Consider the following 112,819-nt stretch of genomic DNA (forward strand, 5'->3'; position numbering starts at 1 on the left):
GCGGATCACGTCGTCGTCCAGTTCGATCCGGCGAATCTCGTGGTCCTGCAGGACCGCGGCGACCGCGGCCTCGGACCACGCACCGTCGGCCCGCAGGTTCACCAGGTCGACGGTGAGCCGCACACCGGTCATGTTGTCGTGGTCGAACTGCACGAGACGATCATCCCGCCTGGACGGTGGTCTCCGGGTACGACACGGGCACCTCGGTGCTCTCGCCCACCGTCGCGATCCGTCGCGCGCCGCATGCGCACCGCTGGTAGAGCACGATCCCCTCGCTGGTCGGGTGGTGCGATTCGGTCTGCCAGGCATGCAGCTGCGTCTCGATCTCGTTCATGACGATCAGCGTGCGACCGGTTCATCAGACGTTTCAACCATTACACGTCGAGACCGGCCAAAACCCATGACCACCAGCGGTATCGCAGTGAACGCGAGCGCCGGGACGATTCCGCCGACGACGCCGAACACCCACTCCGGCGCCCCACCGATGCGCGCGGCCGCCACGCCGACGCCGCACGCCGTGAGCACGAAACCCAGGGCTCCGAAGGCAGCGCTCCAGCGACCGAAGAGTGCCCACATGAGCGGCAGGAAATGCACCCCGACGGCGATGAGGACGATGCTCAGCGACAGATCCCGGCGACCGGACGCGACCGCAACCCGGTTCCCCACGACGACCAGAATCACCTCGACGGCCACCGCGGCCCAATAGCGCGGGTTGCGCACGAATCCCCGGCCGGACGGCGCCGCCGACGCCCGCGGCGCGGACCGTCGGGCCAGGACCAGCGAGGCGGCGCCCAGCAACGCGACCACGGCGACGCACACGCCCCAGACCGGCGCGCTCACTCCCTCCCGCCCCGGACCGAGCACCCACCACATCCCCGCGATCACCCCGATCGCCGTGCCCACCATCACCCCCCCATGGGACCACACAGTCGTACGCGACGCTTACTTTCTACCCCTAGGGGGTATAGAATCGCCGACGATGCGCTTCCTCATGATCAGACTCGCGCGAGCCCGCGTTTCACGCATGGCCGGCTCCCCGAACAGCTGGTCAGACATCATCTTGCATACCCTAGGGGGGTATAGTATGTTGGTGGAGTGTCGAAGACGGGAGAAGCCATGAATCCCATGGTCAAGATCGGAACCTACGCAGCCGGCCTGGCGGTGGTCTTCGCCGCCGCATTCGCCGTGGGCTCCGCCGTCGGCCCCACGGCCGAACAGCCCGGCCCGCACGCCACCGCACCGTCGATCAGCGAAGGGGGCCACGATGGCCACTGAGACCCACGCGCCCACCACCTCGGTGGACCTCGAGATCGAGGGCATGACGTGCGCCTCCTGCGCCAACCGCATCGAGCGCAAGCTGAACAAGCTCGACGGCGTCACCGCCACCGTCAACTTCGCGACCGAGAAGGCGCACGTGAACGCCCCCGCTGGCACCGATACCGCGGCACTGATCGACGCCGTGCAGCAGGCCGGATACGCCGCCCACGTCCCCGCCCCCGCGGGCGAGGGCGCCGACGGCGAACCGTCGGGCCGCACCCACGAACCCGCCGACGCGCTGCGCCAGCGCCTCCTCATCAGCGCCGCGCTCACCGTCCCGGTGATCGCGATGGCGATGATCCCCGCGCTGCAATTCGACTACTGGCAGTGGCTCTCGCTGACGCTCGCCGCGCCCGTCGTGGTGTGGGGCGCCCTCCCCTTCCACCGCGCCGCGTGGACCAACCTCAAGCACGGCACCGCCACGATGGACACGCTGGTGTCGATCGGCACGCTCGCCGCCTTCGGCTGGTCGATCTACGCGCTGTTCTGGGGCGCCGCCGGCGTGACCGGCATGACCCACCCGTTCAGCTTCACCATCGAGCGGATGGACGGTACCGCCAACATCTACCTCGAGGCCGCGGCGGGCGTCACGACATTCATCCTGGCCGGCCGCTACTTCGAGGCGAAGAGCAAGCGCCAGGCGGGCGCGGCCCTGCGTGCCCTGCTGGAGCTGGGCGCCAAAGACGCCGCCGTGCTCCGAGACGGTGTCGAGACGCAGATCCCGATCGGCGAACTCGCCGTCGGTGACGAGTTCGTGGTCCGCCCCGGCGAGAAGATCGCGACCGACGGCACCGTGGTCGCGGGACAGTCCGCGATCGACGCCTCGCTGCTCACCGGCGAATCCGTGCCCGTCGAGGTGCGCCCCGGCGATACGGTCACGGGTGCGACGGTGAACGCCGGTGGGCGCCTGGTGATCCGCGCGACACGCGTCGGTGCCGACACCCAGCTCGCACAGATGAGCCGTCTCGTCGAAGACGCACAGGCCGGCAAGGCCAAGGCGCAGCGGCTGGCCGACCGGATCTCCGGCGTCTTCGTGCCGATCGTGATCGCGATCGCCGTCGGCGCGCTCGGATTCTGGCTCGGCACCGGACAATCCGCGTCGATGGCCCTCACCGCGGCGGTCTCCGTGCTGATCATCGCGTGCCCCTGCGCCCTCGGCCTGGCCACTCCGACCGCCCTGCTCGTGGGCACCGGACGCGGCGCTCAGCTCGGCATCCTGATCAAGGGCCCTGAGGCCTTGGAGTCCACCCGCACGGTGGACACCGTGGTGCTCGACAAGACCGGCACCGTGACCACGGGCGTGATGAAGTTGCAGGCCGTGCACGCCGCCGCGGACGAGACCGAGACCGATGTGCTCGCCATGGCAGGAGCACTGGAGGCCGCCTCCGAGCACCCGATCGCCCGCGCCATCGCGCAGGCCGCACAGCACCGCGGCACGCTCGCCGCCGTCGAGCAGTTCGTGAACGTGCCCGGCCTCGGCGTCCAGGGCATGGTGGACGATCGCGCCGTCGTTGCCGGACGCCCCGTCCTCCTCGAGGACTGGGCCATGCCCCTGCCCGACGCCCTGCGCGCCGAGTTCGACGAGGCCCAGCGGCGCGGTCAGACCGCGATCGCGGTGGGTTGGGACGGTGCCGCCCGTGGCGTGCTGGTGGTGTCCGATGAGATCAAGCCGACCTCCGCCGACGCGGTCGCGCGGCTCAAGCGGCTGGGTCTGCGGCCGATCATGCTCACGGGCGACAACGAGCCCGCGGCGCGCTTCATCGCCGATCAGGTGGGCATCGACGAGGTGATCGCCGAGGTCCTGCCCGAGCAGAAGGTGGACGCGGTCCGGCGTCTGCAGGGCGAGGGACGCTCGGTGGCCATGGTGGGCGACGGCGTCAACGATGCCGCGGCGCTCGCGCAGTCCGATCTCGGCATCGCCATGGGCACCGGCACCGATGCCGCCATCGAGGCCGCGGACCTCACCCTGGTGAGCGGCGACCTGCGCACCGTGGTGGACGCTATCCGGCTCTCCCGTCGCACGCTGTCCACGATCAAGACCAACCTGTTCTGGGCCTTCGCCTACAACCTGGCGGCCCTGCCACTCGCGGCGGCGGCCCTGCTCACCCCGATGCTCGCCGGCGCGGCGATGGCCCTGTCGTCGGTGTTCGTGGTGAGCAACAGCCTCCGGCTACGCGGCTTCCGGCCGCAGAAGTGAATACTGGAACCATGACGACCACGGAAACCGGTCACGACCACGCGCACGGCTACATGTCCGACAAGGACGAGTACCTCAAGCGGCTTCGACGTATCGAGGGGCAGGCCCGCGGCCTGCAGCGGATGGTCGAAGAGGAGAAGTACTGCATCGACATCCTCACGCAGGTCTCCGCCATGACCAAGGCCCTGCAGGCCGTGGGCCTGGGACTGCTGGAAGATCACCTGAGCCACTGCGTGGTGGACGCCGCCCGCTCGGGCGACGAGGCGGAGACCGCCGCGAAGATCAAGGAGGCGTCGGCCGCGATCGCGCGGTTCTCGCGCTCCTGATCGGCATCGTCGACAATCCGCTTCCCGGAATCCGCGACATACCGTACAGTAACTTCTCGTCAGCGATGTGAGCTGCGTCTCACTTCACCGACACCCTCACCCTTGGACACCCGCCCGGCCCACAAGACCCCGGGCGGGTTTCCGCTTTCTGCGCGCTAGCTCGCGTCGGCCGAGGCGAAACGCGACAGCGCCAGCAGGCGCGACGTGGCGCGCAGATACTTCTTGCGGTAGCCGCCGGCCACCATCTCCGGAGTGAAGATCTCGTCGAGCTTCGCGCCCGAGACGAGCACCGGGATGCCCGCGTCGTACAGGCGGTCGGCGAGCACCACGATGCGCAGCGCCACCGTCTGGTTGTCGGCCGGGTGCACGCCGCTGATGCACACCTTGGAAATGCCCTCCACCAGCTGCTTGTACTTCGACGGGTGCAGCTTCGACAGGTGCTCGGACAGCGCATCGAAGGTGTCCAGGGTGGCGGTCGGATCGGCCTCGGCGATCGCGACGAGCTCCTCGTCCGACAGCGGATCGGGCGCGGGCGGCAGGTCGCGGTGCCGGTAATCGGGCCCATCGACCCGCACCGACTGGAAGACCGCGCTCAGCTTGCTGATCTCACGCATGAAGTCCTGCGCCGCGAAGCGCCCCTCGCCGAGCTGTCCCGGCAGCGTGTTGGACGTGGCGACGATCGACACACCCCGCGAAGCGAGCTCGGTGAGCAGCCGCGACATGACCATCGTGTCGCCGGGATCGTCGAGTTCGAACTCGTCGATGCAGAGCACGCTGTGGTTCGACAGGTACTCGACGCACTGGTTGAAGCCGAGCGCGCCCACGAGGTGGGTGTACTCGACGAAGGTGCCGAAGGCCTTGGGCGCGGGCACGCTGTGGAAGATCGAGGCCAGCAGGTGGGTCTTGCCCACGCCGAATCCGCCGTCGAGGTAGAGGCCCACACCGTGCGGCGGGGTGCTCTTGCGGCCGAACAGGCCCTTCTTGTTCCGCTGCTTGGTCAGCTTGTTCACGTCGGCGACGAAGTCGCGGGCGCTCTGCACCGCCGCGGCCTGGCTCGGCTCGTTGGGATCCGGGATGTAGCTGTCGAAGCTGACCTCGCTGAACATCTCCGGCGGCACCAGCTGCTCGACCATCTGCTCCGGCGTCACCGTCGGTGTGCGATCCACGAGATGCAACGTCATGCGGTGAACTTTATCCGCAGGTCACTCGCCCGGTCACCTCGGCTACCGTCGATGTGGTGACCGCGCTGCTGCCGCCCCCGCTTCCCGAGGATCCCGAGGCGCTCGCCGCGCTGTACCGCCACCCCGACGACGGCGACCGGCCGTACGTGCGCGCCAACATGATCACCTCGCTCGACGGTGCCGCCACGGCCGGCGGACGGTCGGGATCGCTCGGCGGTCCCGGGGATCGCCGCGTCTTCCAAGCGCTCCGCGCCGCCGCCGATGTGGTCCTGGTGGGCGCGGCGACGGTGCGCGACGAGGACTACGGAACCCCACCCCATCCCGCGCTCGCCGTGATCACCCGCGGCGAACTGGAACGGACTCCACGCCTCTACCCGGACGGCGGCCCGGAACCGATCGTCTACTCCGGGCACGGCGATTCGGTCGATCTCCGCGAGGTCCTCGCGGACCTGCAGCGCCGCGGCCTGCGCCGCGTGCTGGCCGAGGGCGGGCCCGGGGTTCTGGGTGCGCTGCTCGCCCAGGACCTCGTCGACGAGCTGTGCCTCACCGTCGCACCCCGCGTGGTCGGCGGTCACGGCGGCCGGATCGTCTCCGGCCCCGATCTCGCCACCGACCGCTGGAAGCCCGCGCACGCGCTCGCCGACGACGAGGGCTTCCTCTACACACGCTGGCTGCGCTGACCCGGGCACGCGGCGAACGTCGCTAGGGTGAAGACCATGCCTCAGCCGCGTACCGTGCGACCGCTCACCGTCGGCGCCGCCCTCGTCGCGGTCGCCGTGGCGGTCGCGGGATGCGCACCGTCGCCCGCACCATCGCCCGGATACGTCACGGACTTCGGGTCCGGCGGCGGGGGCGGCGCACCGTCGAGCTCGGCCAACCCGGTGGATGCGGCCCCGCAGTGGCGCGCGCCCCAGAACGATCCGATCTCCTGGCAGGACTGCACCGACCAGCTCGCCGCCCGCTACAACGCACCCGCCGCCGGCAACGCGACCTTGCAGTGCGGCTCGCTCACCGTGGCGCTGGGCCAATCGCAGGCGCCCCTGCGCGTCGCGCTGACCCGCGCCGTGGTGCCCGGTACCCCCGCGACCGCACCCCCATTGGTGATGGTCGGCGGCACCGAGTTCACCAGCCAACGGGCGCTCACCACGCTCGCCGCGGGCGAAGCGCCGCTGCTCGCCACCCGCCCGGTGGTCGCGATCGACCGCCGCGGTCTCGGCGGATCTGCCCCACTGACCTGCCGGACCGCGGAACAGCGATCCGTCTTCCGCTCCGGAGGTGGTCCCGCCGACCCTCTCGACGAGCGCGTGGCCGCGATCAGCCGGGCGTCGACGGAGGCCGCGACCCTCTGCGGCGACGCCTACCCCGCGACGCTCACCGAGTACACGGCCGCGGGCGCCGCCGACGATCTGGAGGCCTTGCGCAGCGCGTGGCGCGTCCCCGCGCTGGCGCTGCTCGCCGTCGGAGACGGGTCCACCACGGCACTGGCGTACGCCGCGAAGCATCCGAAGCAGGTGGCGCGCTTGGCCCTCGACTCCCCCGTCCGGTACTCCGCGCCCGAGGCCGCGCGGGCCGAGGACGCCGCGAAGGGCACCAGCGCCACGCTGCAGGCGCTGGCGAGCCAGTGCGGGCCGGCATGCGCCCTGGGACCGGACCCCACCGGGGCGATCCGCGATGTCGTCGACCGCGCCGCCGCGGGCCGGTTGGCGCCGTTCACCGACACCGATGTCCGGCGCGCGGTGATCACCACCCTCGGCATCGGCGCCGGCGACCGTGACGCCCGCATCGCCGCCCTCGCGCCGGCTCTCCAGGCCGCCCGCACCGGCGACCCCGCACCGCTGCGCGCCATCCTGCGCACCGCGGACGAGGCCCTCGGCAGCGACGGCCAGTTCGTGGGCCGCTGCTCCGACGCCGCGCAGAAGGCCTCACCCGACCAGGCCAAGGCCAACGCCGAGAAATGGGGCCCGCAGTACCGGCTGGGCGCCGCGTCCGCGCTGACCCTCGCGGACTGCACGTCCTGGCCCTCGATGCCGGAGCCGCCGGCCCTGACGCCGCTGTCGGTGCGGTCGCTGGTGGCCACCGCGGCCGCCGACCCCCTCACCTCCCGTGACGCGCTGGAGACACTCAACGGACAGCTCACGGTGGCGGGCGCCCAACCCGCCGCCGTCACCTGGGGCGGTATCGGCGACGGTGCCGTGGTCCGGTCGGCCTGCGTCCAGAACGCGCTCGTCGCCTACCTGGACCGCCTCGAGGCGCCGAGCACCCGGGCCTGCCCCGCCTGAGCCCGCCGGTTCGGTACGGTCTATCCGTGCCAGTAGCTCTCGCCCGGATGAAGTCCGACCCCGTCCTCGTCATCAAGTGGATCCTGTGGCCGCTCGCCATCCTGACGCTGCTGCAACGACTCATCGTGCTGGTGCCGAACCGCGCCAAGACCGACGACTTCACCACGGTGTACACGGCCGCGGTGCGATTCCTGCGGCACGAGCCGGTGTACGTGGAGAACTACGACACCGTCGATCCGCACTACCTCTACGCCCCGTCGGGCACGCTGCTGATGGCACCCTTCGGCTACTTCGACCCGGAGACCGCGCGGAACATCTTCGTGGCGCTGAGCACGATCGCGCTGCTGGTGGCGCTCTACGTGATGCTGCGGATGTTCGGCTACGGCCTGAACTCGGCCGTCACGCCCGCCGTGCTGTTCTTCGCCGTGACCACCGAGGCCGTCACGAACACCCTCGTGTACACGAACTTCAACCTGTTCCTGCTGCTCGCCGAGGTCGTCGCCATGGCGCTGCTGCTCAAGCGCAAGGACCTGTGGGCGGGCATCCCGCTGGGCCTGTCCTTCGCGGTGAAACCCCTGCTGGCGGTGTTCCTGCTCCTGATCATCCTGAACCGGCAGTGGAAGGCCCTGATCACCGCGATCGGCGTCCCCATCGTGTTGATGGGTATCGGGTGGGCCCTCGCAGCGGATCCGAAGAGCTACATCGATCGCACCATGCCCTACCTCGGCGTGGCGCGGGACTACTACAACAGCTCGATCAGCGGGAACGCCATGTACTTCGGGCTCCCCGACTGGCTGACCTTCCTGCTCAAGGCCGCCGTGCTGATCATGGCCGCCGTCTCCGTGTACCTGCTGTACCGGTACTACCGCAGCAGCAACGAGCTCCTGTGGTGGTCCACCTCCGCCGGCGTGCTCATGACCGCGATGTGGCTGGTCGGCTCGCTCGGCCAGGGCTACTACTCGATGCTGCTGTTCCCGATGCTGATGACGATCGTCTACCGCAGTTCGGTGGTGGCGAACTGGCCGGCGTGGCTCGCCGTCTACGGCTTCCTCAGTTACGACTTCTGGCTGTCCGGAAAATGGCTGGCGCTGGGCCGCAGCCTGGCCTATCTCAAGTGCACGCTCGGCTGGACCCTGCTCATCGTGGTCACGTTCTGCGTGCTGGTCTACCGCTACCTCGACGCCCGCGCCGAGGGCCGGCTGGAGTACGGCATCGACCGTCCGCTCCCGCCGGACGAGGAGCCCGGTCGGCACGAACGCATCGAGCCGGTAGCCGTTGCGCCGCAGGCGGAGCCCGACGGTGACGGACCGGTGGCACCCGACGGCGCACGCGGTTAGCGTGGAGGGATGAGCACCTCCTCGGAGACTTCCGATTCGACTCCCCGCCCCAAGCTGGAACTCACCGATTCCGAATGGCGCAAGCGCCTGACCGCACCCGAGTACCGGGTGCTGCGCCAGGCCGGCACCGAGGCACCGTTCACGGGCGAGTACACCGACACCAAGACCACGGGCGTGTACCGCTGCCGTGCCTGTAATGCGGAACTCTTCCGCTCGGACGCGAAGTTCGACTCGCACTGCGGGTGGCCGTCGTTCTTCAGCCCGCTCGCCGGAGACGCGATCATCGAGCGGGAGGACACCTCGCTCGGGATGCGCCGGGTCGAGGTGCTGTGCGCCAACTGCGGCAGCCACCTGGGCCACGTCTTCGAGGGCGAGGGTTACGGCACCCCCACGGACCTGCGCTACTGCATCAACTCGATCAGCATGCGACTCGAACCCGACTCGGGGACCGCCGACAGCGACGCCTGAGCCGGGCGCCGCCCTCAGGGCAGGGCGTTGATGAGATCGCGCACCTGCACGCGCGGTCCGGAGAAGAAGGGCGTCTCCTCGCGGGTATGGCGGCGGGCGTCGGTGGCCCGCAGGTCGCGCATGAGGTCGACGATGCGGTACATCTCCGGCGCCTCGAAGGCCAACAACCATTCGTAGTCGCCCAGCGCGAACGCGGGGACCGTGTTCGCGCGGACATCGGGGTAGCCCCGCGCCGCTCGGCCGTGATCGGCCAGCATCTTGCGCCGCTCCTCGTCGGGCAGCAGGTACCACTCGAGGCTGCGCACGAACGGGTACACGCAGATGTTCGCGCCCGGCTCCTCACCCGCGAGGAACGCCGGGATGTGGCTCTTGTTGAACTCCGCGGGGCGATGCAGCGCGGTCGAGGACCACACGGGGTCGCTGGCGCGGCCGAGCGCGGTGGTGCGCCGGAAGTCGTTGTAGGCGGCCTGCAGATCCTCGAGCTTCTCCGCGTGCCACCAGATCATGAAGTCGGCATCGGCCCGCATGCCGGCCACGTTGTACACGCCGCGCACCACGAGATCGCCCTGCTGGATGCGCTCGAAGAAGGCCTCCGCCTCGGTGGCCGCCGCATCGCGCGCGGCCTCGTCGCCCAGCTCGCCCGGACTGATCGAGAAGACCGAGAACATCAGGTAGCGGACGGTCGAATTCAGCTCTGCGTAATCCAGTTTGGCCACGTCACCCATCCTGCCACGCGGCTCGCTCCAAGCGCCGCGTGGGCTAGGACAGATGCTCGAGGACGCGCTTGACGGCCGCTTCGGCGCGGGCGATGCAGGCGGGCACGCCGACACCGTCGAAGTAGGCGCCGGCGAGCACCATTCCGGCGGGCGTAGCCGCCTCGATCGCGGCCAGGATGTCGCGGTGCCCGGGCAGGTACACCGGGATGCCCTCGTACCACCGCTGCACGTGGACCGCCGTCGGTTCCGCGGTGACGCCCAGCACGGTCGCCAGATCGTCCCGCGCCGCGGCGATGAGCCCACCGTCGAGGTCGTCGACGATCCGGCTGACGCCGAGCCTGCCGTAGGACAGCCGCACGGCACCGTCGGGGATGTGGTCCCACTTGCGACCCGACAGCGTGATCGCCTTCGCACTCACCTGCTCGCGGCTGGCCACCAGCACGCCCGACAGATCGGGTAGCGGCGTGTCGTCGGGTAGGCGCAGCGTGACCAGTGCCGAACTCGCGGCGGGGATCTGGGCAACCGCGGCACCGAGCTCCGGGTAGTACCCGGACACCAGGCGACCCACCTGCGGCGCGGGAACGGCGAGCACCACCGCATCGAACATCGACCCGCGCAGGTTCCACTGCGGGCGCACCTCGGGCACCGGTGCGCCCAGCATGATCCGGTCGCCGAGGCGCTCGGACAGCGCGTCCAGCAGTTGCTGGTAGCCGCCGCGGAAAGTGCCGAAGATCGGTGCATCATTCGGTTCGCCGAGCGCATCGCGGACCGCGGTGCCCAGGGAGTCCGCGCCCGCGTCGAGCCGTTCCGCCAGCGCGGGCAGCGCGGCCCGCACCGAGACGTCGTCGGCGTGCGCGGCGAAGACGCCCGCGACCATCGGATCGACGCTGCGCTCGACCACCTCGTCACCGAGGCGCGAGCGCACCAGATCGCCGATCGAGACGTCGACACCTCGCCGCCAGCTCATCGGCAGCCGCACCTCGTCGGCATCGCTCGGAAGGCCCATCAGGGTGCGACCGAAGTGGCCGCGGAGCGCTCCGTCGGAGTACAGGGCCGGACGGCGTCCGGCGGGCGTGACCACCTCGTCGGCGAGGCCGAGTTCCGCGGCCAGATCGAGCACCTCGGGGCGGCGCTGGACGAAGGCCTCCGCGCCCACGTCGAGACGGACATCGCCGACCGTCTCCGAGCGCAGCTTCCCGCCCACCCGGTTCCCGGATTCGAACACCGTGACGCGCGCCCCGGCCTGCTCCAGGCGGAGGGCTGCGACCAGTCCTGAGATTCCCGCCCCGACGACGGCCACATTGCTCATAGGGAGTGCACCAATTCGACGACGCGCGTGAGAACCTCGGGATCGGTCGACGGCAGCACGCCGTGACCGAGGTTGAAGACGTGGCCGGTGGCGCCCGCGGTGAGGGCCGCATCGGCCTCCGCGCAGACCCGGCGCACCTGGGCGTCGACGGTCTCCCAGGACGCGGCGAGCGTGGCCGGATCCAGGTTGCCCTGCAGTGCCTTACCGGGGCCGACGCGGCGCGCGGCCTCGTCGAGCGGGACGCGCCAGTCGACGCCGACGACGTCGGCGCCGGCTTCGCCCATCGCCCCCAGCAGCTCGCCCGTTCCCACCCCGAAGTGGAAGCCGGGGAGCGCGGCGTTCGTCTCGCGCAGGGCGGCGAAGACCCGGGCGGAATGCGGCAGCACGTACTCGCGGTAGTCCGCCAGCGACAGCGCGCCGGCCCACGAGTCGAACAGCTGGAAGGCCTGCACCCCGGCGTCGGCCTGCACCCGCAGGAAGGTGATCGCGATATCGGCGAGCGCGCCCAGGAGCGCGTGCCAGGTGGTGGGATCGGTGTACATCAACGCCTTGGTGCGCTCGTGGTTGCGGCTCGGGCCGCCCTCCACGAGGTACGAGGCCAACGTGAACGGGGCCCCGGCGAAGCCGATCAGCGCCACTCCGGCCGGCAGCTCGGCACGCAGGCTGCGCACCGCCTCCGCGACGGGCTCGACCTGTTCCGCGCCGAGCGAGGGCATCGCGGCCACCGCTGCGGCGTCCCGGACGGGCTGCTCGATCACTGGACCGATACCGCTCACGATGTCCAGGTCGATTCCAGCCGCCTTAAGCGGAACCACGATGTCCGAGAAAAGGATCGCGGCATCGGTGTGATGGCGGCGCACCGGTTGCAGCGTGATCTCGGTGACCAGATCCGGCATGAAGCACGACTGCAACATGCCGACACCCTCACGCACCTTCCGGTACTCGGGCAGAGACCGGCCTGCCTGCCGCATGAACCACACCGGACGCCGCGACGGGCGCTCTCCGGCCGCGGCGGCGAGCAGCGGATACGAGGGGCCGGCGTCCACCGCCGGCGCGAGATTCTCACTCATCGCCATCGATCATGTCACGCCCGCGCGCCGCCGGTGCCCTGCGCCTGCGGCGCGCCTCCCGCCCGGGTCGCGGGTGAGCGGCTACCGTCACGATTTGTGAGTCAACCAGGAGCGGGAGAGAACGGCGCCGAGATCGGCGCCGGACAACGCAGTGCCGATCCGGCCCCCTTCCGGGAGGCCGTCGATTCGATGCACACCGCCGCGGTTCGGCCCGAGATCGAGATCGGCAGTATCCGTCCGCCACAGCGGCTGGCGCCGTACAGCTACGCGCTCGGCGCCGAGGTGCGCTCCCCCGAGTCCGACGTGGTCCCCGAGCATTCCGACGGCGAGACCTTCGGCCGCCTGATCCTGCTCTACGATCCCCACGGTCACGAGGCCTGGAACGGCCTGATGCGCCTCGTCGCGTACGTGCAGTCCGATGTCGACGAGACGCTCGCCTCCGATCCGCTGCTGCCCGAGGTGGCGTGGAGCTGGCTGACCGACGCACTCGCCGAACGCGGGCAGGAGGTGACCGCCCTCGGCGGCACCGTGACCGCCACCTCGTCGGTGCGGTACGGCGACATCGCGGGTCCGCCCCGCGCGCACCAACTGGAACTCCGTGCGTCCTGGACGCCGCTCGCACCCGATCTCGCGGGCCACGTCGAGGCCTTCTGCTCGGTCCTGGAGATGGCCGCCGGCCTCCCGCCGGCCGGCATCACCAGGCTCGGCTCGGTCTAGGGTCCGCCCGTGGCGAAGGCCGCTCAGGAACCGGTCCCCGGAATCCCGCTCACCGAGCCCGCCGAGGGCGTTCCCGATCCGCTCACCACGGTCGAGGAGTTCGCGGAATGCGCCGCCGCGCTGCGCCGTGGCACCGGCCCCGTGGCACTCGACACCGAGCGGGCGTCCGGGTTCACGTACTCCTCCCGCGCCTACCTGATCCAGATCAAGCGCACCGGCTCCGGGCTCTTCCTCCTCGATCCGATCCACGAGCCCGAGGGGCTGGCACCGGTGATCGACGCGCTGCGGAACGTCGAGTGGGTGCTGCACGCCGCCGATCAGGACCTCCCATGCCTGCGCGACGACGGCTTCCTCTGCGATGCCCTGTTCGATACCGAGCTGGCCGGGCGGCTCCTGGGCGAACCGCGGGTGAACCTGGCGGCGATGACCTCCGAGTTCACGGGCTACGCCCTGGCCAAGGGGCACGGCGCCGCCGACTGGAGCACCCGCCCGCTCCCCCACGATTGGCTCAACTACGCGGCCCTCGACGTGGAGCTGCTCGTGGACCTGCGCGATGAGGCGTACGAGCGCCTGGACGCCGCGGGGAAGCTCGAATGGGCGCTCGAGGAGTTCGAGTACGCCCGCACCCGCCCCGATCCCGCACCGAAGCCGGACCCGTGGCGGCGACTGTCCGGTCTGAGCACGCTGCGCACCCGACGCCAACTCGGACGGGCACGCGAGCTCTGGCTGGCGCGCGACGAGATGGCCGAACAGCGCAACGTGGCGCCGGGACGCACCCTGCCGGATGCGGCGATCATCAACGCAGCCTCCAAGAACCCCACCACGGAATCCGAGCTCACCGCGCTGCCGGTGTTCGGCGGCCCGCGGATGCGGCGCACCGCCAAGCGCTGGGTCGGGGCGATCAACCGCGCCAACGCGCTGTCCGATGCGCAGCTCCCCCCGCTGCACGGTCCCCGGACCGGGGTGCCCGCGAACAACCGCTGGGCGAAGTCGAACCCGGAGGCCGCCGAGCGGCTGGCCCGCGTGCGGGCCGCGCTCGCCGAGATCTCCGAGCAGGTCGAGGTGCCCGTGGAGAATCTGCTCCCGACCGACGCTGTGCGTCAGCTGTGTTGGGACGACAAGGCGCACGGCACCGCCGAGATCGATACGGCGCTGGCCGCCTCGGGCGCACGCACGTGGCAGCGCCAGCTGACCGTGGCCGCAGTCGCCGCTGCGCTCGACTGACCGCGAACCGCGGTCGCGCTCGACTGACCGCTAGCCGCGGGCCCGCCCGGCCACCGGCACCTCGGCATTCGACGACGCCGCATTCTCCGGCGCCGCGCTGTCCGCCGCAGTCGCGGAAGCCGAGTTCTTCGACGCGGTGTTCTTCGACGCGGTGTTCTTCGATGCGCTGGCCTGCGGGACCGCCGTGGGCGTGCACGCGGTGACCCACCCGGTGATGCGGAACGCGATCTCCGACGGGGTCAGCCCCAGCTCCTTGAGGAGCTCACCGCGCGAGCCGTGGTCGAGGAAGCGCTGTTCGATGCCCAGCACCCGGGTGGGCACATCGACCTCGGCACGCTGCAGCGCGGCGGTGACCGCGGCACCGATACCGCCGGCCACGCCGCTGTCCTCCAGGGTCACCACCAGCTGGTGCGCGCGGGCCAGGTCCACGATCGAACCCGGGACGGGCAGCACCCAGCGGGGATCGACGACGGTGGCCGCGATGCCCTGATCGCGCAGGCGGGCGGCCACGTCGACCGCGGTGTGCGCGAAGGCGCCCACGGCCACGATCAGCACGTCGGCGGCGCCGTCGCCGACCAGCACGTCGACCCCGTCGTCCAGGCGGCGCACGGCGTCGAGATCGGCGGGCACCGCGCCCTTGCCGTACCGGATCAGCGTGGGAGCGTCGTCGACGTCGAGCGCCTCGGCGAACTCCTCCCGGAGCCGGGTGGCATCGCGCGGGACCGCGGCGCGCAGGCCGGGAACGATGGCCGCGAGCGACAGGTCCCACATGCCGTGGTGGCTGGCGCCATCGGGGCCGGTGACCCCGGAGCGGTCGAGGACCACCGTGACGCCCTGCTTGAGCAGCGCGACGTCCATCAGCAACTGGTCGAAGGCGCGATTGAGGAAGGTCGAGTACAGCGCGACCACGGGGTGGATGCCGCCGAGCGCGAGACCGGCGGCCGAGGTGAGCGCGTGCTGCTCGGCGATGCCCACGTCGTACATCCGCTCGGGGAACTTGCGGCCGAAATCGGCCACGCCCGTCGGCTCGGCCATCGCACCGGTGATCGCGACCACGTCGGGACGGCGCTCCCCCTGGCTGATGAGTTCCTCGGAGAAGACCGAGGTCCAGTCAGCGCCGCCGCCACCGCCCACGGGCAGACCGGTGACGGGGTCGATCACGCCGATGCCGTGCATCTGATCGGCCTCGTCGTTCTCGGCGTGCTCATAACCGTTGCCCTTGCGGGTGATCACGTGCACCACCACGGGACCGCCGAAGTCGCGGGCGCGGCGCAGCGCCTCCTCGACGGCCGCCTCGTCGTGCCCGTCGATCGGGCCGAGGTACTTCAGGCCGAGGTCCGCGAACAGTGCCTGCGGGCTGAGCATGTCCTTGATGCCGGCCTTCATGCCGTGCAGCACGGAGTACAGCGGCTCGCCGACCACCGGCGTGCTGCGCAGCCGCTGGCGCGCCTCGCCCAGTAGCTTCTCGTACTCGGGCTGGGTGCGCAGGCCCGACAGGTGGGTCGCGAGACCACCGATGGTGGGCGCGTACGAGCGGCCGTTGTCGTTGACCACCACCACCACGGGCCGGTCGGATGCGGCGATGTTGTTGAGCGCCTCCCAGCACATGCCGCCGGTGAGGGCGCCGTCGCCGACCACCGCGACCACGGTGCGCTGCTCGCCCTTGAGCTCGAAGGCCTTCGCCAGACCGTCGGCGTAGCTCAGCGACGCCGAGGCGTGCGAGGACTCGACCCAGTCGTGCTCGGACTCGCTGCGGCACGGGTAGCCGGACAGTCCGCCGGCCTGGCGCAGCGTGTCGAATTCGTCGCGGCGGCCGGTCACGATCTTGTGTACGTAGGCCTGGTGGCCCGTGTCGAAGATCACCGGGTCCACCGGCGAGGAGAAGACGCGATGGATCGCGAGCGTGAGCTCGACCACGCCGAGGTTGGGGCCGAGGTGGCCGCCCGTGGCGGCGACCTTCTCGACGAGGAAGGCACGGATCTCCGACGCCAACTGGGACAGCTGCGCCTGGTCCAACCGACGCAGGTCCTGCGGGGACTCGATGGTGCTGAGCAGATTCATACCGCCGTGCCGCTCCTTCCGATATCCCTCGTGTTTACACCGCAAACGAACGCTCCGGCCAGTTTACGGCGCACTGCCGGTGGTGAGCACCGCGAGGCACTCGAGATGGTGGGTGCCGGGAAAGGCGTCGACGGCGACGGCCTCGCGCACCGCGTACCCGGCGTCCCGGAAGAGCGCCAGGTCACGGGCGAAGGCGGCCGGGTCGCAGCCCACGTGGATCACGGCCCGCGGGGCGGCGGTGGCGATGGCCGCGATCACGGCCTTGCCCGCACCCGAGCGCGGCGGATCGAGCACCACGAGCCCGGGTGCCCGCAGCCGGCCGACGGTCCGCGCGACGTCGCCGCGATGGAAGCGGACCCGGGAACCGTCGAGCGCGTCGCGGCCGGCGGCGATCGCCTCGCGGGCGGTCTCGACCACGTCCACCGTGAGTCCACGCTCGGCGAGCACGGCCGCGAAGACACCCGCGCCGCCGTACAGGTCCCATGCACGCGCGCCCGCGTCGACGGTGCCGTCGGCGAGCAGGTCGGCGGTCCAGCGGTCGACCAGCGCGCTGTAGTGGGCGGCGGCGTCGCGGTGCGCCTGCCAGAAGGAGCCGGCGGGAAGGCGCCACGCCGTCCCGCCGATCCGGTAGTCGGCCATGCCGGTGCCGTCGAGCACGGTGCCGCCCGCCACGGCGTGCCGCGCACCGTCGTCGTCGAGCACGACGGCCACCTCGTCGCCGGGCGTGGCGCGCAGCCCCTCGGTGAGGCCGGTGGGGAGCTGGGCGCAGCCGGAGGCGTCGACGAGGTCGTGGCTGCGTGCGCCGCGCCAGCCGAGGGTGCCGTCGGCGGCGGCGTGCAGCCGGGCGCGGTGGCGCCAGCCGGTGGTGAGGCCGGGAGTGATCTCGCCGACGGTGGGCGCGAGCTCACCGGGGGCGAACCGGCCGAACCGGACCAGGAGGTCGGCGAGGACCTCGGTCTTCCAGGTGCGCTGGTACTCCGGTGTGGCGATGGTGAGGTCGCAGCAGCCGGCACCCGCGGCGGCCGCCGGACAGCTCTCGGGCACGCGGTGCGCCGACGCCGTGCGGACCTCGACGGTGCTCGCTCGGGCGTAGGACTTCTTCACCTCGGTGATCCGGGCGCGAACGGTCTCCCCGGGGAGCGCGCCGCGCACGAAGACCGCCTGCCCGTCGTGCCGGGCGACCGCGATGCCGCCGTGGCCGGGCGACTGCGGGCTCAGCTCGACGACGTCATTCGGAGTCAGCATGGGTGAGTTTCCGCGCCACGACGAAGGTCACGAGCAGCCCGAGGGCGAACATCGGCCACCCCATGGCGATGCGGGCGACGCCGAGCCAGTTCACGTCGTCGTTGAGATACAGGACGAGCTGCACCACGAAGCGCACGGTGAACATCGCGATCCACAGCACCGTGAGCCACACGAAGCCGCGGTACTGGCGACGATCGGCGCGCCAGTCGTGGCCGCCGTCGACCGCCTGCTTGGAACGCTCGTCGAACAGGTGCCACAGCACGCCCACGAGGGGCCACCGGACCACGATCGAGACGGCGAAGACCACCGCGAAGACGGCCTGCATCACGATCCCGTACAGGTAGTAGCCCCTGCCGCTGCCGCCCACCAGCAGGGCGATCGCCACGCACACCGCCACCCCGAAGAAACCGGAGATCGCGGGCTGGATCGAGGTGCGGGTGGCGAGCCGGATCACCATCACGACCGCGGCCACGGCGAGCGCGGCGATCACGCCGCCCTTGAGGCCCCACACGGCGTTCGCGGGGACGAAGGCGGCCACGGGCAGCGCCGAGTACACCAGGCCCTGCCAGCCGCCCATCTGATCGAGCACCTGGTCCCGAATCGAGGGCTCGGCGGCCTCGGGCGCAGCGGCCGCTCCATCGGGGGTCGCGTTCGCCTCGATCGCGGGTTCTCCGCCGTCCCGTCCAGCACCATCCGTCACCCGGCCAGCGTACTGGCATGCTCATCGCATGCCCTCTTTCGCGCGTGCCACCGCCGTGTTGTTGCCGGGCTCGGGGTCCGACGCCGATTTCGTGCTGCGGGCGTTCGCGCCGGTCGCCGCGCTGTGCGCGCGCACGGTCGCCGTCGATGCGGAGCCACCGTCGGTGGTGGACGGGTACCGGGCCGCGCTCGACGCCGCTGCCGCCGACGGTCCGGTCGTGGTGTGCGGGGTGTCGCTCGGCTCGGCGGCGGCCGCGCGCTGGGCCCTGGACCGTCCCGACGCGGATGTGACGCTGGTGTTGACGCTGCCACCGTGGTCCGGCCCGGCCGGGGCCGACACCCCCGCCGCGGTGTCGGCGCGGGTCACCGCGGAGACGGTCGACGAGCGCGGAGCCGCGGAGGCGATCGCGCGGATGCAGTCCGGCAGCCCGGCCTGGCTGGCGCGCGAGCTCACCCGGTCGTGGGCGGCGCACGGAGATTTCCTGGCGCCCGCGCTCCGGGAAGCGGCCGGCTACCGGGCGCCGACGGAGGCGGAACTGCGCGGTCTGCGCGCGCCGACCGTGGTGGTGGGCGCCGAGGGCGACCTGATCCATCCGGTCGCGGTGGCGCGGGCGTGGGGCGCCGCCATCGACGGTGCCGCGGTCGAGGTGGTGGAGCTGGCCGAACTCGGACCCGACCCGGCCGTGCTGGGCCGGGCCGGTGTCCGCCGGCTGACCGGTATCAGTCCTGGTGCTTGAGGCGTGAGAGCGCCGACCCGCGGGTGAGGCGGTCCTGGTTGCCCTGACGCAGCGCGGCGGGGCCGTTGGCGGCGGCCCGCTGGGCCACCTGCTCGGCGATCGACGCCGCGGCGTCCTGCTGCTGCTGGGCCTGCTGCGCCATCGCCTGCTGCAGCTGAGCGACGAGCTCGGAGGGCAGCTCGATCTCGAGGTGATCGCGCGCCGGACGGGGCTCGGTACCGCGCCGCACCACGGTCTCGGCCAGCATCGCGCGGGCGAGCTGCGCCGCCTGTTCGGCGGCCTCCGCGGGCGCGGCCACGACGAATCGGATCATCCACCGCGGACCGTCGATGCCGATGAAGCGGAGCACGCCGTCGGGCTGGACTCCGACCACCTCACGGCCCCAGTGGCCGTCCTCGATGGTGACCTGGGCGCCGTTCTCGCGCAGCGAGTCCCCCAGCTCGGTGACCACCTCGCGCCACTGTCCGCCCTTCTTCGGGGCGGCGAAGACGCCGGGGGTGATGCGGCCGACCGGGGTGTCGAGGTGCACGCCCACGGGCTGTCCCTCGGGGCTCATCTCCACCTGCAGCTGCGCCTCGGGCGGCATGGCCAGCACCAGCGAACCCAGGTCGAGGCGGCCGTCCTCGAGACCCTCGATGCTCTCGAGCTGCGCGAGATCGTAGGGACCCTCACCGGAGCCGAGGACCTGGGTCTCGTCGGTCACCGGCTCGGGGATCGCGTGGTGCTCCGGCTGCCCGATGGAGGCGTACGGATCGACGTTGGCGTCGCTGCGCTGCTTGCCGGACTTGCGGCGGCCGAGGGCCATGGGGCGGTGCTCCTTGGTTTCGAGGGACGACGATGCCTTCAGCGTAGAAGGCGGGAAGCTAGCGGTCGAGGCTGGAGTGCCCGCCCGAGGAGCCGTAGCCGCCGGTACCGCGGACGGTCTCGTCGAGGAAGGAGACCTCGACGAAGTCCGGGAGCTCGACCTGCTGGACCAGGAGCTGGGCGATGCGGTCGCCGCGGGCGATCTCGACCGCGGTTTCGCGGTCGGTGTTGAGCAGGCACACCTTGATCTCGCCGCGGTATCCGGCGTCCACGGTGCCCGGGGTGTTGACCACGGTGAGGCCGTGTTTCGCGGCGAGTCCGGACCGGGGGTGGATCAGTCCGACGGTGCCGTACGGCAGGGCGAGCGCGATGCCCGTGGGGATCATCGCCCGGGTGCCGGGTTCGATCCGCACGGACACCGTGGAGTACAGGTCGACACCCGCGTCACCGGGGTGCGCGCGCTTGGGAAGGGGTAGGCCCTCGTCCAGCCGAAGTAGGGGTATCTGGCTCACCATGGCTTGCAGACTACGCTGGCGGGTGTGGCGCAGGATCCAACGGTGAACACCCCAGACACGAGCACCCGGTACTTCGAACGGCTGAGTGTGCCGTGGTACTGGTGGCTGATCGGAGCCGGAATCTCGGCGTTGATCTGTTACGAGATCGACCTGGCGGCGCGGGGGGCCACGTGGGCCTACGCACTGTTCCCGGTGGTCTTCCTCATCGCGGGCGCGCTGCTGTGGTCGATGGGCCGCGCCTCGGTCGGGGTGCGCGACGGTGAGCTGTGGGCGGGCAATGCGCATCTACCGCTGGAGCTGGTCTCCCGTGCGGCGGCGGTGCCTCCGGAGGCGAAGAGCAAGGCGTTGGGCCGGCAGCTCGACCCTGCGGCGTTCGTCTATCACCGGGGCTGGATCAAGACGCTGGTGGCCGTGGTGCTGGACGATCCGGACGATCCGACACCGTACTGGCTGGTGTCCACGCGGCATCCGGACCAGCTGCTCGCGTGCATTCCCGCCGCGACCACGCTCGACTGAGGGGCTCGTCCCCGAGTCCTCTGGAGCGGGTCGCCGCGGGTGACTGCGCGATCAGGCGCAGTCGATGCAGATCAGCTCGCTGCCGTTCGGATCGGCCAGGCGGCTGCGGTGGTACACGAGGAAACAGCTCGTACACGTGAACTCGTCGGCCTGCTTCGGCACGACGCGAACACTGAGCTCCTCGCCCGAGAGGTCTGCGCCGGGGAGTTCGAACGATTCGGCGGTCTCGCCCTCGTCCACATCCACGGTGCCCGACTGTGCCTCGTTGCGGCGCGCCTTCAGTTCTTCGAGCGAATCCTCCGAGATCTCATCAGCCTCGGAGCGACGTGGCGCATCGTAATCAGTTGCCATACCTTGTAATCCCCATCCTTGCTCGGCCCGCCACCTCGGGGTTGCCGGGTGGACGGGCCCGTTGTCCCGCACCGAGCGGCCCAGACTATAGCGCAACGAAATTCACGTGTCACGTATTTTGCGTCCGCAACGCCATATTCACCACTCGCGCCCTGTAACGCGCCGCCCCGTGGATTGATTCCCGGCCTCGCCTCCCGGCTCCTGCGGGCCCGCTCACGTACAGTCGGGGCCGTGGTTTCCCAGCTCACCGGCGCCGGCCGCCGATTCGACCGCAAGGGCGAGCCGTTCCGGCGTCGGAGCGCGCTGCCGCTCCTCATCGTGATCGCGGTCCTGGCCGTGGTGGCCATCGCGACCTGGGCGCGCGCCATGTCGTCCGGAGAGACCGCGGCCGCGCCGGTGTCGTGCCCCGCGCCGGCGCCGCCGTCGGCCGCCGCGTCCGGGAAGCCCCGTCCCTCGTCCCCCGCGCCCGCCGCACCGGCCCGCTTCGACGTGGTCTCGCCGGACGACATGATCACGGTGCGGCCGGCACCGCTGGCCGCGAGCGTGGTGCGGGTGCTCAACGCTTCGGGGCAGTCGGGCCGGGCCGAGACCACGCTCAACAAGCTGGCCGATTACGGCTTCGGCGCGCCGCCCACCGGCGCCTACGGCAACGACACGATGTACTCGCAGATGGAGTGCCAGGCGCAGCTGCGCTTCGGCGATTCCGGACGGGCCGCCGCCGCGGCGGCGTGGGTGATCGCGCCGTGCGCCGAGCTGATCAACGACGGCCGGCGCGATGCCACCGTCGACCTGTCACTCGGCACGTTCTTCACCGACCTGGAGCCCAGCACCGACGCGCAGGAGGTGCTGCGCATCCTGCGCGCGGCACCGGCGGGAGCCACCGACGGCGGCGCGAATCCGGCGCTGGTGGCGGCGGTGCACCGCAACGCCTGCAACTGAAACGCCTGCAACTGAGCGGGCCCGTCAGAGGGCGTCGAGACCGCCCGCGGCGCGCAGGATCTCGATGAACTCGTCGGCGATCCCGGGAGCCACCGCCACGGTGAGAGCGCCCTCCTCGCTGCGCGAGTCGGGTGCGGGGACGATCACGGTGGCACCGGCCTCGGCGGCGATCAGGGAGCCCGCGGCCCAGTCCCAGGGGCTCAGTCCGTGTTCGTAGTGGGCGTCGGCGCGGCCCGCGGCCACCATGCACAGATCCAGTGCCGCCGATCCGATCCGTCGCACGTCGCGGACCTGCGGGAGCAGCCGGGCGAGCACCTGTCCCTGCCGCTCGCGCCGCTCACGGGCGTAGCCGAAGCCGGTGGCGACGAGCGCGAGTGCGGGATCGGTGATCGGGTTCGCGCGCAGGACGCGCTGCGTCCCGTCGGCGAGGATCTCCCGGGCTCCCCCGCCGAGCGACGCCGCGTAGACGGTGCCGTGCACCACGTCGGCGACGGCGCCTGCCACGGACACTCCGTCGACCTGCGCACCGAGCGAGACGGCGTAGGCCGGTATCCCGTACAGGAAGTTGACGGTGCCGTCGATCGGGTCCACGATCCACCGCACGGCGCCGGGCTCCCCCGCCGCGCCGCCGAACTCCTCGCCGAGCACCGCATCGTCGGGGCGCAGCTGCGTCAGCCGCTCCCGCACGAACCGCTCGGTCTCGGTGTCCACCACGGTGACCGGGTCGGTGGGCGTCGATTTGGTGCTGACCGCGTCCTCGGGACTGGCATCGAAAGCGTTGGCTCCGAATACTTCCGCGCGGCGCGCGGCGACCCGCTGGGCGGCCTCGCGGGCAACGGTGACGGCGATCTCGGACAACTGCTGCCGGTCGTGTTCCACGTCCTCCACCGAACCACAATCCACGGTAGTTTGACAGCGCGGGGGCGACCCCGGACTGGTATTCGACCCGGCGCGGGCCGGCACAGCGGGAGCAGAGCATGACTGTCAATCACGGGTTCGGCGTCGACATCGGCGGCAGCGGGATCAAGGGCGGCGTCGTCGACCTCGACACCGGCGAACTGGTCGGTGAGCGCTTCAAGGTGCTCACCCCGCAACCCTCGACTCCGGAGGCGTGCGCGGAGGCCGTGCAGCAGGTGATCGACAACTTCGAGTGGAAGGGCCCCGTCGGCGTCACGGTGCCCGCGGTGGTCACGGGCGGCGTGGTGCGGTCCGCCGCGAACATCGATGCGGGCTGGATCGGGACCGATGCCGATGCGCTGTTCACGGCGAAGCTGGGCCTCGATGTGACGGTGCTCAACGACGCCGACGCGGCCGGTCTGGCCGAGGATCGCTACGGCGCAGGGCGCGATGTGGAGGGCGTGGTGCTGCTCCTCACCCTGGGCACCGGGATCGGTTCGGCTCTGCTGCACAAGGGGACGCTGGTGCCGAACACGGAGTTCGGGCACCTGGAGGTGGACGGCAAGGAGGCCGAGCACCGCGCTGCGAGCTCCGTGAAGGACGCCAAGGGCTGGTCGTACGAGAAGTGGGCCGAGCAGGTCTCGCGGGTCTTCCGGGAGTACGAGAAATTGCTGTGGCCCGATCTGATCGTGGTCGGTGGCGGGATCAGCCGGAAGGCCGAGAAGTGGATCCCGATGCTCGATGTGGCATCGCCGGTGGTGCCCGCCGCGCTGCTGAACACCGCGGGCATCGTCGGTGCGGCGATGGCGGCGCAACCGTCGTAGCGCGCGCCCGGTTTGCGGCGATTTCGGGCCGTGAGGCGCAGGTGATCGCGGGCGTCTCCACTGAATCGTTACAATGGAGCTCCCGGCATCGACACGCCGGACCACAAGCCGGACCTCGTCGCTCCCCGGACGCCTCAGCCGCCACCTCGCCCGCACCGTCGGGAACGGCGGTTTCGCTGCGCCCGATGAGCGTTCACCGGTGGACGAACGGACAGCAGGAAAGGGCGTAAGTGGCAGCGACGCAGACCAGCTCCAGCGCGCAGTCGGAAGACGGCGCGGACGGTTCGGCCACCTCGGCGGCGACCCCCGCCAAGAAGACCACCGCCAAGAAGGCACCCGCGAAGAAGGCGGCAGCGAAGAAGGCACCGGCCAAGAAGGCCGCCGCCAAGAAGGCTCCCGCCAAGGCCGCGGCCAAGAAGGCACCGGCCAAGAAGGCACCGGCGAAGCGCACGGCGAAGAAGGCCGCGGGCAAGAAGGACGCTTCGGCGGCCAATCCCGAGGACGGCGCGATCGACGAGGAAGAGGTCGAGCTCGACGGCGATCCCGATCCCACCGAGCTCTCCGACGAGGACGTCGCGATCGACCCGGACGACACCCCGGACGAGTCGGCCGATTCCAAGGCGAAGAGCGCCGTCACCAAGCCCGCCCCGGCGGACGCGGAGGACGAGGAGCCGTCCGAGCAGGACAAGGCCTCCGGCGACTTCGTGTGGGACGAGGAGGAGTCCGAGGCCCTGCGGCAGGCCCGCAAGGACGCCGAGCTCACCGCCTCGGCCGACTCGGTGCGCGCCTACCTCAAGCAGATCGGCAAGGTCGCGCTGCTCAACGCGGAGGAGGAGGTCGAGCTCGCCAAGCGGATCGAGGCCGGCCTGTTCGCCGAGCAGATGATCAACCGCTGGGTGGAGCGCGGCGAGAAGCCCGCCATCGGCATCCGGCGCGATATGAACTGGATCGCCCGCGACGGCAACCGCGCCAAGAACCACCTGCTGGAGGCCAACCTCCGCCTCGTGGTCTCGCTGGCCAAGCGCTACACCGGCCGCGGCATGGCCTTCCTGGACCTGATCCAGGAGGGCAACCTCGGCCTGATCCGCGCGGTCGAGAAGTTCGACTACACCAAGGGCTACAAGTTCTCCACGTACGCCACCTGGTGGATCCGTCAGGCGATCACCCGCGCAATGGCCGATCAGGCCCGCACCATCCGCATCCCGGTGCACATGGTGGAGGTCATCAACAAGCTCGGCCGCATCCAGCGCGAGCTGCTCCAGGACCTGGGCCGCGAGCCCACGCCGGAGGAGCTGGCCAAGGAGATGGACATCACGCCGGAGAAGGTGCTGGAGATCCAGCAGTACGCGCGTGAGCCGATCTCGCTGGACCAGACCATCGGCGACGAGGGCGACAGCCAGCTCGGCGACTTCATCGAGGACTCCGAGGCCGTGGTGGCCGTGGACGCGGTGTCGTTCACCCTGCTGCAGGATCAGCTGCAGTCGGTGCTGGACACCCTGTCCGAGCGTGAGGCGGGCGTGGTCCGCCTGCGGTTCGGCCTCACCGACGGTCAGCCGCGCACGCTCGACGAGATCGGCCAGGTCTACGGCGTCACGCGCGAGCGCATCCGCCAGATCGAGTCGAAAACGATGAGCAAGCTGCGGCATCCGTCGCGCTCGCAGGTGCTCCGGGACTACCTGGACTAGCTCTTCGGAAGAACGAACGCTCCCCTCCGCCGCGCGGAGGGGAGCGTTTTTCGTTGGCGGGTGCGGCGTACCGCGCGTACGGTCGCCCCGGTGTACATCCGCCCGCAGATCACCGCGCCGTCGTTCGTCGACGATGCCGGTGTGCCGATCCCCTACGGCGACCGGTGGAACTTCGACGACGGGCCGCCGCCAGAGAGCTACTCGCGCGAGAGCAACCTCGGCCGCTTCGCCCCGTTGCACACGATCGCGAACGCGCTGATCGACCACCTGGTGCGGACCTACGATGTGACCGTCACCGATCTCGGCCCCGGGAGTGACTACCGCAACGCGACGGTCCGGCACGTGGCGATCGGCCCGGTGGTGGGCGACCGGGTCGTGGTCCTGCTCACTGATTACCCCTCGGCCGGTGCCCGGTTCGGCCCCGACCACGAGGTGCACTACCCGCGCTGTTCGTGCGATGCCTGCGATGAGACCTGGGAGTACGGCGCGGAGATGCTCGAGTTCGAGATTCTTCGCGTCGCCGCGCACTGGCCGCGACGGTAGCGCTCAGCGGTTGGCGGGTTCGCTGCGGCCGGACACCCAGAGCGGCCCGGTGAGCAGCCAGATCACGGTGACCACGCCGAGCCCGCCGAAGACGCTGAAGAGTTGCTCGCGCTGGGTGTCGTCGGCCACGGTCACGCTGAGCAGTCCGGTGACGGCGGCGGCGATGGCCACGGCTCCGAGCCAGCGGTAGAAGTCGGACCACTCCTTGCGGGTGCGCTCGGGTCCGTACTTGGGCACCTTGTACGGTTCGGGGCCGCCGGCGAAGCGGTGCGCGAACTTCGCATCGGCCCAGGCGATCATCCGGTGCCCGAACATGATGGTGCAGCCCAGGTAGATTCCGGCGAGCCGGTGCCCCAGGCCCACCTCGCCCCCGCGGTAGAGGTCGATGGCGACGGCGATGATGAGGACCACGTCGAGCACCGGGACCAGCGCGAGCACGATGCCGCCGGCCTTCTTCGCCCGGGCGATGTAGCGCAGCGCGAGGCCGCCGAGTACGAGCACCCAGAAGCCGATCTCGCACGCGGCGATCGTCCAGAGGACGGGATTGTTCAACTCGCTCATGATTCCAGGGTGACGCATCGGGGCGCCGATGTCGTCCACCTATGGAGGATTCGTGCATCCGTCGTTCGGGGGACCCCGCGGAGCGGCACATGTGCTGCAATGAAGGCATGGCCGCCGACAGGATCCCGCGGACGTCGGAGTTCGCCGGCGTCTCGGCCCTCGGTGTGCTGGTGGTCGGGGTCCTGCTGTGGATCGCGGGCGGCTGGTCGCTGAACTCGGCCAACGAGGACATGTACCCGTGGCAGGTGAAGTTCGGGCTGCTCTGCGCCGCGTTCGCCATCCAGGTGCTGGCCCGCGATCGCCCCGCACTCGGCTTCGGTCTGATGCTCGCGCTGATCGCGTGGGACCTGCCCTTCGGACCGTCGGTCGCGCTGTGGATCGCCTTCTCCGATGTCATCTACCTGGCCACCGCGCTGGGCAGCCGGCGGCTGGCCGATGTGGTGGCCTGGGTGTCGCTGCTGCTCACGGTGGTGGCGGCCGTCGTCGCCACGGTGCATGGGGGCGTCAAGGGCGGGGTGTACGCCACCCTGGTGATGCTGGCCGTCACGTGGTCGCCGATCGGCTACGCCCGGGCCGTCCGCGCTTATCGCAGGCTCGCCCATCTCGAACGCGCCGAGAGCGAATCCCGGCGCGCCGCGGCGCTCGCCGAGGAACGCCGGAGGCTGGCCCGCGAGCTGCACGACACGGTGGCCGGTCACCTGTCGGCGGTCGCGATCCTGGCCGATGCGGCGCAGCGCTCCCCCGGTGATGCCGCTGTGCTGCAGACGATCCGGGCGGGGAGCCTGGCCGCGCTCGAGGAGATGCGGTCCACGATCAACCTGCTCACCTCGCCCGACGATGCGGCAGTGCGCACCACCCTCGCCTCGCTCGATCCGCTGATCGACATCGCCGAGGCCGCCGGCGGCACGGTGACGCTGCGCGGGCCGGGCGATGCGGAATTGCCGATCGCGGTGGAGGCCACCACCACCCGTATTCTGGGCGAGGTCATCGCCAACGCCACCAAGCACGCGCCGGGCGCCCCGCTCGACATTACCCTGACCATCGACGGAGCCGAACTCATCGTGACCGCCAGTAATCCCCTGCCCGCCGGTGTGGCCACCGGTGCCGGGAACGGCCTGCAGAACATGGCCTTCCGCGCCGAGTCGATCGGCGGTGTGGCCTCGGCCGGTCCGCAGGGACGGGATTGGGTGGTGCGGGCGCGGATTCCGATGCGGGTGTCGGCGCCGTGACGGTCACCGTGGTCCTGGCCGACGATCACGCCGCCATCCGGGCCGGCCTGCGGCTGCTGCTCGAATCCTCCGGAGAGGTCCAGGTGATCGGTGAGGCTGCCGACGGTGCCGCCGCCCTGCGGCAGGCGAAGGCGCTGCGCCCGGACGTGGTGATCATGGACGTGCGGATGCCGCGGGTCGACGGGATCGCCGCGACCGCGCAGGTGGTGGCGGAAACGGATTCGGCGGTCCTCGTTCTCACGACCTTCGACCTCGACGATTACGTGCTGGGTGCACTCGCTGCGGGCGCGAGCGGATTCCTGCTCAAGTCCGCGGGCGGCGACGAACTGATCCGTGGGGTGCAGGCGGTGGCCGAGGGCGACGCGGTCCTGGACCCGAAGGTCACGCGCACCGTGATCACGTCGCTGCCGTCGGCGTCCGCCCCGGCGCAGACCGACCTGTCGGTGCTCACCGATCGCGAGCGCGATGTGCTCGCCGGCCTCGGCGCGGGACTGTCGAATCATCAGATCGCGCGACGCCTGGAGATCGGCGAGGCGACGGTGAAGACCCATGTCTCGCGGGTGCTCATGAAGCTCGGTGTGCAGTCGCGGGTGCAGGCGGCCGTGATCGCCTCGCAGGCGGGCCTCGACGCGCTCTGAGCGCGCCCCTTGACCTCAACAATGGTTACGGTTGTGCAATGGAGTCGTTCCAGAAATTCGACTCCGAGGAGCCCCTCATGACCGTTCACTCCCCCACGACGTCCGCCGCGCCCACTATTCGACTCACCCGCACGACGGTCGTCGTCGGCGCGGTCGCGGCATCCCTCCTCGCCAATCTGGTGCTGTGGCTCGTCGGTCTCGCCGCCGGTGGCGACTTCACCATGACCGACCCCGAAGGTGTGCGCGCCTCGGTCGCACCGGGCGGCGTGATCCTGATGACGGTGGCGCCCCTCGCCGTCGGCATGACCGCCGCCGTTCTGTTGTCCCTGCTGTGGGCACCAGTCCTGCGGGTGGCCGAGGTGATCGGCGCCGCCGCGGCGCTCGGCACCATCGCCGGGACGCTGTCCGCCGATTTCGACGGTCCGTCCACAGTCACCCTCTCGCTGATGCACGTGGTGATCGCGGTGGTCCTGGTTGCCGCACTGGAGGGCCTGTACCGCCGCATCCGTTGACGGTGCGCGGATCCGCGCCCTCGCTCAGCGGGCGAGGGTGCGGATCCATGCCCGGGTGTCGGCGGGGTCGATCACGTCGTCGAGTTCGAAGGTGGTGGCGGCGTGCAGGGCCCGCCCGCGCTGGTACGCCAGGGACAGCAGCTGATCGAACAGCTCGGCGCGCGCGGCCTCGTCGGGCGCGGCGGCGAGCTCCTTACTGAATCCCAGCCGCACTGCGCCCTCGAGTCCCATCCCGCCGATCTCGCCGGTGGGCCACGCCACCGTGAACTGGGGCGCGTGGAAGGACCCACCGGTCATCGCCATCGCGCCGAGGCCGTAGCCCTTGCGCAGCACGACGGCCCCGACGGGCACGGTGAGCCGCGCGCCCACCACGAACAACCGGGAGAACCGCCGGACCGTGGCCTGCTCCTCCGCCTCGGGCCCCACCATGAAACCGGGTGTATCGCACAGCGATACCACTGGTAGGCCATGCGCCTGCGCCAACTCCAGGAAGTCGGCCAGTTTGTCGGCGGCCTCGGCGTCGATCGCGCCGCCGAGATGCCGGGTGCTGTTGGCGATGAGCGCGATGGGGTTCCCCTCCACCCGCACCAGCGCCGTGACCACACCGACCCCGTAGTCGCGGCGCAGCTCGGTGATCGAGCCCTCGTCCACCACCGCCGCGATCGCCTCGCGCACGTCGTAGGCGCGAAGCCGGTTCTCGGGCACGGCGTGCCGAGCGCGGCGCGGGTCGGGGGCGGTCCAGTCGTCGGCGGGCCCGGAGAAGTAGCCGAGGCACCGCCGGGCCACCGCGACGGCGTGTTGTTCGTCGTCAGCGGCCACGTGGACCACCCCGGTGCGCCGCTGCACGTCGATCGGACCGATGGCCTCGGGCGGGAAGTCACCGAGCCCGCCGCCCGAGATCATCGCCGGCCCGCCCATGCCGATGTTGGCGTCCGGCGTCGCGATCAGCACATCGCAGATCCCCGCGAGCGCGGCATTGCCCGCGAAGCACCGGCCGGAGACGATGCCGATCAACGGCACCTCGCCGCGGAGCGCGCCCATGGAGCGGAAGGTGGGAACGTCGAGTCCGGCGACGATGTCGAAGTCGGTGTCGCCGGGGCGCCCTCCGCCGCCCTCCGCGAACAGGATCACGGGCACCCTTCGGCGCCGCGCGATCTCGAGGAGGCGATCGGTCTTCGCGTGGTTACGCCAGCCCTGCGTCCCCGCCATCACCGTGTAGTCGTAGGAGATCACCATCGTCTCCCGCCCGCCGACGGTGGCCAGCCCGCCGACCAATCCGTCCGCCGGACCGGTGGCGATCAGGTCCTCTTCGGACCTGCGGGCGCGCTGCGCGGGCAGGACCAGTGCGCCGTACTCGGTGAAGGAGCCCTCGTCCACGAGGTCGGCGATGTTCTCCCGGGCCGTCCGCCGGCCGATCCGGTGCCGCTTGGCGACTGCCCCGGGGCGGCCGGCGTCCCGCGTGACGGTGTGCCGTTCCGCGACCTCGCCCAGATCGGCTCGAGGGCGATCGAGATCTTCGGCCGCGCTGCCGGATCCGCCGCGGGTGTCCACGCCGGCGGCGGTGTAGGTGAGCAGCGGCGTACCCGCGGCCACCGTCTGGCCGGGGCGCACCAGCACCTCGTCGACGACGACCGGTCTGTCGAGGGCCTGCTCGTGCTCCATCTTCATGGCCTCCAGCACGACCAGTGGCGTACCGGGCTCCGCCGTCCGACCGGGTTCGGGCACGGCCACGACGGTGCCGGTCAGCGTGGCGGTCAGCACGTCGCCGCCGAGCGCATCGTTTCCGGCCGGCGTGGGCGCGGGCGACGGGGCCTCGGGCACGAGGTCGCCGAGGCGGCGCCCGAGGTAGCCGGTGTCCACCGGACCCGATCGGAACTCGGGATCGGTGAGGACGGCGCGCAGCAGAGCGATGTTGGTGCCGGGGCCGTCGATCACGAACTCCCCCAGCGCCGCTTCGGCCTTCGCGAGGGCGCGGGCGGTGGTGGCGGCGCGGACGATGACTTTCGCGAGCAGGGAATCGTACCGCGCCGAGATCGCGAGCCCGGGGCGGCCGTAGCCGTCGACCCGGACGCCCGGGCCGGTCGGCGGGGTGTATCCGTCGAGGACGCCCGCGGTGGGGAGCACGGTGCCGTCGGCGAGCGGGGTCTCCAGGTTCACCCGGACCTGGACCGCGGCGCCCGTGGCGGCGGCGGGCGTCCCGGTCAGCGCACCGTCGCTGCACCGCACGCCGTCGGGCAGCCCGAGCGCATCGAGCGGCGCGCCCTCGGCGAGCTGGAGCTGGACGGCCACCAGATCGATGCCGGTCACCTCCTCGGTCACGGTGTGCTCCACCTGGATCCGCGGGTTCACCTCCAGGAACAGCGCGCCGTGGTCGTCCACCAGGAATTCGACGGTGGCCAGTCCGCGGTATCCGACGGCGGCGCACAGGCGGGCCGCCGCCGCGTGGATCTCGGCGCGCCGGTCCTGCGTGAGAGCGGGTGCCGGAGCCAACTCGATGAGTTTCTGGTTGCGGCGCTGCACACTGCAGTCGCGGTCGCCCACGGCGATGGCTGCGGTGCCGTCCCCCACCACCTGAACCTCGATGTGCCGGGCGCCCGTGCGGAGTTCCTCGGCGAACACCCGACCGTCGCCGAAGCCGAGTTCGGCCTCGGACACGCAGGCGCGATAGGCGGCGGCGAGGTCGCCGCCCGCGGGAACCGCGCGCATGCCCCGTCCGCCACCGCCGGCCAGTGCCTTGATCATCACGCCACCGGGGTGGGCGGCGGCGAAGGCCCGGACCGTCTCCAGGTCGGCGCCTCCCGTGGTGGCTCCGGGCACCGGGACTCCGGCGTCGACGGCGGCCTCGCGTGCGGCGGCCTTGTCGCCGAAGGTCCGCAAGACCGCCGGTTCCGGGCCGACGAAGACCAGTCCGGCGGCGGCGCAGGCGGCGGCGAAGTCGGCGTTCTCGGCGAGGAACCCGTAGCCGGGGTGCACGGTGTCGGCGCCGGATTCCGCTGCGGCGGCGAGGACCGCCGCCTGGTCCAGGTAGGCCGAGGGGCCGTTGCCGGCGAGCGCGACGGCGGTGTCGGCCGCCGCGACGTGCGGGGTGTCGGCGTCGTCCGCGGCGTACACGGCGACGGTCGGTATCCCCAGTTCGCGCGCGGTACGGATGATGCGCAGCGCGATCTCGCCGCGGTTGGCGATGAGCAGTTTCACTTCGACTCCCCTTCGGCCGCGAAGCGCGCGGCGCGTTCGAACAGTTCGCCCTTGCGCACCTTCCCGGTGGCGGTCATCGGAAGGGCGTCGACGAGAACGAAGTCCGGCACCTTGTACGCCGCCATGTTCTCGCGCGACCAGTCGGCGAGTTCGACGGTGTCCACCGGCCCGCCCGCCACCACGAAGGCGAGCGGGATCTGCCCGCGCCGCGGATCGGGTCGCGGCACCACCGAGACCGCCGATACGGCGGGGTGCCGCTTCAGCAGCGCCTCCACCTCGGAGGGGAACACCGACATGCCGTTCACCTTGATCATCTCCTTGGTACGGGCGAGGTAGTGCACCGCGCCCCATTCGTCCAGCTTGCCCACGTCGCCGGTGTGCAGCCAGCCGTGGCGGATGGTCTCGGCGGTCGCATCGGGCCGCCGGTGGTATCCGAGCAGGATCGACTCGCTCCGCACCACGATCTCGCCGGTCTCGCCCACCGGGACCGGAGCGCCCGCGCCGTCCACGATGAGGATGTCGGTGCCGGGCACCGGGAGCCCGCAGAACACCGGGTCGGCGGTGAGGTCCCGGTCGCCGTCCTGGAAGCCGAGGGTGAAGGTGTCGGCGGTGTGCGTCTCGGTCATCCCGTACGAGGCCTCGCGGAGCGTACCGCCGGTGAGATCGCGCCAGCGGCGGCGGACCTCGGGAGTCAGCTTGAGCACGAAGGAGACCGCGAGCGGATGACGGATGCTCGCCAGGTCCGCCCCGTCGATGCCGGGCAGGTCCATCAGCTCGACGTAGTTGTCCACGGTGGCCACGGTGTCGGTGATCGCATGTCGTGCGATGAGCATCGCGGCACAGGCCGGGTCCCATCGGGTCATGAGGACCACCGTCTGGCCGTTGACGAGCGGCTTGAGAATGCCGAAATCCTCTCCGGCGATCCAGAACACGGGCAGGAAGTTGAGCCCGACCGACTCCGCCGAGCCCACCTTCGCGCCACCGCCGAGGGTGGCGGTGGCCGCGGTGTAGGCCATGTGCCGCTGGGTGTGTTCACAGCCCTTGGGGAGGCCGGTGGTGCCGCCGGTGTAGTTGAGGGCGGCGAGCGCGTCGGGGTCGGAGGGACGCTCGGGCGCCCGATCTGCGGTGAGCACGCGGTGCCAATCGCTACGGGAGTCCGGCGCCGTCGGGAAGGGCACGGGCAGCTCCCCCGGATCGGCGATCATGTCGCCCAGCGCGGTGGCGAGCACGGTGCGCACTCCCGTATCCGCGCGGACGGATTCGACGAGGTCGAGCAGGTCGGTCTGGGCCAGCACCACTGCGACTCCGGCGTCCTCGAGCTCGTGGCGCAGTTCGTGCCCCTTGAGCAGCGGGTTGACGGGGACGTGCACGGCCCCGATCTTGAGGATGCCGAGCATGGCGATCGCGAACTGCGGACAGTTCCCGAGGTACACGCCCACACCATCTGCGGGTCGGACACCCTGCGCGAGAAGGAATCCGGCGAAGCGGTCGGAGAGTTCGTCGTACTCGGCATAGGTCACGTCGCGCCCGTAGAAGGAGATGGCGACGGTGTCGGGGCGATGCCGCGCCCAGTGCCGGAGGTGTTCGACCACCGCGGGCGTACCGGCCGGATACTCGACGGTGCGCGGCACCTGCGGCGGCCAGTTCCGCTCGCGCAGCGCGCGGACCTCCTCCGCGGCGGCGTCGAGTGCGGTGGCGAGGTCGACGGCGGTACCCGTCATGGCGGACTCCTGTTCGGTCGGGTCGACCTACGTGAAGCCGACCAGTCGTTCGGTGATGCGGATCTGGTCCGCGATGAAGCGCTCGCGCTCGGCCGCGTTGCCGCGGGCCACGCGTTTGGCGCCGTGGTGGATGGTGTCGTTGAGGATCTGCACCAGGGCCGCGGGTTCGATGCAGAGATCGACCGCGGCCGGGTCCAGCGAGGCCAGGTAATTGGTGTACCGCCGGTGCGTCCGCCGCATGAGGCGGTCCCAGAGCTCCGCGACATCCTCGCGGACCGCTGCCATCGCATCGAAGAGTGCCACGAGCCCGCCGTTGGCGAAGACGGCATCGGCGTAGGCGCGCATCGTGGCCGCGATCACCTCGCGGGGTTCCATGGTGTCCATGCCGTCCAGGAACTGGGTGGCCTCCAGTTCGGCGCCCACCCGGTCCAGGACCGCGAGCAGGATCTCGTCCTTGGACCGGAAGTAGGCGTAGAAGGTGGGCCGGGAGGTCTGGGCGCGTGCGGCGATGAGTTCGACGGTGGTGGCGGAGTAGCCCAGATCGTCGAAGCACTCCGCCGCCGCCTGCAGCAGTTCCGCGCGGCGGGTTCCGCCGGCGTCCTTGCGCGAGGCCCGGGCCCGCTCCTGCGATTCGCTGATCGTCACGCTCACGAGTCTGCTCGGCTCCGGGCTCGGCTTCAAGGACGCCGGCGGTCGGTCATACCGTGGCCGGTACGCCGGGGACCGCGGTGGGGTCTTCGCGCACGGCGGCCGGATTGGTCTCCGGGAGGAACCAGGCGCTCAGGAGGGTGACCAGGCCCATCGCGGCGAGGTAGAGCGAGACTCCCCAGGTGGAGCCCGTCTCCGCGATGATCCAGGTCATCAGGAGCGGCGCCACGCCGGAGACCGCGACGGCGGCGAGTTGGTACGCCAGCGAGGCGCCGGAGTACCGGACCCGGGGCTCGAAGAGCTCGGCCATGAACGCGGCGAGCGGTCCGTACGTGAGGGCCTGCCCGGCGCTGGAGATCAGCATGGCGATCACCAGCATGGTGCCGGACGCGGTATTGGCCAGTAGGAAGAACGGGAAGGCCCAGAGGATCAGCACGCCACCTCCCAGCAGGACCAGCGGCCGGCGCCCCACCCGATCGGAGTTGGCACCGGCCCACATGATCACCAGGGGCATCACGATGGACGTGACCAGGATCGAGGTGAGTACGGTGTTGCGGTCCATGCCGAGGCCGCCTTCGGCCGGCTTCTGCGTTCCGTAGCTGAGGAATCCGGCGATGGAGACGTAGAACGCGGAGTTGGTGCCGGCGAGCAGGCCCGCGCCCAGCAGGATCTTGCGCCAGTGCTTGCGCACGGCCTCGGACAGCGGAGCGGCGGCCACCTGGGCCTGATCGCCCCGCTTGGCCTCGACCTCGGCCTTGAGCTGCCGGAACTCGGGCGAGTCCTCCACCTTGAGGTGGATGTACAGGACCACAGGGATGAGGGCGGCGCTGGCCCAGAACGGGATTCGCCAGCCCCAGCTGAGGAAGGCGTCGTTGGGCATCGCGTAGCTGACCACGATCATCATCAGGTTGCCCAGCACCAGACCGAGCGGCACGCCCATCTGCCCGAAGGTCCCGGCGAAGCCACGGCGTTTGGGGCCCGCGGATTCGGTGAGCAGCAGGACGATTCCGCCCCACTGACCGCCGCAGGCGAGGCCCTGCACGAAGCGGAGCGTGATCAGCAGGACCGGGGCCACGGTGGCCATGCCCGCCACGTTCGCCGAGGGCAGGCAGCCGATCAGGAACGTGGCCACGCCCATCGCGATCAGGCACAGCAGCACCATGGGCTTGCGGCCCAGCTTGTCCCCGTAGTGGCCGGCGAGGATGCCGCCGAGCGGGCGCGCGATGAAGCCGATCGAGAACGTACTGAACGCCGCGAGCGTCGCGACGAGGGGCGAGGCGTTCGGGAAGAAGACCTTCGGGAAGACGAGCGCCGCGGCGGTGCCGTAGACGAAGAAGTCGTACCACTCGATGGAACTGCCCACCAGGCCCGCGGTCAGCAGCTTGCGATGCGATCGGCGACGGTCGCGCTCGTCGAGCGCGGTCGATGACGTGTCTGACATGAGACTCCCGGATGTAAGAGAATGTGACCCCCGACACATAGAATGATTGACGTTGACGTTCGTGTCAACCGATTCCGCGAATTTGCTAAGCAAACGCTTACGCAGGTCAGAAGGTTTGCAAACGACCAAATCGCCCCCGCAACGGCGCACGCGCCGTTACCCTCGCCGCATGACGACCGAACCCGATGCCGACTTCACACTGCCCGGGCACGGCGGCCCGATCGTCGGCCACCGCTGGTCACCGCCCGGCGATCCGCGGTACGTGGTGCTGCTCACGCACGGCTACGGCGAGCACTCCCGCCGCTACGACCACCTCGCCTCGCGGCTCACGGCCGACGGTGCCGTGCTCTACGCCGTCGACCACATCGGGCACGGTCGCTCCGCGGGAGAGCGTGTTCTCATCGAGGATTTCGACGCCGTGGTCGACGACGTGCACCTGGCGGAAGAACTGGCTCGCCGCGAACATCCGTCGCTCCCAGTCACGCTGATCGGGCACTCCATGGGCGGCCTGATCGCGGCGAGGTACGCCCAGCGGTTCGGCAGCGGCCTGCGCGCGGTGGTCCTGTCGGGTCCGCTGATCGGCCCGGCCGCTCTCGTCTCGTCGATGCTGGCGCTCGACGAGATCCCCGATGTCCCGCTCGATCCCGAAGCCCTCTCCCGCGACCCGGAGGTGGGCCGCGCGTACTCCGCGGACCCGCTGGTGTGGCACGGTCCGTTCAAGAAGCCCACGGTGGCGGCGATGGACCGCGCTCTGCGCGCGATCTCCGCGGGTGGTCCTCTCCCCGTGCCCGCGCTGTGGCTGCATGGGACCGACGATCCGATCGTGCGGTACGAGGACTCGGCCGCGGGCTGGGCGGAGATCCGTCCCACGGACCACGCGGAGCGCACCTACCCCGGTGCGCGCCACGAGATCTTCAACGAACTCGACAAGGACCGCACGATCGACGACGCGATCGCCTTCCTCCACGAGCGGATCTGAGGCCGGCTACTCCCCCGCCAACACGCGCCGCGGGACGTCCACCAGCATGGTGTCGATCTGCTCCCGGGTGACGCCGCGCTCGAGGACGTACGGGAAGACATCGTCGAAGATGTGCGTGTAGTGCCACTGCGTGAGAGCGGCTTTGACGTTCGGATCGATCCAGTCGATGTAGCAGGAGGCGTCCTGCGAGAGCACGATCTTCTCGGCGTAGCCGCGGCGCACCATCTCGATCAGGGTGTCGTTGCGCGCCTCGAAGGTGGTCTCCAGATTGATGCCGAAGCGGTCGAAGCCGAGGGTGAAGCCGGCGTCGGCGAGTGCCGCGAGGTGGTCGACATCGGTCGAATCACCGCTGTGGCCCAGCACGATCCGCGCCGGATCCACGCCCTCCTCGTCGCACATCACCCGCTTGACCAGCAGTCCGGTCTCCGACCCGGGATGGGTGTGCACCGTGATCGGCACACCGGTCGTGCGGTGCGCCGCGGCGACGGCCCGCATCACGCGCTCGACGCCGTCGGTGAGGCCGTGGTGATCGATCGCGCATTTGAGCATGCCCGCCTTCACCCCGGTGCCGCCGATGCCCTCGGTGATGTCGCGGACGAACATGTCCACCATCGGATCCGGGAATTCGACGCCGGTCATCGCGGTGAGGGCCGGGCCTCGGTACAGGAAGTACCTCGGCACGTCGCGGTAGGTGTACACGCCGGTCGCCGCGACGATCCGCACCGGGGTGCGTTCCGCGATGGCCCGGATCCGGGGGATGTAGCGGCCGAGGCCCACCACTGTGGGATCGACGATGGTGCGCACCCCCGCGTCGTACGCCTTCTGGAGCTGGGCGACCGCATCGTCGATCCGCGCGTTCTCGTCGCCGAAGTCGTCGGGATAGTTCTGCTGGATGTCCGGGGTGAGCACGAAGACGTGCTCGTGCATCAGGGTGACGCCCAGGTCGGCGGCCGCAACCTCGCCGGTGACAGTGTGAACCATGTGCTGCTCCTGACGGGGTGACGTGGTCAGGCCGGAAGGTCGACCAGGGTGGCGAGGGCGGCGCGATGCCGCCCGGGAATGCCGAGACCGATCTGATCGGCCTTGGCGCGCTTGAGGTACAGGTGTGCGGGGTGCTCCCAGGTCATCCCGATGCCGCCGTGCAGCTGCACCGACTCCTCGGCGGCCCGCACGGCGAGGTCCGAACAGTAGGCGGCGGCGACGGCGATCGCGATCGCGCTCTCCGGGTCCGCGGGGCCCAGTTCGCCGAGTGTGACGGTGGCCGACCGCGCCACCGCTGCTGCGGATTCCGCATCGGCGTACAGCTCGGCGAGCCGGTGCTTGATCGCCTGGAAGCCGCCCACGACGCGTCCGAACTGCTTGCGCTCCTTGAGATACCCGACCGTGGTCGCCACGCACCACCGCGCCGCGCCCGCCTGTTCGGCGGCGAGCAGCGCCGCACCGGTCAGCAGGCCCGCCCGCACGGCGGCGGTGCCATCGGCGGCGAGGACCGTGCCGGCGGCACCGTCGAAGGTCACGTCCGCGACCTGACGGGTCATGTCCAGCGAGGACACCGGATCCACGCGGGCCCGCGCGGCATCGAGGGCGTACAGCGCACCATCGTCGCCCAGGGCCAGCAGGACGTCGGCCCCGATCGCGCCCGCCACCGAGCGGACGGTGCCCGTGAGCGCCCCGCCGGCCGCCGGACCACCCGTGAGCGGGCCGTGCGGGTCGACGGAGAAGGGCACGACCAGAGCCGCGGTGGTCGCACCGGAGGCGAGCCGCTCGACCAGGTCGTCCGCGCCCGCGGCGAGCGCCACGGTGGTCGCGATCCCTGCGGAGGTGAGGAACGACGACGATGCCGCCGCAGCCCCCAGCTCTTCGGCCACCACGCCGGCGACGGCGACTCCGGCGTCGGCCCCGCCGAGCCGCTCCGGGACGAGCAGCCCGGCCACGCCCATCGCGGCGAGCTCGGCGTCGATCCCGGGCACGGGGGCACCGTCGTAGGCGGCGATCAGGTGCGACGGTGCGCTGCGCCGCTCGAGCAGATCGCGGACCGCCGAGCGCAGGTCCTCCTCGACATCGGTCAGCAGAAGATCGGGGGTGAAGCTCATTTGGGCACGTCCTTCCACGGCAGGTCCTTATCGACGCGGTGCTCCGGTGGTAGGCCCAGGACCCGCTCCGCCACGATGTTCTTGAGGATCTCGGAGGTACCGCCCTCGATCGAGTTGCCCTTGGCCCGCAGGTAGCGGTACCCGGCGTCGCGGCCGTAGAAGTCCACTCGGTCGGGCCGCACCATCGTCCAATCGCCGTAGCGCAGGCCGTCTTCGCCGAGCAGCTCCAACTCGAGCCCGGAGAGCTTCTGGTTGAGCCGCGCGAACGAGAGCTTCATCGCCGCGCCCTCGGGGCCCGGCTGGCCCGAGGCGAGCTTCTGGCCGAGCCGCAGCGCCGTGACGCGGGCGACCTCGCTGTCGACCCACAGGCGCAGCAGGTCGTCGTGCAGGTCCGGTGTGCGCAGATCGGAGCGCTCGCGCCAGGTGGTCGCGACCACACCGATCATGCCCTCCTCGCGCTGCGCGGCCCGGCCGCCGATCGCGACCCGCTCGTTGTTGAGCGTGGCGTTCGCCACCTGCCAGCCCTGGCCCACCTCCCCCAGGCGGTGTGCGTCGGGGATTCGCACGCCGGTGAGGAAGACCTCGTTGAACTCGGCCTCGCCGGTGATCTGCCGTAGCGGGCGCACATCGATCCCCGGATCGGACATGTCGCACAGGAAGTAGGTGAGCCCCTTGTGCTTCGGCTGATCCGGATCGGTGCGGGCCACCAGGATCGCCCACTGCGCGTTGTGCGCGCCCGAGGTCCACACCTTCTGGCCCGTGACCACCCAGTCGTCACCGTCGCGCACCGCGCGCGTGGCGAGGCCCGCGAGGTCGGAGCCGGCGCCCGGCTCGCTGAACAGCTGGCACCAGATCTCCTCGCCGGTCCACAGCGGGCGCAGGAAGCGATCGATCTGCTGCGCCGTCCCGAAGGACAGGATCGTGGGCGCCGCCATACCGAGCCCGATGCCGTTCACGTGGCTGCGGTTGTCGGGTGCCCCGGCCGCGGCGAACTGCGCATCCACGGCCCGCTGCAGGGAGCGGGACAGGCCCAGACCGCCGCGTCCCTCCGGGTAGGCCACCCACGCCAGTCCGGCGTCGTACCGGGCGCGGAGGAATTCCAGCGGGTCCGTCGTGGCCGGCGGGTGCGCCGCGAGGAAGTCCTCGATCCGCTGTGCCAGGTCCTCCGCGCCCGGCGCGGTCACTTCGCCGCCGCCCGCTTCTTCAGCTCGGCGCGCGCGAGCGAGTTCTTGTGCACCTCGTCGGGCCCGTCGGCGAACCGGAGGGTGCGGATGCCGGCGTAGTACTCGGCCAGGGTGAAGTCCTGCGAGAGCCCACCGGCGCCGTGCGCCTGAATGGCCTTGTCCAGGATCCACTGCACGGTCTGCGGAGTCGCGATCTTGATCGCCTGGATCTCGGTGTGCGCGCCGCGGTTACCCACGGTGTCCATGAGCCACGCGGTTTTGAGAACCAGCAGTCGCAGCTGCTCGATCCGCACCCGCGATTCGGCGATCCAGTCGCGGATCACACCCTGCTCGGAGAGCGGCTTGCCGAAGGCGGTGCGGCTGGAGACGCGATCGCACATGAGCTCCACGGCGCGCTCCGCCACACCGATCGAGCGCATGCAGTGGTGGATGCGGCCGGGCCCGAGACGGGCCTGCGCGACGGCGAAACCGCCGCCCTCCTCGCCGATCAGGTTGCTCACCGGCACCCGCACGTCGGTGAAGCGCATCTCGGCGTGGCCACCGTGGTTGTTGTCCTCGTAGCCGAATACCTGCATGCCGCGGAGCACTTCGAGGCCCGGGGTGTCGCGCGGCACCAGGATCTGCGACTGCTGCCGGTGCCGCTCGGCATCGGGGGCGGTCTTGCCCATCACGATGAAGATCTTGCAGTTCGGGTTCATGGCGCCCGTGATCCACCACTTACGGCCGTTGATCACGTACTCGTCGCCGTCGCGCACGATCGACAAGCCGATGTTGGTGGCGTCCGAGCTGGCCACATCGGGTTCGGTCATCGCGAAAGCGGAACGGATGGAGCCGTCGAGCAGCGGGGTGAGCCACTGCTGCTTCTGCTCCGCGGTGCCGAACTCGTTGAGGACCTCCATGTTGCCGGTATCGGGCGCGGCACAGTTGAAGACGGCGGGCGCCAGATGCAGCGCGCGCCCGGAGATCTCGGCGATCGGCGCGTACTGGAGATTGGTCAGGCCGGCGCCGCCCTCGCCGGGCAGGAAGAAGTTCCAGAACCCGCGGCTGCGGGCCTCGGCGCGCAGCTCCTGCAGAATCGGGACGCTGTCCCAGGCCCACCGGTTGTCGAGCTCACCGAGCTGGCGGTGGAAGGTCTCCTCCGCCGGGTACACGTGGCTCTCCATGAAGGAGGTGACCTCGGCGATCAGCTCCTGTGTCTTGGCGTCGTAGCCGAATTCCATGTCAGTTCTCCTCGAGTGCTTGCAGGCCCGCGTCGAGCAGCGGGTTCACGGCGTCGCCGGCCTCGGCGAAGCCCGCGCCCACGGTCTGCCCGTTCACGTAGCGGTAGTGGATGCCCTCGACGATGCCGGCCAGTTTGAAGGCGGCGAGTGCGAGGTAGAAACCGAAATCGCCCAGATCGCGGTCGCTCCGGGCCGCGTACCGGTCGATGATCTCCTGTTCGGTGAGGAAGCCCGGGGCTTCCGTGACATCGGCGACGGTCTCGCGGGAGACCTTCGCCAGGCGTCCGTAGACCACCATGAGCGCGAGGTCGGTCAGTGAGTCGCCGATGGTGGCGAGCTCCCAGTCGACGACGGCGGCGGGGCGGTCCTGCGGGTCGACCAGGACGTTGTCGAGACGGTAATCGCCGTGCACGATGCCGGGTTTCGCATCGGCCGGTACCCGCGCCTTGAGCGCCCGGTAGAGCTGGTCCACTTTCGGCAGGTCCCGGGTGTGGGCGGCGGCGAACTGCTTGTTCCAGCGCTCCACCTGACGGCCCAGGAAGCCCTCGGGCCGCCCGTAGTCGGACAGGCCCACGGTCGCGGGGTCGACGCTGTGCAGCACCACGAGGGTGTCGATCAGGCGCTCCGAGATCGCCCGGGTGCGCTCGGGTCCCAGCGCCTCGAGCTCGGACGCGCGGCGGTAGGGCACGCCGTCGATCTCGCTCATGATGTAGAACGGCGCGCCGAGCACATCGGGGTCGTCGCAGAAGGCGTACATCACCGGGAGCGGCACGCCGGTGCCCGCGAGGGCGGACATCATCGTGTACTCGCGGCCCATGTCGTGCGCGGTGGCGAGGAGCTTGCCCACCGGCGGGCGGCGCAGGATCCAGTTCGATGTCCCGTCCGAGATGCGGTACGTGAGATTGGATTTGCCGCCCGCGATGAGTTCCGCGGTGAGATCCGATCCGGCGCCGTCGACGTGCTGCGGCAGCCAGGTGCCGAGGACGTCGAGATCGAGTCCGGGGTGCTGCTCCGCCATCAGAAGACCACCACCGATACGGTCTCGGCCACGCAGGCGGGCTTATCGCCGCCCTCGCGTTCCACGGTGACGCGGGTGACCACCTGGTAGCCACCGCCGCCCTCGGCAACGGAGACCAGTTCGACTCCGGCGCGCAACCGCGATCCGACCGGCACCGGCTGCGGGAAGCGCACCTTGTTGCTGCCGTAGTTCACGCCCATCTTCGCGCCGCGTACCTCGTACACCTGCCACACCAGCATCGGGATGAGCGAGAGGGTGAGGTAGCCGTGCGCGATGGTCGATCCGAACGGGCCGGCGGCCGCGCGTTCGGGGTCGACGTGGATCCACTGGTGATCGCCGGTCGCCTCGGCGAACAGGTCGATCCGCTGTTGGTCGACGGTGACCCAGTCGGAGTAGCCGAGGTGGCGTCCGACAGCGGCCTGCAGTTCGTCCGGTCCGTTCAGGATCTCCATGTCTTCGCTCCTCAGTCCCGCGCCTAGTCCTTGGGCCCGCCGGCCACGTAGATCACCTGACCGGAGACGAATCCGGCTCCCTCGCTGGCGAAGAAGCTGGCGGTGTGCGCGATGTCGGCGGGCTCACCGACCCGCTGCACGGGGATCTCCTTGGCCGCGGCGGTCTTGAAGTCCTCGAAGGCGACGCCGATCCGCTCCGCGGTGGCGGCCGTCATGTCCGTGGCGATGAAGCCGGGGGCGATCGCGTTCGCGGTGACGCCGAACTTGCCCAGTTCGAAGGCGAGGGTCTTGGTGAAGCCCTGCATGCCCGCCTTGGCGGCGGAGTAGTTCGCCTGGCCGCGGTTGCCGAGCGCGGAGGTGGACGAGAGGTTGATGATGCGGCCCCAGCCCTCCTTGGTCTGGTACTTCTGCACCTCGCGCGACATGAGGAAGGCGCCGCGCAGGTGCACCGCCATCACCTGGTCCCAGTCCGAGACGGACATCTTGAACAGCAGGTTGTCGCGCAGGATGCCGGCGTTGTTCACCAGGATCGTCGGGGCGCCGAGTTCCTCGGCCACGCGGGTCACCGCGGCGGCGACCTTCTCCTCGTCGGCCACATCGACGCCGACGCCGAGCGCCTGTCCACCGGCGGCGGTGATCTCCGCGGCGACCGTCGCGCAGGCCGCTTCGTCGAGGTCGAGGACGGCCACCTTGTGGCCGTCGGAGGCGAGCCGGCGGGCGACCTCGGCGCCGATGCCGCGGGCGGCACCGGTCACAATGGCAACACGTTGGGTGGTCATGCGTTCTCCTTCTCGGATGTGGGTTCGGTTGCGAGACCCGGGATCAGGGCGGCCAGGGCCTCGCGGGTGGTGCGGGCGTCGGTGTGGTGCACGGCGTGCAGCCCGAGGGCGGCCGCGCCGTCGACGTTGGGGACGGCGTCGTCGAGGAAGGCCGCGCGGCCGGGCGGCACGCCCAGCCGGCCGAGCGCGAGTTCGAAGATGGCGGGGTCCGGCTTCCGCAGGCCCACCTCCTCCGAGATGATCACCGCGCCGAACAGCTCCGCGAGCCGATCGCGGTCGTACAGGTTCCCGCTGCCCCAGCTGTTGGAGACCACACCCACCGCGACTCCCGCCGCACGAAGATCCTCGGCCAGACGCCACATCGCGGGATCGGCGGCGACGCGGGCGAACATGCGGCGGAGCACGCCGTCGGGGTTGACGGGCCCTCCGTCGCGGGTGCGCAGCGCCGCGGCGAAGAGCGCATCGAACTCCTCCTCGGGCAGGTCCCCGGTCTCCAGCCGGTGGATCGGGCTCCCCTCGGCGGCATCGCGGCCGAGCCAGGCCTTGAGGGTGGCGGTGAACACGGCGGGATCGATGTCCTCGTCGGCGATCCAGGCGCGGATGCTCTCACCCATCGGCGTGGTGAGCACCCCGCCGTAGTCGAAGAGCACCGCGTCCACCGCGCGGCTCACCGGTCGGCCTGGTAGACGACGCGGCCCACGGTGCTGCCGTCGGCGAGGCGCTGCAGGCCGTCCGGCACCTCGTCGAAGGACAGTCGCTCACTGACCAGCGGGGCCACCTTGCCGGCATCGGCGAGCGCCGTCAGGTCGGCGTGGCAGGCGCGCACGGCGGCGGGGTCGAACCGGTTGTACAGGCCCCAGTGCAGTCCCACGATGGAGTAGTTCTTGATGAGCGCGTGGTTGAGCGCCACCTCCTGGATGGTGCCGCCGGCGAAGCCGACCACCAGGATGCGCCCTTCGAAGGCGATGCACTTGGTGGACCGCTTGTAGGTCTCACCGCCCACCGGGTCGTACACGACATCGGCGCCGCGACCGCCGGTCTGCGCCTTGACCACCTCGACGAAGTCCTCGGTGTGCCGGTCGATCACCACATCGGCGCCGAGCGCGCGGGCCACCTCGGCCTTCGCGGGTCCGCCGACCACGCCGATCACCGTGGCGCCGGCGGCTTTGCCGAGTTGGATCGCGGCGCTGCCCACCCCGCCCGCGGCGGCGTGCACGAGCAGGGTCTCCCCCGCCTTCAGCTGAGCCCGGCGGTGCAGGCCGAACCACCCGGTCTGGTAGCCGATGAACAGGGAGGAGGCCTGGGCGTCGTCGAGCGAGGACGGTGCCGGGAAGGTCTCGGCGGCGTTCATCACGGCGTATTCGGCGAAGCCCCCGTGCGGCAGCGCGACGCCGCCCAGCACCCGGTCGCCCACGGCGAAGCCGTCGACTCCCTCACCGACGGTGACGATCTCGCCGCACAGTTCCACGCCCGGGGTGAAGGGCAGATCGGGTTTGATCTGATAGAGCCCGCGACACATGAGCACGTCCGGGAAGTTCGCCGCCGTGGCCAGCGTGCGCACGGTGACCTGTCCGGGCCCCGGGGTGGGGACCTCGAGATCCACCGCACGCAGTACCGCCGCGGGTTCGCCCAGTTCCGGTACCTGCCAGGCCCTCATCACCGGCCCTCCTTCTGTTCCAGCCGCTGCTGGATCTTGTTCATCCCGGCGAGCCACCGATCGGGGGCGGCCGCGCGGGCCTGGTAGTAGTCGCGCACCTCGGGGTGCGGCAGGATCAGCAGTTCGTCGCCCGCGAGGGCCGCCACCGTCTGCTCGGCGACCTGCTCCGCGGTGAGCGCGGTGTCGCGGGAGAGCAGGTCCTTGAGCGGGCCGGAATCGTCGAGCATCCGGGTCTGCACGCCCTGCGGGCAGATGGCCTGGACCACCACGCCCCGGTGCCGATACGTGGCCGAGAGCCATTCGGCGAAGGCCACGGCCCCGTGTTTGGTGACGGAGTAGGCGGGAGCGTCGAGCATCGTGAGCAGACCGGCGGCCGATGCGGTGACCACGAATCGGCCCCGGCCCGCCGCCGCCCAGTCGGGGACCAGCAGGCGTGCCGCGCGCACGTGCGCCATGACGTTCACCTGCCAGGACAGGTCCCAATCCGCCTCGGACGCTTCGATTCCCCTGCCGCGATCGACGCCGGCGTTGGCGAACCAGGCGTCGATCGCGCCGAGCCGCTCGCGCGCCGTCGCGACCAGCGCCGCGACGCCGGCCTCGGAGGCGGCATCACCGGGCGCCGGGTAGGCGGTGCCGCCGGCCGCGGTGATCGCGTCGACGGTGCGGGTCACACCCTCGGCGTCCAGGTCGGCCACCACCACGCGGGCACCGTCCGCGGCGAGCGCGCTCGCGAGTGCCGCGCCGATACCCGCGCCCGAACCGGTCACCACCACCCCGGCGTTGCGGGGGTCGAAGCCGGTCATGGGATCAGACTCCTCCGGTGAGCAGGACGCCGCCGTCGATGGTGAGGGTCTGGCCCGTCATCCACGCGGCGTCGTCGGACAGCAGGAAGGCCACGACCGACCCGATGTCCTCGGGCACCCCCAACCGCTTGAGCGGATAGGCCGATGCGACCTCCTCCTCACGCCCCTCGTACAGTGCGGTCGCGAAGCGGGTCTTCACCACTGCGGGGGCGACTGCGTTGACCCGGATGTCCGGGCCCAGCTCGACCGCCAGCTCCTCAGTGAGGTGGATGACCGCCGCCTTGGAGACGCCGTAGAACGCGATGCCCGGCGCGGGCCGCAGACCCGCCACGGAGGCCACGTTGACGATCGCGCCACCGTGCTCCCGCTGCCACGCCGCGTTGACCTTCTGCACCCAGGACAACGTGGACATCACGTTGACCTCCATGATCTTGCGGGCCGCCGCCACATCGAGATCCATCAGCGGGCCGTACACCGGGTTGATGCCGGTGTTGTTGACGAAGAAGTCGGCGCTGCCGAAGGTCCCGATCGCTGTCGCGATCACCTCGTCCTGGTGCGCGAGATCGTCGCCCGAGCCGGCGACGGCGATCGCGACATCCGGACCACCGAGTTCGGTGACCGCGGCGTCGAGCGCCTCCTGCTTGCGCGCGGTGATCACGACCTTCGCGCCATCGGCCACGAGCCGCTGCGCGATGGCGAGTCCGATGCCCCGGCTGGCGCCGGTGACGATGGCCGTCCTGCCGTCGAAACGCCCCGCCATCAGCTGAGCCGCTCGATGATCATGGCCATGCCCTGGCCGCCGCCGACACACATCGTCTCGAGGCCAAACTGCTTGTCGTGCCAGGCGAGCGAGTTGATCAGCGTGCTGGTGATGCGCGCGCCGGTCATTCCGAACGGGTGGCCGATGGCGATCGCGCCGCCGTTGACGTTGACCTTGTCGGCGTCGATCCCGAGATCGCGCACCGAGGGGATCACCTGGGCCGCGAAGGCCTCGTTGACCTCCATGAGGTCGATGTCGCCAATGGACATGCCGGCGCGGGCGAGCGCCTGCTTGGAGGCCTCGACCGGGCCGAGTCCCATGATCTCGGGCGAGAGGCCCGTGACACCGGTGGACACGATCCGGGCGAGCGGGGTGAGGCCGAGGGCCTTCGCCTTGGTGTCGGACATGATCACCACGGCCGCGGCACCGTCGTTGAGCGGGCAGCAGTTGCCGGCGGTCACGGTTCCGTCGGGCCGGAAGACCGGCTTGAGCTGGCTGACGGCCTCGTAGGTGACGCCGGCACGCGGACCGTCGTCCTTGCTGACGACGGTGCCGTCGGCGAGCGTGACCGGAGTGATGTCCTTGTCCCAGAAGCCCGCGGCGAGGGCGATCTCCGCGCGGTTCTGGCTACGGACACCCCACTCGTCCTGATCGTGGCGGCTGACGTTCTTGAACTGCGCCACGTTCTCGGCGGTCTGGCCCATCGCGATGTACAGGTCGGGCAGCAGGCCCGAGTCCCGCGGATCGGCCCAGGTCTGGCCGCCCTCGGCGAACTTCGCGGTGCGCGCCTCGGCGTCGGCGAAGATCGGATTCTTGGTGTCCGGAAGGCCGTCGGCGTTGCCCTTGACGTAGCGGCTCACGGTTTCGACGCCACCGGAGAGGAAGACCTCGCCCTCCCCGGCCTTGATGGCGTGGAAGGCCATGCGGGTGGTCTGGAGGCTGGAGCTGCAGTAGCGGTTCACCGTGACGCCGGGCGCGTGGTCGAGTCCCGCCTCGACCGCGACGGCGCGAGCGATGTTGAAGCCCGACTCACCGGCGGGCTGGCCGCAGCCGAAGAGCACGTCCTCGATCTCGCGCGGGTCGAGCTCGGGCACCTTGGCCAGCGCCGCGCGCACCATCTGCACCGAGAGATCATCCGGGCGGACGTCTTTGAGCGACCCCTTCCCGGCACGGCCGATCGGAGACCGCGCGGTGGCGACGATGACGGCTTCGGGCATTGCATCCTCCTGGGTAATGACTACGATGCTGACTAAGCGCTCGCTTAGCGAACGAGGTAGTCTCCACTGTGCACCACTGAGAGCCGATCGTCAATCGACCGGCGAATGTGGCATAGCTCACCCTATGCAGCCACCGGTACGTACGGTGGACGAAGCCGAAAAGGACCGCACCCATGACCGACGCCGACGCACCGTCCCGCGCCGATGCGACGCGCGCCCGGCTGCTCTCCGCCGCAGCCGAGGCCTTCGCCGAACGCGGATTCCACGGCACCACCACGCGCGACATCGCCGCCGCCGCGGGCATGAGCCCCGCCGCGGTGTACGTGCACTACAAGTCGAAAGAGCAACTGCTGTACCAGCTCTCCTACCACGGGCACCAGCTGATCATCGACCTGATCGATTCGGTCGACGACCGTTCCGCCGCACCGGCCGACCGCCTGCACGCGGTGCTGTACGCCTTCGCCAGCCACCACGCCGCGCAACACACCAGCGCGCGGGTGGTGAACTACGAGCTCGAGGCGCTCACCGAGGACCACCGCGCCGAGGTCGGCGAACAACGCCGGGAGATCACCCGCCGGCTGCGCGCCATCGTGGACGCCGGTGTGCAGGACGGCTCCTTCGACACCGACGAACCCCGATTGGCCACCACCGCCGTGCTGTCCAGCGGCATCGACGTGGCCCGGTGGTATCACGACGGCGGCGATATCACCCCCGAACAGATCGGTGCCTACTACGCCGATCTCGCGCTCCGTACCGTGGGCGCGACGCGATCACCGTCAAGCACGTAAATCGCAACCGATTTCAGTTATCGAACAAGGAGATTCACCATGCGTCGTACCGTCTACACCGCCGATCACGAGGCCTTCCGCGAGACGCTGCGCGCCTTCATCGAGTCCGAGGTCGTACCCCACTACGACGAGTGGTACGCCAACGGCATCGTGCCCAAGGAGTTCTACCTCAAGCTCGGCGAGCTCGGCGTCTTCGGCATCGAGGTGCCCGAGGAGTACGGCGGCGCCGGCATCGAGTCATTCAAGTACCAGGCCGTGATCAGCGAGGAGCTCGGCCGCGCCGGCGTCTCCTTTGGCGGCTCCAGCGTGCACATCGCGCTGTGCCTCCCCTACCTCACGGGGCTGGCCACCGACGAGCAGAAGCAGCGCTGGCTGCCCGGCATGGCCTCGGGCGAAACCATGTTCGCCATCGCCATGACCGAACCCGGCACGGGATCGGACCTGGCCGGCATGAAGACCACCGCCAAGCTCTCGGCCGACGGCACGCACTACGTGCTCAACGGTGCGAAGACCTTCATCACCGGCGGCGTCAACGCCGACCGGGTGATCGTGTGCGCCCGCACGGCGCCGCCGAAGGACGACGATCGCCGCTACGGCATCTCGCTGTTCGTGGTGGACACCACGCTCCCCGGCTACGCCGTGGGCCGCAAGCTCGACAAGATCGGCCTGCGGACCTCGGACACCGCCGAGCTGTCCTTCACCGATGTCCAGGTGCCCGTCGAGGACCTCCTCGGCGAGGAGAACAAGGGCTTCTCCTACCTCGGCCAGAACCTGCCGCAGGAGCGCCTGTCCATCGCGGTCGGCGCGTACTCCCAGGCCGCGGCCGCGGTGCGGTTCGCCCAGGCCTACACCGAGGACCGCACCATCTTCGGCAAGACGGTGGCATCGTTCCAGAACAGCAAGTTCGAGCTGGCCGCGTGCAAGGCGAAGGTCGACGCGATGGAGTCCTGCGTCGACCGCGGACTCGAGCTCCACGACGCGCACGAGCTCACCGCCGCGGACGCCGCCTCGCTCAAGCTGTTCTGCACCGAGGCCGCGTCCGATGTGATCGACCGCTGCCTGCAACTGCACGGCGGCTACGGCTACATCAACGAGTACCCGATCGCCCGGCTGTACGCCGACAACCGGGTCAACCGCATCTACGGCGGTACGTCCGAGGTGATGAAGTCGATCATCGCCAAGGACATGGGCCTGTAGCCGCTCCTCGTCGAATCCGCCCGGCATCCATCCCCCGGATGCCGGGCGGTGGCGTCGACCGCGGATTAACCTCGCCACATGCCTACTTTGCGATGCCCATTATGCGAGTGCGAGGAGTTCCAGCGCGAGGTCTCGCGCCAGGACTCCAAATGGGGCTACACCAATCACAAGATGATCCTCATGATCTGCCTGCAATGCCGCTACGTCCTGCACTTCTACGACAAGAGGTCGATCTTCGACGTGCACTGAGCCGCCCGACGGAGCGCTGCAACCCCCGTGCAACTCCCACCCTCGTAGTGTCCTGCGTCACAACCCACGACCATCTCGGAAACTCCGCGGCAACGATGCGGCAACACCGAGGCGGTTCGATGGGCTGCTCAGGAAAGAGAGGCAGCACGTGACCGCAGAACCGCAGCGCACCGTCCACCACGACGGGGTGGATGAATCCTTCGAATCCGACGCGTACCTCGCCAAACGCACGCTCCGCTCCGGATCGGCGGGCTGGGTACTGCTCGCCGGGCTGGGCGTGAGCTACGTGATCTCGGGCGACTACGCCGGCTGGAACAACGGCCTCGCGCAGGGAGGATTCGGCGGCCTGGCCATCGCCTCCGTGGTGATCGCGGGCATGTACCTGGCGATGGTGCTGGGCATGGCCGAGATGTCCTCCGCCCTGCCCGCCGCGGGCGGCGGCTACACCTTCGCCCGGCGGGCGCTCGGGCCGTGGGGCGGATTCGCCACCGGCACCGCCATTCTCATCGAATACACCATCGCCCCGGCGGCGATCGCCACCTTCATCGGCGGCTACGTGCAATCGCTGAACCTGTTCGGCATCACCGACGGCTGGTGGGTGTACCTGTTCGTCTACGCGCTCTTCATCGGCATCCACCTCACCGGCGCCGGCGAGGCCCTCAAGGCGATGTTTGTGATCACCGCCATCGCGCTGGTGGGACTCGTGGTCTTCGCGGTCGCCGCGATCGGCCGGTTCGACGCCTCCAAGCTCACCGACATCGCCGCTACCGACGCCGCAGGAGCATCGAGCTGGCTCCCCCACGGCTACCTCGGAATCTGGGCCGCACTCCCCTTCGCGATCTGGTTCTTCCTCGCCATCGAGGGCGTTCCCCTGGCGGCCGAGGAGGCCCGCGAGCCCGAGAAGAACGTGCCCCGCGGGATCATCGTCGCGATGCTCATCCTGATCGTCACCGGTGCCACCGTCTTCCTCCTGGCCACCGGGGCACTGGGCGCGAACGCACTGTCGGACAGTGGCAATCCGCTCGTCGAGGCGCTCGGCGACAGCGGCGCCGCCAAGGTGGTCAACTACATCGGCCTGGCCGGCCTGGTGGCCAGCTTCTTCTCCATCATGTACGCGTACTCGCGGCAGACCTTCGCCCTCTCACGCGCCGGTTACCTGCCCAAGAACCTGTCGATCACCAACGCCCGCAAGGCTCCGGTGCTCGCGCTCATCGTGCCGGGCGTGATCGGTTTCATCCTGTCGCTGATCGGCGAGGGCGCGACCCTGCTGAACATGGCCGTCTTCGGGGCCGCGGTGAGCTACGTGCTGATGATGGTGAGCCACATCGTGCTCCGCCGCCGCGAGCCCGATATGCCGCGGCCCTACCGCACCCCCGGCGGCGTCGTCACCACCTCATTCGCGCTGATCGTGGCCTGCATCGCCGTGGTCGCGACCTTCCTCGTGGACCCCTTCGCCGCGGGTCTCACCCTGGCCGCCTTCGCCGCCTTCCTGGTGTACTTCGGCGTCTACAGCCGGCACCACCTGGTGGCCAACTCGCCCGACGAGGAGTTCGCGGCACTCGCCGACGCGGAACGCGACCTCAAGTAGCCCACGGCCCCACGAAAATCGACCGGAGACCAGCCGACGGCGCCCCGCTGGGCGAGATCCCCGACACGGTCTTCTGAGCACGCGGGCGAACTCCACCGCACACCGCCGCGCGGCGCGTTGAATGGAAGCCGACGCCGCACCCGATCATCGCCGAACGGAGCACCATGATCCGCACGCAATCCGTCCGCGGGGTGACGTACACCTTCACCTCGATGGCAGACCTGCTGGCCAAGGCCACCCCGCTGCGCTCGGGCGACGAGCTCGCCGGGTGCGCCGCACAATCGGACGCCGAGCGGGCCGCCGCGAAGTGGGCACTCGCCGACGTCCCGCTCACGGCCCTCCTGGAAGAGCTCGTCGTGCCCTACGAGTCCGACGAGGTGACCCGGCTCATCATCGATACGCACGACCGCGCTGCGTTCGCCCCGATCGCCCACCTCACCGTGGGCGATCTGCGGGATCTGCTGCTGCGCATCGCCATCGCCCCCGACGCCGGGGACCGCCTCGCCGCCCTGTCTCCCGCACTCACTCCGGAGATGGTCGCCGCCGTGAGCAAGCTGATGCGCAACCAGGACCTCATCGCCGTGGCGCGCGCGGTCCGGGTGACGGCGGCCTTCCGCACCACCATCGGGCTGCCCGGCACCGTCGCGACCAGGCTGCAACCCAACCACCCCACGGACGATCCGCAGGGCATCGCCGCCGCCACCCTCGACGGGCTGCTCCTGGGCTGCGGCGACGCCGTGATCGGGATCAATCCCGCGACGGACTCCCCGCACGCGACCTCGGACCTGCTGCACCTGCTGGACGAGGTGCGCACCCGGTTCGAGATCCCCACCCAGTCCTGCGTACTCAGCCACGTGACCACCACACTGGGCCTGATCGAGAAGGGTGCACCGGTGGACCTGGTCTTCCAGTCCATCGCCGGCACGGAGGGCGCCAACTCCGCCTTCGGCGTGTCGATCTCACTGCTGGAGGAGGCCAACACCGCCGCCCGGGAACTGCAGCGGGGCACCGTCGGCGAGAACGTGATGTACCTCGAGACCGGTCAGGGCTCCGCCCTGTCGTCCGGGACGCACCTGGGCACCGGCGGTGCGCCGGTGGACCAACAGACCCTGGAGACACGTGCCTACGCCGTCGCCCGGCACGTGGATCCGTTGCTGGTGAACACGGTGGTCGGGTTCATCGGCCCCGAGTACCTCTACGACGGCAAGCAGATCACCCGGGCCGGGCTGGAGGACCACTTCTGCGGCAAGCTGCTGGGCCTGCCGATGGGCGTGGACGTCTGCTACACCAATCACGCCGAGGCCGACCAGGACGATATGGATGACCTGCTCACGCTCCTGGCCGTGGCGGGGGTCTCGTTCGTGATCACGGTGCCGGGTGCGGACGATGTGATGCTGGGCTACCAGTCGCTGGCCTTCCACGACGCGCTCTACGTGCGCCGGGCCCTGGGGCTGCGCCCCGCACCGGAGTTCGACGCCTGGCTGGCGAGCCAGGGCATGACCGACGAGCTCGGCGGCCTGCGCGACATCGCGGTCGAGACCTCACCCCTGCGCGAGCTCACAGCGGGGACACGACGATGAGCACACCGGAGCGCCGCGACGGCGACTTCTGGGACGCCCTGCGCACCACCACGCAGTCCCGGATCGGCCTGGGACGCACCGGCGATGCCCTGCCCACACGCCGGGTGCTGGAGTTCGCGGCGGCGCACGCGACCGCCCGCGATGCGGTGCACCAGCCGCTCGACGTGGCGGCCTTCACCGAGCAGGTGCGCACGCTGGGCCTGGGCGAACCGCACGCGGTGGTGAGTCGCGCCGCGGATCGGGGCGAGTACCTGCGCCGCCCCGATCTCGGCCGCGCGCCCGCCGATGTCGCGCACCTCGCCCGCGCGGATGCCGACCTGGCGATCGTGCTCGCCGACGGTCTGTCGCCGCGTGCCCTCACCGATCACGGTGTGCCACTGGCGCAGGCGATCCTGACCGCACTCCCCGACGACATCGCCGTCGCGACCCCCGTGATCGCGACGCAGGCGCGGGTGGCGCTCGGCGACCACGTGGCCCGCGCCCTCGGCGTGCGCACCCTGCTGGTGCTGATCGGCGAACGGCCCGGGCTCTCCGTGGCCGACAGCCTGGGGATCTACCTCACCCACCGCGCCGATCCCGAGGACTTCGGGCAGGGCGTCACGGACGCGCATCGCAACTGCATCTCGAACATCCATCCCCCGGAGGGGCTCGGCTACACCGACGCCGCGCGGATCGCCGCCGCCCTGGTGGTGGGCGCCCGACGCCTCGGCAGGTCGGGCGTCGATCTCAAGGACACCTCGCGGGCCGAACTGTCCGGGCCGGGTTCGCCGGCCCTGGACTGATCACCAGATGCGGACCCGGTCCTTCGGATCAAGCCACTCCTTGTCGGCCGGTCCCACACCGAAGGTATCGGCGAAGGCACCGATGTTCTTGACCACCTGATTGGCGCGGAACTCGTTGGGCGCGTGCGGATCCGTCGCCAGCGCCTGGACCGCGGCCGAGGGCCTGGTCTTCGCGCGCCAGATCCGGCCCCAGCTCAGGAACAGCGACGTCAGGTCCGGACCGGCAGCGGGTGCCGCACTCGACGGTGCGGCGGCCGAGGACGAGCTCCCGGATGCCGCTTCGGTACCGGGGTCGCGGTTGGCCACCGCGATCCGGTAGGCGGCGACCGCGATCGACAGGCCGCCGAGGTCCGCGAGGTTCTCCCCCACCGTGAATCCGCCGTTGACCTTGTTCTCGGGCGCCAGTCCCGCGGGGACGAGCGCATCGTACTGCGCGATCAGCGCCTTGGTCCGCTTGTCGAACTCCGCCCGGTCGGCGGGCTCCCACCAGTCCTTGAGGTTGCCGTCACCGTCGTACTTCGCGCCCTGATCGTCGAAGGCGTGGCCGATCTCGTGCCCGATCACCGCCCCGATCCCGCCGTAGTTGACGGCGGCCTGGGCATCCGGCGAGAAGAACGGCGACTGCAGGATGGCCGCCGGGAAGACGATCTCGTTCATCCCCGGGTTGTAGTAGGCGTTCACCGTCTGGGGCGTCATCAACCACTCGTCGCGGTTCACCGGCTTGGGGAGCTTGGCCAGCTGGTAGGCGTTGTCGAACTCGGCGGAGGCACGGGCGTTGGCCACCACCGACTTCGGGTCCGTCTTCAGCCCGGAGTAGTCGCGCCACGTGTCGGGGTAGCCGATCTTGGTGCGGATCTTGTCGAGCTTGGCCGCGGCGGCGCGGCGCGTGGCGGGCGTCATCCAGTCGAGATCGGCGAAGCTGGCCCGGTAGGCACCCTTGAGGTTGTTGACCAGCTGTTCGGCCTGCTGCTTGGAATCGGCCGGGAAGTGCTTGGCCACATAGAGCTTTCCGAGCGCCTCGCCGACCGCGGACTCGACGGCGCTCACGCCCCGCTTCCATCGCTCCGGCTGCTGTTCCACACCCCGGAGGGTCTTCGAGTAGAAGTCGAAGTTGGCCTCGGCGAAGGGCGCCGAGAGCACCGCGGCGTACCCGCGGATCACCTGGATGCGCGCATGATCCTTCAGCGTCCCGAGATCGGTGTCCGCCCACAGCTTCGCGACCGCGGTGAGGAAGCTGGGCTGGGCCACGATCACGTTCTTCGCATCGTCGGCCTTGATCCCCACGGCCTTCTGCCACCGGTCCCAGTCGTATCCGGGCGCCAGCGTGGCCAGCTGCGACCAGGGCTGCGGGTTGTACGTGGCGGTCGCATCGCGGGACCGCACCTTGTCCCAATGCCCCTTGGCCACCGCGGTCTCGAAGGCCAGCACGCGGGCGGCCACGCCCGGGGCGTCGGAGAGCCCGGCCAGTGAGGCGATCTTCTCCAGGTAGGCGCGGTACTTGTCGCGGGCTTCCGCATACTTCGGATCGGAGTAGTAGGCCTGGTCGGGAAGCCCGATACCGGACTGCACCAGGCTCAGTGCGTACTTGGACGAGTCCTTCTGGTCGGTGTCCACGTAGTAGCCCACCAGCCCCGAGACGCCCTGCTTCTGGTGCGCGCCGATCACATCGAGGAGAGCCGCCTTATCGGCCGCCTTGTCGACGGCGTCGAGGTCCGGCTTGATCGGATCGGCACCGTCGCGGTCGATCCGGGCGGTGTCCATGTACGCCTCGTAGACGTCCCGGATCTTCGCCTCGTCGCCCCGCGGCCGCGGATCCTTGATGCCCTCGATGATGGCCTTGAGCTGCTCCTGCGCCCGATCGGAGAGATCGTCGAAGGTCGAGTACTGGGCCTTGTCGCCCGGTATCTGGAAACCGTCGTACCAGGCTCCGTTGACGTGCCGGTACAGATCGTCCTGCACGCGCACGCCGGGCGCGACCCCGGACAGGTCGGGGCCGGCGAGGGGCCGGTTCGGCCGCGCGGAGGTCGACGGTCCGCCGCCGGGCGTCTGCACGCCGCACGCGGCGAGCACACCGGCGCCCGCCAGGACTCCGAACCCCGCGAGGAATCGTCGGCGATTGAATCCGGAGGTGGGCTGCCCGAACGGGTCTCGATCGGGGCGGGGCGGATGGACGTGGCCTTGCGGATCGTCACGGTGCATACCTGAATCTAACCGGAACAGCGGCGGTGTCACACTGAACGACATGGATCTCGCGGTCACCGTCGCGGTCCTCGCCGTGCTCGGCGCCTGCGCGTGGCAGGTGCGACGCGGCGGGCCCGGCGCCGCTCGGTTGCAGGCACTGGGGTGGGCGGCCGTCGCGTGGGTGCGCGCCAGTCCCGCCGCGACCCTCATCTGGCTGATCGTGTGTGTGAATTCGATCATGCTGATCGGGCTGCCGGAATCGGTGCAGACCGAGGTGTTGCTGGCGCACAGCACCAATCTCACCCAGTTCGCGCACCACCCGGTGCAATCGCTGGTGACTTCGGCGCTGTGGATCGAACCGGTCGACATCGTCTTCGCCACGGTGATGACGATCCTGGTGCTCGGCCCCGCGGAGCGGTGGCTGGGCCACGCCGGACTGGTCGCGGTGTACTTCACCGGCAGCGCCGTGGCCTCGCTGGTGGCCGTCTTCTCCGCGGGCAGGCTGGTGGCGCACGGGCTGCTCACCGACGACGTGGACGTGAGCGGCATGGTCGACGTCGGGGTGAGCTACGGCAGCCTGTGCGTCGCCGGACTCCTGGTGTACCGGATCGCGCGCGTGCGATGGCGCCTGGTGGCCATGGTCGCGTTGCCGATCGCGGTGCAGCTCTCGCTGCCCTTCTTCGGGCTGTACGCCACGCTCGGACACCTGCGTGCGGTGGTCCTGGGCTATCTGCTCTGGCCCGTCACCCGGATACCCGCCGTCCGGCGCCGTGCGGCCACCTGGCGGTACCGGCCGCCGTCAGCCACCTGCGCCCCCGGTAGGAGCGGCCTCGGCGACGTCCCGTGATGTGACCACGATGGCGGCCACGACCAGTGCGATACCGACCGCCTCCAGCCAGCCGGGGCGCTGGCCCAGCATGACCGCTCCGACCGCCGTCGCCGTCACCGGCAGCAGGGCCAGGAGGAGGGCGAAGCGGGCGCGCCCGATGCGGCGCAGCACCACCTGATCGAGCGCGTAGGGGATCACGGAGCTGAGCAGGCCGAGCCCCAGGCCCACGACCCAGACCTCCCAACCCAGGAAGGACTCGGGGCGGGTGGCCACATCGAAGCCCAGTGCGGGGACGGCGAGCACCACCGCGCCCGCGGCCAGGCCCACGCCCAGCCCCTCGATGCCGCCCCCGGCATCGGCGACCCGCTTACCGAGAACGATGTACCCGGCCCACAGCGCGGCGGCGACCAGCGCGCACGCGACACCCACGGCACCGTCGACCCCGGAGACGCCGCCGATGTTCACCCCGGCCACGCACACCACCCCGATCAGGGCGGCAGCCGCGGCCAGCAGGTCCACGGCGCGCCGCGATCCGGCGACCGCGACGGCGATCGGGCCCAGGAACTCGATGGCCACGGCCGTCCCCAGGTCGATGTGCGCGATCGACTCGTAGAAGGCGATGTTCATCAGCACCGTCACCGTGCCGAAGCCCGCCGCGGCACGCAGTCTCGTGCGCGACCAGTCGGCGCGACGCGGCCGGAGCACCGCGACCAGGATCAATCCGGCGCCGGCGCCGCGCAGCCAGGCGACCGCGGCCGGGGAGAGCTGTTCGAACAATCCGACACCCAGCGACGCGCCCACGTACTGACTGACCGCGCCGACGATGAACATCGCGGGGATCAGCTGACGGGGCACGCCGCCACCTTACGAGTGTGAGCCCCGCCTCCCCCGCTCGGCGGGAACAATTCGGTATCGTCAGACGTATATCTAGATGTAGAAAAGCCACGGAGAGGGAGTTCGCTCCGCCTCCGCAGGGGATAGTGATCGGTTCGTAGAACGGAGGAGTCATGACGAACATCGACACCGCCACGGTTGCCACCGAGGCTCCGCTCACCGCGTCCGACCGGTGCGATCGGTGCGCCGCGGCCGCACAGGTGCGCGCCGTACTCCCGTCGGGGTTCGAGCTGCTGTTCTGCGGGCATCACTTCGCTGAGCACCGCGACAAGCTCGAATCCCAGGGTGCCGCAGTCACCGGCGGAGAACCCGTCGGCGTCTGACGCGACGGCGTGAAAAGGCTTGGTGCCCGGCGACTTCGGTCGCCGGGCACTGCCGTTTCCGGCGCCGGGCCGGTCGCTAGCGCCAGGTGCGCAGGGCGGCGATCCGCTCGCGGAGCTGCTCCGCGGAGGCCATCGCCGTGACCGGGCCACCGAGCCGGCTGCGCAGTTCGTTGTGGACCACGCCGTGCGGTTTACCGGTGCGGTGGTGGTGCATGGCGACCAACGAGTTCAGCTCGCGGCGCAACGCCGAGAGCTGCTCGCCGGCGGTGGCCCGCTCGGCCACCTCGACCGGGGGCGCAGGACGCTCGGCCTCCACGGATCGCGTGTCCACCTGCTCCTTCTGCCGCTGCTTGAGCAGCGCCCGCATCTGGTCCGCGTCGAGCAGTCCGGGCAGCCCCAGGTAGTCGGCCTCCTCATCACTGCCCGAGAAGGTGGCGGTGCCGTACGAGGAACCGTCGTAGATGAGCTGGTCGAGCTCGGCGTCGGCGTGCAGGGAGACGAAGGCCTTCTCCTCCTCGCCCGGCTCGTCCTTCTGCTTGTTCGCGTCGATCAGCAGCGCGTCGTCGAGCCCGTCGGAGTCGCGGTGCGGCTTGCCGAGCACGTGATCGCGCTGCTCCTCCAGCTTCGAGGCGAGGTCCAGCAGCACCGGCACCGAGGGCAGGAAGACGCTGGCGGTCTCGCCCTTCGTCCGCGACCGCACGAAGCGGCCGATGGCCTGTGCGAAGAACAGCGGCGTCGAGGCACTGGTGGCGTACACACCCACGGCCAGCCGCGGAACGTCCACACCCTCGGACACCATCCGCACGGCCACCATCCACTTGTCGCGGCTCGCCGAGAAGGCACTGATCCGCTTCGATGCGGTCGGATCGTCGGACAGCACCAGGGTGACCTGCTCGCCCGTGATGTCCTGCAGCAGTTCGGCGTAGTCACGCGCGGTGCTCTGATCGGTGGCGATCACCAGACCGCCGGCGTCGGGCATGGTGGTGCGCAGCTGATCGAGCCGGGTGTTCGCCGCCTGCAGCACCGCGGGGATCCAGTCGCCGTGCGGGTCCAGAGCGGTGCGCCAGGCGCGCGCCGTCTGCTCCTTGCTCAGCGGCTCGCCGAGCCGGGCGGTGAACTCCTCACCCGCGCTGGTGCGCCAGCTCGCCTGCCCGGAATAGGCCAGGAAGACCACGGGCCGCACCACGCCGTCGGCGAGGGCGTCGGAGTAGCCGTACACGTGATCGGCCTTGGACCGCTGGCCGCCGCCGAACTCCGGCTCGTAGGTCACGAACGGGATCGGGTTGTCGTCGCTGCGGAACGGGGTACCGGTGAGCGCCAGCCGCCGGGTCGCGGGCTCGAAGGCCTCCCGCACACCCTCGCCCCAGCTCTTCGCGTCGCCGGCGTGATGAATCTCATCCAGGATCACGAGGGTCTTGTAGGCGCTGGTGCGCGCGTGATGCTTGAACGGGTGCATGCCCACCTGTGCGTAGGTGATCACGACACCGTCGAAGTCCGACGAGGTGCTGCCGCCGGAGTTGGTGAAGTTCGGGTCGAGGTTGATGCCGTTGCGCGAGGCCGCCTCGGCCCACTGGTACTTCAGGTGCTCGGTGGGGGCCACCACGGTGACCCGCTCAACGGTGCGGTCGGCGAGCAGTTCCGCCGCCACACGCAGGGCGAACGTCGTCTTACCGGCACCGGGGGTGGCCACGGCCAGGAAGTCCTGCGGCTTCGCGGTCAGATACTTCGTGAGCGCACGGCGCTGCCAGACACGAAGTGAACCCGCCATGGAAAAACGCACCCCTCAACGACGCCCCCGAGGGCGCAGCATTTCGACTTTCAGACCCGAGGGAGTCTACCGGCAACACGCGGCCGATCCGGTTACGGCGCAATCGGGCCAGGTGGGGAAGACTGGAGGGTGATGGACGACGACCAGCCCGCTCCGGTGCCCGCACCGCCGGCCGCGGGGCCGCAGACCCAGGACCTCGATCGGCCCCGGGCGGCCCCGCTGCACACGCGTGCGCTCGCGGTGATCCGGTCGATGCCGCGGATCTTCTGGCGGACGATCGTCAAGTCCTGGGACGACTCGATCATCGGGCAGAGCGCGCAGGCCGCCTTCTGGCAGACCCTCTCGCTCCCGCCGCTGCTGCTGGGCCTGCTCGGCCTGACCGGTTACGTGGCGAACCTGTTCGGCCCCGACACGATCAACGTGATCCACGACAAGATCCTGTCGTTCAGCACCTCGGTGTTCACCGACAGCGTGGTGCAGGAGATCATCGGGCCGATGGTCGACGGCGTGCTCCGCGAGGGCCGTTTCGACATCGTCTCGATCGGTTTCATCATCGCCCTGTGGGCCGGATCGTCCGCGTTGTCGTCGTTCGTGGATTCGATCTGCATGGCGCACGATCAGCACACCGTGCGCAACCCGGTGCACCAGCGCTTCTTCGCGGTGCTGCTGTACATCGAGTTCCTGGTGATCGCGGTGCTGACGCTGCCGCTCGTCGCGCTCGGGCCCACGCTGATCGTCAAGTACCTGCCCGCGTCCTGGCATCCGGCGGTCGGCCGGCTGATCGACATCGGCTACCTGCCGTTCGTGGTCGCACTCCTCGTCGGGGCGCTGGCGCTGCTGTACCGGCAGGCGCTCCCCCGGCCGCTGCCCTGGTACCGGCAGGTTCCGGGCGCGGCCTTCGCGGCGCTCATCTTCCTGGTGGCCTCCACCGGCCTGCGCGTGTACCTCAGTGTGATCGCCACCCGCGGCTACTCCTACGGCGCGCTGGCGACCCCCATCGCCTTCCTGCTGTTCACGTTCTTCCTCGGCTTCGCCGTGATGGTCGGTGCCGAGTTCAACGCCGCGTTGCAGGCGCGGTGGCCCGCCCGCGAGGTCAAGACCGACCAGTTGCGGGAGTGGGTCACGGGGACGATGAAGGAAGTGGGCATCGACAATCCCGGCCGCGTCGCGGCGGAGGGGCTGCGGCGCGCGACCGATCCGATCCGCCGCCCGAAGCGCAAACCCGACCCCGAGCCACTCCCCGGGCCCCCGCCGGGGCCTCCGCCGGAGGCACGGGAGATCACCCGGCGGCCGCCGCCGCGGGAACCCGCGGGTGCGCCGCGCGAGGTCGAACCGCGCTGACTACTTCTTCATGCGGTCGTAGATCTTCTTGCACTCCGGGCACACCGGCGAACCGGGCTTCGCCGACTTGGTGACGGGGAAGGTCTCGCCGCACAGCGCGACCACGAAGTTCCCCATCACCGCCGATTCGGCGATCTTGTTCTTGCGCACGTAGTGGAAGAACTTGGGTGTGTCGTCGTCGGTGCCGGTGTCGGCATCGACGTCGACATCGGGCTTCTCCAGGGTCTTCGTGCTCATGACTTTCATTCTGCCAGGACCAGTGGGACGATCGGAGGGTGACTGAAAGCGAGGACACGGGCGCGTCCACCCATCGGGGTGCGTACGTGATCACCAACGCCGAGGACTCCTACGAGGAGCAGCACCGGCGCCGGGTCCGTCGCTACCTGCTGATCATGGCCTTCCGCATTCCCGCCCTGGTGATCTCGGCGTGGGTGTACTCGGCCACCGGCAACTGGCCGATCGCGCTCGCGATCATCGCCGTCTCGATCCCGATCCCGTGGATCGCCGTCATCCGCGCGAACGATCGGCCCAAGCGGCGCCGGGGCGAGCCCGGCCGGTTCACGGCCCGCAAGAACGAGCGTCTCGCGCTGCAGGGCCACCCGATCAAGACCGTCACCGTCCCCGGTGAGTGAGTCCCACCCCGCCCCGATGCACCTCTCCCCTGCGCTGGCACCGCTGTGCCAACGGCTCGGTCCCGCCCTGGCCTCCGCGGGATTCACCGAATCGGGCGTTCGCGATCTGCTCGGTGACGACGTCTTCGGGTGCCTCTCGCGCGGCGAACCCGGCCCGGTCCTGGCCGCGGCCGCCGGCCCCGAACCACTCGCGGTCCTGACCCGCTTGTTCCTCGCCGCGGCGCCGGTGCCCGGTGCGCAGGTCGACGGTGCCCTGCATCCCGTCACGGCCGACGAGGCCGTGGCCGCGGGACTTCTCGAGGCCGACCCCGACGATCCGTCCGCGGTCCGCGCCGCGCTGGGCCTGCGCCCGCTCGATCTGCCGGACGGCGCGACCCAGTGGTTCGTCTCCGATCTCGACGGCCTGATGCGGCCGCACCCGCAGCACCGCGAGCACGTGCTCGGCGTGGGCCACGCCTCGCAGTCGCTGCTGCGCGCGACGCCGCGCGCAGCGGTGGGCACCGTGCTGGACCTCGGCACCGGATGCGGCGTGCACGCCTGTGCCGCTGCTCGTTTCGCCGAGCGCGTGGTCGCGACCGACATCAGCGAGCGGGCGGCAGGGTTCGCCGCCGCATCGGCTGCCCTCAACGGCGTCGAGGTGGACGTGCGGGCCGGGAGCTGGTTCGAACCGGTCGCCGGGCAACGTTTCGACCTGCTGGTGGCCAATCCCCCGTTCGTGGTGGGCGAGGGCAGGGTCGACCACACCTACCGGGACTCCGGCCTGGATCTCGACGGCGCCTCGGAACTGGTGGTCCGCGGCGCACCGGAGCATCTGGCGCCCGGCGGGACCGCGGCGCTGCTCGCCTCCTGGGTGCATCGCGAGGGCGAGTCCTGGCAGGCGCGGGTGGCCTCGTGGCTGCCGTCCGAGGGCGTCGCGGCGTGGGTGTTGCAGCGCGATGTGGCCGATCCCGCGCTGTACGTGGGCACCTGGCTGCGCGACGAGGGGCTCGACCCCCGCGTCGGCGAGGGACGGGCCAAATCGGATCGGTGGCTGGCGCATCTGGCGGATGCCGCGGTCACCGGCATCGGTTTCGGCTTCGTCTACCTCCGGGCGATCGACGGTCCGTCCGAGGTGGTGTGCGAGGAACTCTCGCAGCCCTTCGACGATCCGCTGGGAGCCGAGGTGCCCGGCCATTTCGCCCGCATGGCGTGGCTGCACGATGCCGACCTCGGCGCGGCCCGACCCCGGCTCATGCCAGATGTGGCGCTGGAGCGGGTGTCCGTGGCCGGCGACGAGGGCTGGGACGAGGCGGCGGTGCGGGTCACGCGGATGTCCGGCCCGCGCTGGACCCATGACATCGACGATGCGGCGGCGCGGCTACTGGCCGGCTGCCTCGGCGGGCTCACGACCGACGATCTGGTCGAGCTGCTCGAGGCCGCGACGGGCGAGGAAGGCCTGCGGGATCCGGCCCACCGGCTCCTGGCCGACCTGCACCGTCATGGCTTTGTCACATTTCTTTAAGCAACTTCTTAGATCGACTCTGCATTTGCGCAGGTCAACACGGTGTGCCTCGGGAACTCTCCGCGCCGGTCGTCCGTTGAACAGATGTACCGGCGATTAGGAGGAGCCACCATGGCACACCGCTTCAGCACCACTGCCCCCACAGCCGAGCGTGTCCGTCCCGAGTTGACGGAGGCCGATCTCGACGCTCAGAGCCCCGCAGCCGACCTGGTGCGGGTGTACCTCAACGGCATCGGCCGCACCGCACTGCTCACCGCGGAGGACGAGGTCGAGCTGGCCAAGCGCATCGAGGCCGGGCTGTACGCCCAGCACCTGCTCGACACCAAGAAGCGTCTGTCGGCGTCGAAGAAGCGTGACCTGGCCTTCATCGTCCGCGACGGCCAGGCCGCGCGCCAGCACCTGCTGGAGGCCAACCTGCGCCTCGTGGTGTCGCTGGCCAAGCGCTACACCGGCCGCGGCATGCCGCTGCTGGACCTGATCCAGGAGGGCAACCTCGGCCTGATCCGCGCGATGGAGAAGTTCGACTACGCCAAGGGATTCAAGTTCTCGACGTACGCCACCTGGTGGATCCGCCAGGCGATCACCCGCGGCATGGCCGATCAGTCGCGCACCATCCGGCTGCCCGTCCACCTCGTGGAGCAGGTGAACAAGCTGGCACGCATCCGCCGCGAGCTGCACCAGCAGCTGGGCCGCGAGGCCACCGATGCCGAGCTGGCCGCCGAGTCGGGCATCCCCGCCGAGAAGATCGCCGATCTCATGGATCACTCGCGTGATCCGGTGAGCCTGGACATGCCCGTCGGTTCCGATGAGGAGGCCCCGCTGGGCGATTTCATCGAGGACGCCGAGGCCGCCTCGGCCGAGTCGGCGGTCATCTCGACGCTCATGCACAGCGACGTCCGCTCGGTGCTCGCCACGCTCGACGAGCGTGAGCAGCAGGTCATCCGGCTGCGCTACGGCCTGGACGACGGTCAGCCGCGCACCCTCGACCAGATCGGCAAGCTGTTCGGCCTCTCGCGCGAGCGGGTCCGCCAGATCGAGCGCGAGGTCATGAGCAAGCTGCGCAACGGCGAGCGTGCCGACCGGCTGCGGGCCTACGCCAGCTAGGGCGACACCAGCCCGGGCGACACCAGCTCGGGCGTCACCGAAGAACCATCACCGAAGGAACCGCGTCGGCTCACAGCCGGCGCGGTTCCGCCTGTTGGGCCAGGACATCGTTCGCGTGACCGATCCGGATCACCACCGACAGCACGGAGGCGCCGGTGGTGGTGGCCAGGATCGGCTGGCAGTCGATGCTCTGGATCTCCGGGACCTCGTAGGCCAGCGCCGCGATCCTGGTCATCACGTCGATGAGGGCCACGCGGTCCACGCCGGCCTCGCCCGCGAATCCGTCCAGCAGGGGCGCCGATTTCGGTGCCGAGAGCAGATCGTGCGCGGAGGCATTGGTGAGCGGCAGCAGGCGGTACGCGCGGTCGCCCAACAACTCCGGGACCGCCCCGCTCAGGCCGAAGGACAGCATCTGCCCGATCCTGGGATCGTTGTCGTAGCCGAGCGCGCAGCCGATCCCCTTGGCCGCCATCCGCTGCACGTGCAGGGTGCGCTCCCCCGTCTGCTCCGCGAGCTCGGCGAAGGCCGCGGCGACGGCCTCGGGTCCGCTGAGATCGAGCCGCACGGCGGCGAGATCGGCACGCAGCCGCCACCGGTCGCCCATGGCCTTGACCGCTACCGGGTAGCCGAGCCGGTCGGCGGCCGCCACGGCCGCCTCCGGCGAGGCCACCACGTCGAACGGCACCACCTCGACGCCGTAGAGCCGCAGCAGCTCCGCGCCCTGCTCGAAGGTCAGCGTCACCGAACCGCCGTCGCCGTTCGCCGGCGGGAGCAGCTCGCGCACCATGGTGCGGGCGGATTCGGCGTCGGTGCCGTCGGGGCGCGCCACATCGGAGACGGGCCGTGCGCGCCACTGCGCGTACTTCCAGCCGTTCGCGAGGACCCGCGCCGCGCGCTCGGGCTCGGGGTACGAGGGCACCGAACCGCGGACCCGCACCCCGTCCTCGTCGGTCACGGCGAGCAGCTCGGTGACGCCGTCGAAGGCCAGGAAGGTGGAGACGATCGGCTTGATCTGGCGGCGTGAGGCCTCCAACAGGACCGCGGCGTGCGCCTCGGGCGGCGCCTCGACCGGTGGGACGAAAACGGCGATGATCGCGTCCACCGCATCGTCGGCGAGCGCGGCGTCGATGGCCGCGCCGAACTCCTCCGGGGTGGCGGCTGCGCCCAGATCGACGGGTTCGGCCACATCGAGTCCGAGGCGCATGCCGGTGTGGGTGGCCAGCACGCCCAGCGCCGTCGAATTGCCGATGACCGCCACCCGCGGTCCCGCGGGCAAGGGCTGGTAGCTGAAGAAGGTGGCGCAGTCGAACAGCTCCGGGATCGAATCCACCTGCACCACACCGGAATTCTCGAACAGCGCCTCGGATGCCCGGCGACGCTGGTCGTAGTCGACGCCACCGCGATGCACCGCGACGATCGGCTTCTGGCGGGACAGGCGGCGCGCGATCCGCCCGAACTTGCGCGGATTACCGAAGCTCTCGAGGTATAGCAGCACCACCTCGGTGGCCGGGTCGGTGTCCCAGTACTGCAGCACATCGTTGCCGGACATATCGGCGCGGTTACCGGCGGAGACGAAGGTGGACAGGCCCACGCCGCGTTTGGTGGCGGTGTCGAGGATCGCGATCCCCAGCGCCCCGGACTGGCAGAAGAAGCCCACGTTGCCGGGACCGGGCACCACCGGCGCGAGGGTGGCGTTCAGGCGCACCTCGCCGTCGGTGTTGATCACGCCGAGCGCGTTCGGGCCGATCAGCCGCATGCCGTGCGACCGCACGGCGGTGAGCAGCCGCTGCTCGGATTCGGTACCGCGGCCGCCGGCGTCGGAGAAGCCGGACGAGACCACGAGCAGCGTCCGCACCTCCTTCGCGAGGCAGTCGTCGAGCACCTGGTCCATGTTGTCGGCGGGCACCGCGACCACGGCGAGATCGACCTGGTCGGGAATGTCGCGCACGGACTCGTACGCGCGGATACCCGCGACCGAGCGACGCTCGGGATGCACGGGGTACACCGGGCCGGCGAAGTCACCCGCGATGAGGTTGCGCAGCACCGCATGTCCCACCTTCGACGGGGTGGCGGAGGCACCGATCACGGCGATCGAGGTGGGCTGCAGGGCATTGCGCACGCTGCGCGCCTCGGACGCCAGCTCGCGCGCGTTGCGCACGGCGATCAGCGCCTCGGTGGGGTCGATGCCGAACTCCACGTGCACCACGCTGCCGTCGAAGCTGCGGCGCAACTCGTAGCCGGCCGCCTTGAAGACACTGACCATGTAGCGGTTCTCGGCCAGCACCTCGGCCTCGAACCGGTGGAACCCGCACTCCGCCGCGGCACCGGCGAGGTGTTCGAGCAGGATCGGCCCCAGACCGCGGCCCTGGTGCTCGTCGGCCACCACGAAGGCCACCTCGGCGGAGGTGGGCTTGCCCGCATCGGCGAGGCCCTCGTACAGGCCCACGGCGATGATCTTGTCGCCCAGCAGCGCCAGCAGGCACACCCGCTGGTGGTGGTCGACGGTGGTCATCCGTGCCACATCGCGCGGCGGCATCACCGGGTACGGGCCGAAGTAGCGCAGGTACCGGGTGCGCTCGGACAGCCCCGCGTGGAAGGCCACGATGGCGTCGGCATCGTCGGGCACCACGGGCCGCAGGTGCACCACGCCGCCGTCGGAGGCCAGCACATCGGCCACCCAGTGCGCCGGGAACTCGTACGGTCCGGTCCGTCCGCCCGACGATGCCTGCACCTCGACCTCTTTGTGGGGCACGGAGTTCGACGGCGCCGGATCGGCCGGCGCCCCGGGGTTCTGGTCAGTCACGGGGATCCTCCGGGTCCAGTCCATGGAGCGGGAAGACCGCTGATCGGGCACGGGCGATGAAGCGGTCGGTGGCGGCGTCGATGCTCGGCGCCGCCGGGTCGAAGGACGAGGGCTCCCACGGTGTGTAGTGGGTGTCGCCGCCCTCCCCCATGGTGTCCGGGATCGGCCCTGCTTCGCCACCGAGGCGATCGGCGGGGATCTGCGCCACGAGGTCCTTCCACTCCTGGGGGATCGGCGTGGCCGGGTCGACGTCGACGCCGACCACCGCACCCAGCAGGTGCGTCCAGGCCCGCGGGACCACCGACACCAGCTGGTATCCGCCGCCGCCCACCGCGAGCCAGCGGCCGTCGCAGACCTCATCGGCGAGATCGCGCATCGCGAGCATCGCGGCCCGCTGACCATCCACGGAGAGTGAGAGATCGGTGAGCGGATCGGCCGCGTGCGAATCGCACCCGCACTGACTGACGATGAGCTGCGGCCGGAACTCGCGCACCACCGACGGGACGACCGCGTGGAAGGCGCGCAGCCACAGCCCGTCCGGACAGAACGCGGGCACCGGCACGTTGACGGCCGTGCCCCGGGCCTCGGGGCCGCCGAGCTCCGACGGGAAGCCGGTGCCCGGCCACAGGTGCTGCGGGTCCTCGTGCACCGAGATGGTCAGCACCCGCGGATCGTTCCAGAAGGCCGCCTGCACACCGTCGCCGTGGTGGGCGTCGACGTCGATGTAGGCGATCCGGTCGAATCCGTTGTCGAGGAGCCAGGAGATCGAGATGGCGATGTCGTTGTAGACGCAGAAACCGGAGGCGTGGGTGCGCATCGCGTGATGCATGCCGCCGGCGATGTTGGCGGCGCGGGTGGCGGCACCGGAGGCGATCGCCTTGGCACCGGTCAGGGTGGAGCCGACGATGGATGCCGCGGCCTCGTGCATGTGCAGGAAGACGGGGTTGTCGTCGTTGCCGAGGCCGAACCCGGTGAGATCGATGCGGGAGCGGCCCGAACCGGCCACGCGGACGGCGGCCTGATAGTCGTCCGTGTGTGCGCGCGCGAGATCGGCCACGTCGAAACCGGCGGGCGCCACCACTTCGGCTCCGTCGATCACGCCGAGCATCCGGGACAGTTCCATGGTGAGCCGCAGCCGCACCGGGTCCATCGGGTGCGAGTGGGAGAAGCGGTATTCGAGTACCGAGGGATCCCAGACCACCTGGGAGTCGGGGAACCGTGCCATGCTTCGAGCCTATCGGCGCGATGATCCGGGCATACCGGTTTACCCCGCATGCGACGCAGCACACGCCCCGCTGCGGAGGCCCCCGGCGCGCCGGGGAATATCCGGGCGCTGTGACACGTCTAAGTTAGGTAACCTTTAGTCGGAGGGAATGGCGTTGCGTCTCCGTTAAGCTGATCGCGACGAGAAGGAGCTGGATTCGTGAACGATCTGGTGGACACCACCGAGATGTACCTGCGCACCATCTACGAACTCGAGGAAGAGGGCGTGGTGCCGCTGCGCGCACGCATCGCGGAGCGTCTCGATCAGAGCGGTCCGACCGTGTCGCAGACCGTGCAGCGGATGGAGCGCGACGGACTCGTCCGCGTGGCCGGCGACCGTCATCTGGAACTCAGCGATAAGGGCCGCAGCCTCGCCATCGCCGTGATGCGCAAGCACCGGCTCGCCGAGCGCCTGCTGGTCGATGTGATCGGGCTGCAGTGGGAGAACGTGCATGCGGAGGCCTGCCGCTGGGAGCACGTCATGAGCGAGGACGTCGAGCGGCGTCTGCTCGAGGTGCTGGGCAACCCCACCACCTCGCCCTACGGCAACCCGATCCCCGGGCTCGCCGATCTGGGCGTGACCACCGTGGGCGAGCTCGCTCGTCCCGCGCGCCTCACCGATCTGCCGCAGGGCGGTCCCACCGCCGTGGTGATCAAGCGGCTCGCCGAGCACGTGCAGGCCGATAACGACCTGATCAGCCGGTTCCGGGAAGCGGGTGTGGTGCCCGACGCTCGCGTCGCCGTCACCGTGCAGCGCGGCTCCGTGGTGATCTCCGTGGCGGGCCACGAGGACTTCGAGCTGTCCGACGAGATGGCGCACGCCGTCTTCGCCGAGGCGGTGTAGTCGCTCGATGCGTCTTCTGGTGACCGGCGGCGCCGGGTATGTGGGCAGTGTGTGCACTCAGGTCCTGCTGGAGCAGGGGCATGAGGTCACGGTCCTCGACGATCTCAGCACCGGCAACCGCGAGGCGGTCCCCGCCGGTGCCACCTTCGTCGAGGGCGACGTGGCGACGGCGGCCCGTCCGATTCTCATCGACGGCGAGTTCGACGGGGTGCTGCATTTCGCGGCCAAGTCGCTCGTCGGCGAGTCGGTGAAGCATCCGCACAACTACTGGCAGGGCAACGTGGTCACCACGCTGTCGCTACTGGACGCGATGCTCGCCGCGGGTGTGCCCCGGCTGGTGTTCTCGTCGACCGCCGCCACCTACGGTGAGCCCGAATCGGTTCCGATCACCGAGGACGCGCGCACCGCGCCCACCAACACCTACGGCGCCACCAAGCTCGCCATCGACGCCGCCATCTCGTCGTACGCCACCGCCTACGGGCTGGCCGCCGTCTCGTTGCGGTACTTCAACGTGGCGGGAAGCTACGCGGGGATCGGCGAGAACCGCGAGGTGGAAACGCATCTGATCCCGCTGGTGCTGCAGACCGCGCTGGGGCAGCGTCCGGACATCGCCGTCTTCGGCGCCGACTACCCCACGGGCGACGGCACTGCGGTGCGTGACTACGTGCACGTCAAGGATCTCGCCGATGCGCACCTCCTCGCGCTCGATCACGCCCGCACCGGCGCGCACGACGTTTTCAATCTCGGTTCGGGCGAAGGCTTCTCGGTGCGTCAGGTGATCGACACCTGCCGCGAGGTGACGGGCCGCGACATCCCCGAGGTGGCGGCCGAGCGGCGTGCGGGCGATCCCGCCGTGCTCGTGGCATCGTCGCAGCGGGCCCACGACGAACTCGGCTGGCGCCCACAGCACACCGATCTGCGCGGCATCGTCTCCGACGCATGGGAGTTCACTCGGGCCCTGGGCGATCGCGCCCACGCCGCCCGGCGCTGACCCCGGCATCTCACACTTCTCATCCCGCGAGCGGGAACTCGGTGTCCCGCGGCGGTAGGGCGATGCCCAGGGTCCGCGCGACGTGCTCGCCCGATTCCGCCGCGGCAGCCAGGGCACGCGGGCTCAATCCGCCCTCGAAGGCGCGCGCGAGCAGTCGCGCGGCGCGGTAGCCGCGATCCGCCGCGAGGGCCGCGTCCAAGGCGATCCCCGTGAGCGGGCCATCGCCCCGGGTGTACGCCGACGCCGCGACCAGCGTGGCCGCGGCAGCGCGCGGCGTCTGCGTCAGACGACGCGCGAGCTCCGCGAACAGCGCGCGGGCCTCGTCGGCCACCACCGTCAGGCTGAGCCCGAAGGCCGCGTCCCGGACCCGCACGTCGAGCAGGGCGCCGCCCAGTAGCGCAACATCGGCGTCCGAGAGCGCCGCCGAGGTCATGATCGCGGCGAGCAGGGCGCCGAGGAGTTCCGTGGGATCTCCGCCGGTTTCGGCCTCCGCCACCCCGATGCACTCGTCGAGACCGATCCCCGGGCCCGACTGCGCGACCAGGGCCACGAGCTCCGCGCGTGATGATCGAACGGGCCGCCCTTCCATGGCCGCGGCGAGCGCCGCCGGCGAGGTGCGCGGATCGGCGATGCGCCCGCTCTCCCCGTGCCTGCACAGCCATCGCGCACCGTCGCCCAGGGTGGTGGCGAAGAAGAGGTCCGCCAGCACGATGTCGGTATCGAGGGACGTGGGTGCCCGCAGGTGCCCCTCCAGACTGCTGACCAGCGCGGGGATCGCTTTCGTCAGGCGGCGGTCGTCGACCACCACGCAGTACACCCGGTCGGCCCCCTGGGTGCGGAGCATCGCGAGGGCGTGCCCGATGTGCCGCCCGCAGTCCACCCGGAGGGTGCCCGCACGCGTGAGCCCGAGATCGGTGCGCGCCGTGGCACCGATCCGGCCGGTCACCTCGTCGTGCACGAGCAGCACCACGGACCGCTCGGGGACGAAGCCCAGGAAGGCGGGCACCGCGGCGAGGAGCTCGCCGACGCTGTCGATGGGCAGGGCGTGGGAACTGCGGAAGGTCGTCATGGTCGAAGACTGGCCGAGGACGCCGACCCCGCACCTGTCGCCGCCGCCGGCCATCCCCAGCAATGCGTACGAAATGTCGCCCGGTCGCGTCGTCCGTCCACAGCCCCCGACCTGCGACGCCGATGGAAGTGGGCCGTACCGGACACGCACCCGCCGCAGCTCCCGCGCCGCCTCCCACCGAGGTCTACTGTGTACCGCGTGATTGGCCTACCCCGGTTCTCGGACCGCACCCGCGACTGGTTCCTCAGCGGCATGTCCGAACGCGCCGGCACCCACGTCGGTCCGCACGCGTCCGATACCGAACACCCCCAGCCGTGGTGGAAGGTCATGTGTCTGACGGGTGTCGACTACTTCTCCACCCTCGGCTATCAGCCGGCGATCGCCTTCATCGCCGCCGGCGTGATCTCCCCGATCGCCACGCTGGTCCTGATCGCGCTCACCCTCTTCGGCGCCCTCCCCGTGTACAAGCGGGTGGCGCGGGAGAGCTTCAACGGTGCGGGCTCACTCGCCATGTTCGAGCGGCTGCTGCCCTGGTGGGGCGGCAAACTCTTCGTCCTCGTGCTGCTCGGCTTCGCCGCCACCGACTTCATCATCACCATCACCCTGTCGTCGTCGGACGCCGCCGAGCACATCGTCGAGAACCCCCTGGCGCCCCAGTTCCTGCACGGCGCCAACATTCCGATCACGCTGCTACTGGTACTGGCCCTGGGACTGGTCTTCCTCAAGGGCTTCCGCGAGGCGATCGGCACGGCGGTCCTGCTGGTCACGGTGTACCTCTCGCTCAACGTGGTCGTGATCGCGGTGTCGCTGTGGCACATCATCGAGCGGCCGCAGTTCGTGCTGGACTGGCAGAACCTGCTGTGGTCGGAGAATTCCAACCCGCTGATGGTGGTGGCGGTCGCGCTGATCGTCTTCCCCAAACTGGCCCTCGGCCTCTCCGGTTTCGAGACCGGCGTCGCGGTGATGCCCCAGATCAAGGGTGACCCGAACGATCCGCCCGAGTACCCGGCCAAGCGGATCCGCGACACCGGGCGGCTGCTGACCACCGCCGCCGTCATCATGAGCGTGCTGCTGGCCACGTCGAGCTTCGCCACCACCCTGCTCATTCCGGCGAAGGAGTTCGGCCCGGACGGCAACGCGAACGGTCGCGCCCTGGCCTACCTGGCGCACGACTACCTGGGCAACACCTTCGGCACGGTCTACGACATCTCGACGGTGGCCATCCTCTGGTTCGCCGGAGCGTCGGCGATGGCGGGCCTGCTCAACCTCGTGCCGCGGTACCTGCCGCGCTACGGCATGGCGCCGCGCTGGGCCTCCGCGGTGCGCCCGCTGGTCGTGGTGCTCACCGTGACCGCGCTGGTGATCGTGCTGATCTTCGAGGCCGATGTGAACGCGCAGGGCGGCGCCTACGCCACCGGCGTCCTGGTACTGATGACCTCGGCCGCCGTGGCCGTGACCATCTCCGCCCGCCGCAAGCGGCAGACCGCGCAGACCTGGATGTTCGGGCTGATCGCCGCCGTCTTCGTGTACACCACGATCGACAACATCATCGAGCGTCCCGACGGTGTTCGGATCGCCGCACTCTTCACGCTCGCCATCGCGCTGGTCTCGATCGGTTCCCGGGTGCGCCGCTCGTTCGAACTTCGTGCCTCGTCGATCAGCTTCGACGACAAGGCGCTCGAGTTCATCCGGGACGACGCGAACGCGCAGCACGCGATCCGGATCGTGGCGCACGAACCCGATGTGGACACGAAGAAGGAGTACCGCGACAAGGTGCGCGCCGAGCGCAAGTTCGGCCACATCCCCGGACGGTCGCGGGTGATCCTGCTGGAGGTGTGGCCGCGCGACTCCTCCGACTTCGAGGAAGACCTGGAGGTCCGGGGCATCGAGAAGTTCGGGTACCGGCTGCTCAAGGTGCGCTCGGGCAGTATCCCGAACACCATCGCCGCGGTGCTGCTCTACATCCGCGATCAGACCGGCGTGGTACCCGAGGTTTACTTCCAGTGGTCCGAGATGAACCCCGTGCTCAACATGGGCAAGTACCTCGTCGAGGGCACGGGCGAGGTCGCGGCGGTCTGCCACGAGGTGCTGCGGCAGGCCGAGCACGACGCCAAACAGCGGCCCACCGTGCACGTCTCCTGATTCAGGGCCGGTAGGCGAAGGGCAGCTCGTGGTGCGCCACGGGCAGGGTCCGCACGTCCATCCACGGATACCGCTCGGCCACCGTCGCGGCCAGACGCGGCGCATCGTGGTACCGACTGCGCAGCGCGAACACCACCGTGACCCCGCCGGGAACGGCTTCCAGCGCGTCGAGTGCCTCCGCTGCGGGCCGGCGCGGAGGCGAGTAGGTCCTGCGCGGGCCGTCGGCCGCCGCTGTGGCGAGGCGACCGAACTCGGCGGTGGGCGGCCAGTGGCCCCGTGTCTCCCAGACCGCGTGCGCGCGCTGTCGCGAGCTCGACGGTGCCAGCAGGAGCGGGAGTGCTCGCAGCAGGATGCTCGGTCGCATGGGGGCGAAGACATCGGTCGGGTCGAGCAGGGTCATCGTCTGCACTCGGTCGGGGTGCACGAGGGCATGGGCGACCGCGATCTGGGCGCCGTAGGAGTGCGCGAGCACCGCCGCGGATGGCGCACCGACGCCGTCGAGAACCTCGCCGATCCAGGCCGGCCAATCCGCCCGCGAGCGGAAGGCGCGCCGCTCGCTCCCGCCCGCGTCGCCCGGCAGGTCGGGTGCGATCACCCGGAATCGCCGTGCCAGATCCGCAGCCTGCGCGAACCACACGGCCGCGGTACCACCGCCGCCCGGCAGGCACAGCAGGGGCGGCGCATCGTCCGGGCCGCAGGTGAGTACCGCAGTGCGCGCGAGGTCCCCGTCGACGGTGCGCCTGCGCACGGGCACGCCCCAGTCCCCCAGCACGGCGTCGTAGGCGTCGGTGAATTCGGATCCCATGCCATTCCTCTCGATCACCGAGATATTTGACTATCAAGATAGCTGGTAATCTCGGCGCGTGAGCGACAACGAGCACCTCGTCCACGCGCTGCGCGAGGCGGCGCTGCACTGGAACCGGGAGATCACGGACTTCGGCAGGCGGCACGGCCTCGGCGACACCGACATCCGCGCGCTCATCGCCCTGCTGGACCTGGAACGCGCGCAGGCACCGGCGACGCCCGGCGTGCTCGGCTCCCGGCTGCATCTCAGCTCGGCCGCCTGCACCGCCCTCATCGACCGGATGACGGCGGCGGGCCTGGTCGAGCGGGAGCCCGATCCTGCCGATCGCCGGCGAGTACGGCTCAGGGTGACCGCATCGGCGAAGCGTCTGGGCGAGAGTTTCTTCAACGGCTTCCTCGGACCGCAGCGGGAGGCTGCGGCCCAGCTCAGCCCCGCCGAGGCCGCCGCGGTGCACCGATTCCTGGCCGCCGCGGTTTCGCCGTGAGCAGAAACACCGCCGGGCGGGGAATCGACACACCGTACGACGGGTTGTCACACGTGAAAAACTGGTGGGACCCCGCACGGGGCGCACGGTAGGAGGTTGCGGGATGGACGAGCAGTCGCACATGTACGAGCTGGAGTTCCCCGGCCCGGCCGTTTCCGATACGGACGGCAACGGGCCGGTGCTGGTGCACGCCCTGGACGGCTACGCCGACGCGGGCCACGCGCTCAAGCTGCTGCGCGAGCACCTGAAGTCGAACCTCACGACCGAGCTGGTCGCCTCGTTCGACGTCGATGAGCTGATCGACTACCGGTCGCGGCGGCCGATGATGACCTTCGAGGACCGGTTCACCGAGGTCGAGGAGCCCGAGCTGAACCTGTACGCGGTCCGCGACAGCGCCGGGAAGCCCTTCCTGCTGCTGGCCGGTGCCGAGCCCGATCTGCGCTGGGAGGGCTTCGTGAGCGCCGTGTCGGGCCTCGCCGAGCGGTTCGGCGTGAAGACCGTGGTGGGGCTGCACGCGATCCCGATGGCCGTGCCGCACACCCGCCCGGTGTCGATCACCGGTCACGGATCGAATCCCGAGCTGCGCAAGGAGCTGCGCTCCTGGGACGGCACGATGCGGATGCCCGGTAGCGCCGCGGGCCTGCTGGAGCTGCGGATGGCGGACAAGGGCTACGACACCGTCGGCCTGTCGGTGCACGTGCCGCATTACCTGGCCCAGAACGACTACCCCGAGGCGGTGCTCGGCATGCTGGGCGCGCTGCGCAACACCGTCGACCTGCAGCTGCCGGACGGCGAACTGCCGGCGGAGGCGGCCGAGCTGCGCGAGCAGATCGACGCACAGGTCTCCTCGAGCGCCGAGATCACCCAGGTGGTCGAAGCCTTGGAGCAGCAGTACGACGAGGCCGCGCACGCGCCGCAGCCGCGCGAGCTGCTGATCGCCGACGGCGAGGCCATCCCCACGGGCGACGATCTGGCCAGCGAGTTCGAGGCCTTCCTCGCCGAGCAGGCGGGCGACGAGGGCGACGAGCCGGCTTCGTGAGCGCCCTGCAGCAGCGGGTCGCGCTGATCCACGGGCATCGCCGGGCCTACCGGATCGGCGGCAGCGGTCCCGCCCTGCTGCTGATCCACGGCATGGCCGACAATTCGTCGACCTTCGAGCCCATCCTCGACCGGCTCGCTGAGCACTACACGGTGATCGCGCCCGACCTGCTGGGGCACGGCAAATCGGACCGGCCGCGGGCGGACTACTCGCTGCCCGCGTTCACCAACGCCATGCGGGATCTGCTGCTGTACCTGGGCATCGACCGTGCCACCCTGGTGGGGCATTCGCTGGGCGGCGGCATCGCCGGACAGTTCACCTACCAGTACCCCGAGGTGGTCGAGCGGCTGGTCTTCGTGAACACGGGCGGGGTCACCCGCTCGGTATCCCCGGTGCTGCGCGCCGCCTCGCTGCCGATGTCGGAGCTGGCGATCCGCGCGATGGCGGCGCCCGGTGCGCTGCCGGTGGCGAGCGCCGCACTGAACCTGCTCGGCAAGGTGCCGCTCAAGACCTTCGTGGACAACGCCGAATGCGTGCGCGTGCTCGCCGGTCTCCCCCACGCCGGTACACCGCGGGCCTTCGCCCGCACACTGCGCGCCGTGGTCGACCCGCGGGGCCAGGTGGTCACCATGCTCGATCGCAGTTACCTGGGCGCCGATGTCCCCGCGCTCATCGTGTGGGGCTCCGACGATCCGATCATCCCCGTCGAACACGCGCACCTGCTGCACGCCACACTGCCGGCCTCGCGCCTGGAGATCTTCGACGGTGCCGGGCACTTCCCGTTCCGAGCCGATCCGGACCGCTTCGTGGCCACCCTGCTCGACTTCCTCGAGTCCACCGAGCCCGCTCACCTGTCCCGCGACCAACTGCAGGCGGCGCTGCGCCGCGACCGTGAGTGGGACGCCGAGATCGAAACCACCACGTAACGCGCAGCGACCACGCCGGTAACTCCGCGCTCGGACACTGACGTCGAGAAGTCAGCGACGAGGAGGCGGAGATGAGTCCGGATGTGCTGCCCTTCCGCTCGCGGCCGTACGCGCCCGAGCTGAGATTCGCCATGATCCACGGCCATCGGCGGGCGTACCGCATGGGCGGCAGCGGGCCCGTGCTGCTCCTGCTGCACGGCATCGCGGACAACTCGCTGGTCTGGGATCCGGTGATGGCGCAGCTCACCGATCGCTACACGGTGATCGCGCCGGACCTGCTCGGACACGGCCTGTCCGACCATCCGCGCGCCGATTACTCGGTGGCCGCCTTCGCGAACGGCATGCGTGATCTGCTGTGCTACTTGGGGATCGAACGGGCATCGGTGATCGGGCACTCCCTGGGAGGCGGGGTGGCCGGACAGTTCGCCTATCAGTTCCCGGACATGGTGGAACGGCTGGTGTTCGTGGCGCCGGGCGGGGTGGATCACGATGTCTCGCCGCTCCTGCGGATGCTGTCGCTGCCCCTGTCCGAGCAGGTGGTCGCGCTCACCGCGCTGCCCGGAGCGAAACAGGTGCTCGGACTCGCCCTCGACCTGGCCTCGGCCTTGCCGACGAGCGCGCGGTCCGACGCCGCGCAGCTGCGCCTGGCGCTCGACCGGATGCCGAACACGCACTCACCGAATGCCTTCGCTCGCACGCTGCGGTCGGTGGTGGACCTGCGCGGGCAGGTGGTGACGATGCGCGATCGCTGTTATCTGACCGCGCGAGTGCCCTCCCTCATCGCCTGGGGCAGCGACGACTCCATCATCCCGGTGGCGCACGCCGAGGTGCTCAGCCGGACGCTGCCGGATGCGCGCATCGAGCTGTTCGAGGGCGTCGGTCACTTCCCGATGGTCGAGGCGCCCGATCGGTTCCTGGCCGTGCTCACGGACTTCCTCGCCACCACCGAACCGGCGCGGCTGGCACGCACGCACCTGCGCGACGGGCTCCGTACCGCCGCGGGGGTCACGCTCACCGAGCCCACCCGGGTGAGTGCCGCGACCTGATTGCGGCACCCCGGAGATCCGGGATCGCCGCCCCGTAGAGTTGCGGGAGTGAACCTCTCCGATCTCCTTCCCGCCGATCCGACGGCGGACGCGTGCTTCGAGGCGTTCACCGAGTGGACCGATGGAAAGAGCATCGAGCTGTACCCGGCGCAGGAGGAGGCGCTGATCGCGGCCTGCTCGGGCGCGAACGTGATCGTCGCGACCCCCACCGGTTCCGGTAAGTCGCTCGTGGCCATGGGTGCGCAGTTCGCCGCCCTCGCGCAGGGCCGCCGTACCTATTACACGGCGCCGATCAAGGCTCTCGTCAGCGAGAAGTTCTTCGCGCTGTGCGAGGTCTTCGGCACCGCCAACGTGGGCATGGTGACCGGCGACGCCGCCGTGAACCCCGATGCCCCGATCGTGTGCGCGACCGCTGAGATCGTGGCCAATCTGGCGCTCCGCCAGGGTGCTGACTCCGATATCGCCCAGGTGGTGATGGACGAGTTCCACTTCTACTCCGAGCCCGACCGGGGCTGGGCGTGGCAGGTGCCGCTGATCGAGCTGCCGCACGCCCAATTCGTGCTCATGTCGGCCACGCTCGGCGACACCACCTTCTTCGAGGAGGACCTCACCCGCCGCACCGGCCGCGAGACCGTGTTGGTGGCCGGTGCCGAACGGCCCGTGCCCCTGCATTTCTCGTACTCCACGATGCCGATCCAGGATCAGATCGTCGAACTCGTCACCACCCACCAGGCGCCGGTGTACGTGGTGCACTTCACCCAGCAGGCCGCGGCCGAGCGCGCGCAGGCGCTCATGTCACTGCCGCTGTGCAGCAAGGAGGAGAAGGCCGCGATCGCAAACGCGCTCGGCGATTTCCAGTTCACCACGGGATTCGGCAAGACGCTCTCGCGGTTGATCCGCGCCGGCGTCGGGGTTCACCACGCCGGGATGCTGCCGAGGTACCGGCGTCTGGTGGAGAAGCTGGCGCAGGAAGGCCTGCTCAAGGTGATCTGCGGGACCGACACCCTCGGCGTCGGGATCAACGTGCCGATCCGCACCGTCTACCTCACCGGGCTCACCAAGTACGACGGGACGCGTACCCGGCACCTGCGCGCGCGGGAGTTCCACCAGATCGCCGGCCGCGCGGGCCGCGCCGGCTTCGACACCATGGGCACCGTGGTGGTGGCCGCGCCCGAACACGAGATCGAGAACGCACGGCTGGAGGCGAAGGCCGCCGGAGACCCGAAGAAGCTCAAGCGGATCCAGCGCAAGAAGCCCGCTGAAGGGTTCGTCTCGTGGGGCCAGCCCACCTTCGAGAAGCTGGTCGCCGCGGCGCCGGAGCCACTGGTCTCGCGCTTCTCGGTGACGAATTCGATGCTGCTCAACGTGATCGCGCGACCGCAGCCCTGCTTCGAGTCGATGCGCCACCTCCTGGAGGACAACCACGAGACGCGACGCAACCAGCTGCGCCACATCCGCACCGCGATCACGCTGTTCCGGGGCCTGGAGGCCGGCGGTGTCGTGGAGCGGCTCGACGAACCCGATGAGTTCGGGCGGCACGTGCGGCTCACCGTGGACCTGCAACCGGACTTCGCGCTGAATCAGCCCCTGGCGCCGTTCGCGCTCGCCGCACTCGAACTGCTGGATCCGGAGTCCCCCGAGTACGCGCTCGACGTGATCTCGGTGATCGAATCGGTGCTCGACGATCCCCGGACGGTGCTGCGCGCACAGCAGAACGCGGCGCGCGGCGCGGCCGTGGCCGAGATGAAGGCCGACGGCATCGATTACGACGAGCGGATGGCGCTCCTGGAGGACGTCACCTACCCGAAGCCGCTGGAGGATCTGCTGGTCCCCGCCTTCGCGACGTACGCCGCCGGGCACGCCTGGGTGACGCAGTTCGAGCTCTCACCGAAGTCCGTGGTGCGGGAGATGATCGAGCGTGCGATGACCTTCAACGACTTCGTCTCGCGGTACCAGCTCGGCCGGTCCGAGGGTGCCGTGCTGCGCTACCTCTCCGACGCCTTCCGCACGCTGCGGCACACCGTCCCCGAATCGGCGCGCACGCCCGAGCTCGAGGACTACATCGCCTGGCTCGGCGCCCTGGTGCGGTACGTGGACAGCTCGCTCGTGGACGAGTGGGAGGAGATGACCTCCCCGGATCCGCTGAGGGCGCACGTCGAGGCGCCGGAGCTCACCCGGTCGGTCTCGCTCACCGCGGACGAGCGGGCGTTCACGGTGATGGTGCGCAATGCGATGTTCCGGCGGGTGCAGTTGGTGGCCGAGGAGGAGTACGACCTGCTCGACGAGATGGACCCGGGTGTCGACTGGTACGCGGCCTTCGACGACTACTACGAGGAGTACGACGACATCGACACGGGCCCGGACGCCCGTGGCCCGCAGTTGTTCTCGCTCGACACCGCGCTCCCCCGCGCCTGGAAGGTACGACAGACGATCGCCGACCCCGACGGCGATCACGGATGGGCGATCACCGCGACCGTCGACCTGCCGGCCTCCGACGACCGCGGCGATGTGGTGCTGGTGGACGTCGCCGTGGTCTCGGGCTGACTCAGGACTGCAGGTGTCGGTCCAGCGCCGCGAGTGACTCGTCGAGGAACTCCGGCGGGAAGGGCGGCATGCCACCGATCTGGTCGCGGAAGGCCTGCGGGGTGTCGGTCCAGTCGTAGGTCAGTGTGACCTCGGTGCCCTCACCCGACGGTGCGAGGTCGTAGCGCCACCACCAGCCGCCCGGCTGCCACCGGCCGTCCTGTGTGGTGCCGGGGAGCCACCCGATGGTGCGGTCGGGCTCGAAGTCGGTGACCTTGTTCTCCATGACGTAGTCGCCGCCCGCCTGCTCCAGGTACATGTTCACCGAGAACATCTGGCCCACATGGTCGATCGGCGTCGCATCGACGGCGCCGCGAACCCAGCTCCCGGGCTCGGTGTACTGATGCCGGTCCGGGTCGGTGAGGACCGCGAAGACCTGGCCGGGGGCGGACGGGATGGTGCGTGAGGCGACGAAGCGTTCCATGTTCACACCGTAGACATGCGCGACGGGTTGCGTGGCCGTTCGGCGCTACCGCTCGCGGGCGCGCTCCGCGTGCAAGGACTTCACCCGGCGCTCCTCCCGGAGCACCTTCTGGTACGTATCCCGCTCGGCGACCAGCCACTCCGGCTTCTCCGCCAGCAGCGCCTCGATCTCCTCCGTGGTGAGCGCCTCCTCGATCCCGCCGCGCGCGAGGCCGGAGATCGAGACACCGAGCTTCGCGGCCACCAGGTTCTTCGGGTGCGGTCCGTTCTTGCGCAGATCCTGCAGCCACGCCGGAGGATCGGCCTGCAGCGCGGCCAACTGCTCGCGGGTCAGCGTGCCCTCCTGGAACTCGGCGGGCGTGGCCGGCAGGTACACGTCCAGCTTCTTCGCCGCGGTGGCGGGTTTCATGGACTGCGCGTTGGGCCTGCTCATGTGCACAGCCTATCGGTAGCCTGACATCCGTGACCTCGCCATCGCTGCGCGTGGGCTATGTGCCCGGCGCCACCCCCGCCAAATGGGTGCGCATCTGGGGTGAACGGCACCCGGACGCGCCGCTGGAACTGGTTGCGGTCGACGCGGCCGACGCCGCCGAGGCGGTGCGGTCCGGCACCGTCGACCTCGCCCTCCTGCGCCTGCCGACCGACATCGCGGGGCTCGCGGTGATCCCACTGTACGAGGAGGCGACGGTGGCGGTGGTCCCCAAGGATCACGTGATCACGGCGGTCGACGAGATCGCGCTGCAGGATCTGCACGGCGAACCCGTACTGCTCCCCCACGACGACACGCTCGCCTGGCCCGATGCACCGGGCGCCCCTGTCGAGCACCGGCCGGCCACCACCGCCGAGGCGATCGAACTCGTGGCCGCCGGGCTCGGGGCCCTCGTGGTCCCGCAATCGCTGGCCCGGCTGCACCACCGCAAGGACCTCACCTACCGGCCGATCACGGATGCGCCGCCCGCACCGGTCGCGCTCGCCGTCGCGGAGGGCGAGCAGCCCGAGCCGGTCGCCGACTTCATCGGCATCGTGCGCGGCCGCCGGGCGTCGTCGTCGCGGGGCCGGGACGAGCCCGCTCCCAAACGCACCGCGCGGGAGAAGACGCTCGCCAAACAGGCGGCGCGGGCCGCGGCCGGGAAGAAGGCGAACCCGGGCAAGTCCGGCGGCAAGGGCGGTGTCAGCCGAGAGCGTCGATCCACTCGTCGACGGTGATCACCTCGGCCTGCCGGGGGAAGACCTTGCGCATCAGCACCCGGTGCACCTCGGGGTCGTGGTCGGCGCAGGCGTCAAACAGCACGACGAGGCCGTAGTCCAGATCGGCGGCGTAGCGCACCGTGGACAGGACGACGCCGCTGGTGCTGATCCCCGCGAGCACCAACTGATCGGCGCGCAGACCACGCAGGACGGCGTCCAGATCGCTGCCGCTGAACGCACCGAACCGCCGCTTGGTGACCACCGGCTCGCCGGGCAGGGGCGCGACCTCGGTGACGATCGCGGTGAGCGGCGAGGCCTCCGTCATGGAGTCGCCGGTCTGCACGATCGGCGCGAAAGCCCGGTTGGCGGGCGAGATCTCCGGATAGTCGGGCCGGAACGCGACGCGCACGTGCACCACGGGCATCCCGTGGTCACGGGCCGCGCTCAGCGCACGTTCCGCCTGTCCCAGGGCGAGCCCGCCGGCGCGTTCCGCACCGTCGACGATGCCGCGCTGGAAGTCCATCAGGAGCAGTACCGGACGTTCGAATGCCATGCCGCCAGGGTAGTGCCGCTGCGTCACCCCGTCGTGGTTGCGGTGCGCGCGATCTCCGCGAGCTTGGCGAAACCCTCGGTCTTCGCCGTGGACGCCCGGTACACCAGCCCGATCCGGCGGCCGGGCGCGGGAGCCGCGAACCGGGCGATGGCGAGGTCGGTCCCACGCAGCTCGACGCACACGGCGGGTTCGGGCAGCAGCGTGACTCCGAGCCCGCCGGAGACGCATTGGACGATGGTGGCGAGCGAAGCCGCACGGGTGTCACCGATCACGCCCACGCCGGATTCGGCCTGCCGGCACAGGTCGAGCGCCTGGTCGCGCAGGCAGTGCCCCTCGTCGAGCAGCAGCAGCGGGAGGCCGGTGAGATCGTCGGGGGTGAGGTCGGTGCGGCCGGCGAGCGGATGGTCCGGCGGGACGACGAGCACGAATTCCTCGTCGTAGAGCGGGATCTCCGCCAGGCCCGAGGTGAGCGCGGGCAACGCGAGGATCGCCGCATCGATGCGGCCCGCGCGCAGGGATTCGAGCAGCCTGGCCGTCTGGTCCTCGACCACCGTGACGGTGAGGTCCTCGACCTCCGCTCGCAGCTTCGGCAACAACGCGGGCAGCCGGTACGGCGCCACGGTGGGGATCAGGCCCAGGCGCAGGGTGCCCCGCAGCTCACCCGTGAGTCCGGCGGCGGAGCTCACCAGCTCGGCCGCGGAGGAGACGATGCCGGAAGCCTGCTCCAGCAGCGACATTCCGGCCTCGGTGATGAGCACCTTGCGGGTGCTGCGCTCCACGAGCTGGACCCCGAGGCCGGACTCCAGCGAGGACAGCGCCTGGGACAGCGAGGGCTGGCTCACACCGAGTTTCGCGGCCGCGGTACCGAAGTGGCGCGAGCGCGCCACGGCCACGAAGGCGCGCAGCTGCGCGAGGGTGGGCTGGTACGGCTGATCGGACATACCTATGAGTCTAGTGTCTTTGATCGCCTGCGCCTGAGGCCGGCGCGGTAGGGTCCCTCCCGGGGAACGGGAGGAAAATCCGATGACGACTGCACGACTGGTGTTCCGCATCGCGGGACTACTGATCCTGCTGGTGGGCGGACTCGCCGCCGCCACCGCGGGAACCCCGCGTGATGCGACGTACGCCGATTTCGCGGCGGCCCTCGACCGCGGCGAGGTCGTTCAGGTGGTCCCCGACCGGTGGTCCGACGGGACCGTCTCGACGGCCGACTGGTCGACGGGGCCGTTCCAGTGGCGCTCCGGGCAGGTCACCGAGGACGGCAGGACCCCCGCCGCGGACTTCCGCGCGCAGATGTCCGACCGCGGCGTCGAGGTCGAGACGCCGGACCGGGACTCCTGGATCCAGTGGCCCTTCGGTATCCCCACGTGGTTCGGCGTGCTCGTGGCGACGGTGTGGGCGCTGATCTTCCTGACGATGCTCGCCTCGCGCCCCCGCTACGGCAACCGGTGGGCGTGGTTCTGGTTGTTCACGATCGGGCAGGTGGGCGCGCCGCTCTACCTGATTCTCGAACCGATTCCGCTGTGGCGGGCGGTCCGCGGTGAGGAGCCCGTGCCGGTACCCGAGGGCGAGGATCCGCCAGGCCCGCGGTGGACCGGCCCGCAGGGCTGCCTCGTCTCGATACTCACCGGCCTGGGCGCGGCGATGCTCGCCGCCGCCGTCGGGTGGGCGATCAACTCACTCCTGGCCTGACGGCACCGCTCCACACCGACGACGGTGCCCGCCCCGAGAGGGGACGGGCACCGCCTTCACTGCAGGGCTGCGTCAGTGGTCGATGGCCTTCTCGACGCCGACTCCGGTGAGCGAGCGCACCTCCATCTCGACCGCCTTCGGCGCGAGATCGGTGTCGGGCTTGCCGAAGACGGTGCCGAGGATCGCCAGCCCGAAGCCGATCGGGATGGAGACCAGGCCGGGATTCTCCAGCGGGAACCACGCGAAGTCGGCGTTCTTGAACATCGACGTGGACTTCCCGGACACCGCCGGCGAGAAGATGATCAGGCCGATCGCCGAGATCAGGCCGCCGTACATCGACAGCAGCGCACCGGTGGTGTTGAACTTCCGCCAGAACAGCGAGAACAGGATCGTCGGCAGGTTGGCCGAGGCCGCGACCGCGAAGGCGAGCGCCACCAGGAAGGCGATGTTCTGCCCCATCGCGCCGATGCCGAGGATGATCGAGACGATGCCGATCACCACCACGGTGATCCGCGAGACCCGCACCTGCGCCTCCGGCGTGGCCTGGCCGTGCTTGATCACGCCGTTGTAGATGTCGTGGGCGAGGCTCGCCGACGCGGTGATCGCCAGGCCCGCGACCACGGCGAGGATGGTGGCGAAGGCGACCGCGGAGATCACGCCCATGAGGATCTCGCCACCGAGGGCGAAGGCGAGCATCGGCGCGGCGGAGTTCACGCCGCCGGGAGCCGCGGCGATCACGTCGGGGCCCACGTAGGCGGCGGCACCGAAGCCCAGGATCAGGGTGAAGATGTAGAAGGCGCCGATCAGGCCGATGGCCCAGGTCACCGAGCGGCGGGCCTCCTTGGCGGTGGGCACGGTGTAGAAGCGCATGAGCACGTGCGGCAGGCCCGCGGTGCCGAGCACGAGTGCCAGTGCGAGGGAGATGAAGTCGAGCTTGGTGGTCTCCGTCTTGCCGTACTTGAGCCCGGGTTCGATGAGCTTCTCCCCCGCCTTGGGGCTGCCCTCGATCGCCTTCGCGAGCAGGTCGGAGAAGTTGCCCTTCACGGCGGCCAGCACCAGCAGCGACATGACCAGCGCGCCGGCGATGAGCAGCACCGCCTTGACCATCTGCACGTAGGTGGTGCCCTTCATGCCGCCCACCAGCACGTAGAGGATCATCAGCACACCCACGACCGCGACCACGATCGCCTGCCCGGTGGTGCCCTTGATGTTGAGCAGCAGCGAGACCAGGCCGCCGGCGCCCGCCATCTGCGCGATCAGGTAGAACAGCGAGACCGCCAGGGTCGCGAGCGCCGCGGCCATGCGCACGGGGCGCTGCCGCAAGCGGAAGCTCAGCACGTCGGCCATGGTGAACTTGCCGGTGTTGCGCAGGCGTTCGGCCACCAGGAGCAGGGCCACGAGCCAGGCCACCAGGAAGCCGATCGAGTAGAGGAAGCCGTCGTATCCGCTGGTGGCGATCGCGCCGCAGATGCCCAGGAAGCTCGCGGCGGACAGGTAGTCACCCGCGATCGCGAAGCCGTTCTGCGGCCCCGAGAAGGAGGCGCCACCGGTGTAGAAGTCGGTGGCCTTCTGCGTGGTGCGGCTGGCCTTGATCACCAGCCCCATCGTGACGCCGATGAACAGCAGGAAGATGATGATGTTGAGCGTGGTCGAGCCGATCTGCTGACCGGGTTCGATGGTCTGCGGCTCGTACGCGAGGAATCCGGTCACGCGTCGTCACCGCCCACGGCCTTGAGCTCCGCCTCGATCTCCTCGCGCAGCTTGGTGGCGGGCGGGTCGACCTCGTTGTTCGCGAAGCGCACGTACGCCCACGTGATGCCGAAGGTGGTCACGAACTGCGCGAGCCCGATCACCAACGCCACGTTGATGTTGCCCCACAGCTTCTGGCTCATGAAGTCGTGCGCGTAGGTCGCCAACAGCACGTACGCCAGGTACCAGGTCAGGAACGCCACCGACACCGGGATGACGAACCGCGCCAGGCGGCGGCGGAGGTCGTGGAATTCCTGACTGTCGTATGCGCGCTGATAGACAGCGGCCGTGTCCTCTTCGTTCACGACCGCAGTGTGTCACGGCTCACAAACCACAGGGGATTGATTGGTCAACAATTCGTCAACCCGCAACCCCGTGCAACCCCGCCCGGATCAGGCGTCGAGCGCCCTCCGCGTGGCGGCGGCGATCTCGGCCACCTGCTGCTCGGTGGTGACGAAGGACGGCGAGTACTGCAACGTTCCCAGGCCTGCGGCACGCCCCGAGACGCCCTGCGCGCGTAGCTTCTTCACCATCGCCATCGCCTCGGCGGGATCGTTGAGCTGCACACCCGCCACCGCGCCCACACCGCCGCGCACGTCCTTGACCTTCGGGTGGTCCGCCAGCGGTGCGAGCTCGCGGAGCAGCGTGTCCTGCAGGCGCAAGGCCTCGGCCACCAGGTTCTCCCGCTCCATGATGTCGAGGACCGCCATCGCGGCGGCGGCGGCCGCGGCGTGCCCGCCGTAGGTGTAGCCGTGCCGCCACCACACGCCGCCGGAGAAGAAGGGCTCCGCCACGTTCGGCGCCACGAACAGCGCACCCATCGGCACGTAACCGCTGGTGAGGCCCTTTGCGGTGGTCATCAGATCGGGCTGCAGATCGAACCGGCTCGAGGCGAACCAGGCCCCGCCGATGCGCCCGAAGCCGGTGATCACCTCGTCGGCGATGAACAACACGTCGTGCTCGCGGCAGATGTCGCGGACCTCGCGCAGGTACCCCTCGGGCGGGGGCAGCAGGCCGCCGGCGCCGATCACGGGCTCGGCGACGAAGGCCGCGATGCTGTCGGCGCCGACCCGCTCGATGAGCCCCAGGAGCTCCTTCGCGTCGTCCCAGGCCACCGTCGCGGTGTCGTCGAACAGGACGCCGCCGTAGCCCTCGGCGTTGGCGGGGATGCCGCCGAGACTCGTTCCGCCCACGTGCATGCCGTGATACGCGTTGGACCGGCCGACGATGAGCTTCTTGCTGGGCTTGCCCTTCTCCTGCCAGTAGCGGCGGGCCAGCTTGATCGCCGAGTCCACCGAATCGGAGCCGCCGGAGGTGAAGAAGATCTTGCTGTCGGGCACCGGCGCGATGCCCTGCAGGCGCTCGGCGAGTGCCACCGTGGTGTCGGTCGCGGCGTCACCGAATCCGGTCACGTGCGCCACCTTGAGGAGCTGGTCGCGGACGGCGTCCGCGACCTCCGCGCGGCCGTGGCCGACGTTCGCGAACCACAGCCCGGCGGTCGCGTCGAGGTACTGGTTCCCCGCGGTGTCGTAGACGTACGCGCCGTCGCCGCGGGCGAAGACGAAGGCGCCGTCGCGCTCCACGGCGCCCATGTCCGCGAAGCCGTGCCAGAGTGCCGATGAGGTCGTGGGTCCCTGTCCGCTCATAGTGGATAAACTAGAGCAAATGACGACGCAGGCTCCAGGCACGGGCGGGGGAACGCCGACCGACACCCCTACCAAGCGCGACCTGTACGCCGCTCTCGGCACCGAAACGGAACCGGCCGTGACGCTGCGCGACGAGACCCGGCTGCGGGCGAAACTCAAGCGTTCGAAGCCCGCCGACCTGCCGCGGATCGCCCGCGACATCGACACCGCCCGGGCGCGTTACGAGACGCGCAAAGCGGCGGTCCCGGCGATCGTCTACCCCGAAGACCTCCCGGTGAGCGCCCGGCGCGAGGAGATCGCCAAGGCCATCGCCGAGAACCAGGTGATCATCCTGGCCGGCGAGACCGGTTCGGGTAAGACCACGCAGCTGCCGAAGATCTGCCTCGAACTGGGCCGCGGCGTGCGGGGCATGATCGGCCACACTCAGCCGCGGCGGCTCGCGGCCCGCAGCGTGGCCGAGCGCATCGCGGAGGAGACCGCCACCGAGCTCGGCGAGGCGGTGGGTTACGCGGTCCGCTTCACCGACAAGGTGTCCCCCGCCACCTCGGTGAAGCTGATGACCGACGGCATCCTGCTGCGCGAGCTCACCCGCGATCGGCTGCTGCGCGACTACGACACCCTCATCATCGACGAGGCGCACGAGCGCAGCCTCAACATCGACTTCATCCTCGGCTACCTCAAGCAGATCCTGCCGCGGCGGCCCGATCTCAAGGTGATCGTCACCTCGGCCACCATCGAGCCCGAACGGTTCGCGGCCCACTTCGCCACGCCCGACGGTGCACCCGCCCCGGTGATCGAGGTGAGCGGACGCACGTACCCCGTGGAGATCCGGTACCGCCCGCTCGACGAGATCACCGGCGACGGCGAGGACCCGGCCGATCAGGTGACCGGGATCGTGCACGCGGTCGACGAGCTGGCCAGAGAATCGTCGGGCGACGTGCTCGTCTTCCTCTCCGGCGAGCGCGAGATCCGGGACGCCGCGGAGGCGCTGAGCGCGCACGTGCGGCCCGGCACCGAGATCCTGCCCCTCTACGCGCGACTGTCGGCCGCCGAACAGCACCGCGTCTTCGCGCCGCACAGCGGCCGCCGGATCGTGCTGTCCACCAACGTCGCCGAGACCTCGCTCACGGTGCCCGGCATCAAGTACGTGGTGGACACCGGCACCGCGCGCATCTCCCGGTACTCGCTGCGCACGAAGGTGCAGCGCCTGCCGATCGAACCGATCTCCCAGGCCTCGGCCCAGCAGCGCTCCGGCCGCTGCGGCCGTACCTCGGACGGCATCGCCATCCGGCTCTACGCCGAGGACGATTTCGACGCCCGCCCGATGTTCACCGATCCGGAGATCCTGCGCACCAACCTCGCGTCGGTGGTGCTGTCGATGACGGCGCTCGACCTCGGCGAGGTCTCGGCCTTCCCGTTCGTGCAGCCGCCGGACGAGCGGGCCGTACGCGACGGCGTGGCCCTGCTGGAAGAACTCGGCGCGCTGCAGGATTCGCACGAGGGCCACAAGCGCCTCACCCCCACGGGCCGGCAGTTGGCCGATCTCCCCGTGGACCCGCGGATGGCACGGATGCTGGTGGCGGCGCGCGAATTCGGTGTGCTCCCCGAGGTACTGGTGATCGTGGCGGGCATGTCGATCCAGGACGTGCGCGAGCGGCCGGCCGAGCACCGTCAGGCTGCGGACGAGAAGCACGCCCGGTTCGCCGATCCCACCTCCGATTTCCTGTCGTACCTGAACCTGTGGCGGCACCTGGGCGATCGCCGCACCGAATTGAGTTCCAGCGCCTTCCGGCGCGAGTGCCAGCGGGAGTTCCTGCACTATGTGCGGATTCGCGAGTGGCAGGACCTGCACGGGCAGCTCCGGCAGATCTGCCGCGACCTCGGCTGGAAGCTGGAGTCGATCGGGCGGGAGCCGGCCCCCTCTCCGGACCTGATCCATCAGGCGCTGCTGTCCGGCCTGCTCTCGCAGATCGGACTGCGGGAGACCGACGGCAAGGAGTTCCTGGGCGCCCGGAACGCGAAGTTCCTGATCTTCCCCGCCTCGGCGCTGTACAAGAAGCCACCGCGATTCGTGATGGCCGGTGAACTGGTGGAGACCTCCCGGTTGTTCGCGCGCACCGTCGCGAAGATCGAGCCGGAATGGGCCGAGAAGTTGGCGGGCCCGCTGGCCAAACATCAGTACTCCGAGCCGCATTGGTCCACCAAACGCGAGGCGGTCCTCGCCAAGGAGCGGGTCACCCTGTTCGGCGTGCCGCTGGTCGCGGACCGCACGGTGAGCTTCGGCACGGTCGATCCGGTCGCGGCGCGCGAGATCTTCCTGCGCCACGCCCTGGTCCAGGGCGAGTGGCGTACCCGGCACGGCTTCTTCGCCCGCAACCGCGCGCTGCTGGACGACGCCACGTACCTGGAGGACAAGGCCCGCCGCCGGGACATCGTGGTCGACGAGGACGCGCTGTTCGACTTCTACGACCGGCGGGTGCCCGAGGACATCGTCTCCTCGCGCCACTTCGACTCCTGGTGGAAGAAGGCCTCCCGCGAGGACCCCGATCTCCTCGACTTCACCGAGGACGATCTGCTGGTGGACGGCACCGCGGGCATCACCGCGGACGCCTACCCCACGGCGTGGCTGCAGGGCCGGATCGAGGTGCCGCTGAAGTACCGCTTTGAACCGGGCGCCGCGGACGACGGTGTGACCGCGCGGATCGAGGTCAAGGATCTGGCGACGGTCCGCGCGGACGGCTTCGAGTGGCTGGTGCCCGCGATGCGCGATGAGCTGGCGACCGCGCTGATCAAGACGCTGCCGAAGCAGTTGCGGCGCGAGGTGGTGCCCGCGCCCGATTTCGCGGCTGCCGCCCTGGCACGGCTCACACCGCGCGCCGAACCCCTCACCGAGGGATTGGCCCGGGAGCTGACGCAGCTGTCCGGCACAGTGATCCGGCCCGGCGACTTCTCCCCCGAACAGCTGCCCGACCACCTCCGGGTGACCTTCGTGGTGGTCGGCGACGACGGTGCCGTACTCGGTTCGGGGAAAGACCTGGAGGCGCTCAAGCGCCGGCTCGGCACGGCCGTCCAGGAGGATCTGTCGAGTCGCGCGGGCGCGTACGAACGCGCCCCCGCACGCGAGTGGACGTCCGACACCCTCGGGGACGTGCCGCGGCGCATCGACACCGAGGTACGGGGCAGCCGGGTGTCCGGGTTCGGTTCGCTGTATCCCGACGGTGACCGGGCGGGCGTGCGCGTGGTGGCCGACGAGGCGGAGCAGAGCCGCCTGATGGCGGCCGGCCTGGATGTGCTGCTCGCGAACGCCCTTCCCCCGGCCCACAAATCGGCCCTGCAGGGGCTCACGCAACGCGAGCGGATGGCACTGTCGCAGAGCCCGTACGAGACGCCGATGGCGCTGCTCGAGGACTGCCGGCGCAGGGCGATCTCGGATCTGCGGGCGAAGGCCGGCACGGCATGGACCCCGGACGAATTCGCCGCGCTCAGCGCGACGGTGCGGGCACGGCTCGGCGAGACGCAGCAGCAGTACCTCGCGTGGGTCGCCCAGGCGGTGTCCACCGCCACCGAGGTGCGTGGGGCGGTCGCCAATCCGCCGTCGGCACTGCGGGACGCCGCGGACGACATCGCGGAGCAGCTCGATGCGCTGCTGTTCCCCGGCTTCATCGCAGCGACCTCCGGCGACCATCTGCAGCACCTGCCGCGCTACATCGCGGGTGCCGCGGCGCGGTGGGCGGCGCTGCCGGCGTCGATCGATCGGGACGATCGGGGGCTGACGACTCTCGACCGCGTGTACGGCGCTCTCACCGCGAAACTGGAGACGCTGCCCGAGCACCGGCGCGATGCCGCACTGGACCGGGTGAGCTGGCAGATCGAGGAACTGCGCGTGAGCCTGTTCGCGCAGGCGCTGGGCACCGCCGGATCGGTCTCGGAGAAGAAGGTGCTCGCCGCGATCGCGGCGCTGAGCTGAGGGGACGGACCGTCAGGCGGCGTCGGTGGGCCCGGCCGCGGCGCGGGTGCGCAGATCGCGGATGGCGCTCTCGAAGTCATCGATCGAGGTGAAGCCCTGGTACACCGAGGCGAACCGGAGATAGGCCACCTCGTCGAGGTCGCGCAGGGGGCCCAGGATGGCCAGACCGACCTCATTGGAGGGCACCTCGGCGACGCCCGAGGCGCGGACGGCGTCCTCCACCTGCTGCGCCAGTTTCTGCAGATCGTCTTCCGCGACGGCACGGCCCTGGCAGGCGCGGCGCACGCCCTTCATGACCTTCTCGCGGCTGAAGGGCTCGGTGACGCCGTTGCGCTTGACCACGGCCAGCACAGCGCTCTCCACGGTGGTGAAACGGCGGCCGCACTCGTTGCAGGAGCGGCGGCGGCGGATGCCCTGCCCGTCGTCGAAGACGCGCGAGTCCACCACGCGGGTGTCCTCGTTCTTGCAGAACGGACAATGCATCGGTTCACCACCCTCGGCCCAGACATCGGCATACCGCTGGGGCAATTGCAGCACCGTGGCCTCGACCACGGGCACACCCCGCGTTGTTGCCTTCGAGGATACTCGCCGGGGCACGCGCACCACGTTGTCGAGGTGCACCACCCGCGCGCTTCGCTCGGATCCGGGCATCGCCGTGATGGTGGTCATCTCTCGCCTTTCGAGGGAAAAGTGGTGGTTCCGGGCAGTTTCGGTGGTCAGTAGCGCGGGGTCACGAGGGTCTGCCCGGCCCGGACCCGGCCGTCGGTGATGCCGTTGATCCGGGAGACCTCGGCGACCACGGAGGCGGCCGGGCGCTCGGGCGCGATCTCCCGGGCGATCTGCTCGAGCGTCTGCCCCGAGCGGACCGTGACGATCGAGGTGACCGCGGGGGTGCCCGTTGCGACGGGCGCGGCCTCCGGCGCCGCGGTGGTGCCGCCGAACAGCAGCAGGACACCGACGAAGGTGCCCGCCGCGGCCAGCAGGCAGGCCAGCACGGTGGGACGGGCGGTGCGCCGGGCGCAGCCGTCGGCCTGCGAGTAGCCGCGGCGGCGCGACGGCGCCCGACGCACGCGAACGCGTTCGATGGAGCGATTTCCGGCGCCGCGGGCACCCACGACGCGGATCGCCGACGGCGCCTCCGGCTCCGTTCGAACATCCACCGAACGCGGCGCGTTCGACACGGTGGTCGAGTCAGCCACGGCCTCGGACGAGCGACTGCGCGCGAGGCGCGGGGAGACACCGCGCGACTGCGCGGCACCGCGACGGCGCGGACTCGCGGCCGTACCGTGGCCCACCAACCCGGGGCGCTCCGATGCGCTGCGGCCTGCCTCGATGATCTCCCGATCGATGATCGCGGTCATGATTACTCCTCTGTTGGCGACTGACTGGCGTCTGCTCACTCACTGGTCTACCGAGGGGGACTGACAAGTTTTCAATCCAGCCCCACCAGTCACACCAGAATGCGTGCAAACGTTCGAAAGAACCTCTGTTCGATTTCTATCACAGCCGATGATCGATGGGAAGACACGCCGCCGAAATTCTCGAACAAATGTTTGTCGAGCCGGTCGAACTGGACTACAGTGGTGTCAACAGCGACGGGCGTGAGGAACGAGACGATGACAGAGGACCGGCAGATTCAACACCGCGACAAGCGCTTCCGCGACGCACAGGGCAACGTGTCCGAGGATCACTTGACGCGTCGCCAGAAGCAGGTGCTGGAGGTGATCCGCAAGTCGGTCCGCGACCGCGGCTACCCGCCCAGCATCCGCGAGATCGGCGACGAGGTGGGCCTCACCTCCACCTCGTCGGTGGCGCATCAGCTGCGGACGCTCGAACGCCTCGGCTTCCTCCATCGTGATCCGAACCGCCCGCGCGCGGTGAACGTGCAGGGCGCCGAAGAGCGCACGGCACAGGTGATTCAGCGGGTCATGGAGGACGAGGAGCGCATGCCGGAGCCGGCCTTCGTGCCGGTCCTGGGGCGCATCGCCGCCGGCGGCCCGATCCTGGCGGAGGAGGCCGTGGAGGAGATCTTCCCGCTTCCCCGCGAGCTGGTCGGCGAGGGATCGCTGTTCCTGCTCAAGGTGGTCGGCGAGTCCATGGTCGACGCGGCCATCTGCGATGGCGACTGGGTGGTGGTACGGCAGCAGTCCGTGGCCGACAACGGCGACATCGTGGCCGCGATGCTCGACGGGGAGGCCACCGTGAAGACCTTCCGTCGCACCGGCAAGGACGTCTGGCTCATGCCGCACAACCCCGCGTTCGATCCGATCCACGGCAACGACGCCGTGGTGCTGGGCAAGGTCGTCACCGTGATGCGCAGGATCTGACCGCCCCCGCCCGTACGACGAGGCCCCCGCCGGAATCCCGGCGGGGGCCTCGTCGTCCAGTCGATCTCAGCGGGTGGCCTCCGCGTACCGGTGCAGATGATCGGTGGCGGATCCGAATTCGGTCTCGATCGCGGTGAGGCGCTTGAAGTAGTGGCCGATGGCCAGTTCCTCCGTCAGGCCCATGCCGCCGTGCAGCTGCACGGCGTTCTGGCCGATGAATCGGGCCGCGCGGGCGATGGTGACCTTCGCCGCCGAGACGCCGCGGCGCCGTCGCTGCTCGGTACCGTCCAGGTTCAGTACGGCGAGGTAGGTGGCCGCCACCGCCTGCTCCAGCTCCAGTGACATGTCCACCATGCGATGCTGCAAGGCCTGGAAGGAGCCGATCGGGACACCGAACTGCTTGCGCTGCTTGGCGTACTCCACGGTGTCCGCCACCACGCGGCGCATGATTCCCACGGCTTCGGCGCACACCGCCGCGGCACCGTCGTCGAGGGCGCGTTCGATCACCGGCCAGGCCCGCCCCGGGGTACCGAGCAGCGCGGACGCCGGAACCACCACATCGGTGAAGGTCAGATCACCCGTGTGGTGATCGTCGATGGTCCGGAAGTACTGGGCGGTGATGCCGGCGGGCGGAGCCTGCGGATCGAACTCCAGCAGGAACAGTGACAGGCCCTCCCGGTCGAGCCGCTCCCCCGTGGTGCGCGCGGCGACGATGAGGTGGGTGGCCAGCGGAAGGTCGGCCACCACGATCTTGGCGCCGGAGAGCACGTAGCCGTCGCCCTGCGCCGTCGCGGTGAGCTGGACGTCCCAGGGCTCGCGGCCGGAATCGGGCTCGGTGAGCGCGAAGGCGATCCGGGCCTCCCCCTCGGCGATCCGTTCCGCCACCGCATCGGCGGCGGTGCCACCGGCGCCGGTGAGCAGGGAGCCACCCACCACCGCGGTGCCGATGTAGGGCTCGACCACCAGGGAGCCGCCGAGCGCCTCGCTGATCACCATCATCTCCTCCGGGCCACCGCCGAGGCCGCCCACGGACTCGGGCAGGGTCGCGGCGAGAATGCCCAGTTCGGTGGCGAAGGCCCGCCACACGTCCGGCTGCCAACCGGTGGCCGAGCGCGCCGCCTGCCGCGATTCGAGCAGCGGGTACCGGCCCGAGAGGTACGCGGTCACGGAGTCGCGCAGCAATGTCTGTTCGTCGGTCAGTGTGAAGTCCATTTACAGCCCCAATGCCGCTTTCGCCAGGATGTTCCGTTGAATCTCGTTGGAGCCGGCGTAGATCGAGCCGGCGCGATCGTTGAAGTAGCGCAGCGGTGCGACAGCCTGCCAGAGGTCGCCGCTGTGCGCGCCGTCGGCCGGCGGGATGTACTCCACCACCGGTCCACCGGGCCGGGTCACGTGCGGCTGGTACACCCGGCCGCGCGGTCCCGCGCTCTTGTGGATGAACTCGGTGATCGCCTGACTGATCTCGGTGCCGAGGATCTTCAGCATCGACGACGCGGGCCCGGGATTGCCGCCCGCCGAGAGCACCGCCAGCGAGCGGTGTTCGAGGATCTCCAGCACATCGACCCGCGCACGCAGCTCGGCGAGACCGAGCTCGAAGTCGGGATCCTCCGCCAGCGGCTTTCCGGCGCGGCCGGGCACCGTCTTCGCCTGTTCGGCGAGGCGGTCGAGTGAGACCTCCAACCACGGGGCGGAGGCACCGCCGCCGCGTTCGAATTCGAGGAGGTACTTAGCCACCGTCCAGCCCTCGTCGATCTCGCCCAGTACGTTCGCCTTCGGCACCCTCACCTTGTCGAAGAAGACCACGTTCTGCACCTCCTCACCGGAGGCCATGACCAGCGGCTGGATCTCGATGCCGGGCACCGTCATATCGAGGAGGATGAACGTGATCCCCTGCTGTTTGCGCTCCTGCTTGGAGGTGCGCACCAGGGCGAACATCCAGTTCGCCTCGCGGGCGTGGGTGGTCCAGATCTTCGAACCGCTCAGCAGGAAGTCGTCGCCGTCGGACTCGGCGCGCATCGACAGCGACGCGAGATCGGATCCCGATTCGGGCTCGGAGTAGCCCTGGCAGAAGAACACCGAGGCGTCGAGGATGCCGGGGAGGAAGAACTTCTTCTGCTCCTCGGTGCCGAACTTGATGATGGCGTGCGCCACCATCCGGATCCCCATCGGCGAGAGGAAGGGCGCCCCGGCCAGCACGGATTCACGCGAGAAGAGGTAGTGCTGCGCCACCGTCCAGTCCTGGCCGCCGTACTCCACCGGCCACGCCGGCGCGGCCCAGCCGCGCTCGTGCAGGATCGCCTGCCACTGCAGACTGGCCTCGTGGTCGGAGTAGACGCTGGTGGCCAGATCGCCGGCCGCGCGCAGGTCTGCGGTGAGATGCGTGTCCAGGAACGCGCGCACGTCGTCCCGGAACGCCTCCTCCTCCGCTGTGAACTTCACATCCATGCAGGATTCTCCTCAGATGAACTTTTGACACCCGCCAACGGGCGAGACAAAATAGGATTATGTCTCATCCTGACCGATCTGCCAACCAGCTCGCCCTGATCCAGTGCGCGGCCGAGTGGTTCCGCGACGGCCGCCGGGTGGACATCGGCCAGCTCGCCTCGGCACAGGGGGTGGGCCGTGCCACGGTGTACCGCTGGTTCGGAAGCCGCGAACACGTCGTGGGGGAAGCGATCTGGTCGGGCATCGCGCAGGCCATCGTGCGCGTGGAGGCCGACGAGCCGGTGCGCGACCGTGCTGCCTTCCTGCGCGCCTTCGATCGGCTCGCGCACGAGGTGCGCAGCTATCCCCCGCTCGCCCGGTTCGCGGCCGACGAGCCCGAGTTCGCGATGCGGGTGCTGCAGTCCGGCGGCAGCGTGGTGCAGGCCCGGCTGATCGGATGGGTGCGGGACTGGCTCACCGAGATCGGCGTGCCGCACGCGGAGGGCGTGCACGGGGTGTCCGCCGACGATCTCGCCTACGCGATCGTGCGGCTCGCGGAATCGTTTCTGTGGTCGGACATGATCATCGGCACCGAGCCCCAGCCCGGGAAGGCGACACCGATGGTGGAACTGCTCCTCCTGGGCGCCGAGACCTCGGCGGACCGCTGACCTAGCCCGAGACGATCCCGACCACGAGATTGATCGCCGTCGCCAGGATCAGGGTGCCGAAGACGTACGACAGCAGGCAGTGCCGCAGCACCACGCTGCGGATCTCCCGCGACGAGACCGAGGTGTCGGACACCTGGTAGGTCATGCCGAGGTTGTAGCTGAAGTAGAAGAAGTCCCGGTAGGCCGGCGGATCGTCGCTGTTGAAGTCGATGCCTCCGGGGGTGTCGCCGCGGTCGCCGTAGAACAGGTCGGCGTACTGCGTGGCGTAGGTCAGGTGCAGCGCCGCCCACACCGAGAACGCGGCGATCAGCGCCGCCGCAGCGGCGGCGTCCTTGTTCTCGGATTCGCCCGCCACCAGCAGTGTCACGATCGCGACCAGGCCGCTCAGGGCGATCACCGCCACCACGAGCTCGGTGACCTTGGGCCGGAAGTCCTCCCGCTGCACCGTCGCCCGTGTCGAGTCGGCGTCGAGCGGCCACAGCACCATCCACCCGGTGATGACGAAGGCCGCGGCCGCCGCCCCGATCCCGGCCAGCACACCCAGTGTCGGATCCACCAGGAACCCGACGGCACCGGTCACGATCACCCCGACCAGGAGCGCGGACGCAAGACGCGTTCCGGCCGACAGCGGTGGGCCCGACGGGGTTCGACTCATGCGTCGATTCTGCGCGACTACCCCGGGAACTGCGACAGCAGGCCCGCGAGAGGACCCGGGACACGAGCGGTGATGCGCGTACCGTCGGCCTCGTGCTCGGTCGTGAGGATCGTGCCCTCGGCATGGATCCGCGCCACCAGATCGCCGCGCTCGTAGGGCACCAGCGCGGTGACCTCCACATCGCCCGCGGTGATCAGCTCCGTCATTCGCGCCAACAGCTCGTCGATGCCCTCACGGGTGTGCGCCGAGACGAACACCGCCTCGGGCAGCGCCACCCGCAGCTGGGCGAGCACCACCGGATCGGCGGCATCGATCTTGTTGATCACCAACAGTTCCCGCGGAAGCGACGCCTCACGCTCCCCCGCGACATCGCGCAAGACGTGCCGCACGGCGTCGATCTGGCGCTGCGGCATCGGATCGCTGCCGTCGACCACGTGCACCAGCAGGTCGGCGTCGACGACCTCCTCCAGCGTGGAGCGGAAGGCCTCGACCAGCTGCGTGGGCAGGTGCCGCACGAAGCCGACGGTGTCGGTGAAGACCACATCGCGGCCATCGGTCAGCGTGCCGTGCCGGGTGGTGGGATCGAGCGTCGCGAACAGCGCGTTCTGGACCAGGACCCCGGCGTCGGTGAGCGCGTTGAGCAGGCTCGACTTGCCGGCGTTGGTGTACCCGGCGATGGCCACGGCGGGCACTCCGGAGCGGCGGCGGGCCCCGCGCTTGGTATCGCGGGCCTGCTTCATGCCCTTGATCTCGCGGCGCAGCTTCGCCATCCGCTCGCGGATGCGCCGGCGGTCGGTCTCGATCTTCGTCTCACCGGGACCACGCAGGCCCACGCCGCCGTTACTGCCCGCGCGGCCACCGGCCTGCCGGGACAGCGCCTCACCCCAACCACGCAGCCGCGGCAGCATGTACTCCATCTGCGCCAGGCTCACCTGGGCCTTGCCCTCCCGGGAGGTGGCGTGCTGGGCGAAGATGTCGAGGATCAGCGCGGTGCGGTCGATCACCTTGACCTTCACCACCTTCTCCAACGCGTTGAGCTGTGCGGGAGTGAGCTCGCCGTCGCAGATCACGGTGTCGGCGCCGGTGGCGAGCACCACCTCGCGCAGCTCGTGGGCCTTGCCCGAGCCGATGTAGGTGGCGGGGTCCGGGCGGTCGCGGCGCTGGATGAGGCCCTCGAGGACCTCGGAGCCCGCGGTCTCGGCGAGCGCCTTGAGCTCGGCGAGCGAGGAATCCGCCTGCGCCGCGGAGCCCTCGGTCCACACGCCGACCAGGACCACCTGCTCCAGGCGGAGCTGCCGATATTCGACCTCGGTGACATCGTCGAGCTCGGTCGAGAGACCGGCGACGCGGCGCAGCGACGAGCGCTCTTGCAACTGGAGTTCACCGACGGTGGGCTGCGCCCGATCGATCGGCTCCCAGGTATCTGTGTCTGTCATATGCCTCCAGTGTGGCACGCGGACACGTCCGAGGTCACGCAGGTTTTCGCCGAGCGAACGCGGTCAGGCCCCCAGGGCGGAGGTCCGGACGGTGCCGGTGGCCACGATGCGGCTCGGCCCGCGCAGGGTCGCGCCGTCCGCCCCGATGGTGACGGTGACCGTCCCGCCCGGGACGTGCACGTCCACCGCGCCCGTCTCCAGTCCGGCGGCGCGCAGGGCGGCGACCGCGGCCGCGACGGTGCCCGTTCCGCAGGACCGGGTCTCGCCCGAGCCGCGCTCGTGCACCCGCATGTGCACGGCGCCGTCGGCGAGCGGGGTGAGCACCTCGACGTTCGTGCCGTGCGGGAACAGGCCGTGATCGAAGGTGGGCGCGGTCTTGACGTCGAGATTCCGCAGATCCTCGAGGGTGAGTCCGGGAACCACGCAGGCCAGGTGCGGATTGCCCACGTCGACGGCGATACCGGCGAGATCGCGGCCGTCCACGCCCGCCGACGAGGCGCCGAAGACGGTGGTCGGCCCCATCGCCACGGAGACCTCCGCCGCCTCGGGATCGGCGTGGTGCACCACGACGGCCCGGGCGCCCGCCCGCGATCCGACCACGAACTCGGAGCCCGGTACCAGCGACGAGGCCGCCAGGAAGTGTGCGAAGACGCGCACCCCGTTGCCGCACATCTCGGCGACCGAACCGTCGGAGTTGCGGTAGTCCATGAACCAGTCCTCGCGCCCCACGCCCGCCGGCAGCGCATCCAGCACACCGGCGTCCCGCAGGTCGCCCGCGCGCGCGACGCGCAGCACACCGTCGGCCCCGATACCCGCGCGGCGGTCGCACAGCGCCGCCACGAATCCGGGCGTGAGATCGATGTCGACCGAGGGGTCCGGCAGGATCACGAAATCGTTCTCCGTGCCGTGTCCCTTGAGGAAATCCATGCCGTCAGTCTACGGCCGCCACGGCGCCGAACGATGGGCGGTGAGCGCGGCGTCGAGCAGGTCCTCCCGCGCGGCGTCGAGCCACACGACGCGGGGGTCGCGCCGGAACCACGAGCGCTGACGCCGCACGTACCGGCGGGTGCCGATGAACGTGAGCTCGCGGGCCTGATCGAGGTCGTATTCGCCGTCGAACGCGGCCAGCACCTGGGCGTAGCCGATGGCGCGCGACGCGGTGACGCCCTCGCGCAGCCCCGCGGCCTCCAGCGCCCGCACCTCGTCCGCGAGGCCACCGTCGAACATCGCTCGGGTCCGCAGGTCGATCCTGGCGTCGAGCAGGTCGGTGTCGCGGTCGAGCGCCACGATCGCCGTGTCCCATCGGGCGGGCCCGATCTCGGGCGCCGAGGCCGCGAAGGGCTCCCCCGTGATGGTGACGACCTCGAGCGCCCGCACGATCCGCCGGCCGTCGGTGCTGAGGATCTTCGCCCCCGCCGCGGGGTCGAGCGCCGTGAGTTCGCGGTGCAAGGCGAGCGGGCCGATCTCGGCGAGCCGGTCCTCGAATCGCTTGCGCACCTGGGGATCGGTGGCGGGAAAGCTCCACTCGTCGAGCAGGGCCTGGTAATACATCATCGAGCCGCCCACGATCACCGGCGTCCTCCCCGCCGCCAGCAGCGCCTCCACATCGGCGCGAGCCCGCTCCTGATACGCGGCGACCGTGGCGGTCTCGGTCACGTCGAGCACATCGAGCTGATGGTGGGCGATGCCGCGACGCTCGACTTCGGGGAGCTTCGCGGTGCCGATGTCCATGCCGCGGTACATCTGCATCGCGTCGATGTTGATGATCTCGCCGTCGAGCCGCTCCGCCAGGTCGAGCGCCAGATCCGATTTGCCGGTCGCGGTGGGACCGACGATGGCGACGGGGCGCACCGTCATCCCGCCCCGCCCGTCGCCACGAGGTAGCCCACGCCGAAGGGCGCGTCGCGGTACAGCGTGCGCACGACTCCGGTGCGGAGGGCCTCGGCGGCGGCGGCCCACTCCGGTGCCAGGCCGTCGGTCGGGGCACCGTCGCACACAGCGGCGCATTCGGCGGCGAAGATCTCGGCGTCGTCCGGGCGGAAACCGCCGGGCGCGCGCTCGGTGAGGGTGTTCGGACCGTCGAGCACGAAGACGGTGCCGTCCGCGGGCTCGTCCGGGCCGACGATCCGTGTCGACGCGGCGGTGCGCCCCCGCAGCCACGCCGCGATGAGGAGCGGCAGCGGCCATCGCGGATCGGGGGCCGCATCGCCCGACGGTGCGCCCGGCGCCCCGGTGACCAGCACATCGGCACCGTATCCGGCGAAGGTCCCGGCACCCTCGCGGCTGGTCAGCGGCTCGGCGCCGATGATCCGCCAGGTAGCCGCGCGCGCTCCGAGCCACGTACCGGCGGCGACGACGGCGGCGCGCAGGCGATCGGCCTCGGGATCGCCGGGAACGCCGACCAACTCGGGCACGAGCAGCGGAGCGCCCGGGATCACGATGGCGGGCCCGGAGCGGGGCGGAATGGAATGCACGACGAGAACGCTAATCGATCGCGCCGGACCGGCCACGGAGTGATTCAATGGACTGCAGGTCCACAGGGTGTGGGCCCAGACGACCGGCAGCCGTGACGCGCGGCGCAGACGACAAGGGGAAACCACCGTGGCCGAGAACGACCCGATCGCACCGAGCGCGCCGAAGCCTCACCCCGGGCCCAAGCCGCATCCGGGGCCCCGCCCCGCAGTGCCTCGCCCGCACGCCCCGGCGGTTCCCGCCGCTCGTGTACGCCCCGCATCGGATCCCACGAAGTTCGGCCGCGTCGACCCCGACGGAACGGTGTACGTGACCTCCTCGGCCGGTGAGCGGCCGGTCGGTTCCTGGCAGGCCGGCGAATCCGCCGAGGGCCTCGCCCACTTCGGCCGCAAGTACGACGAGCTGGCCACCGAGGTCGAGGTGCTCGAGGAGCGCCTGGCCAGCGGCACCGGGGATCCGAAGAAGGTGCGCAGCGCGGCCCAGCAGATCGCCGACGGGCTGCCGACGGCCGCCGTCGTGGGCGACCTGGACTCCCTCGCCGCGCGGGTCGGCGCGCTGCTGACCGGCGCGGACACCGCGATCGTCACGGCGACCGCCGACCGCGAGAAGGGTCGCGCGGAGGCCATCGCCCGCAAGGAGGCCCTCGCCGCCGAGGCCGAGCAGATCGCATCCGACTCCACCCAGTGGAAGACCGCGGGCGACCGGATGCGCGCCCTGCTGGACGAGTGGAAGACGATCAAGGGCGTCGACCGCAAGACCGACGATGCCCTGTGGAAGCGCTACTCCAAGGCACGCGACGCCTTCAACAAGCGGCGCGGCGCCCACTTCGCCGAGCTCGACCGCGAGCGGGCCGGAGCCAAGGCCCGCAAGGAAGAGCTCATCGCCGAGGCCGAGAAGCTCAAGAACGACACCACGTGGGGTGAGACCTCCGCGAAGTTCCGGGATCTGCTGTCGAAGTGGAAGGCCGCCGGCCGCGCGCCGCGCGACACCGACGATGCGCTGTGGGCCCGGTTCAAGGGAATCCAGGACGAGTTCTTCGCGGCCCGCAACGCCGCCGCCAATGAGCGCGACGCCGAGTTCGCCGAGAACGGCAAGGCCAAGCAGGCCCTGCTCGACGAGTACGCGCCGCGGATCGATCCGGCGCAGAACCTCAGCGGATCGAAGGCCGCACTGCGCGAGCTGCAGGACAAGTGGGAGGCCATCGGCAAGGTCCCCCGCGAGCAGATGGGATCGCTCGAGGCCGGCATCCGGGCGCTGGAGAAGAAGGTCAAGTCGGCCGACGACAGTCAGTGGCGCCGCACCGACCCCGAGGCCACGGCCCGCGCCGCGCAGTTCCGCGAGCGCGTCGCGCAGTTCGAGGACCAGGCCGAGAAGGCGGAGAAGGCCGGCAAGAAGAAGGACGCCACGCGGCTGCGGGAGCAGGCGCAGCAGTGGCGCGAGTGGGCCGACGCCGCCGAGAGCGCGGTCGAGAACCGCTAGTCGCGCCGTGTTCGTCCGGAGCCTCTCGGTCTCGCCGGAGCGAGGCCGGGGCCTGCCGGCATGGGTCCGTTCAGTGCCCGCGTTGGCACCGCTCATGGCCGGTGGGGAACTGCCGCTCACCGCTCACCTGACCTTCGTGGTTGGCGAGAACGGCTCCGGGAAATCGACGCTGGTCGAGGCGATCGCCGAACAGTTCGGGCTCGACGCCCGCGGCGGTCGCGCCGCCAAGCTGGGCGGCAATCTCGATACCCCGAAGACCCCGCTCGGCGAGGCGCTACACCTGGACCTGACGATGCGCGGCCTGGCGATGCGCCGCGGACCGCGCACCGCACGGCGAGACCTACCTGGGCGAACTGGTGACCGCGCCCGAGGCGCCCCAGCCGGAGGCGCCGCGCACCGTCGCCCCGGGTGCGGAGGAGGCGTTCATCGCACGCCTGCGGGAACGGATCTACCGCGAGGACTGAGCTACTGCTGATCGGTGGAGGGGCGCTCGGCCTGGACCGGGCGGTGCACGCCGATGTTGTTGGTGCGGGCGAAGCCCTCCCACTTCTCGGCGGCGTCGCGACGCTCCTGCTCGGCCGCGCGCTGGAAGGCGGTGCGCGCCCAGATGGTCTTGATCCACACGATCGCGAGCACGATCATCGCGAACCAGCCGAGCAGCAGGCCGATGCCCGCGCCCGACGGCGGCTCGCCGTGCAGGCCCGGGGTCTGCCGCGACCACACGGACAGCAGGCCGAAGACGAATCCCACGCCGCAGCCGGCGCCGGCGATCACCGCGAGCACCCAGCGGCGGGTGAGCACCGCGGCACCGGAGGCGATCACGCCGAACAGCACCTCGAGCCACACGAAGATCTTGGAGACGATCACCAGCGAGCTGTTGTCCGCGTGCGCATCACCCATGAGGATCTGCAGGCCCGTGACCGAGCCGGTGTGCGGCAGCGCGAGCGAACCGATGACGACGAGCACCGCCACGGCGGCCACGAGGATCCGCGGACCGGGCTCGAACTCGCCCGCGAGCTTCTTCTCGACGGACTCGACCTGCGTGCGCAGTTCCTCGAGCTCTTCGGCGCTCTGCGGGTTCTCGCTGTCGGCGTTCATGGGCTCCATTGTCCACCCCGGGCGGGTCGTTGTCTCCTACAGGTCGTCGTAGAGCTCGTCAGCAGGTCGAGCAGCCCGTCGATGCGGGCTCCGCGGCCGCGGCGGGACGCCCCACCGGCGGCAGTCCGAGCCCGACCCCGACGGGCGCGGTGACCGGCGTGATCGACGCCTCGACGTTGTCGCCCGCGCGGGTGCGGCGATGCGTGAGAACGCCGCCGTCCGCCACCAGGTGGTGCGGCGCGGCGCCGGTGATCTCGACCTCGACCACGTCACCGGGGCGGATGTCCTCGCGCCCCGCGAAGTGCACGAGCCGGCCGTCGCGGGCGCGGCCGGACATCCGCTTGGTCTCGGCGTCCTTGCGGCCCTCGCCGAGCGCGACCAGGAGCTCGACGCGGCGGCCCACCTGCTTCTGGTTCTCCTCGAGTGTGATCCGCTCCTGCAGCGCGATGAGCCGGTCGTAGCGCTCCTGCACCACCTTCTTCGGCAGCTGGTCGGGCAGGTCGGCCGCGGGCGTGCCGGGACGGATCGAGTACTGGAAGGTGAAGGCGGAGCTGAACCGCGCCTTCTCCACCACGTCGAGGGTGGCCTGGAAGTCCTCCTCGGTCTCCCCCGGGAAGCCGACGATGATGTCGGTGGTGATCGCGGCGTGCGGAATGCGCTCGCGCACCTTGTCGAGGATGCCGAGGAACTTCGTGCTGCGGTAGCTGCGCCGCATGTCCTTGAGCACCTTGTCGGAGCCGGACTGCAGCGGCATGTGCAGCTGCGGGCAGATGTTCGGGGTCTCGGCCATCGCGTCGATCACGTCGTCGGTGAACTCGGCGGGGTGCGGGCTGGTGAACCGCACCCGCTCCAGGCCCTCGATCCGGCCGCAGGCGCGCAGCAGGTCGGCGAAGGCGGCCCGGTCGCGCGGAATCTCGGGGTCGGCGAAGTTCACGCCGTAGGCGTTGACGTTCTGCCCGAGCAGGGTGACCTCGGAAACGCCCTGGTCGACGAGGGCCTGCACCTCGGCCAGGATGTCGCCCGGGCGGCGGTCGACCTCCTTGCCACGCAGGCTGGGGACGATGCAGAAGGTGCAGGTGTTGTTGCACCCGACGGAGATGGAGACCCAGCCGGCGTAGGCGCTCTCGCGGCGGGCGGGCAGGGTCGACGGGAAGGCGTCCAGCGCCTCCTTGATCTCGACCTCGGCCTTGCTGTTGTGCCGCGCCCGCTCCAGCAGGGTGGGCAGCGAGCCGATGTTGTGGGTACCGAAGACCACGTCGACCCACGGCGCCTTGTCGACGACGGTGCCGCGGTCCTTCTGGGCCAGGCACCCGCCGACGGCGATCTGCATGCCCGGCCGCTCGCGCTTGACGGGCGCGAGGTGGCTGAGGTTGCCGTACAGCTTGTTGTCCGCGTTCTCGCGGACCGCGCAGGTGTTGAAGACCACGAGGTCGGCCTGCTCGTCGCCGTCCGCGCGCACGTAGCCGGCGTCCTCGAGCAGGCCCGACAGGCGCTCGGAGTCGTGCACGTTCATCTGACACCCGTAGGTACGGACCTCATACGTGCGGCTCTGGTGGGCGGATTCGATCACCTCACCAGGATATCGGCAGGAGCAAATCGTTCGATTCGCCTCACCGCCGCGGCGGGATCACTCCTCGGATTCGAGCTGCTCCAGCTCCGTGTCCGACTCGGAGTCGAAATCGGCGCCGACGGCGGCACGGGCGTCCACCTCGGCCTGCGCGGCCTCCGCCTGGGCCTGCGCCGCGGTCTCGTTCAGGTCGGAGAGGTTCTCGTCGTTCGCCATGATTCGACTCTAGGCGTGCCGAGGACGATGCGCAGCGCGATGCCGCACAGTCCGGATCGGCCCGTCACGGCGGCACGAGCGTGCTGAGTGCGACTCCGCCGCACCAATAACCACGAACTTTACGCGGATGAAACCTCGAAACTCCTAGGCTCTCCCCATGACCACTCCCGAAGCGACCGCGCCCACCGGCGCGGCCCCGATGATCGAGATCCAGTCGGCCGACAAATACTTCGGCGATCTTCACGTACTCAAGGACATCAACTTGACCGTGCCGAAGGGGCAGGTCGTCGTCGTGCTGGGCCCGTCCGGCTCCGGCAAGTCGACCCTGTGCCGCACCATCAACCGCCTGGAGCCGATCAACTCCGGCACCATCCGGATCGACGGCTCCGTGCTCCCCGAGGAGGGTCGCGGCCTCGCGGCACTCCGCGCCGATGTGGGCATGGTCTTCCAGTCCTTCAACCTGTTCTCCCACAAGTCGATCATCGACAACGTGACCCTGGCACCGATCAAGGTGCGCAAGAAGTCGGCGGCCGACGCCCGCAAACGCGGGATGGAACTGCTGGACCGCGTGGGTATCGCCAGCCAGGCCGACAAGATGCCGGCACAGCTCTCCGGTGGACAGCAGCAGCGCGTGGCCATCGCCCGGGCGCTGGCCATGGAGCCCAAGGTCATGCTGTTCGACGAGCCGACCTCCGCGCTCGACCCCGAGATGGTCAACGAGGTCCTCGACGTGATGGTCTCCCTCGCCAAGGAGGGCATGACGATGGTCGTGGTGACCCACGAGATGGGCTTCGCCCGCAAGGCCGCGGACCGGATCCTGTTCATGGCCGACGGCGCGATCGTCGAGGACACCGATCCCGAGTCCTTCTTCAACAAGCCGAAGTCCAGCCGCGCCAAGGACTTCCTGTCGAAGATCCTGAGCCACTGATGATGAGTAGACGAAGGAGTACCCGCCTACTCGCGGTCGTGATCGCGAGCATCGCCATGGTCGGCGGTCTGGTCGCGTGCGGCAGCACCGGCCCCCGCGATCTGCTCAAGTCCATCGAATCGGGGTCGGTGATCCTGGGCACGAAGTACGACCAGCCCGGTCTCGGCCTGCGCAATCCCGACAAGTCGATGTCCGGCTTCGACGTGGACGTCAGCTCGTACGTGGTGAATTCGATCGCCAAGACCAACGGCTGGAAAGAACCGAAGATCCGCTGGCGCGAGACGCCTTCCGCGCAGCGCGAGACGCTGATCAACAACGGCGAGGTCGACATGATCGCCGCGACCTACTCGATCAACGCGGCACGCTCGAAGAAGGTCGACTTCGCCGGCCCGTACCTCGTGGTGAGGCAGGGCCTGCTGGTGCGCAAGGACGATCAGAGCCTGCAGCAGCTCGCCGATCTCAACAACGGCAAGAAGCTGTGCTCGGCCGCCGGTTCCACCTCCGCCCAGAACGTGAAGGCGCAGCTGCCCGGTGTGCAGCTGCAAGAGTTCGACTCGTACTCCACCTGTACCGAGGCGCTGCACCAGAAGAGCATCGACGCCCTCACCACCGATGAGTCGATCCTGGCCGGCTTCAATCAGCAGTACGGCGGCGAGTTCCGCGTGGTCGACATGACCTACCTGACCGACCAGTGCATCAAGGGCTCGCAGAAGAAGGCGGGCAGCCCCTTCTCCACCGAGCGCTACGGCATCGGCATTCCCAAGAACAAGAAGCAGACGCAGGACGCCATCAACACCGCCATCAACGCGATGATCGCGGACGGCAGCTGGGAGAAGGCGCTGCGGAAGAACCTGGGCGACGCGGAGACGCAGCGCCTGATCGACCGTGCGGGTGGTTTCGACAAGTTCAAGCCCTCGGTCGGCGATCTCGCGTTCGTGAGCGCGCCCTCGACGAAGTGCGGAGGTGCCTCGTGACCACCATGTGGGACTACATGGGACCGCTGCTGTGGCCCGCGTTCTGGATGACGATCAAGCTCACCTTCTTCTCGGGTGTGATCGCCCTGGTGTGGGGCATGATCCTCGCCGGTATGGCGGTCGGCCCGGTGCCGATCATGCGCTCGTTCGCGAACTTCTACGTCAACGTGGTGCGCAACACCCCGCTCACGCTGATCATCCTGTTCTGCTGGATGGGCCTGTTCATGATGCTCGGCCTCACGCTGGCACCCCAGAACGACAGCTTCGTGCGGGAGAACAACTTCCGGCTCGCGATCCTCGGGCTCTCGTTCTACACCGCGGCCTTCGTGTGCGAGACCCTGCGCGCGGGCATCAACACCGTGCCCGTGGGTCAGGCCGAGGCGGCGCGTGCACTGGGCCTGCCCTTCTTCACGGTCTTCGGCACCATCGTCCTTCCCCAGGCGCTGCGCGCGGTGACCGCGCCGATGGGCAGCGTGCTCATCGCGCTGACCAAGAACAGCACGATCGCGTCGGTGATCGGTGTCTCCGAAGCGGCCTTGCTCATGAAGTCGTCGGTGGAGACCTATCCCGATTCGATCTACACCATCTTCGCGATCATCGCCGCCGGGTTCGTGGCGATCACGCTGCCGATGGGCCTGCTGTTCACCTACCTGGCCAACCGATTGGCGGTGAAGCGATGACCCAGCCGAACCCCGTGGACCTTCCCAACCCGGTGAACGATCTGCCGCCGAAGGCCCCGAAGATCAACCCGAAGCAGAAGGGCAGCGTGCTCTTCGATGCACGCGGCCCCAAGCAGCAGCGCCGGGACCAGCTCGTCGCGGTCGGCTTCATCGCCGCGATGATCGCCTTCGCGGTGTGGGTGCTGTGGGTCATGAACAACAAGGGCCAGCTCGCCTGGTCCAAGTGGGACATGATCGTCGACTCCCGGTTCTGGACCACCTACCTGATCCCGGGCCTGTGGGGCACGTTGCTGGCGGCGGTGGTCTCGATCATCTTCGCCATGGTGCTCGGCACCGTGCTCGGCCTGGGCCGCCTCTCGGATCACCGCGCCGTGCGCTGGCTCAGCGGTGCCGTGGTCGAGCTGTTCCGCGCGATCCCGGTGCTGATCCTGATCCTGTTCGCGTACTACGCCTTCGCGGCGGCATCGCTGTTCCCCTCCGCGCAGCTCGCGTTCGCGGCGGTGGTCTTCGGCCTCACGATGTACAACGGCTCGGTGATCGCCGAGATCATCCGCTCCGGCATCAACTCGCTCCCGAAGGGGCAGTCGGAGGCGGCCTCGGCGCTGGGCCTGCGGAAGAACCAGCTGATGCGGCTGATCCTGCTGCCGCAGGCGATCACGGCCATGCTGCCGGCGTTGATCTCGCAGATGGTGGTGGCGCTGAAGGACTCGGCGCTGGGCTACATCATCGGCTACACCGAGATCGTGCGGCAGGGTATCCAGGCCGGTATCACCTACCGTTCGCTGTTCGTGGCGCTGATCGTGGTGGCGGTCATCATGATCGTGATCAACTACGGCCTCACCCGTCTCGCCCGCTGGGTCGAGCGGAAGATGCGCGAGCGCCGCAGCCACTGAGGCTCCCCCGCCGAGGCCCCCGGAGTTCCGGCTCCGGGGGCCTCGTCGTGCATCCGTCAGAGGTACGGGCGGGTGAGCAGCTCGATGCCGTGCCCCGCGGGATCGCGGACGTACACGCCGCGGCCGCCGTGCTCGTGGTTGATCTCGCCGGGCCGCTGCCAGAACGGATCGGCGGCGTGATCGACACCGCGGTCCGTGAGCAGGGCGTAGGCACGATCGAAGTGGTCGTCGTCGACGAGGAAGGCGTAGTGCTGCGGCTGGATCTCGATCGGCGGCGCGGCGATCTGGAGGAGGACGCCGTCCTCGATCTCGAGATTGGTGAAGACGCCCCAGGAGTCGACGGACCGGGCTTCGAGGTAGTCGCGGTAGAACGTGGCGGACTGCGCACTATCGGCCGCGAAGATGATGGTGTGATTGAACCGTGCTGGCATGGCTTCCTTTCGTGGGAGTGGAGTATTCGTTCGAATTCCGTTCCCACGCGGCGGCGCCCGCGCCGTCAACCGTTCGCCGGATCACCCATCCGTGCGTGGCCCGAGGCCGTTCCGGCAGTCATGATTCGACCGTAGCGATTCGCCGGGAAAATAGCGAGGCCCCCGGAGTGTTCTCCGAGGGCCTCGCTTCGCCGGGGTTCTCCCCCTGGTCTTATTCGGCGGCCGCCTTGGCGCGGACCGCGTCGAGCACCACCGACAGCGCCAGCGACGGGTGGTAGCCGCGCCGGGCCAGCATGCCGACCAGCCGTTGAGTCAGCTTGTCGCGCTCGGTGCGGTCGTCCGGGATCTCGACGCGGGCGAGCTTGCGCTCCACCAATTCGGCGGCGCGTTCGGCCTCGGCGTCGCGGCTCACGGTGTCGAGCGCGGCGGCGGCCTCCGCCTCCCCGATGCCCTTGGTGCGCAGCTCCTGTGCCAGCGCACGCCGGCCGCGGCCCGAGAACCGGTGCCGCGACTCCACCCAGCGCTGGGCGAAGGCCGCATCGTCCACGAGGCCCGCCGCGGTGAACTTATCGAGCATGCGCTCGGTGAGTTCCTCGTCGAAACCCTTGCGCGCGAGCTTGGCCCGCAGCTCGCCCCGCGAATGATCGCGGGCGCCGAGGGCGCGATAGATCACGTCGCGGGCGAGCGCCTCCCGCTTGGCCGGATCCTGCTCGACCTGCCGCTCCGGCGCACCGTCGGCGTCACTGGGCCGGCGCCCACGACGCCGACGGCGCGAGACGACCTCATCGTCCGAGTAATCGGACACGGCGGCTAGAACTCGACGGGCGCCGGGGCGATCTCGTCGGCATCCACGGCGGTGACGTCGGCGCCGACGCCCAGCTTCTCCTTGATCCGCTTCTCGATCTCGTCGCGGACGTCCGGGTTCTCCAGCAGGAACTTGCGGGCGTTCTCCTTGCCCTGGCCCAGCTGGTCACCGTCGTAGGTGTACCAAGAGCCCGACTTGCGGATGAAGCCCTCGTTGACGCCCATATCGATGATGGAGCCCTCGCGGCTGATGCCCTGGCCGTAGATGATGTCGAACTCGGCCTGCTTGAACGGCGGCGAGACCTTGTTCTTGACCACCTTAACGCGGGTGCGGTTACCCACCGCATCCGTACCGTCCTTGAGGGTCTCGATACGGCGCACATCCAAGCGGACGGAGGCGTAGAACTTCAGTGCCTTACCGCCCGTGGTGGTCTCGGGCGAGCCGAACATGACGCCGATCTTCTCGCGCAGCTGGTTGATGAAGATGGCGGTGGTGCCCGAGTTGTTCATCGCGCCCGTCATCTTGCGGAGCGCCTGGCTCATGAGGCGGGCCTGGAGACCGACGTGGCTGTCGCCCATCTCGCCCTCGATCTCGGCCTTGGGGACCAGCGCGGCCACCGAGTCGATCACGATGATGTCGAGCGCGCCCGAGCGGATCAGCATGTCCGCGATCTCGAGCGCCTGCTCACCGGTATCGGGCTGGGACACCAGCAGCGCATCGGTATCGACACCGAGCTTGGCGGCGTAATCGGGGTCGAGCGCGTGCTCGGCATCGATGAAGGCGGCGATACCGCCCTTGGCCTGCGCCTCGGCGACCGCGTGCAGCGCGACCGTGGTCTTACCCGAGGATTCCGGGCCGTAGATCTCCACGACGCGACCCCGCGGGAGGCCGCCGATGCCCAGCGCGACATCGAGCGCGATGGAACCGGTGGGGATCACCGAGATGGGCTGGCGGACCTCGTCACCGAGGCGCATGACCGAGCCCTTGCCGTAGTTCTTGTCGATCTGAGCGAGCGCCAGCTCCAGCGCCTTTTCACGATCCGGTGCCGCAGGTGCCATGAGACTCTCCGTCCTTCGGGCCGACGATCCGCCGGCGCTGTCTGAAGTGTGTTGCCAAGGACGCTAGAGAGGGCCACTGACAAGTTTTCGCATCCGCACTCGGCGCGATCTCATCGGCTCGCTTTCACGTCGAACACTCACGACTATAGGGGAACGACCGTTCGAAGCAAGCACCTCGGCTGCGACACGCCGCGAGCCCCGCCGATGCCACGGATCGGCAGCGCCGACCACTGCCACCACCTGCGACGACACCCGACCGCCGGACATCGGGCGCACCGTCGACATGAAGTGCCGGTTGAGACCGACGTTCGAACGGGTCGAACGCAGCGGTGCCCGCCCCGGAGGCCGGGACGGGCACCGTCGTCCGATGGGCGGGTCTACCAGCCCAGCGCCTCCAGCTGCGCCTGGACCGCGGCGCGGTAGGTCGCCACGTTGGCGGTCTTGACGCCCTCGTAGCCGCGCACCACATCGGGCAGCTCGGCCAGGGCGATCACCTGGGCGCGCTGCTCCTCGGTCACCCGATCGCCCTCGATCGCGGCGATCATCAGCCCCAGCAGGGCCCGGTACTCGGCGATGAGCGAGCGCTCCATGCGCCGCATCTCGGTCATGCCGAACGGGTCGAGCCGGGTGCCGCGCAGGCGCTTCATCCTGGCCAGCGTCTTCATGCCCGGGTT

General features: G+C 70.2%; 112 protein-coding genes (2 of these 112 running past the window's edge). 50 read left to right on the plus strand and 62 right to left on the minus strand.

From position 1 onward, the window contains the following. The 3 genes in view from TTY48_RS18260 to TTY48_RS18270 are tightly spaced (at most 7 nt apart) and all read right to left on the minus strand, a layout consistent with a single transcriptional unit that may run on beyond the window. On the minus strand, positions 1-153 hold the start of the coding sequence (locus TTY48_RS18260; RefSeq protein ID WP_220659063.1) for a CGNR zinc finger domain-containing protein. 366 nt of this gene lie to the left of the window's left edge; 153 of the gene's 519 nt are visible here — the first part of the coding sequence; it begins with the start codon at positions 151-153; the stop codon falls past the left edge of the window. Positions 154-160: 7 nt separating this feature from the next. After that, a complete protein-coding gene (locus TTY48_RS18265; protein ID WP_220659064.1) occupies positions 161-334 on the minus strand; it encodes a hypothetical protein in 174 nt (57 codons plus the stop codon). A 5-nt stretch (positions 335-339) separates the two neighbouring features. Then, positions 340-909 carry a hypothetical protein gene (locus TTY48_RS18270; RefSeq protein WP_220659065.1) on the minus strand — a complete coding sequence of 190 codons (570 nt, stop codon included), beginning with the start codon at positions 907-909 and terminating at the stop codon, positions 340-342. 207 nt (positions 910-1,116) lie between these two features. On the opposite strand from TTY48_RS18270, the gene TTY48_RS18275 reads away from it, so the two are divergent. The 3 genes from TTY48_RS18275 to TTY48_RS18285 are packed head-to-tail and all read left to right on the plus strand — an operon-like array spanning position 1,117 to position 3,840. Continuing rightward, on the plus strand, positions 1,117-1,275 hold the full coding sequence (locus tag TTY48_RS18275) for a hypothetical protein (RefSeq protein WP_220659066.1): 159 nt from the start codon (positions 1,117-1,119) through the stop codon (positions 1,273-1,275). Then, complete coding sequence (locus tag TTY48_RS18280) at positions 1,265-3,514, plus strand: cation-translocating P-type ATPase (protein WP_220659067.1); 2,250 nt, start codon at positions 1,265-1,267, stop codon at positions 3,512-3,514. The genes TTY48_RS18275 and TTY48_RS18280 overlap by 11 nt, the downstream gene beginning before the upstream one ends. Before the next feature lie 11 nt (positions 3,515-3,525). After that, positions 3,526-3,840 carry a metal-sensitive transcriptional regulator gene (locus TTY48_RS18285; protein WP_304941254.1) on the plus strand — a complete coding sequence of 105 codons (315 nt, stop codon included), beginning with the start codon at positions 3,526-3,528 and terminating at the stop codon, positions 3,838-3,840. Positions 3,841-3,995: 155 nt separating this feature from the next. Here TTY48_RS18285 and zapE read toward each other — a convergent pair whose 3' ends face one another. After that, entirely contained in the window at positions 3,996-5,021 is a 1,026-nt protein-coding gene (zapE, locus tag TTY48_RS18290; RefSeq protein ID WP_220659068.1) for a cell division protein ZapE, read from the minus strand. A 56-nt stretch (positions 5,022-5,077) separates the two neighbouring features. On the opposite strand from zapE, the gene TTY48_RS18295 reads away from it, so the two are divergent. Genes TTY48_RS18295 through msrB form a run of 4 tightly spaced genes read left to right on the plus strand, consistent with a single transcriptional unit; the run spans position 5,078 to position 9,105 of the window. Continuing rightward, complete coding sequence (locus TTY48_RS18295) at positions 5,078-5,701, plus strand: dihydrofolate reductase family protein (RefSeq protein ID WP_220659069.1); 624 nt, start codon at positions 5,078-5,080, stop codon at positions 5,699-5,701. A gap of 36 nt (positions 5,702-5,737) precedes the next feature. After that, positions 5,738-7,300: an alpha/beta hydrolase gene (locus TTY48_RS18300; protein WP_220659070.1), complete on the plus strand. Its 1,563-nt coding sequence runs from the start codon at positions 5,738-5,740 to the stop codon at positions 7,298-7,300. A 26-nt stretch (positions 7,301-7,326) separates the two neighbouring features. After that, positions 7,327-8,637: a glycosyltransferase family 87 protein gene (locus TTY48_RS18305; RefSeq protein WP_255585815.1), complete on the plus strand. Its 1,311-nt coding sequence runs from the start codon at positions 7,327-7,329 to the stop codon at positions 8,635-8,637. A gap of 9 nt (positions 8,638-8,646) precedes the next feature. After that, positions 8,647-9,105: a peptide-methionine (R)-S-oxide reductase MsrB gene (gene msrB / locus TTY48_RS18310; protein WP_220659071.1), complete on the plus strand. Its 459-nt coding sequence runs from the start codon at positions 8,647-8,649 to the stop codon at positions 9,103-9,105. Positions 9,106-9,119: 14 nt separating this feature from the next. Here msrB and hemQ read toward each other — a convergent pair whose 3' ends face one another. Genes hemQ through hemE form a run of 3 tightly spaced genes read right to left on the minus strand, consistent with a single transcriptional unit; the run spans position 9,120 to position 12,200 of the window. Then, positions 9,120-9,821 (minus strand): hydrogen peroxide-dependent heme synthase, encoded by a 702-nt coding sequence (hemQ, locus tag TTY48_RS18315; RefSeq protein ID WP_220659072.1) that lies wholly within the window; start codon positions 9,819-9,821, stop codon positions 9,120-9,122. 43 nt (positions 9,822-9,864) lie between these two features. Then, a complete protein-coding gene (gene hemG / locus TTY48_RS18320) occupies positions 9,865-11,130 on the minus strand; it encodes a protoporphyrinogen oxidase (RefSeq protein ID WP_220659073.1) in 1,266 nt (421 codons plus the stop codon). Next, positions 11,127-12,200: a uroporphyrinogen decarboxylase gene (gene hemE / locus TTY48_RS18325; RefSeq protein WP_220659074.1), complete on the minus strand. Its 1,074-nt coding sequence runs from the start codon at positions 12,198-12,200 to the stop codon at positions 11,127-11,129. Before hemE ends, hemG begins: the two co-directional genes overlap by 4 nt. Before the next feature lie 96 nt (positions 12,201-12,296). On the opposite strand from hemE, the gene TTY48_RS18330 reads away from it, so the two are divergent. Together TTY48_RS18330 and TTY48_RS18335 are read left to right on the plus strand one after the other, a co-directional pair. Continuing rightward, complete coding sequence (locus tag TTY48_RS18330; protein WP_220659075.1) at positions 12,297-12,917, plus strand: DUF3000 domain-containing protein; 621 nt, start codon at positions 12,297-12,299, stop codon at positions 12,915-12,917. 9 nt (positions 12,918-12,926) lie between these two features. Continuing rightward, entirely contained in the window at positions 12,927-14,141 is a 1,215-nt protein-coding gene (locus TTY48_RS18335) for an HRDC domain-containing protein (RefSeq protein ID WP_220659076.1), read from the plus strand. A gap of 30 nt (positions 14,142-14,171) precedes the next feature. Here the strand turns inward: TTY48_RS18335 and dxs are convergent, their stop codons facing one another. From dxs to TTY48_RS18350, 3 genes are all read right to left on the minus strand, one after another. Then, complete coding sequence (gene dxs, locus TTY48_RS18340) at positions 14,172-16,202, minus strand: 1-deoxy-D-xylulose-5-phosphate synthase (protein ID WP_255585816.1); 2,031 nt, start codon at positions 16,200-16,202, stop codon at positions 14,172-14,174. Positions 16,203-16,265: 63 nt separating this feature from the next. After that, positions 16,266-17,447: a class I SAM-dependent RNA methyltransferase gene (locus TTY48_RS18345; protein WP_220659077.1), complete on the minus strand. Its 1,182-nt coding sequence runs from the start codon at positions 17,445-17,447 to the stop codon at positions 16,266-16,268. After that, on the minus strand, positions 17,431-18,147 hold the full coding sequence (locus TTY48_RS18350) for a DUF3159 domain-containing protein (RefSeq protein WP_220659078.1): 717 nt from the start codon (positions 18,145-18,147) through the stop codon (positions 17,431-17,433). The genes TTY48_RS18345 and TTY48_RS18350 overlap by 17 nt, the downstream gene beginning before the upstream one ends. Before the next feature lie 28 nt (positions 18,148-18,175). Here TTY48_RS18350 and TTY48_RS18355 point away from each other — a divergent pair, with 28 nt between their 5' ends. Further along, a complete protein-coding gene (locus TTY48_RS18355; protein WP_220659079.1) occupies positions 18,176-18,883 on the plus strand; it encodes an alpha/beta fold hydrolase in 708 nt (235 codons plus the stop codon). On the opposite strand, the gene TTY48_RS18360 is transcribed toward TTY48_RS18355, so the two are convergent. After that, positions 18,867-19,688, minus strand: coding sequence for a DUF3710 domain-containing protein (locus tag TTY48_RS18360; protein WP_220659080.1), 822 nt, complete (start codon positions 19,686-19,688; stop codon positions 18,867-18,869). The genes TTY48_RS18355 and TTY48_RS18360 overlap by 17 nt on opposite strands. A gap of 58 nt (positions 19,689-19,746) precedes the next feature. Beyond that, the gene (dut, locus tag TTY48_RS18365; RefSeq protein WP_220659081.1) at positions 19,747-20,202 is read right to left on the minus strand and encodes a dUTP diphosphatase; all 456 of its coding nucleotides are present in this window, start codon (positions 20,200-20,202) and stop codon (positions 19,747-19,749) included. 42 nt (positions 20,203-20,244) lie between these two features. Between dut and TTY48_RS18370 the strand changes: the two genes are divergently transcribed. After that, positions 20,245-20,718, plus strand: coding sequence for a DUF3093 domain-containing protein (locus TTY48_RS18370; RefSeq protein ID WP_220659082.1), 474 nt, complete (start codon positions 20,245-20,247; stop codon positions 20,716-20,718). A gap of 51 nt (positions 20,719-20,769) precedes the next feature. Here the strand turns inward: TTY48_RS18370 and TTY48_RS18375 are convergent, their stop codons facing one another. After that, positions 20,770-21,069: a DUF4193 domain-containing protein gene (locus TTY48_RS18375; protein ID WP_013126518.1), complete on the minus strand. Its 300-nt coding sequence runs from the start codon at positions 21,067-21,069 to the stop codon at positions 20,770-20,772. A 231-nt stretch (positions 21,070-21,300) separates the two neighbouring features. On the opposite strand from TTY48_RS18375, the gene cei reads away from it, so the two are divergent. Continuing rightward, positions 21,301-22,008, plus strand: coding sequence for an envelope integrity protein Cei (gene cei, locus TTY48_RS18380; RefSeq protein ID WP_220659083.1), 708 nt, complete (start codon positions 21,301-21,303; stop codon positions 22,006-22,008). Between the two features lie 24 nt (positions 22,009-22,032). Here cei and TTY48_RS18385 read toward each other — a convergent pair whose 3' ends face one another. After that, entirely contained in the window at positions 22,033-22,896 is an 864-nt protein-coding gene (locus TTY48_RS18385) for an inositol monophosphatase family protein (protein ID WP_220659084.1), read from the minus strand. 89 nt (positions 22,897-22,985) lie between these two features. On the opposite strand from TTY48_RS18385, the gene ppgK reads away from it, so the two are divergent. The 3 genes from ppgK (at position 22,986) to TTY48_RS18400 (ending at position 25,957) form a co-directional block, all read left to right on the plus strand. Then, positions 22,986-23,729 carry a polyphosphate--glucose phosphotransferase gene (ppgK, locus tag TTY48_RS18390; RefSeq protein ID WP_220659085.1) on the plus strand — a complete coding sequence of 248 codons (744 nt, stop codon included), beginning with the start codon at positions 22,986-22,988 and terminating at the stop codon, positions 23,727-23,729. 230 nt (positions 23,730-23,959) lie between these two features. Further along, entirely contained in the window at positions 23,960-25,414 is a 1,455-nt protein-coding gene (locus TTY48_RS18395) for an RNA polymerase sigma factor (RefSeq protein WP_220659086.1), read from the plus strand. A gap of 90 nt (positions 25,415-25,504) precedes the next feature. Next, entirely contained in the window at positions 25,505-25,957 is a 453-nt protein-coding gene (locus TTY48_RS18400) for a DUF6226 family protein (RefSeq protein WP_220659087.1), read from the plus strand. A 3-nt stretch (positions 25,958-25,960) separates the two neighbouring features. Here TTY48_RS18400 and TTY48_RS18405 read toward each other — a convergent pair whose 3' ends face one another. Then, the gene (locus tag TTY48_RS18405) at positions 25,961-26,518 is read right to left on the minus strand and encodes a hypothetical protein (RefSeq protein WP_220659088.1); all 558 of its coding nucleotides are present in this window, start codon (positions 26,516-26,518) and stop codon (positions 25,961-25,963) included. A 107-nt stretch (positions 26,519-26,625) separates the two neighbouring features. Here TTY48_RS18405 and TTY48_RS18410 point away from each other — a divergent pair, with 107 nt between their 5' ends. The 3 genes from TTY48_RS18410 (at position 26,626) to TTY48_RS18420 (ending at position 28,897) form a co-directional block, all read left to right on the plus strand. Beyond that, on the plus strand, positions 26,626-27,747 hold the full coding sequence (locus TTY48_RS18410) for a sensor histidine kinase (RefSeq protein WP_220659089.1): 1,122 nt from the start codon (positions 26,626-26,628) through the stop codon (positions 27,745-27,747). Further along, a complete protein-coding gene (locus tag TTY48_RS18415; RefSeq protein ID WP_220659090.1) occupies positions 27,744-28,385 on the plus strand; it encodes a response regulator transcription factor in 642 nt (213 codons plus the stop codon). Before TTY48_RS18410 ends, TTY48_RS18415 begins: the two co-directional genes overlap by 4 nt. Before the next feature lie 77 nt (positions 28,386-28,462). After that, positions 28,463-28,897, plus strand: a complete 435-nt coding sequence (locus TTY48_RS18420; protein WP_220659091.1) for a DUF6069 family protein — start codon at positions 28,463-28,465, stop codon at positions 28,895-28,897. 24 nt (positions 28,898-28,921) lie between these two features. Here the strand turns inward: TTY48_RS18420 and TTY48_RS18425 are convergent, their stop codons facing one another. From TTY48_RS18425 to TTY48_RS18440, 4 genes are read right to left on the minus strand one after another with little or no spacing between them, the layout of a single operon-like run. Beyond that, a complete protein-coding gene (locus TTY48_RS18425; protein ID WP_220659092.1) occupies positions 28,922-32,092 on the minus strand; it encodes a carboxyl transferase domain-containing protein in 3,171 nt (1,056 codons plus the stop codon). Then, positions 32,089-33,813 carry an AMP-binding protein gene (locus tag TTY48_RS18430; RefSeq protein WP_220659093.1) on the minus strand — a complete coding sequence of 575 codons (1,725 nt, stop codon included), beginning with the start codon at positions 33,811-33,813 and terminating at the stop codon, positions 32,089-32,091. The genes TTY48_RS18425 and TTY48_RS18430 overlap by 4 nt, the downstream gene beginning before the upstream one ends. Positions 33,814-33,840: 27 nt before the next feature. Beyond that, the gene (locus TTY48_RS18435) at positions 33,841-34,458 is read right to left on the minus strand and encodes a TetR/AcrR family transcriptional regulator (protein WP_255585817.1); all 618 of its coding nucleotides are present in this window, start codon (positions 34,456-34,458) and stop codon (positions 33,841-33,843) included. Positions 34,459-34,510: 52 nt separating this feature from the next. Continuing rightward, a complete protein-coding gene (locus TTY48_RS18440; RefSeq protein WP_220659095.1) occupies positions 34,511-35,902 on the minus strand; it encodes an MFS transporter in 1,392 nt (463 codons plus the stop codon). Between the two features lie 169 nt (positions 35,903-36,071). Here TTY48_RS18440 and TTY48_RS18445 point away from each other — a divergent pair, with 169 nt between their 5' ends. Further along, entirely contained in the window at positions 36,072-36,881 is an 810-nt protein-coding gene (locus TTY48_RS18445) for an alpha/beta hydrolase (RefSeq protein ID WP_220659096.1), read from the plus strand. A gap of 6 nt (positions 36,882-36,887) precedes the next feature. On the opposite strand, the gene TTY48_RS18450 is transcribed toward TTY48_RS18445, so the two are convergent. The 12 genes from TTY48_RS18450 to TTY48_RS18505 are packed head-to-tail and all read right to left on the minus strand — an operon-like array spanning position 36,888 to position 48,064. After that, positions 36,888-37,862, minus strand: coding sequence for a phosphotriesterase (locus TTY48_RS18450; protein WP_220659097.1), 975 nt, complete (start codon positions 37,860-37,862; stop codon positions 36,888-36,890). A gap of 26 nt (positions 37,863-37,888) precedes the next feature. Further along, entirely contained in the window at positions 37,889-38,974 is a 1,086-nt protein-coding gene (locus tag TTY48_RS18455; protein ID WP_220659098.1) for an acyl-CoA dehydrogenase family protein, read from the minus strand. Further along, on the minus strand, positions 38,971-40,158 hold the full coding sequence (locus tag TTY48_RS18460) for an acyl-CoA dehydrogenase family protein (RefSeq protein WP_220659099.1): 1,188 nt from the start codon (positions 40,156-40,158) through the stop codon (positions 38,971-38,973). Before TTY48_RS18460 ends, TTY48_RS18455 begins: the two co-directional genes overlap by 4 nt. Next, the gene (locus TTY48_RS18465) at positions 40,155-41,378 is read right to left on the minus strand and encodes an acyl-CoA dehydrogenase family protein (protein ID WP_220659100.1); all 1,224 of its coding nucleotides are present in this window, start codon (positions 41,376-41,378) and stop codon (positions 40,155-40,157) included. Before TTY48_RS18465 ends, TTY48_RS18460 begins: the two co-directional genes overlap by 4 nt. Position 41,379: 1 nt before the next feature. Beyond that, entirely contained in the window at positions 41,380-42,396 is a 1,017-nt protein-coding gene (locus tag TTY48_RS18470; protein ID WP_220659101.1) for a phosphotransferase family protein, read from the minus strand. Next, the gene (locus TTY48_RS18475; RefSeq protein WP_220659102.1) at positions 42,396-42,848 is read right to left on the minus strand and encodes a MaoC family dehydratase; all 453 of its coding nucleotides are present in this window, start codon (positions 42,846-42,848) and stop codon (positions 42,396-42,398) included. The genes TTY48_RS18470 and TTY48_RS18475 overlap by 1 nt, the downstream gene beginning before the upstream one ends. Positions 42,849-42,871: 23 nt before the next feature. Then, on the minus strand, positions 42,872-43,627 hold the full coding sequence (gene fabG / locus TTY48_RS18480) for a 3-oxoacyl-ACP reductase FabG (RefSeq protein WP_220659103.1): 756 nt from the start codon (positions 43,625-43,627) through the stop codon (positions 42,872-42,874). Then, complete coding sequence (locus tag TTY48_RS18485) at positions 43,624-44,298, minus strand: HAD family phosphatase (protein WP_220659104.1); 675 nt, start codon at positions 44,296-44,298, stop codon at positions 43,624-43,626. The genes fabG and TTY48_RS18485 overlap by 4 nt, the downstream gene beginning before the upstream one ends. Further along, a complete protein-coding gene (locus tag TTY48_RS18490) occupies positions 44,295-45,284 on the minus strand; it encodes an NADPH:quinone oxidoreductase family protein (RefSeq protein ID WP_220659105.1) in 990 nt (329 codons plus the stop codon). Before TTY48_RS18490 ends, TTY48_RS18485 begins: the two co-directional genes overlap by 4 nt. Next, the gene (locus TTY48_RS18495) at positions 45,284-46,087 is read right to left on the minus strand and encodes an SDR family oxidoreductase (RefSeq protein ID WP_220659106.1); all 804 of its coding nucleotides are present in this window, start codon (positions 46,085-46,087) and stop codon (positions 45,284-45,286) included. The genes TTY48_RS18490 and TTY48_RS18495 overlap by 1 nt, the downstream gene beginning before the upstream one ends. A 4-nt stretch (positions 46,088-46,091) precedes the next feature. After that, the gene (locus TTY48_RS18500; protein WP_220659107.1) at positions 46,092-46,847 is read right to left on the minus strand and encodes an SDR family oxidoreductase; all 756 of its coding nucleotides are present in this window, start codon (positions 46,845-46,847) and stop codon (positions 46,092-46,094) included. After that, positions 46,847-48,064 (minus strand): acetyl-CoA C-acetyltransferase, encoded by a 1,218-nt coding sequence (locus tag TTY48_RS18505; RefSeq protein WP_220659108.1) that lies wholly within the window; start codon positions 48,062-48,064, stop codon positions 46,847-46,849. Before TTY48_RS18505 ends, TTY48_RS18500 begins: the two co-directional genes overlap by 1 nt. A gap of 173 nt (positions 48,065-48,237) precedes the next feature. On the opposite strand from TTY48_RS18505, the gene TTY48_RS18510 reads away from it, so the two are divergent. The 6 genes from TTY48_RS18510 to eutC all read left to right on the plus strand — a co-directional run bounded on the left by TTY48_RS18510 (position 48,238) and on the right by eutC (position 54,248). Further along, entirely contained in the window at positions 48,238-48,852 is a 615-nt protein-coding gene (locus tag TTY48_RS18510) for a TetR/AcrR family transcriptional regulator (RefSeq protein ID WP_220659109.1), read from the plus strand. Between the two features lie 39 nt (positions 48,853-48,891). Next, on the plus strand, positions 48,892-50,049 hold the full coding sequence (locus tag TTY48_RS18515; protein ID WP_220659110.1) for an acyl-CoA dehydrogenase family protein: 1,158 nt from the start codon (positions 48,892-48,894) through the stop codon (positions 50,047-50,049). 78 nt (positions 50,050-50,127) lie between these two features. Further along, positions 50,128-50,298: a hypothetical protein gene (locus tag TTY48_RS18520; RefSeq protein ID WP_220659111.1), complete on the plus strand. Its 171-nt coding sequence runs from the start codon at positions 50,128-50,130 to the stop codon at positions 50,296-50,298. Between the two features lie 148 nt (positions 50,299-50,446). Further along, complete coding sequence (eat, locus tag TTY48_RS18525; RefSeq protein ID WP_220659112.1) at positions 50,447-51,886, plus strand: ethanolamine permease; 1,440 nt, start codon at positions 50,447-50,449, stop codon at positions 51,884-51,886. 164 nt (positions 51,887-52,050) lie between these two features. Then, positions 52,051-53,466: an ethanolamine ammonia-lyase subunit EutB gene (locus TTY48_RS18530; RefSeq protein ID WP_220659113.1), complete on the plus strand. Its 1,416-nt coding sequence runs from the start codon at positions 52,051-52,053 to the stop codon at positions 53,464-53,466. Further along, positions 53,463-54,248, plus strand: coding sequence for an ethanolamine ammonia-lyase subunit EutC (gene eutC / locus TTY48_RS18535; RefSeq protein WP_220659114.1), 786 nt, complete (start codon positions 53,463-53,465; stop codon positions 54,246-54,248). Before TTY48_RS18530 ends, eutC begins: the two co-directional genes overlap by 4 nt. On the opposite strand, the gene TTY48_RS18540 is transcribed toward eutC, so the two are convergent. Next, positions 54,249-56,447 (minus strand): M13 family metallopeptidase, encoded by a 2,199-nt coding sequence (locus TTY48_RS18540; RefSeq protein ID WP_255585818.1) that lies wholly within the window; start codon positions 56,445-56,447, stop codon positions 54,249-54,251. 43 nt (positions 56,448-56,490) lie between these two features. Between TTY48_RS18540 and TTY48_RS18545 the strand changes: the two genes are divergently transcribed. Then, positions 56,491-57,276 (plus strand): rhomboid-like protein, encoded by a 786-nt coding sequence (locus TTY48_RS18545; RefSeq protein WP_220659115.1) that lies wholly within the window; start codon positions 56,491-56,493, stop codon positions 57,274-57,276. Here the strand turns inward: TTY48_RS18545 and TTY48_RS18550 are convergent. Beyond that, positions 57,229-58,113 (minus strand): DMT family transporter, encoded by an 885-nt coding sequence (locus TTY48_RS18550; protein ID WP_255585819.1) that lies wholly within the window; start codon positions 58,111-58,113, stop codon positions 57,229-57,231. The two genes, TTY48_RS18545 and TTY48_RS18550, sit on opposite strands and share 48 nt — an antisense overlap. A 152-nt stretch (positions 58,114-58,265) precedes the next feature. Between TTY48_RS18550 and TTY48_RS18555 the strand changes: the two genes are divergently transcribed. Beyond that, positions 58,266-58,475 carry a hypothetical protein gene (locus tag TTY48_RS18555; protein WP_220659116.1) on the plus strand — a complete coding sequence of 70 codons (210 nt, stop codon included), beginning with the start codon at positions 58,266-58,268 and terminating at the stop codon, positions 58,473-58,475. Positions 58,476-58,551: 76 nt separating this feature from the next. Here TTY48_RS18555 and TTY48_RS18560 read toward each other — a convergent pair whose 3' ends face one another. Next, positions 58,552-60,243 carry a DEAD/DEAH box helicase gene (locus TTY48_RS18560; protein ID WP_220659117.1) on the minus strand — a complete coding sequence of 564 codons (1,692 nt, stop codon included), beginning with the start codon at positions 60,241-60,243 and terminating at the stop codon, positions 58,552-58,554. Between the two features lie 132 nt (positions 60,244-60,375). Here TTY48_RS18560 and TTY48_RS18565 point away from each other — a divergent pair, with 132 nt between their 5' ends. Continuing rightward, on the plus strand, positions 60,376-61,584 hold the full coding sequence (locus TTY48_RS18565; RefSeq protein WP_220659118.1) for a YihY/virulence factor BrkB family protein: 1,209 nt from the start codon (positions 60,376-60,378) through the stop codon (positions 61,582-61,584). Here TTY48_RS18565 and TTY48_RS18570 read toward each other — a convergent pair whose 3' ends face one another. Further along, entirely contained in the window at positions 61,585-61,821 is a 237-nt protein-coding gene (locus TTY48_RS18570; protein ID WP_220659119.1) for a DUF3039 domain-containing protein, read from the minus strand. Between the two features lie 38 nt (positions 61,822-61,859). Here TTY48_RS18570 and TTY48_RS18575 point away from each other — a divergent pair, with 38 nt between their 5' ends. The 3 genes from TTY48_RS18575 (at position 61,860) to TTY48_RS18585 (ending at position 64,821) form a co-directional block, all read left to right on the plus strand. Next, entirely contained in the window at positions 61,860-62,216 is a 357-nt protein-coding gene (locus tag TTY48_RS18575) for a DUF3099 domain-containing protein (RefSeq protein ID WP_220659120.1), read from the plus strand. 16 nt (positions 62,217-62,232) lie between these two features. Then, entirely contained in the window at positions 62,233-63,717 is a 1,485-nt protein-coding gene (locus TTY48_RS18580; RefSeq protein ID WP_220659622.1) for a methyltransferase, read from the plus strand. Positions 63,718-63,828: 111 nt separating this feature from the next. Then, positions 63,829-64,821, plus strand: a complete 993-nt coding sequence (locus TTY48_RS18585; protein ID WP_220659121.1) for a sigma-70 family RNA polymerase sigma factor — start codon at positions 63,829-63,831, stop codon at positions 64,819-64,821. 70 nt (positions 64,822-64,891) lie between these two features. Here TTY48_RS18585 and TTY48_RS18590 read toward each other — a convergent pair whose 3' ends face one another. Together TTY48_RS18590 and TTY48_RS18595 are read right to left on the minus strand one after the other, a co-directional pair. Beyond that, positions 64,892-67,624 (minus strand): GNAT family N-acetyltransferase, encoded by a 2,733-nt coding sequence (locus TTY48_RS18590; RefSeq protein ID WP_374758725.1) that lies wholly within the window; start codon positions 67,622-67,624, stop codon positions 64,892-64,894. Further along, positions 67,617-68,849, minus strand: a complete 1,233-nt coding sequence (locus TTY48_RS18595) for an acetoin utilization protein AcuC (protein ID WP_220659123.1) — start codon at positions 68,847-68,849, stop codon at positions 67,617-67,619. The genes TTY48_RS18590 and TTY48_RS18595 overlap by 8 nt, the downstream gene beginning before the upstream one ends. A gap of 198 nt (positions 68,850-69,047) precedes the next feature. Here TTY48_RS18595 and TTY48_RS18600 point away from each other — a divergent pair, with 198 nt between their 5' ends. After that, positions 69,048-69,731 (plus strand): metal-dependent transcriptional regulator, encoded by a 684-nt coding sequence (locus TTY48_RS18600; RefSeq protein ID WP_220659124.1) that lies wholly within the window; start codon positions 69,048-69,050, stop codon positions 69,729-69,731. Positions 69,732-69,738: 7 nt separating this feature from the next. Continuing rightward, positions 69,739-70,722 (plus strand): UDP-glucose 4-epimerase GalE, encoded by a 984-nt coding sequence (gene galE, locus TTY48_RS18605; RefSeq protein ID WP_220659125.1) that lies wholly within the window; start codon positions 69,739-69,741, stop codon positions 70,720-70,722. A gap of 19 nt (positions 70,723-70,741) precedes the next feature. On the opposite strand, the gene TTY48_RS18610 is transcribed toward galE, so the two are convergent. Further along, positions 70,742-71,791, minus strand: a complete 1,050-nt coding sequence (locus TTY48_RS18610) for a DUF4192 domain-containing protein (RefSeq protein WP_220659126.1) — start codon at positions 71,789-71,791, stop codon at positions 70,742-70,744. 252 nt (positions 71,792-72,043) lie between these two features. On the opposite strand from TTY48_RS18610, the gene TTY48_RS18615 reads away from it, so the two are divergent. Beyond that, a complete protein-coding gene (locus TTY48_RS18615) occupies positions 72,044-73,933 on the plus strand; it encodes an amino acid transporter (RefSeq protein WP_255585887.1) in 1,890 nt (629 codons plus the stop codon). Position 73,934: 1 nt separating this feature from the next. Here the strand turns inward: TTY48_RS18615 and TTY48_RS18620 are convergent, their stop codons facing one another. After that, entirely contained in the window at positions 73,935-74,738 is an 804-nt protein-coding gene (locus TTY48_RS18620) for an alpha/beta fold hydrolase (RefSeq protein ID WP_220659128.1), read from the minus strand. Between the two features lie 58 nt (positions 74,739-74,796). On the opposite strand from TTY48_RS18620, the gene TTY48_RS18625 reads away from it, so the two are divergent. The 5 genes from TTY48_RS18625 (at position 74,797) to TTY48_RS18645 (ending at position 80,777) form a co-directional block, all read left to right on the plus strand. Beyond that, entirely contained in the window at positions 74,797-75,222 is a 426-nt protein-coding gene (locus TTY48_RS18625) for a MarR family winged helix-turn-helix transcriptional regulator (RefSeq protein ID WP_220659129.1), read from the plus strand. Between the two features lie 103 nt (positions 75,223-75,325). Continuing rightward, positions 75,326-76,261, plus strand: coding sequence for a proteasome assembly chaperone family protein (locus TTY48_RS18630; RefSeq protein WP_220659130.1), 936 nt, complete (start codon positions 75,326-75,328; stop codon positions 76,259-76,261). Beyond that, positions 76,258-77,187, plus strand: a complete 930-nt coding sequence (locus tag TTY48_RS18635) for an alpha/beta fold hydrolase (RefSeq protein ID WP_220659131.1) — start codon at positions 76,258-76,260, stop codon at positions 77,185-77,187. The genes TTY48_RS18630 and TTY48_RS18635 overlap by 4 nt, the downstream gene beginning before the upstream one ends. Positions 77,188-77,258: 71 nt before the next feature. Beyond that, positions 77,259-78,233: an alpha/beta fold hydrolase gene (locus tag TTY48_RS18640; protein WP_220659132.1), complete on the plus strand. Its 975-nt coding sequence runs from the start codon at positions 77,259-77,261 to the stop codon at positions 78,231-78,233. 48 nt (positions 78,234-78,281) lie between these two features. Next, on the plus strand, positions 78,282-80,777 hold the full coding sequence (locus TTY48_RS18645) for an RNA helicase (RefSeq protein ID WP_220659133.1): 2,496 nt from the start codon (positions 78,282-78,284) through the stop codon (positions 80,775-80,777). Position 80,778: 1 nt separating this feature from the next. On the opposite strand, the gene TTY48_RS18650 is transcribed toward TTY48_RS18645, so the two are convergent. Both TTY48_RS18650 and TTY48_RS18655 read right to left on the minus strand, forming a co-directional pair. Next, positions 80,779-81,240, minus strand: a complete 462-nt coding sequence (locus tag TTY48_RS18650) for an SRPBCC domain-containing protein (RefSeq protein ID WP_220659134.1) — start codon at positions 81,238-81,240, stop codon at positions 80,779-80,781. A gap of 45 nt (positions 81,241-81,285) precedes the next feature. Further along, on the minus strand, positions 81,286-81,672 hold the full coding sequence (locus TTY48_RS18655) for a DUF5997 family protein (protein ID WP_220659135.1): 387 nt from the start codon (positions 81,670-81,672) through the stop codon (positions 81,286-81,288). A gap of 29 nt (positions 81,673-81,701) precedes the next feature. Here TTY48_RS18655 and TTY48_RS18660 point away from each other — a divergent pair, with 29 nt between their 5' ends. Continuing rightward, positions 81,702-82,445: a LysR family substrate-binding domain-containing protein gene (locus tag TTY48_RS18660; RefSeq protein WP_220659136.1), complete on the plus strand. Its 744-nt coding sequence runs from the start codon at positions 81,702-81,704 to the stop codon at positions 82,443-82,445. Here the strand turns inward: TTY48_RS18660 and TTY48_RS18665 are convergent. After that, positions 82,411-82,980 carry a cysteine hydrolase family protein gene (locus TTY48_RS18665; RefSeq protein WP_220659137.1) on the minus strand — a complete coding sequence of 190 codons (570 nt, stop codon included), beginning with the start codon at positions 82,978-82,980 and terminating at the stop codon, positions 82,411-82,413. The genes TTY48_RS18660 and TTY48_RS18665 overlap by 35 nt on opposite strands. 23 nt (positions 82,981-83,003) lie before the next feature. Next, positions 83,004-83,921, minus strand: a complete 918-nt coding sequence (locus tag TTY48_RS18670) for a hydrogen peroxide-inducible genes activator (RefSeq protein WP_220659138.1) — start codon at positions 83,919-83,921, stop codon at positions 83,004-83,006. An 82-nt stretch (positions 83,922-84,003) separates the two neighbouring features. Between TTY48_RS18670 and TTY48_RS18675 the strand changes: the two genes are divergently transcribed. Further along, positions 84,004-84,672, plus strand: a complete 669-nt coding sequence (locus TTY48_RS18675) for a hypothetical protein (RefSeq protein WP_220659139.1) — start codon at positions 84,004-84,006, stop codon at positions 84,670-84,672. Positions 84,673-84,744: 72 nt separating this feature from the next. Here the strand turns inward: TTY48_RS18675 and TTY48_RS18680 are convergent, their stop codons facing one another. From TTY48_RS18680 to TTY48_RS18690, 3 genes are all read right to left on the minus strand, one after another. Next, the gene (locus TTY48_RS18680; RefSeq protein WP_374758747.1) at positions 84,745-86,349 is read right to left on the minus strand and encodes a cation acetate symporter; all 1,605 of its coding nucleotides are present in this window, start codon (positions 86,347-86,349) and stop codon (positions 84,745-84,747) included. 29 nt (positions 86,350-86,378) lie between these two features. Continuing rightward, on the minus strand, positions 86,379-86,726 hold the full coding sequence (locus TTY48_RS18685; protein ID WP_220659141.1) for a DUF485 domain-containing protein: 348 nt from the start codon (positions 86,724-86,726) through the stop codon (positions 86,379-86,381). A gap of 87 nt (positions 86,727-86,813) precedes the next feature. Further along, a complete protein-coding gene (locus TTY48_RS18690; protein WP_220659142.1) occupies positions 86,814-88,067 on the minus strand; it encodes an aspartate aminotransferase family protein in 1,254 nt (417 codons plus the stop codon). A gap of 19 nt (positions 88,068-88,086) precedes the next feature. Between TTY48_RS18690 and hrpA the strand changes: the two genes are divergently transcribed. Next, positions 88,087-92,034, plus strand: coding sequence for an ATP-dependent RNA helicase HrpA (hrpA, locus tag TTY48_RS18695; protein WP_220659143.1), 3,948 nt, complete (start codon positions 88,087-88,089; stop codon positions 92,032-92,034). 12 nt (positions 92,035-92,046) lie between these two features. Here hrpA and nrdR read toward each other — a convergent pair whose 3' ends face one another. Both nrdR and TTY48_RS18705 read right to left on the minus strand, forming a co-directional pair. Further along, positions 92,047-92,517 (minus strand): transcriptional regulator NrdR, encoded by a 471-nt coding sequence (gene nrdR, locus TTY48_RS18700; protein ID WP_220659623.1) that lies wholly within the window; start codon positions 92,515-92,517, stop codon positions 92,047-92,049. 233 nt (positions 92,518-92,750) lie between these two features. Further along, complete coding sequence (locus TTY48_RS18705) at positions 92,751-93,395, minus strand: LysM peptidoglycan-binding domain-containing protein (protein ID WP_220659144.1); 645 nt, start codon at positions 93,393-93,395, stop codon at positions 92,751-92,753. Positions 93,396-93,650: 255 nt separating this feature from the next. On the opposite strand from TTY48_RS18705, the gene lexA reads away from it, so the two are divergent. Beyond that, a complete protein-coding gene (lexA, locus tag TTY48_RS18710) occupies positions 93,651-94,361 on the plus strand; it encodes a transcriptional repressor LexA (protein ID WP_255585822.1) in 711 nt (236 codons plus the stop codon). Between the two features lie 66 nt (positions 94,362-94,427). Here the strand turns inward: lexA and TTY48_RS18715 are convergent, their stop codons facing one another. After that, the gene (locus TTY48_RS18715) at positions 94,428-95,573 is read right to left on the minus strand and encodes an acyl-CoA dehydrogenase family protein (protein WP_220659145.1); all 1,146 of its coding nucleotides are present in this window, start codon (positions 95,571-95,573) and stop codon (positions 94,428-94,430) included. Further along, positions 95,574-96,806, minus strand: a complete 1,233-nt coding sequence (locus tag TTY48_RS18720) for an acyl-CoA dehydrogenase family protein (protein WP_220659146.1) — start codon at positions 96,804-96,806, stop codon at positions 95,574-95,576. 59 nt (positions 96,807-96,865) lie between these two features. Here TTY48_RS18720 and TTY48_RS18725 point away from each other — a divergent pair, with 59 nt between their 5' ends. Further along, positions 96,866-97,453 carry a QsdR family transcriptional regulator gene (locus TTY48_RS18725; protein WP_220659147.1) on the plus strand — a complete coding sequence of 196 codons (588 nt, stop codon included), beginning with the start codon at positions 96,866-96,868 and terminating at the stop codon, positions 97,451-97,453. Between the two features lies 1 nt (position 97,454). On the opposite strand, the gene TTY48_RS18730 is transcribed toward TTY48_RS18725, so the two are convergent. The 5 genes from TTY48_RS18730 to TTY48_RS18750 all read right to left on the minus strand — a co-directional run bounded on the left by TTY48_RS18730 (position 97,455) and on the right by TTY48_RS18750 (position 102,018). Further along, on the minus strand, positions 97,455-98,108 hold the full coding sequence (locus TTY48_RS18730; RefSeq protein WP_220659148.1) for a DUF1345 domain-containing protein: 654 nt from the start codon (positions 98,106-98,108) through the stop codon (positions 97,455-97,457). 17 nt (positions 98,109-98,125) lie between these two features. Continuing rightward, positions 98,126-99,544 (minus strand): GTPase HflX, encoded by a 1,419-nt coding sequence (hflX, locus tag TTY48_RS18735; RefSeq protein WP_220659149.1) that lies wholly within the window; start codon positions 99,542-99,544, stop codon positions 98,126-98,128. A 63-nt stretch (positions 99,545-99,607) separates the two neighbouring features. Next, the gene (gene dapF / locus TTY48_RS18740; RefSeq protein ID WP_220659150.1) at positions 99,608-100,471 is read right to left on the minus strand and encodes a diaminopimelate epimerase; all 864 of its coding nucleotides are present in this window, start codon (positions 100,469-100,471) and stop codon (positions 99,608-99,610) included. A 9-nt stretch (positions 100,472-100,480) separates the two neighbouring features. Beyond that, positions 100,481-101,401 carry a tRNA (adenosine(37)-N6)-dimethylallyltransferase MiaA gene (gene miaA / locus TTY48_RS18745; protein WP_220659151.1) on the minus strand — a complete coding sequence of 307 codons (921 nt, stop codon included), beginning with the start codon at positions 101,399-101,401 and terminating at the stop codon, positions 100,481-100,483. Continuing rightward, a complete protein-coding gene (locus TTY48_RS18750; RefSeq protein ID WP_255585823.1) occupies positions 101,398-102,018 on the minus strand; it encodes a hypothetical protein in 621 nt (206 codons plus the stop codon). Before TTY48_RS18750 ends, miaA begins: the two co-directional genes overlap by 4 nt. A 127-nt stretch (positions 102,019-102,145) precedes the next feature. On the opposite strand from TTY48_RS18750, the gene TTY48_RS18755 reads away from it, so the two are divergent. Both TTY48_RS18755 and TTY48_RS18760 read left to right on the plus strand, forming a co-directional pair. Beyond that, the gene (locus tag TTY48_RS18755; RefSeq protein WP_220659152.1) at positions 102,146-103,495 is read left to right on the plus strand and encodes a DUF349 domain-containing protein; all 1,350 of its coding nucleotides are present in this window, start codon (positions 102,146-102,148) and stop codon (positions 103,493-103,495) included. A 73-nt stretch (positions 103,496-103,568) separates the two neighbouring features. Further along, positions 103,569-103,970, plus strand: a complete 402-nt coding sequence (locus TTY48_RS18760) for an ATP-binding protein (protein WP_220659153.1) — start codon at positions 103,569-103,571, stop codon at positions 103,968-103,970. Here the strand turns inward: TTY48_RS18760 and TTY48_RS18765 are convergent. The 3 genes from TTY48_RS18765 to TTY48_RS18775 are packed head-to-tail and all read right to left on the minus strand — an operon-like array spanning position 103,961 to position 106,376. After that, positions 103,961-104,593 (minus strand): hypothetical protein, encoded by a 633-nt coding sequence (locus tag TTY48_RS18765; RefSeq protein WP_220659154.1) that lies wholly within the window; start codon positions 104,591-104,593, stop codon positions 103,961-103,963. The genes TTY48_RS18760 and TTY48_RS18765 overlap by 10 nt on opposite strands. Before the next feature lie 58 nt (positions 104,594-104,651). Further along, the gene (gene miaB, locus TTY48_RS18770; RefSeq protein ID WP_374758727.1) at positions 104,652-106,163 is read right to left on the minus strand and encodes a tRNA (N6-isopentenyl adenosine(37)-C2)-methylthiotransferase MiaB; all 1,512 of its coding nucleotides are present in this window, start codon (positions 106,161-106,163) and stop codon (positions 104,652-104,654) included. A gap of 57 nt (positions 106,164-106,220) precedes the next feature. Beyond that, positions 106,221-106,376 carry a hypothetical protein gene (locus TTY48_RS18775; RefSeq protein WP_220659155.1) on the minus strand — a complete coding sequence of 52 codons (156 nt, stop codon included), beginning with the start codon at positions 106,374-106,376 and terminating at the stop codon, positions 106,221-106,223. Positions 106,377-106,575: 199 nt separating this feature from the next. On the opposite strand from TTY48_RS18775, the gene TTY48_RS18780 reads away from it, so the two are divergent. The 4 genes from TTY48_RS18780 to TTY48_RS18795 are packed head-to-tail and all read left to right on the plus strand — an operon-like array spanning position 106,576 to position 109,851. Then, a complete protein-coding gene (locus TTY48_RS18780; protein WP_220659627.1) occupies positions 106,576-107,304 on the plus strand; it encodes an amino acid ABC transporter ATP-binding protein in 729 nt (242 codons plus the stop codon). 2 nt (positions 107,305-107,306) lie between these two features. Then, the gene (locus TTY48_RS18785) at positions 107,307-108,278 is read left to right on the plus strand and encodes a glutamate ABC transporter substrate-binding protein (RefSeq protein WP_220659156.1); all 972 of its coding nucleotides are present in this window, start codon (positions 107,307-107,309) and stop codon (positions 108,276-108,278) included. Continuing rightward, positions 108,275-108,958, plus strand: a complete 684-nt coding sequence (locus TTY48_RS18790) for an amino acid ABC transporter permease (protein ID WP_220659157.1) — start codon at positions 108,275-108,277, stop codon at positions 108,956-108,958. Before TTY48_RS18785 ends, TTY48_RS18790 begins: the two co-directional genes overlap by 4 nt. After that, a complete protein-coding gene (locus tag TTY48_RS18795; RefSeq protein ID WP_220659158.1) occupies positions 108,955-109,851 on the plus strand; it encodes an amino acid ABC transporter permease in 897 nt (298 codons plus the stop codon). The genes TTY48_RS18790 and TTY48_RS18795 overlap by 4 nt, the downstream gene beginning before the upstream one ends. 56 nt (positions 109,852-109,907) lie before the next feature. Here the strand turns inward: TTY48_RS18795 and TTY48_RS18800 are convergent, their stop codons facing one another. From TTY48_RS18800 to TTY48_RS18815, 4 genes are all read right to left on the minus strand, one after another. Continuing rightward, positions 109,908-110,282: a VOC family protein gene (locus tag TTY48_RS18800; RefSeq protein ID WP_220659159.1), complete on the minus strand. Its 375-nt coding sequence runs from the start codon at positions 110,280-110,282 to the stop codon at positions 109,908-109,910. Positions 110,283-110,493: 211 nt separating this feature from the next. After that, positions 110,494-111,087 (minus strand): regulatory protein RecX, encoded by a 594-nt coding sequence (locus tag TTY48_RS18805; RefSeq protein WP_220659160.1) that lies wholly within the window; start codon positions 111,085-111,087, stop codon positions 110,494-110,496. Positions 111,088-111,092: 5 nt separating this feature from the next. Continuing rightward, positions 111,093-112,145 carry a recombinase RecA gene (gene recA / locus TTY48_RS18810; RefSeq protein ID WP_220659161.1) on the minus strand — a complete coding sequence of 351 codons (1,053 nt, stop codon included), beginning with the start codon at positions 112,143-112,145 and terminating at the stop codon, positions 111,093-111,095. Between the two features lie 377 nt (positions 112,146-112,522). After that, positions 112,523-112,819 carry the final stretch of an indolepyruvate ferredoxin oxidoreductase family protein gene (locus tag TTY48_RS18815; protein WP_220659628.1) on the minus strand. It continues 3,231 nt past the right edge of the window, so 297 of the gene's 3,528 nt are visible here — the last part of the coding sequence; its start codon lies off the right edge, out of view — the gene reads right to left on this strand; the stop codon is at positions 112,523-112,525.

This window comes from Tsukamurella sp. TY48, assembly GCF_019656655.1.
GTDB classification, from domain to species: domain Bacteria; phylum Actinomycetota; class Actinomycetes; order Mycobacteriales; family Mycobacteriaceae; genus Tsukamurella; species Tsukamurella strandjordii.

Excerpts from the sequence above, each read along its gene's own strand:
- TTY48_RS18265 (WP_220659064.1), bottom strand. The coding sequence starts at position 334 with ATGAACGAGATCGAGACGCAGCTGCATGCCTGGCAGACCGAATCGCAC.
- TTY48_RS18275 (WP_220659066.1), top strand. The coding sequence starts at position 1,117 with ATGAATCCCATGGTCAAGATCGGAACCTACGCAGCCGGCCTGGCGGTG.
- TTY48_RS18280 (WP_220659067.1), top strand. The coding sequence starts at position 1,265 with ATGGCCACTGAGACCCACGCGCCCACCACCTCGGTGGACCTCGAGATC.
- TTY48_RS18285 (WP_304941254.1), top strand. The coding sequence starts at position 3,526 with ATGACGACCACGGAAACCGGTCACGACCACGCGCACGGCTACATGTCC.
- zapE (WP_220659068.1), bottom strand. The coding sequence starts at position 5,021 with ATGACGTTGCATCTCGTGGATCGCACACCGACGGTGACGCCGGAGCAG.
- TTY48_RS18300 (WP_220659070.1), top strand. The coding sequence starts at position 5,738 with ATGCCTCAGCCGCGTACCGTGCGACCGCTCACCGTCGGCGCCGCCCTC.
- msrB (WP_220659071.1), top strand. The coding sequence starts at position 8,647 with ATGAGCACCTCCTCGGAGACTTCCGATTCGACTCCCCGCCCCAAGCTG.
- hemG (WP_220659073.1), bottom strand. The coding sequence starts at position 11,130 with ATGAGCAATGTGGCCGTCGTCGGGGCGGGAATCTCAGGACTGGTCGCA.
- hemE (WP_220659074.1), bottom strand. The coding sequence starts at position 12,200 with ATGAGTGAGAATCTCGCGCCGGCGGTGGACGCCGGCCCCTCGTATCCG.
- dxs (WP_255585816.1), bottom strand. The coding sequence starts at position 16,202 with ATGAATCTGCTCAGCACCATCGAGTCCCCGCAGGACCTGCGTCGGTTG.
- TTY48_RS18345 (WP_220659077.1), bottom strand. The coding sequence starts at position 17,447 with ATGCTGACTCCGAATGACGTCGTCGAGCTGAGCCCGCAGTCGCCCGGC.
- TTY48_RS18355 (WP_220659079.1), top strand. The coding sequence starts at position 18,176 with ATGCCCTCTTTCGCGCGTGCCACCGCCGTGTTGTTGCCGGGCTCGGGG.
- TTY48_RS18360 (WP_220659080.1), bottom strand. The coding sequence starts at position 19,688 with ATGGCCCTCGGCCGCCGCAAGTCCGGCAAGCAGCGCAGCGACGCCAAC.
- dut (WP_220659081.1), bottom strand. The coding sequence starts at position 20,202 with ATGGTGAGCCAGATACCCCTACTTCGGCTGGACGAGGGCCTACCCCTT.
- TTY48_RS18375 (WP_013126518.1), bottom strand. The coding sequence starts at position 21,069 with ATGGCAACTGATTACGATGCGCCACGTCGCTCCGAGGCTGATGAGATC.
- ppgK (WP_220659085.1), top strand. The coding sequence starts at position 22,986 with ATGACTGTCAATCACGGGTTCGGCGTCGACATCGGCGGCAGCGGGATC.
- TTY48_RS18405 (WP_220659088.1), bottom strand. The coding sequence starts at position 26,518 with ATGAGCGAGTTGAACAATCCCGTCCTCTGGACGATCGCCGCGTGCGAG.
- TTY48_RS18410 (WP_220659089.1), top strand. The coding sequence starts at position 26,626 with ATGGCCGCCGACAGGATCCCGCGGACGTCGGAGTTCGCCGGCGTCTCG.
- TTY48_RS18420 (WP_220659091.1), top strand. The coding sequence starts at position 28,463 with ATGACCGTTCACTCCCCCACGACGTCCGCCGCGCCCACTATTCGACTC.
- TTY48_RS18430 (WP_220659093.1), bottom strand. The coding sequence starts at position 33,813 with ATGACGGGTACCGCCGTCGACCTCGCCACCGCACTCGACGCCGCCGCG.
- TTY48_RS18440 (WP_220659095.1), bottom strand. The coding sequence starts at position 35,902 with ATGTCAGACACGTCATCGACCGCGCTCGACGAGCGCGACCGTCGCCGA.
- TTY48_RS18445 (WP_220659096.1), top strand. The coding sequence starts at position 36,072 with ATGACGACCGAACCCGATGCCGACTTCACACTGCCCGGGCACGGCGGC.
- TTY48_RS18450 (WP_220659097.1), bottom strand. The coding sequence starts at position 37,862 with ATGGTTCACACTGTCACCGGCGAGGTTGCGGCCGCCGACCTGGGCGTC.
- TTY48_RS18455 (WP_220659098.1), bottom strand. The coding sequence starts at position 38,974 with ATGAGCTTCACCCCCGATCTTCTGCTGACCGATGTCGAGGAGGACCTG.
- TTY48_RS18465 (WP_220659100.1), bottom strand. The coding sequence starts at position 41,378 with ATGGAATTCGGCTACGACGCCAAGACACAGGAGCTGATCGCCGAGGTC.
- TTY48_RS18470 (WP_220659101.1), bottom strand. The coding sequence starts at position 42,396 with ATGGCGGAGCAGCACCCCGGACTCGATCTCGACGTCCTCGGCACCTGG.
- TTY48_RS18475 (WP_220659102.1), bottom strand. The coding sequence starts at position 42,848 with ATGGAGATCCTGAACGGACCGGACGAACTGCAGGCCGCTGTCGGACGC.
- fabG (WP_220659103.1), bottom strand. The coding sequence starts at position 43,627 with ATGACCACCCAACGTGTTGCCATTGTGACCGGTGCCGCCCGCGGCATC.
- TTY48_RS18490 (WP_220659105.1), bottom strand. The coding sequence starts at position 45,284 with ATGAGGGCCTGGCAGGTACCGGAACTGGGCGAACCCGCGGCGGTACTG.
- TTY48_RS18495 (WP_220659106.1), bottom strand. The coding sequence starts at position 46,087 with ATGACCGGCTTCGACCCCCGCAACGCCGGGGTGGTGGTGACCGGTTCG.
- TTY48_RS18500 (WP_220659107.1), bottom strand. The coding sequence starts at position 46,847 with ATGGCGGGGCGTTTCGACGGCAGGACGGCCATCGTCACCGGCGCCAGC.
- TTY48_RS18505 (WP_220659108.1), bottom strand. The coding sequence starts at position 48,064 with ATGCCCGAAGCCGTCATCGTCGCCACCGCGCGGTCTCCGATCGGCCGT.
- TTY48_RS18510 (WP_220659109.1), top strand. The coding sequence starts at position 48,238 with ATGACCGACGCCGACGCACCGTCCCGCGCCGATGCGACGCGCGCCCGG.
- TTY48_RS18515 (WP_220659110.1), top strand. The coding sequence starts at position 48,892 with ATGCGTCGTACCGTCTACACCGCCGATCACGAGGCCTTCCGCGAGACG.
- TTY48_RS18520 (WP_220659111.1), top strand. The coding sequence starts at position 50,128 with ATGCCTACTTTGCGATGCCCATTATGCGAGTGCGAGGAGTTCCAGCGC.
- TTY48_RS18530 (WP_220659113.1), top strand. The coding sequence starts at position 52,051 with ATGATCCGCACGCAATCCGTCCGCGGGGTGACGTACACCTTCACCTCG.
- eutC (WP_220659114.1), top strand. The coding sequence starts at position 53,463 with ATGAGCACACCGGAGCGCCGCGACGGCGACTTCTGGGACGCCCTGCGC.
- TTY48_RS18540 (WP_255585818.1), bottom strand. The coding sequence starts at position 56,447 with ATGCACCGTGACGATCCGCAAGGCCACGTCCATCCGCCCCGCCCCGAT.
- TTY48_RS18545 (WP_220659115.1), top strand. The coding sequence starts at position 56,491 with ATGGATCTCGCGGTCACCGTCGCGGTCCTCGCCGTGCTCGGCGCCTGC.
- TTY48_RS18555 (WP_220659116.1), top strand. The coding sequence starts at position 58,266 with ATGACGAACATCGACACCGCCACGGTTGCCACCGAGGCTCCGCTCACC.
- TTY48_RS18560 (WP_220659117.1), bottom strand. The coding sequence starts at position 60,243 with ATGGCGGGTTCACTTCGTGTCTGGCAGCGCCGTGCGCTCACGAAGTAT.
- TTY48_RS18565 (WP_220659118.1), top strand. The coding sequence starts at position 60,376 with ATGGACGACGACCAGCCCGCTCCGGTGCCCGCACCGCCGGCCGCGGGG.
- TTY48_RS18570 (WP_220659119.1), bottom strand. The coding sequence starts at position 61,821 with ATGAGCACGAAGACCCTGGAGAAGCCCGATGTCGACGTCGATGCCGAC.
- TTY48_RS18580 (WP_220659622.1), top strand. The coding sequence starts at position 62,233 with ATGCACCTCTCCCCTGCGCTGGCACCGCTGTGCCAACGGCTCGGTCCC.
- TTY48_RS18585 (WP_220659121.1), top strand. The coding sequence starts at position 63,829 with ATGGCACACCGCTTCAGCACCACTGCCCCCACAGCCGAGCGTGTCCGT.
- TTY48_RS18595 (WP_220659123.1), bottom strand. The coding sequence starts at position 68,849 with ATGGCACGGTTCCCCGACTCCCAGGTGGTCTGGGATCCCTCGGTACTC.
- galE (WP_220659125.1), top strand. The coding sequence starts at position 69,739 with ATGCGTCTTCTGGTGACCGGCGGCGCCGGGTATGTGGGCAGTGTGTGC.
- TTY48_RS18610 (WP_220659126.1), bottom strand. The coding sequence starts at position 71,791 with ATGACGACCTTCCGCAGTTCCCACGCCCTGCCCATCGACAGCGTCGGC.
- TTY48_RS18615 (WP_255585887.1), top strand. The coding sequence starts at position 72,044 with ATGTCCGAACGCGCCGGCACCCACGTCGGTCCGCACGCGTCCGATACC.
- TTY48_RS18620 (WP_220659128.1), bottom strand. The coding sequence starts at position 74,738 with ATGGGATCCGAATTCACCGACGCCTACGACGCCGTGCTGGGGGACTGG.
- TTY48_RS18630 (WP_220659130.1), top strand. The coding sequence starts at position 75,326 with ATGGACGAGCAGTCGCACATGTACGAGCTGGAGTTCCCCGGCCCGGCC.
- TTY48_RS18640 (WP_220659132.1), top strand. The coding sequence starts at position 77,259 with ATGAGTCCGGATGTGCTGCCCTTCCGCTCGCGGCCGTACGCGCCCGAG.
- TTY48_RS18650 (WP_220659134.1), bottom strand. The coding sequence starts at position 81,240 with ATGGAACGCTTCGTCGCCTCACGCACCATCCCGTCCGCCCCCGGCCAG.
- TTY48_RS18655 (WP_220659135.1), bottom strand. The coding sequence starts at position 81,672 with ATGAGCAGGCCCAACGCGCAGTCCATGAAACCCGCCACCGCGGCGAAG.
- TTY48_RS18665 (WP_220659137.1), bottom strand. The coding sequence starts at position 82,980 with ATGGCATTCGAACGTCCGGTACTGCTCCTGATGGACTTCCAGCGCGGC.
- TTY48_RS18670 (WP_220659138.1), bottom strand. The coding sequence starts at position 83,921 with ATGTCCGATCAGCCGTACCAGCCCACCCTCGCGCAGCTGCGCGCCTTC.
- TTY48_RS18675 (WP_220659139.1), top strand. The coding sequence starts at position 84,004 with ATGACGACTGCACGACTGGTGTTCCGCATCGCGGGACTACTGATCCTG.
- TTY48_RS18690 (WP_220659142.1), bottom strand. The coding sequence starts at position 88,067 with ATGAGCGGACAGGGACCCACGACCTCATCGGCACTCTGGCACGGCTTC.
- hrpA (WP_220659143.1), top strand. The coding sequence starts at position 88,087 with ATGACGACGCAGGCTCCAGGCACGGGCGGGGGAACGCCGACCGACACC.
- nrdR (WP_220659623.1), bottom strand. The coding sequence starts at position 92,517 with ATGCATTGTCCGTTCTGCAAGAACGAGGACACCCGCGTGGTGGACTCG.
- TTY48_RS18705 (WP_220659144.1), bottom strand. The coding sequence starts at position 93,395 with ATGACCGCGATCATCGATCGGGAGATCATCGAGGCAGGCCGCAGCGCA.
- lexA (WP_255585822.1), top strand. The coding sequence starts at position 93,651 with ATGACAGAGGACCGGCAGATTCAACACCGCGACAAGCGCTTCCGCGAC.
- TTY48_RS18715 (WP_220659145.1), bottom strand. The coding sequence starts at position 95,573 with ATGGACTTCACACTGACCGACGAACAGACATTGCTGCGCGACTCCGTG.
- TTY48_RS18720 (WP_220659146.1), bottom strand. The coding sequence starts at position 96,806 with ATGGATGTGAAGTTCACAGCGGAGGAGGAGGCGTTCCGGGACGACGTG.
- TTY48_RS18725 (WP_220659147.1), top strand. The coding sequence starts at position 96,866 with ATGTCTCATCCTGACCGATCTGCCAACCAGCTCGCCCTGATCCAGTGC.
- TTY48_RS18730 (WP_220659148.1), bottom strand. The coding sequence starts at position 98,108 with ATGAGTCGAACCCCGTCGGGCCCACCGCTGTCGGCCGGAACGCGTCTT.
- hflX (WP_220659149.1), bottom strand. The coding sequence starts at position 99,544 with ATGACAGACACAGATACCTGGGAGCCGATCGATCGGGCGCAGCCCACC.
- dapF (WP_220659150.1), bottom strand. The coding sequence starts at position 100,471 with ATGGATTTCCTCAAGGGACACGGCACGGAGAACGATTTCGTGATCCTG.
- miaA (WP_220659151.1), bottom strand. The coding sequence starts at position 101,401 with ATGACGGTGCGCCCCGTCGCCATCGTCGGTCCCACCGCGACCGGCAAA.
- TTY48_RS18765 (WP_220659154.1), bottom strand. The coding sequence starts at position 104,593 with ATGAACGCCGACAGCGAGAACCCGCAGAGCGCCGAAGAGCTCGAGGAA.
- TTY48_RS18775 (WP_220659155.1), bottom strand. The coding sequence starts at position 106,376 with ATGGCGAACGACGAGAACCTCTCCGACCTGAACGAGACCGCGGCGCAG.
- TTY48_RS18780 (WP_220659627.1), top strand. The coding sequence starts at position 106,576 with ATGATCGAGATCCAGTCGGCCGACAAATACTTCGGCGATCTTCACGTA.
- TTY48_RS18785 (WP_220659156.1), top strand. The coding sequence starts at position 107,307 with ATGAGTAGACGAAGGAGTACCCGCCTACTCGCGGTCGTGATCGCGAGC.
- TTY48_RS18795 (WP_220659158.1), top strand. The coding sequence starts at position 108,955 with ATGACCCAGCCGAACCCCGTGGACCTTCCCAACCCGGTGAACGATCTG.
- TTY48_RS18800 (WP_220659159.1), bottom strand. The coding sequence starts at position 110,282 with ATGCCAGCACGGTTCAATCACACCATCATCTTCGCGGCCGATAGTGCG.
- recA (WP_220659161.1), bottom strand. The coding sequence starts at position 112,145 with ATGGCACCTGCGGCACCGGATCGTGAAAAGGCGCTGGAGCTGGCGCTC.